The organism is Chromatiales bacterium (genome assembly GCA_020445605.1).
GTDB lineage: Bacteria > Pseudomonadota > Gammaproteobacteria > JAGRGH01 > JAGRGH01 > JAGRGH01.
In genome coordinates, this window is the sequence record JAGRGH010000032.1 from 1 (window position 1) to 115,343 (window position 115,343).

Genomic DNA, 115,343 nt, shown 5'->3' on the forward strand with positions numbered 1-115,343 from the left:
AAAGCGTGGTTTTTCGTCTTCTTGCATTTCTGCTGGCCAGAACGCCAGCAGAAATGGCGGCACCTCCCTGTGCCGCGGGAAACCCAAATCCGTTCCGGGTTTCCACAACGGAAGCCCTGATCAATCCACCGTGAACAGCCGGGTCGGCGCGCGCGATTGCGGCAATCGGCCCGGATTCGGTGACCAGTCGAACCATCAGCTCCGGCGCAGGGAAAACCATCGCCGTGTCGCCGCGAGTGCCCACTGCGGTGCGTTCCTGCGCCGCCAGACCAGCGCCGCGCGCGCGACGGCTTCGGCCCGCGTCGGATATGCGGCGAGCAGTGCGGCGAGTCTGTTGAGCCCGGAGCGCCGGCCGATCCACGGGGCGACCAGCGCGATGAGATCGCCGGCAGCGGCACCCACGATCGTTGCGCCAAGCAGCTCCGCGCGGCCGGGCACGCTGCGGTACTCGACCCAACCCTCCGTGCAGCCATCGGTCACGGCACGGTCGAGTTCGCTGAAGTCAAAGCGTGTGCGCTCGAACGCGATGCCGTCGCGCTGACACTCCGCTGCGCTGCGCCCGACCGTGGCGATCTCCGGATCGGTATACACGACGGCCGGCACCCGCCGGGTGTCGATCGACCTTCGCCGCGGCCCGAGACCGAGCGCATTGACCGCGGCGACCCAGCCCTGCTGGCCGGCCAGGCTGGTCAGGTACGGCGGGCCGATCGCGTCCCCACAGGCCCAGACGTTCGGCACCCTTGTCCGCAGCTGGGCGTCCACCTCGATGGCGCCGTCCGCACGCGCGGGGATTCCAATGGCGTCGAGGCCCAGACTGTTGGTCACGGCCCGCCGGCCGAGCGCTATCAGCACGCGATCGAACTCGATCGCAACCGTGCTTGCATCGGCGCGCTCGCAGTCCACGCGGCCGCCGGTCGCATCACCCGCGAACCGCAGGGCACGCGTGCCGAGGTGCAATTCAACGCCGTCCGCGCCCAGGCGCCCGGCGAGCAGTGCCGCGACCTCGGCATCGACGCCGGGCAGCAGCTGATCCGCCGCCTCGATCAGTACGACCCGACTGCCGATCCGTGCGAATGCCTGCGCCAGCTCGCAGCCCATGGCACCGCCTCCGACCACGCACAGCCGGGCCGGCAGGGCCGCGAGCGACCACACCGTTTCGGAACTCAGCGGCGCCACGGCGGCAAGCCCGGGAATCGGCGGAATGACCGGCTCGGCCCCGGTCGCGATCACGATGGCGCGGGTCGTGAGGTCGCGGCCATCGACGACCACGGACCAGGGCGTGCGCAGGCTCGCGATTCCGGCAATGACATCCACGCCCAACCCGCGATAGCGCTCGGCCGAGTCGTGCGGTTCGATCGACCGGATCGCGCCACGCACCTGCGCCATCACCGCATCGAGCGGCACCCGATCGGTGGCCGTGACGCCAAACCGTGCCGCCGAGCGCGCGGCGGCCACGGTGTGCGCGACGTGCAGCAGCGCCTTGGACGGCACGCATCCGGTGTTCAGACAGTCGCCGCCCATTGCCCCGCGCTCGACCAGCGCAACCCGCGCGCCAAGCGTCGCGGCGACATTCGCGGCGACCAGGCCGGCCGCCCCGCCGCCGATCACGACCAGGTTGTAGTCGTAGCGCGGCGGACGTTCGAACCCGCGCCACGCGCGTCTGGCCTGCATCCAACGCACGATCCAGCGCGCCACCAGGGGCAGCAGACCCAGCGCCGCCAGCGCACCGAGCAGCCCCGGTGAAGCAATGTCCGCAAGCGATTCGATCTGCGCGAGCTGCGTGCCGGCGTTCACATAGACGAACGTCGCCGGCAGCATGCCGACGAAGCTCACCAGCGCGAAGCGCACGACCGGCATCCGCGTGAGACCGAACACGAGGTTCACGACGAAAAACGGCACGATCGGCACGAGCCGCAAGGCGAACAGATAGAACAACCCGTCGCGGTCCAGCCCGCGCTGTACCGCGGCGAGGCGCGTCCCGAAGCGCGCCTCCACCCAGTCACGCGCGAGGTAGCGTGCCGCCAGGCAGGCCAGGCTCGCACCGAGCGTGGCGCCCACGATCACCAGTGCCGCACCCGTGCCGAGACCGAACACCGCCCCGCCGGCCAGCGACAGCGCCGTCGCCGCCGGGATCGACAGTGCCGTAACCGCGATATAGAGCGCGAGATAGGCCAGCGGTGCGAGCCACGGATGGGCGGCATTCCAGGCCGCGATGTCGTCGCGAACGGCGCGCAGGCCGTCCAGACTGAGGAGTTCGCGCGGCAGCCAGACCAGGGCCGCGACGATCACGGCGACGAGCACGGCAAGCAGGATCAGCCGATGCCGTTTCATCGGCGGCGGACTCAGTCGCCGCGCTCGCGCAGCACCACGGCGTTCAGGCCGTTGCGCTTGAGGGTGTCGCGCACTTCGCGCGCACTGCGCGCATCCGGATACGGGCCGAGCCGCACGCGATGCCAGGTGTCGCCCTCGTGCGCGAAGCGCTGGATCGTCGCGCGCAGACCGAGCAACGCAACCTGCGCCTTGAGCTGGTCGGCCTGATCCGCGCGGCGGAACGAGCCGACCTGCAGGGTGTAGCGTCCGGAGGCGTTCGCCGCCGGTGCCGCGTTCGGTGTCGGCGGCGCGGGGGTAGCCGGTTCGGAATCCGGCACCACGAACTCGCGTTCGGGCAGCACGGTGAAGAAGTCGAAGCGCGGGGTCTTGCCGGTCGGCGCCGGTTCGGCCTCGACCACCGGCGGCACGGGCGCCGGCCCCACCGGCGGCAGCCAGGGCTTGCCCATCAGGCACCAGCCGGCTACTGCGAGTCCGGGGATCAGGCCGGCGACGAACCAGACCGGCCCGCTGACCGTTCGTGGCGCGTCGCGCTGGGCGCGGTGACGAAAGTCGCGTGGCATTGACCGAAGCCCCGGACGCGCGGCGCCCTACATGCTGTCCGGCGCCGACACGCCGATCAGGTCCAGCCCCGCGGCGATGACCGTGCGTACCGCGAGCATCAGCTTGATGCGCGCGTCGCGCAGCGGCGCATCGTCGACCAGGAACGGCTCGGCGTTGTACCAGGCGTGAAAATCGGTCGCGAGTTCGCGCAGATACGACGGCAGCTGATGCGGCTCGAGATTCGCCGCGGCCGTCGCCAGCACTTCCGGATATTGCGCAAGCCGCTGCATGACCGCGATTTCGTGCGCGCTGGCGAGCCGCTCCAGATTGGTCTGGTCGGCACTCGGCTTCACATCCAGGCCGCGTTCCCCGGCCTGACGCAGCACCGCGGCGCTGCGCGCGTGCGCGTACTGCACGTAGTACACCGGGTTGTCGTTGTTGCGCGACTTTGCGAGTTCGAGGTCGAAGTCCAGGTGCTGGTCATGCCGGCGCATGACGTAGAAGAACCGCGCCGCGTCGCGGCCGACTTCCTTGCGCAGTTCGCGCAGCGTCACGTACTGACCGCTGCGGGTGGACATTGGCAGTCGCTCCGTGCCGCGATAGAGATTCGCGAACTGGATCAGCAGCACTTCGAGCTTCGCGGGATCGAGCCCCATCGCCGACAGCGCGCCGCGCACGCGCGGCACGTAACCGTGGTGATCGGCACCCCAGATGTCGATCGCCAGATCGTAGCCGCGTTCGAACTTCTGCGCGTGATAGGCGATGTCCGAGGCGAAGTAGGTCGCCTGACCGTTGTCGCGCAGCACCACGCGATCCTTTTCGTCACCGAAGTCCGTCGCGCGAAACCAGCTCGCGCCGTCGCGCTCGTAGATGTAGCCGCGCTCGCGCAGCCGTTGCACTCCGGTGACGACCGCACCGCTCGTGACGAGGTCGCTTTCCGGATACCAGTTCTGGTAGTCGACGCCGAACTGCGACAGGTCATCGCGGATGTCGTCGACCAGCGTGTCGCGCGCCGCGGCGAACACGATCGCCCAGTCGGGCTCGCCGAGCAGCGAGCGTCCGCGTTCGATCAGCGCATCGATGTAGCTGTCGGCGTCGCCACCCTGCGGCGCGTCCGCCGGCAGGCCGTCGAGCACCTCACTGAGCGGCCGGCGACAGCGCTCGGCGTGTTCACGGTGCACGGTCGCGGCGATGTCCCAGATGTAGTCGCCCTGGTAACCCGCCGCAGGGAACGGTGGCGCGTCACCGCACAGTTCGAGATAGCGCAGCCAGACACTCGCGGCGAGGATGTTCATCTGCCGGCCGGCGTCGTTGATGTAGTACTCGCGCTCGACCGTCCAGCCCTGGGTCTCGATCAGGTTCGCCAGGCTCGCCCCATAGGCCGCGCCGCGACCGTGGCCGACGTGCAGCGGACCGGTCGGGTTGGCCGAAACGAACTCGATGAGCACGCGCCTGCCGGAGGCCTGTTGCGAGCGGCCGAACGCGGCACCCTGCGCGAGCACCTCGGCGACCACCGCATGCCAGGCCGCTGGCGCGAGCCGGAAGTTGATGAATCCGGCGCCGGCGATGTCGACCCCGGCGAGCCACGACACCGGCGCCAGACGCCCGACAATCGCCTCGGCGATGGCGCGCGGCGGTCGCCGCGCGGCCTTGGCGAAACCCATCGCGGCGGTGCAGGCAAAATCCCCGTGCGCCTTGTCGCGGGCGCGCTCGATCTGCACCTCGGGCAGCCCGGACGGCAGCACGCCTTCGGCCTGCAGGGATTGCACGGCCGCATCGACCAGATCTCGAATCGCGTCACGCATGGATGGTTCGGCACAAGCCAGGGACAAAAAACCGGACGCGCATTATCCCGAATCTCGCGCACGAAACAGCACGGCGCGCGGCGGTCTGCCCGTCAGTCAAAGTCCTGCGGGTCCACATCCACCGACCAGCGCACGGTCCGCGCCGACCGGAGGGCTTCGATCACGGGCAGCCAGTCGTCGAGAAAACGGTGCAGCGGCGCGCGCTGGGCAGCAGACACCAACAACTGTGCGCGATAGCGCCCGGCGCGCCGCTCCATCGGCGCGGCAACCGGACCACTGAGTTCCACATCCGGTGTCTGCGTGGCGCGCGCGCGCGCCTGGGTCAGAAAACCGTGCGCGGCGGCGCGATCGGTCGCCTCGGCGCGGATCAGCGCCTGATACCCGCAGGGCGGCAGCCCGGCGGCCGCGCGCTCGGCCAGCGCCGCCTCGGCGAAGCCCGCGTAGTCGTGCACCAGCAGTGGACCGAGCAGCGGATGGTTCGGGAACGCGGTCTGCAACCAGACCGTGCCCGGCAGTTCCGCGCGTCCCGCGCGGCCGGCCACCTGCACGACGAGCTGCGCCAGGCGCTCGGGTGCGCGGTAGTCGACGCTGTACAGCCCGCCATCGACGTTGACGATGCCGACCAGGGTCACGCGCGGCAGGTCGTGACCTTTCGCGAGCATCTGCGTGCCGACGATCAGCCGCGGCCCCGCTTGCCCGATCTCATCGAACGCCGCTGCGAGGGCCGCGGCGCTGGCCGTGCGATCGCGGTCCACGCGCGTGACCGGTGCGTCGGGAAAACACTCGGCAAGGTGTGCCTCGATGGCCTCCGTGCCGGCGCCGACCGGACGCAGCGCGTCCTGCCCGCAGGCCGGACAGCGCTTCGGAACGGACTCGGTCGCGCCGCAGTGATGGCAGCGCAGTTCGGCGCTCGCGCGATGCCAGATCATGCGTGCGTCGCAACGTCGGCAGCGTGCGTCCCAGCGGCATTCCACGCACAGCAACACGGGTGCCCAGCCGCGGCGGTTCAGAAACAGCAGCGCCTGTTCGCCGCGCGCGAGCGTGTCGGCGACCGCCGCGCGCAGCACGTTTGAAAGGCCGGACTCCAGCCGCTGGCGTCCGCTGTCGATCGTGCGCACCGGGGCGCGTTCGGCCCCGCTGGCGCGCGTGCCGAGCCGCAGATGCGCGTAGCGCCCGCGCGCGGCGTTGTGCAGGCTTTCGAGAGATGGCGTTGCCGAGCCGAGGATGATCGGCACGTCGGTGAGCTGTGCGCGGCGCACCGCGACATCGCGCGCGTGATAGCGCAGTCCGTCCTGCTGTTTGTAGGAGCCGTCGTGTTCCTCGTCGACGATCACCAGCCCGAGCCGCGGCATGGGCGTGAACACCGCCGAACGGGTGCCGAGCACGATGTCCACGCGCCCGGCGGCGGCCGCGGCCCACTCGCGCCCGCGGCGCGCCGGCGTCAGACCCGAGTGCAGCACCGCGATGGAATCGCCGAGCCGCGAGCGAAAGCGCCGCTCGGTCTGCGGCGTCAGTGCAATCTCCGGCACCAGCACCAGCACCTGCCGGCCGTCGGCGATCACCTGCGCCGCGCGGCGCAGAAACACCTCGGTCTTTCCGCTGCCGGTCACCCCATCGAGCAGGCTGACGCCGAAACCGGACGGCTGCTTGGCCAGCGCCTCCAGCGCAGCGGCCTGATCAGCGGTGGGTTCGGGCGCCGGTTCGGTCAGCGTCGCGGCGGCGGCGGGCTCGTGGTCCAGCGGTTCGATCCAGCCGAGTGCGTGCATGCGACGCAACACCGCGGCATCGGCGCCCGTCCGTTCGCGCAGATCGGCGACCAACAGTCCGGCGGGCTGTTCCAGCAGGGCCTGCCATGCCGCACGCTGACGCGGCGCGCGCTCAAGCGCCCGTGATTCCAGTGCATGTCCGGCTTCGCTCAGGCGCCAGGCGAAGACACGCGCCCGACCCGCCGGTTCGAGCGCGCCGAGTGTCAGCGACGGCAACGCGGTCGCCACGACCTCGCCAACCGGATGGTGGTAGTACGCGGCGGTCCAGCGCAGCAGGTCGAGATCGCGCGCACCGAGCACGGGCGCATCGTCCAGCCGCTCGTCGATCTCGCGCAGCTTTGCGGCACCGGCCGACGCAGCCGCCGGCCCGAGCACGAGCCCCACCCGATGCTGATTGCGAAACGGCACCCGCACCCGCATCCCGGGCGCGATGCCGAGGCCGGACGGCGCGCGATAGCTGAAGGCCGTGCGCACGTGCACGGGCAGGGCGACGTCCCAGATCTGCGCGAGATTGTCGGCGGAACGCGTCATCGGGCCGCAAACACCGGGCTGTTGCGGCTGTCGCAAGAACGCCGGGCCCGCGCCGGCTGTGGATAACTCTGTGTGCAATGCAGCGCGATCGGCGTCGTGAGCGGGCCGCCGACGGTGCGGACCGCGCACCGGGCAACTCCGCGCGACTCTGGACATAATCCAGTTAAAACAATCACTTGGTAACCAAGTCGGGGCGTCGGGTGGTGACGGGTCACAGTTACGTAACAAAAGCAGGACGCGCTTGCGAATATGTGCATAAGTCGTTGAGCCGGCTCAGGCTGGTCGCGGACGGTCGACCGCTTGCGCGCGGATCGTCCGGCGTGTAATTTTCTGCGCGGCTGCCCGGACACACTGCTCGGACGGCGACGCCGCCGTCGGCAGGGCTTCGGGCAGTCGGAGCCATATCGACCATGCCGCAGACCTGTTGCTTGGTGAGCCTGGAAACCGATCGGCTGCGGCCGTTCGGCGGGTCCGTTGCACGCGCTGCGCGGGGAGCCACGGCCAATGCCTGAGCTGAGCCAGCAGATTCTACGTACGGATGCCGCCGGCATGCCGGTGGAATGGATCGGCTTCCAGGAGGCCGCCCGCCTGTTTCACCTCGAGCAGGTCGCCTACACCTGCGGGCGCGAGCTGTTCACCATCCGCGGCGGCCACAACGCGATCAGCGGACTGCGCAGCCGGCTCACGCTGTCGACCATCATCGCGACCTACGGTCACAACCATCACCTCGGCCGCCAGCGCGAGGACTATACCCCGCCGCTGAACAACCCGGCGCTGTTCCGCCGCGACGCGCACCTGTGTCTGTACTGCGGCACCGAGCACCCGCGCGCCCAGCTCTCGCGCGACCATGTGGAACCGCTGAGCCACGGCGGCCAGGATCAGTGGACCAACGTCGTGACCGCCTGCAAGCGCTGCAACAACCACAAGGCCGGCCGCACGCCGGAGCAGGCCGACATGGAACTGCTCGCGATTCCGTTCACGCCCACGCACGCCGAGTACGTCTACCTGCAGGGGCGACGCGTGCTGGCCGACCAGATGGAATTCCTGCGCGCGCATTTTCCGCGTTCGAGCCCGCTGCGTAACCGTACCGGCTTCGACTGGTAAGAGCCGGCTTGACCCGCTGGGACGAAATCGCCACCGCGATTTCCGCGGCCACCGGCGAGGCTTTCAAACCGGACTCGCAGCGCAGCGTCGGCGGGGGCTGCATCAACACCACGGCCGTCGTTTCCGCCGGCAAGCGTCGCTATTTCGTCAAACTCAATCGCGCGAACCGACTCGGCATGTTCGAGGCCGAGTCCGCGGCACTCGCCGCGCTGGCCGCGACGAAGACCTTGCGCATACCCGCGCCGATCGCCTCGGGCATTGCCGGCGACGAAGCCTTCCTGGCGATCGAGTATCTGGACCTCGGCGGACGCGGCGACCTGGCCCAAGCGGGCGCTCAGCTCGCGGAGCTGCATCGCAGCCAGACCACAAGCTTCGGGTTCGATTGCGACAACACCATAGGCGCCACGCCGCAGCCCAACGGCTGGATGGATGACTGGATCGGATTTCTGCGCGAACGTCGACTGGGTTTTCAGCTCAAGCTCGCCGAACGCAAGGGCCATGGCGGCGAGTTGCGCGGCCTCGGCGAACGCCTGCTAGCGAAGCTCGATGGTTTCTTTGCAGACGGCACGCCGGCACCCTCTCTGCTGCACGGCGATCTGTGGGGCGGCAACTTTGCGTTCGACCGGGACGGCAGTCCGTGCATCTACGATCCGGCGAGTTACTACGGCGATCGCGAGGCGGACCTTGCGATGACCGAACTTTTCGGTGGCTTCGGTCCACGGTTTCGCGCCGGTTATACGGAGGCCTGGCCGCTCGCGCCCGGTCACGAACGTCGCAAGACGCTCTACAACCTCTACCACATCCTCAACCACCTGAACCTGTTCGGGCCCGGGTATCTCGGTCAGGCGGTCGCCATGCTGAGATCGCTGACCTGACCGGCGCATTGACAGCCATATTCGAATGAAGCCAGGGCGGCTTGATCAGAGTTTCAAAAAAGCATCTCGACGACCTGCGGAAACTTGTCGACGAAATGCACCTCGAGCCCTTCGCAGACGTGCTCGGGCAGCTCGTCGTAATCGCGCCGGTTGTCCTCGGGGAGAATCACCTCGCGAATCAGCGCACGCTTGGCGGCGGTCAGCTTTTCGCGCACGCCACCAATCGGCAGCACCTGCCCGGTCAGCGTGAGTTCACCGGTCATCGCAAGCGCGCGACGCGGCCTGCGTCCGCGCGCCAGTGACAGCAACGCCGAGGCAATCGTGATTCCCGCCGACGGTCCGTCCTTGGGGGTTGCGCCTTCCGGCACATGCACGTGCACGAACGCGCGCGAAAAGAACGCCGGGTCGGCGCCAAAGCGCGCGGCATTCGCGGCGATGTAGGAATACGCAAGCTCAGCGGACTCCTTCATCACGCCGCCGAGCTGGCCGGTGAGTTTGAACCCGCGCCGGTCGTGATGCGTAACGCTCGATTCAACATCGAGCACCGCGCCACCGAGCGAAGTCCACGCCAGCCCGGTCACGACACCAACGATGCTGCGTGTACGTTGCCGGCGGTACAGGGGTTCGCCGAGATAATCGACGATCTCTTCGACGCCGACCCGGATCGCCCGCCGGCCGTCGAGCAGTTCCACGATCGCCTTGCGCGCAATCTGGCGCAGACGTTTTTCCAGCGTGCGCACGCCGGCTTCACGCGCATAACCTTCGACCACGCGCCGGATCGCGGCCTCGGTGATCGACAGGCGCTTGCCGTTCAGGCCGTAGTCAGCGAGCAGGGTCGGCCACAGGTGACGGCGCGCGATCTGCACCTTCTCTTCGGTGAGATAGCCCGCAAGCCGCAGCACCTCCATGCGATTGAGCAGCGGCGCCGGAATGGTGTCGAGCTGATTGGCCGTGCAGACAAACAGACAGCGCGATAGATCGAAACGCACGTCCAGGTAGTGATCGAGAAAGTCCGCGTTCTGCGCCGGGTCCAGCACCTCGAGCAGGGCCGAGGCCGGATCGCCATGGAACGAGGCGCCGATCTTGTCGACCTCATCGAGCATGATGACCGGATTCGCCACACCGGCGGCCTTGATGGCCTGGATGAATTTGCCCGGCATGGCGCCGATATACGTGCGCCTGTGGCCTTTTATTTCGGCTTCGTCACGCATGCCGCCGACGCTGAATCGATAGAACTCGCGACCGACGGCGTGCGCGATCGAGCGCCCGATGGAAGTCTTGCCGACACCGGGCGGGCCCACCAGCAGCAGCATGGAACCGCCCACCCGGCCGCGCAGGCGACCGACTGCAAGGAACTCGATCACGCGTTCCTTGACGTCTTCGAGGCCATAGTGCTCGGCATCCAGCACACTGCGCGCGTGCTTGAGGTCCAGACGATCTTCGGAATAGCGCCCCCAGGGCAGCACCGTCAGCCAGTCCAGATAGTTGCGCGTGACGGTGTACTCCGGTGAACCGGTCTCGAGCACGGCGAGTTTCTGCAACTCCTCCCCGATGCGCTCGCCCGCCTCCGCGCTGGGTTCCATGCTGTCGAGACGCTCGCGAAACCGCTCGATTTCGGCGGTGCGATCGTCCTTGGACAGTCCAAGTTCCTTCTGAATCTCCTTGAGCTGTTCGCGCAGGAAGAACTTGCGCTGCTGCTCGTTTATGGTTTCCTGAACGCGTTCGCGGATGCGGGCCTGCAGGCGCGCCACTTCCAGCTCATGCTTGACCAGCACCAGCACTTTCTCCATGCGTGCGATGAGCGGGACGGTTTCCAGCACCTGCTGGAGTTCCTCGCGCGAGGCCGTGGTCAGGTTCGCCGCGAAATCCGCAATCGCCGAAGGATCGTTCGGGCTGAAATGATCGACGAAGTTGCGCAACTCCTCCTTGTACAGCGGGTTCAGGGGCAGCAGCTCCTTGATCGCCTCGATGATCGCCATGGACCAGGCCTTGAGCTGCGAGGGATCTTCGGCGGGGGCATCCGGATAGCGCACGCGCACGCGAAACGGCGGCTCCCTGGAAACCCATCGAACGATTTCGCAGCGCGCCATGCCCTGCGCAATGAAATGGATATGCTCATCGCTGCGCGTGGGGTTGTGCATCCGCACGACGGTGCCGATCTTGCGCAGGCTGCGTGGCCTGGCCTGTTCTTCGTGCTCGGCATCGGTCAGCACGAGCATGATCATTCGATGTTCGGTGTTGCCGACGGCATCCACCGTGGCGAGCCAGTGTTCCCGGTCAACCAGAATCGGCATGACCTGCGCCGGGAAGAACGGCCGCTCCTTCAGTGGCAGCACGATCAGCTCGCCGGGCAACACATCACCGGAGCGAGCGAGTTGTTTTGCGTCACTGATCGCCGCGGAATCGTTCAATCGTTCATCTCAATCTTCGGGTGTGATACGCGCCGCGCAAGCCAATGCGGTGGCCGGCTGGTGGGAGACCGGATGATCGCACAGAAGCCGGGGAACTCAAAAAAATGGCCGCGTAACGCGGCCATTCTTCGTTGCTGCGGCAACTATGTGCGCTGCGCCTCGCGTGCGCGGCGCTTGTGGTACCCGGCGCTTTCGCGATGCACGGTGTCGACGAGCACCGCGACATTGTCCGGAATCGCATCCGGACTGATGCCGTGGCCAAGGTTGAACACATGCCCGGCATGCGGACCGAAGCTTTCCAGCACTTCGATGACGCCACGCTCGACCCGCTCGGCACCGGCACACAGCAGGCACGGGTCGAGGTTGCCCTGCAATGCCACCCGGTCACCGACCCGGCGCCGCGCATCACCGATCTCGATCGTCCAGTCGATTCCGACGGCATCGGCACCGATGGATGCAATGAATTCCAGCCACGGGCCACCGCCCTTGGTGAACACGATCACCGGTACGCGACGGCCGTCGGCCTCGCGCCGCAGCTGTGAAACAACCCGCTGCATGTAGCCGAGCGAGAACGCCAGGTAGTCGCGTTGTGCCAGCACGCCGCCCCAGGTGTCAAAGATCATGACTGCCTGCGCGCCGGCGTCGATCTGCGCGTTCAGATAGTCGGCCACCGATTGCGCAAGTTTCGCCAACAGCGTGTTGAGAAGTTCGGGCGCGTCAAACAGCATCCGCTTTGTGACAGCGAAGTCGCGCGAGGAACGCCCTTCGATCATATAGGTCGCAAGCGTCCACGGGCTGCCCGAGAAACCGATCAGCGGCACTCGCCCGTCGAGTTCGCGGCGAATCACGCGCACGGCGTCCATGACGTAGCCGAGCGTGTCGTTCGGATCGGGGATCGGCAGGCGCTCGACATCTTCGGCGGTCCGCACGACACGCGCAAAGCGCGGCCCTTCGGCTTCCAGAAAATCCAGACCCAGGCCCATCGCATCTGGAATCGTCAGGATGTCCGAAAACAGGATCGCCGCATCCAGTGCGAAACGATCGAGCGGTTGCAGGGTCACCTCACATGCGAGGTCCGGCGTGCGGCACAGATTCATGAACGAACCGGCACGTGCGCGGGTGGCTCTATATTCCGGCAGGTAGCGCCCGGCCTGGCGCATGAGCCACACCGGTGTGACATCGACGGGCTCGCGCATCAGCGCACGCAGAAACCGGTCATTCTTGAGCGCAGTCAATTTCGGAATCCCCGTTGCAGCAGGTGGCCGGCTATTGTACAGATCGACCCGCCCCGCACCGGCAGTTCACACGAGCATCGAATGTTGATCAGCCTTCACGATTGCGCACCATGCCGCGAGCTCAATTCGACGCTGGTGCAGCGCTTCGAACGGGCATTTGCCGCGGGCCTGCTTCGCGGCAGCCATCACTATGAGGCGCGCGACGAGAATCTCTACTGGGACCACGACCGACCGGCGGAACTCGAACAACTGCTCGACAGCGCGCGCCAGTTCAGCGCCGGGCGGCTCGGGGTCGACGCACTGCGGGTCAGGATCGGCGGCTGGTTCAACCGCGCACCGCCCGGCAGCCGCACGACTGCGCATCGTCACGACAGCGGCGACGAACAGGTCTCGGGCGTCTACTACCTGCAGGCCGATGCGGGCGCCGGCGACCTGCTGATCTACCCGCGGGAGGGCCGGCGGCGCATTGCACCGGTCGAGGGCCGGTTCGTGCTGTTCCCGCCGAACCTCCTGCACGAAGTCGAACGCAACGCCTCCGGGCGCATTCGGCTGAGTTTCGCGTTCAACGCCACGAGTATCGCAGCGCCGCCACAACACAATGCGAAAGAATAAATCGCAGTTGGCCAACACGTAGACCGGAACGCGCGCACCGTGACCATGGGCCCAGCCGCCCAGCCGATGGGCCGCAACCTGCAACGCAACAGCCGCAACACACGCCTGTCTCGTGACGAGCAAAACGCCCGTTCTTTATAAGTAAAAAATAAAATACTGGACCACGGTTTCGAAGGCGTGCACGCGGACTGGGCAAGCCGTGCGGTTTTGATCTATATTAATTCAGCTGTATCTGGAAGCCGTTAGACTGACCGCCCGCCACACGATGGGCGGCTCGTTCCAGAAGCACTATCCGCGGCGCGGCCGCGGCTTTTTTTCACCAATCGAGGAGCCAACATGAAAAAGACTCTGATCGCGCTGTCGGCCGCCGGCCTGCTGGTCGCCGCCACCTCCGCTAACGCGTGGTGGGGGCCGGGCTACGGCAACAACATGTGGCGCGGCGGTCCGTTCGACGGCTGGGGCATGGGCGACGGCACCGGCGACATGGACTTCAGCATGAGCGGTCGCGGTGGCGGTCGTTCCTATGGTCGCGGCTATGGCCGTGGCGAGGGCTCTGGCTACGGTTACGGCTCTGGCTATGGCTATCCGGGCTATGGCTACGGCTATGCGCCGTATGGCTATGGCTACCCGCCGCCCCCGCCGCCGGTCGCTCCGCCGGCTCCGGCGGGCAACTGATCGGCGCCGCAAGGCAACCGTTCAGCAACGAAAGCCGGGCCCAGTGCCCGGCTTTTTCGTTTGGGGCCCCAGCCCCCGGCTCCGCGGGGTACCGCGTCGAAAACCAACGCTCAGCCCTCGAACGCGCCCCGGCCGGGGCGGCGCCTGTTCAGCCATGGTGCCGACCGGCCGCTTCCGGTATGTTCGCGCAAGCGGGCGCCCCTGCGGCATTGGCCCCACCGCGGCGCAGCCGAGCCCGGTGGTCCGGCACCGACTGATCACCCGACACTCGCGTCCGGCGGCTGACGCCCTCAGCCCATGCTGTTCAATTCCTACGAATTCATCTTCGCGTTCCTGCCCGTCACGCTGGCGCTGTGGTGGTGGCTCGTGCTGGCCGGGCGGCACGGCAACGCGCAGGCGTGGCTCGTGCTCGCCTCGCTGTTTTTCTATGCATGGTGGAACCCGATCTATCTGCCGCTGATTCTCGGCTCCATGACGATGAACTTCATGCTGGGCCTGCGCCTGATGCGAAGCCCCTCGCGGGGGCTGCTCGCGATCGGTGTCTGTCTGAATCTGCTGCTGCTCGGCGGATTCAAATACACGGACTTTCTGCTTCAGAACCTGAATCTTGCGCTCACCGAGCCACTGCCGCTGACCGGCATCGTCCTGCCACTGGCCATCTCGTTCTTCACGTTCCAGCAGATCGCATTTCTGGTCGACAGCCAGCGCGGACTGGCCGCGGAACCGCGTCCACTGCAATACGCGCTGTTCGTGACCTTTTTTCCGCAACTGATCGCCGGACCGATCGTGCATCACGCCGAGATGATGCCGCAGTTCGCGCGCCGCTTTTTTGGCGAGCGCTGGCGACATGTTTCCGTCGGCATCAGCATCTTCACGATCGGACTCGCCAAAAAGGTGCTGCTGGCCGACACGTTTGCCGGTTTCGCAACGCCGGTGTTCGACGCGGCGGCACAGGGCCATACGCTGACCGCAGTCGAGGCCTGGGGCGGTGCGCTGGCGTATACATTGCAGCTGTATTTTGATTTCTCCGGTTATTCGGACATGGCGATCGGACTCGCGCGCATGTTCGGCATCCGTCTCCCGGTGAATTTCGCCTCGCCGTACAAGGCCCGGAACATCGCGGAGTTCTGGCGCCGCTGGCACATGACGCTTTCGCGGTTCCTGCGCGACTATCTCTACATCCCGCTCGGAGGCAATCGTCGGGGGCGTCTCGCGCGCTACCGCAATCTGCTCGTCACGATGCTGCTCGGTGGCCTCTGGCATGGTGCGGGCTGGACCTTCGTCCTGTGGGGACTGTTGCACGGCATCTATCTGATCACGCATCGCGCATGGCGTCGACTGAAACGGAACGCATCGAATCATCAAGTTGCGAAGCTGTTCGCCTCGGCACTGACCTTTGTTGCAGTCGTCATCGGCTGGGTGTTTTTCCGCGCACAGGATGTCGAGTCCGCGCTGCGCGTTCTGCATGGAATGGCCGGCCTGGAGGGGCCCGGCATACCGATCAGCGTCCTTGGACCGCTCGCGTCGTTCGTGCCGGGCGAATGGACCCGTGACAGCGGACTGTTCGAGGGCCTGACTCAATTCGGCTGGCTCGGTGCCGGACTGGCCATCGTGTTTTTCGCGCCGAACACCCAGACGCTGATGCGCCGCTACCGACCGGCCCTCGGTGCATGGTTCGAAGGTGGCTGGCCACCGTTGCGCTGGCGCATCGGCACGCGACACGCGCTCTTCATTGCAGTGCTGTTCGTGCTTTGCGTGCTCAGCCTGCTGCGGCCGAGCGAATTCATCTACTTCCAGTTCTGAAGATGCCTGGCCCTGGGAAGCGCTATGCACTGCTGTGGATCAGCGCGGTGTTCGTGCTCGTGCTGAGCGTCGCGCTGCTCAACCGGATCGTGGATCCCTACGGGGTCTGGGGCGGTCCGTACCGCAGCGGCATCAACGCCATCAAGCCGGAACAGTTCAAGCTCGCAAGTCTGTTCAAGGCCGCGGCCGTCATGCGCAACCGGCCACGACAGATCGTGCTCGGTTCATCGCGCGCGGAGATCGGGATCGATCCACGCGACATCGGCGACCATGCCTACAACCTCTCGGTTGCCGGCGGCCATCTGCCCTCGATCCGTGCCGTGTTCGATCACGCACTCGACAATCAGCCGCAGCTCGAACGTGTCGTGCTGGGCCTGGACTTTTTCATGTTCGACCGGAATCTTGCTGCAGCTGAAGGCTTTGAACCCGACCGGCTCATGCGCAGGCGAATTGGCCTCGTCGACCGTGCGCGGACCCTGCTGTCGACCGACGCGCTGCTGGCGAGCATTCGCACGCTGGCCGTCAATGTCTCGGGCGCCGCAGTCGACAACGACTACGACGAACTCGGCATGCAGACCTTTGCCGAGCGGCGAAAACGCCTTACGCACACGCCACTGCCGCAATGGTTCGAGCGTTCTCTGGCGATCTACAGGCGAAGGTTTGCAGATTTCGCCTACGATCCGGAACTGTTCACAGAGCTTGATCACATCATCAGCGCCTGTCGTGCACACAACGTGCGGCTTGATCTTTTCATCAGCCCGACGCACGCCCTGCACCAGCAGGCCATCCACAACGCCGGTCTGTGGCCGGTCTACGAAGACTGGAAGCGCAGGCTCGCCCGGCGCGCCGCCGTCTGGGACTTCTCCGGTTTCAATACGATCACCACTGAACCGGTCGGCGTTGTGATGCAGAACTACTGGGACGTCTCGCATTACCGCGCTTCGATCGGCCGACGCGTGCTGGCCCGCATGCAGGGTGACGCGGACGACGGCTTTGGTCGCCGTCTGGACCCAAGCGCAACCGAGTCCGCACTGGCCGCAGTTCGCGATGAGCGGTCCCGCTGGGTCGAAAGCAATCCGGGCTGGACGCGCTGGTTCGCCTCCGCCGCGGGTACACCCGCGGATTGAACATCAGTAAGATTCGGCGTTCACGCACAGAGGTGTCCAAATGACCGAGTCTCAGGGTTCAATCGTCGGGGCGGAACTCGTCATCGGCCCGGGCTGCCCGCATTGCGAGGCGCTGCTTCGTGAGCTGACCGAATTCGTACGTCAGGGCGAACTCGCGCGGGTGCTGGTGCTCAATGCCGGCCTCGAGCCGGAGGCCGCGCGCGAGCGCGGTGTGCGCAACGTGCCGTGGCTGAAGCTCGGGCCGTTCGTGCTGACCGGCGCCCGCAGCGCCACTGAGCTTTCGCGCTGGATCCACCATGCCCGGAACCCGGGGTCCTGCGTGGCCCGGATCGAGCATGCGCTGGAACATGGCCGCGTCGACGATGCGACGGCCGAGTGCGCGGACGCCGAAGGCCAGGCCGCGCTGCTGCAGTTGCTCGCCGACCCGGACGTACCGCTGAACTCGCGTGTCGGGCTTGGCGCCGTGGTCGAAACGCTTGCTGAAGACGGCCGGCTTGCGGCCCTCGCTGAAGGGCTTGCCGAGATCACGCGTGCCGAGGCGACCTCGCTTCGAATCGACGCCTGCCACTATCTCGGGCTCGCCGGCGGCGCGGCCGCGCGCAAGGCGCTCGAGCGCTGCCTGAATGACGCCAGCGAGGAAGTCCGTGAGGTCGCCGCCGAGGCGCTGCGCCAAGCGTAGTGTGAACTGGCCCTAACTCGCCGCGCGGGCTCAGCGCGTCCCGTCGTCCCGGGCGCGAAGCTCGTCCAGAAGGTCCAGGATATGGCGCGCGTTCGTGCCCATGTCGGATCGACCTACGCGCGACGCAGAACGGACATCCACACGCGTCCCGCCAGCAACCGCACTCAGCGCAATCTCGAGGTCGTCGCGAAAGCGCAGCCAGCGCGTCGTGACCACCGCATGTATCCGGTCGACCGGACCGGCATCGACGGTCTCCCAGCCCAGTCTTGCGATGGCCGCCACGACACGCTCGCGTGCCTGGCCGGGCGCGAGGCCGTCGAGGACGATCCCGCGCATCTCCGGCCAGGGATGATCCGGTCTCGTCGCCGCGACATTGGTGCCGAGATACACCTTCAGTCGCGCCCACGGCCCTGGCGGTTCGAACAGTGGCAGGTCGTTCTTGGCCACGGTCACGAGCAGGATCACCGGCCAGGCAACCAGAACACCCAGCAGCAGCTTTAGAATCAGGCCCGTAACGTTCAAACCCCGACCTCCGGCGACGGCGGACGCCTGACATGAATCGACATCCAGAAAGACTCGCGCAAATCCACGCCCGGCTCAAGCGGTTCAGGTTTCTACACCGTTCGTTCGCCGGCGCAGTTCTGACGCTGCTGTGCGCGGCAAACGCGGTCGCCGACAAGGGCGACCCCGACTTCGAGCGCGTGCTGAATGCCGCGGCGCCGCCCCCGGGCGTGGTCTTCGAGGTGGTGCAGTCGCGCGAGGACGACATCCGCTGGGCGCTGCCGCTGGTCGCCGATCGGGCGCGCAGGCTGCGCGAACGCTTTCCGGAGCTAGCCGTGGCGGTCGTCTTTCACGGCAAGGAGGAATTCGCCCTCATGCGTGACCGTGCCGAACGTTACCCCGAGGCGCACGCCGAGGTGCAGGCCCTGAACAGCGCCGGCGTCAACGTGCATGTCTGCGAAACGCACGCTTCGTGGTACCGGCACAGCGCCGCGGACTTTCCGGACTACGTCAAGGTCGTCGCGGCCGGGCCGGCAACGCTGAACGACTACGAGGCCCTCGACTGGGTGCGCCTGTTCGTGACCAGGCCCGGGAAGTGAGTGCAACCACACCGTCCGAGCAGGAGCGGCAGATTCTCGCCACCCATGCGGCGTTCATCCGCGGGGTGGTCGAGGCCTGCGGCGACCCGAGCCGGCGAGCGCCGATCGAACAGCTGTTCCCGGCCATGGTCGCCAACGGTTGGCAGGCCCTGGTCGAGGCCGTACGCGCGATTTTTGCCGGCAAACGCGAGGCCGTGCTTGCCGGTCCGCTCGATGACGAGGACCGCGCCGTGGTACGCGCGATCCTGCGTGGGTTGCAGAACCCGGACAGCCTGCCCACCCCGGAAGCACCGGATCCGGCGGCCGCCGCCCCGGGGCTCGCCGGGCTGATTCGGGCGGCCGCCCGCGGTGATGCGCAGGCGCTCGCGGCGCTCGGGACGATGGGTGAACAGATGCGCGCGGCCGGCGGCGATCTGGCCAGGCTGGCCGGGGTGATCCGGCCGATGCTCAACGGCGAACGCGACCTGGACCGCCTCACCCGCGGCATGGGCGAACGCGGTCAGCAGTTGTTGCGCTCGATCGTCGAGGCGCTCGAGCGCAGTCTGCACTGACGCTGACTGAATCGGCGTGTCCTGCCGCACGGCGGCGTGCAGGGCGGGCCGGCCTCACCGGAAGGACCGAACCTTACCGGGGAGTCCTCTAGGCCTCCGGCGCCTTGCGCTTGTGACCGGCCGCGGCCAGCCGCGCGAGATAGTCGTGCCAGTTGCGGCTGTAGTGTCGGCCGAGGCTGTAGAGCGTGTCCCAGGAATAGATGCCGGTGTTGTGGCCGTCATCGAAATGCAGGCACACGGCGTAGTTGCCGACCGGATCGATCGCCTCGACGTTCACGCCTTCCTTGCCGACCTGCAGCACGCCCTGCCCCGGCCCGTGCCCCTGCACCTCGGCCGAGGGCGAGTACACGCGCAGGTATTCGGCCGGCAGGTTGAAGCGCTCGCCGTCGTCGAACGCGACCTCGAGGGTGCGCGACTTGCGGTGCAGATTGATTTCGGTCGGCATGGGCTTGGATGCCATCGGAACGACTCCCGTCAGAGGATGTAGCGGCTCAGGTCTTCGTCGGACGCAAGCTCGGCGAGCTGCGCGTCGACGTAGGCACGGTCGACCTCGATCACGCCCGTCTCGCCCTCGCCGGCCTCGAACGAAACGTTTTCCATCAACCGTTCCATGACCGTGTGCAGACGCCGCGCGCCGATGTTCTCGGTGCGCTCGTTGACCTGCCAGGCGATCTCGGCGAGACGCGCGATGCCGTCGGCATGGAAACGCAGATTCACGCCCTCGGTGCCGAGCAGCGCGACATATTGTTCGGTCAGCGAGGCATCCGGTTCGGTCAGGATGCGCACGAAATCCCCGACGCTCAGTGCGTCGAGTTCGACCCGGATCGGCAGCCGGCCCTGCAGCTCCGGAATCAGGTCCGACGGTTTCGCCATGTGAAACGCGCCCGAGGCGATGAACAGCACGTGGTCGGTGCGGACCATGCCGTACTTGGTGGTCACCGTGCAGCCCTCGACCAGCGGCAGCAGGTCGCGCTGCACGCCCTCGCGCGAGACATCCGCGCCGGTGACTTCGGCACGGCGCGTGATCTTGTCGATCTCGTCGAGGAAAACGATGCCGTGTTGTTCGACGGCGTCGATCGCGCGGGCCTTGATGTCCTCGTCGTTGATCATGCGCGCTGCCTCTTCCTCGCGCAGCAGTTTGAGCGCCTCGCGCACGCGCAGCTTGCGGTGCTTGCGGCGCTGGCCAGCCATGTCCTGGAACATGCCCTGGAGCTGCTGGGTCATTTCCTCCATGCCCGGCGGCGCCATGATCTCGACCCCGAACGCACGGCTGGAGATCTCGATCTCGACCTCACGCTCGTCGAGCTTTCCTTCGCGCAGCTGCTTGCGAAACTTCTGCCGGGTGTCCGCCTGGTCGTCACGCGGGTCAGCCGCGTTCCAGTCATTGCTGGACGGGCGTGGCAGCAGCGCATCGAGCACGCGCTCCTCGGCGGCATCATCAGCGCGATGGCGGACCTTCTCGACCTCGGTCTCACGGGTCATCTTCACCGCGGCTTCGGCCAGATCGCGGATGATCGAGTCGACCTCGCGCCCGACATAGCCGACCTCGGTGAATTTCGTCGCCTCGACCTTGATGAACGGCGCGTTCGCCAGCCGTGCCAGACGCCGCGCGATCTCGGTCTTGCCGACACCGGTCGGGCCGATCATCAGGATGTTCTTCGGCGTGACCTCTTCACGCAGCGGGCTGTCGAGCTGCGCGCGGCGCCAACGGTTGCGCAGCGCGATCGCCACGGCGCGCTTGGCGGCGCGCTGGCCGATGATGTGCTTGTCGAGTTCCTCGACGATTTCGCGCGGGGTCATGTTCGACATCGATGGTTAGTCCCCGGGAGCCAGTTCTTCAAGCACGATCTGATGGTTGGTGTACACACAGATGTCCGCGGCGATGCCGAGCGAACGCTCGACGATTTCGCGCGCACCGAGCGGCGAATGCGCCAGCAGCGCGCGCGCGGCGGCCAGCGCGTAGGCGCCGCCCGAGCCGATCGCCATGACGTCGTCCTCGGGCTGCACCACATCACCGGTGCCGGAGATCATCAGCGATACCTCGTGATCGGCCACCGCCAGCAACGCATCGAGGCGGCGCAGCATGCGATCGGTGCGCCAGTCCTTGGCGAGTTCGACGGCCGCGCGGGTCAGGTGCCCGGAGTGCTTCTCGAGCTTGCCCTCGAAACGCTCGAACAGGGTGAAGGCGTCGGCCGTCGCACCGGCGAAGCCGGCGAGCACGCGCTCCTTGTACAGGCGGCGCACCTTGCGCGCGTTGCCCTTCATGACCGTGTTGCCCATGGTCACCTGGCCGTCGCCGCCGAGCACGACATGGCCGTCGCGACGAACGCTGAGAATGGTCGTGCCGTGAAATTCGATCATCTGGACGGGTGCAAAACGCTGGCGGGGGCAAACGGGCGCCGATTGTAAACGGCGCCCGGCGGCGGTCCAACCCGGTCCGGAATTTGACCCGCGCAACCCGGGTGGACTTGCGCGAACTGGGTCCGGCACTGGAACATTTCAACCCCCCGACCGGAACGACCGAGGAGCGGCCAACGTGAGCATCTACACCCTGATCCTGCTGACCGGCGCGCTGGGCGGCAATGGCGAGACACTGGATATCGACCGGCAGCCTACGAGCGAGCGCTTCGCACATGTGCGCGAGTGTCACCGCCGCGGCGCCGACCTCACCGCACGCCAGGCTGAGCGCGGACTCCAGGACAGCCGCTCGGATCTGCGCGACGCGCGTCGCGACGGCGCCAACGGCCGCTTCGTCGGCTATCAGTGCGTGGAGATCGGCGGCGCAGGCGCCGGCGGCGCCACGCCCGGCGTCACGCTCTACGAGCTCAGCGGACTGCGCGGCGAGAACGAAACCTTCTATGCGGATGACCCGGATCTCGGCGACAACCGGCTCGGACGCAATCGTGCAAGCTCGGTTCGCGTGCCGGACGGCTGCACGGTGACCCTGTACGACCGGGTCGGATACGGCGGCTCGTTCGTCACACTCTCGCGCGATGTGCTGAACCTGACCGGCACGAAGGTCGGCAGCAACGATGTCTCCTCGCTCAAGGTCGACTGCCAGCGCGGCGGAGGCAGACCACCCCATGGCGGCCACCCGGGCCCAGATCGAGATCCCGCGAATGGCGCGGTGACGTTATATGCCGGCGAGAACTACTCCGGCGACTACGAGGTGCTCTATGACGACGACCGCGACCTCGGTGACAACCGGATCGGCCGAAACCGCGTGAGCTCGGTCGCGATGGCGCCGGGTTGCGCCGCACGACTGTTCGGCCGCGCCGACTTCGGCGGAGTGGATCTGGTGCTGCGCGACAGTGCCAGGAGCCTGCGCGGGACCGCGCTCGGCAACAACAACACCTCGTCGATCCGGGTCAGCTGCCGGCGTTGATTCGCGAGGGCCTGCGAGACTGGTGGCGCGTCGACCCGCGTACGCGCCTGCGCCGGCAGATCGTCATCGCGCTGGCGCTGGCGCTGATCGCGGGCGGGATCGTCGCGCTGGTCGTGACCGTGAGCGCGGCCTGGCGCGGCGTGCAGGCAAACGAGACCGTGCCGATCACCGGACGCGCCCAGCGTGTCGAACTGTCCCAGGCGACGATGGCGGCGCTGGCCCGGCGTCTGATCGAATACAACGACGAGCACCGCGAACTGCTCACCGGGGGCACCCAGCTCGCGTGGCTGGAACGCGTCGCCGGCCGGCTGGCGGCGGTGGCACCGGAGTTCCCCGCCGGTTGGTCGTTCCGGCTGGACCATGGCGCGGGCGCGGATCTCAACGCCTACCCGGACGGCACCATCGGGCTGGACCTCGGCCTGTTCGCCTATGTCGGTTCAGAGGCCGAACTGGCGGCGCTAGTCGCCCACGCGATGGGTCATGTGATCGCGCGACATGTCAATGAGGGTCTGACGACGCGTCGCCTGACCGACGCCGCCCGCCGCTATGTCACCGACCCGGACGGCGTCGCGCGCATCGAACGCCTGTCGCTGCTCGCTGCGGCCGGGCTCGAGCCGAAAGACGGCGACCCGGAGCCCTTCAGTCGCGAGTTCGAGACCGAGGCCGACATCATCGGCATGACCCTGATGGCGCGCGCCTGCTTCGATCCGCTCGCCGCCCCGGTCATCTGGCACTGGCTGCGGCCACAGACCGTGCTACAGCAGGCCGACGCACCGCCCGCGACGGCGCTGCGTGTGCATCGCGACTACGCGGCGCGGGTCTGGTCGATGGGGCGTGGCGCGCGCGACCGGTTCTCGAAAGTGACCGGCCACTGCGAAAAACTCGACGGCGCCGTGCGCATCGCGCCGGCGGTCTCCTCAAGTCCGCCGCCAGGCGCCGACGGCGAACGCTGACCAGCCGACGATGAAGGCCAGCCCGCCGACCGGAGTCAGCATGGCAACCGCGCGCGGCGCCCCCAGCGCCAGCGCGTACAGGCTGCCGCTGAACAGGACGATGCCGGCGACGAATGCAACCGCCGCGACCCGCGCCGCCCGCCCGGCCGCGTGCGTCTGCACCCAGAGCCCCACGGCAACGAGCGCCAGCGCGTGCCAGATCAGGTACTCTCCGGCCGTGCGATACCAGCCGAGCGCACGCGCATCCAGGTGCGGACTCAGCGCGTGAGCCCCGAACGCCCCGGCCAGCACGCCCAGCGCCGCGAACACGGCCCCCATTCCGACCCAAGGATTATTCATGAAAAGCCCCCGACTCTGGTTGCTGCTGTTCGTGCTCGCCGTCCCGATCCCGGGCCAGGCCGAAACCCTGATCCTGATCCAGGGCTATCTCGGCGACGCGCAGACCTGGCGCTCCAACGGCATCACGAAAGCGTTGCACGAGGGTGGCTGGCGCGACGGCGGTCACCTGTACCGCACGCATCAGGGCGTGGCCGGACAGCGACCCGGCAAGAGCCCGCGGCGAATGTACACGATCGAACTGCCCACGGAGGCGCCGCTGGCCGTTCAGGCCGGCTGGATCGGCGACTACGTGCGCGCGGCGCAGGCCTGGCATCCGGGTGAATCGCTGATCCTGATCGGCCATTCGGCCGGCGGCGTGGCCGCGCGGCTGTTCATGGTTGAACACGCGGACACCGCCGTCTCGGCGCTCGTCACCATCGCCAGCCCGCACCTGGGCACGGACATCGCAGCGCTCGGCGAATCCGTCGCCAACAGCCCGATCGGCTGGTTCGCGGGCATGCTCGGCGAGAAGCGCCTGCAACGCGGCGCGGCACTGTTTCGCGACCTGAGCCCGGAACAGCCCGGCAACCTGCTGTTCTGGCTGAATCGGCAGCCACACCCGAACGCACGCTACGTATCGATCGTGCGTGCGCAGGGTGGACTGTTCGGCGCAAATGACAAGATCGTGCCGCCGTATGCGCAGGACATGAACAACGTCGCGGCCCTGCGCGGCCGGGCCCAGTCGATCGCCTCGAAAGGCGACCACCTGCTCGACGTCCAGGAAGGACGCGAGCTCGTTCGGCTGCTGAATTCGCTGCTGGCGGCCTGATCAATCACCGGCCAAGGAAGATCGGGTTTCGGGTCGGCCCTGATAGACTTTCCGCGATGAACGAACGCACGACTGACTTCGGCTACGAGACCGTCGGCTGGGACGACAAGGCGCGGCGCGTGGCCGGCGTGTTCGACTCGGTCGCGGGTCGCTATGACGTGATGAACGACCTGATGTCGTTCGGTCAGCATCGCATCTGGAAGCGCATCGCGATCGATCTGGCGGCGGTGCGCGAGGGTCAGCGGGTGCTCGATCTCGCCGGCGGCACCGGCGACCTGACGCGACAACTCGCCAGACGCGTGGGCCGCGACGGGCTGGTCTGCATTGCTGACATCAACGCACGAATGCTCGAACGCGGCCGCGAACGTCTGCTCGATTCCGGCGACGCCGCCCGCGTGCGCTTCGCGCTGGCGAACGCCGAACGCCTGCCGTTCGCGTCGGCGAGCTTTGACTGCGTGACCATCGCCTTCGGACTGCGCAACGTCACCGACAAGCCCGCGGCACTCGCCGAGATGCATCGCGTGCTGCGACCGGGTGGCCGGCTGATCGTGCTGGAGTTCTCGCGCCCGCGCACCCAGGGGCTACGCGCGGTGTACGACGCCTATTCGTTCGGCATCCTGCCGGCGCTCGGCAGGCTCGTCGCAGGGGATGCCGAAAGTTATCGCTATCTCGCGGAGTCCATCCGCATGCACCCGGACCAGGAAACCCTTGCCGGCATGGTGCGTGATGCCGGTTTCGTCGACGGCGACTGGCTGAACCTCGCCGGCGGCATCGTGGCGATCCACCGTGGCTTTGTCGCCTGAGCGGCATCCGCCGGCCGCCCTGCTCGCCGCGATCGAGGCCGGTTTGAACCGTGCACTCGTTCGCGATCCGGGCGCCGCGGCCCGGATTGCCGAACTCGCCGGACGGGTCGTCGGCTTCACGCTCGAACCCATCGGGCTCGCCGGGCACCTGCGCATCGGCAACGACAGTGTCGCCGTGCTCGCGGGACGTGCAGCAACACACGACGCGGAGCTTCGCGCCACACCCCGCGCGCTGGTGCGCCTGCTGCGCGGCGACGCGCCGGCGGCCGCCGGCGCGGACCTGCGCGGCAATGCGCGGCTGATCGAACGGCTCGCGGGCATTCTGCGGGCGCTGGATACCGATCCGGGCGGCCTGCTGAGCCGGTTGCTCGGACCCGCGCTTGCGGGTCCGGTCGATCGTGGCCTGCGCTCGCTGCGCGGGTTTTCGCGCGACGCCATCGGCGGATTTCGTGCCGACCTCGGGGACTATCTGCAGTACGAATCCAGGGCGGTGGTCACCGCCGATGAACTTGCCGCGTTCGCCAACGACGTCGACCAGCTTCGCGCCGATGTCGACCGCCTGGCCGCGCGGGTAGAGATCGCCGCCAGACGCGGGGAAGCCGCGCCGTGAGCCGGACCCGGCAGGCCCTGCGCCTGTGGCACATCCATCGCGTGCTGCTCCGTCACGGGCTCGACGAGATCATCCTCGCGCTGCACCTGTTCCGGCCGCTGCGGTTTCTCGACTGGCTGAGCCCGAGCCGCTGGCTCGGCCGACGCAAGGCACCGCGCGCCGAACGCATCCGCCGCGCGCTCGAGGATCTCGGGCCGATCTTCGTGAAGGCCGGACAGATCGTCTCGACCCGCCGTGATCTGATCCCGCTGGACATCGCCGACGAACTCGCGAAGCTTCAGGACCGCGTGCCACCGTTCCCGGGCACGGATGCCAGACGCATCGTGGAAACTGCGCTCGGCCGGCCGGTTGCGGAACTGTATGCCGAGTTCGACCTGACGCCGCTGGCCTCGGCATCGGTCGCCCAGGTCCACACCGCGCGCCTGCCGAGCGGTGAAGCGGTCGTCGTCAAGGTACTGCGCGAGAACATCGAGCCGGTCATCCGCCGCGACATCGGCCTGCTCTACAGCATCGCGCGGCTCGCGCAGCGATTCTCGGCCGATGCCCGCAGACTGCGGCCAATCGAGGTCGTCGCGGAGATCGAAAAGACCATCCTTGACGAACTCGATCTCATGCGCGAGGCCGCAAACGCCGCCCTGCTCAAGCGCAACTTCTCGACCTCGGACCTGCTCCATGTGCCGGCCGTGTACTGGTCCCATACGCGCCGCGACGTGATGACCATGGAACGCATCGAGGGCATTCCGATCCGCGACATCGCCGCATTGCGCGCGGTCGGCGTGGACTTCAAGCGCCTGTCGGAACGCGGCGTGGAGATCTTTTTCACGCAGGTGTTCCGCGACAATTTCTTTCACGCGGACATGCACCCGGGCAACATCTTTGTCACGGCCGACGGCCAGTACCGCGCCGTGGACTTCGGCATCATGGGCACGCTGACGACCGAGGACCAGCACTACCTGGCCGGCAATATTCTGGCGTTTTTCAATCGCGACTACCGTCGCGTCGCCGAGCTTCACGTGGAATCCGGCTGGGTGCCGCGTGGCACGCGCATCGACGAATTCGAATCGGCGATTCGCACGGTGTCCGAACCGATCTTCCAGCGTCCGCTCAAAGAGATTTCATTCGGGCAGTTTCTGGTGAACCTGTTCGCCACGGCGCGGCGTTTCGACATGGAGATCCAGCCGCAGCTCGTGCTGCTGCAAAAGACGCTGCTGAACATCGAGGGACTCGGCCGGCAGCTGTATCCGGAACTGGATCTGTGGCAGACGGCCAAGCCGTTTCTGGAGCGCTGGACGGCCGCGCAGTTCGGGCCGCGTGCGTTCCTGCGCCGGCTGCGCACGGAACTGCCAAAGTGGTCCGAGACACTGCCCTTGCTGCCGACGCTGTTGCACGAGGTCGCCACGCAGGCCCGCGACGGACGGCTGGACATCGGTGTCAGCGAACACGATCGTGCGGCGGATCAGGCGCTGGCACGACGGGGCAACCGCCGCGTCGTTACCGCGATCGTCGCGAGTGGATTATTGGGTGGCGGTCTGGCGTTGTTGTTGTCAGCGCCGCAGTTGCTGACGCCGACCGTTCAGACCGCGCTCGGTGCGACAGCCGCAACGCTCGCGCTAACCCTGTACGCGAAGCTGCTCTGGCGCGACTGATCCCGCATCGGCCGCGAGGCCGGCATCAATCCTCTTCTGGTTCCACACGAACGGCAGGCGCAGCATGCGCAGCAGCCCATGCTCGGTGCGCCCGGTATAGACCTCGAGTCCAATCGGCAGATCGGCATACTCGTGCAACGGCCGTTCGGCATAGGTGCCGAACCAGCGATCCCAGAACGAAAACAGCACGCCATAGTTTGAATTGGTCTCGCGGCGAATCCGCGAGTGATGCAGGCGATGCAGGTACGGCGTGACCAGCACCTTCGTCAGCGGGCGCTCGATCGCGTGTGGAAGCGCGAGATTTCCGTGCCGGAGCAGATTCCAGCTCATCGCGACGACCTTATAGATCAACACGGTCACGACATCGCACCCCAGCAGCGTGATGAGGGTCAGATCGGCTGCGAGTGAAACCGCGACATCCAGCGGGTGATGCCGGTAGGTCGTCGAAAAGTCCACCTCGGTGTCGTTGTGATGCAGGACATGCAGGCGCCACCACCACGCTAGGTTATGGCTCAACCAGTGTGTGACCCAGGCGGCGAGATCGAGCAGGACAAACCCGGCAACAAAGGCCGGACCCGGAGCCAGCGGCAGCCAGTTCAGCAAGCCGAACTGCGAGACTTCGACCAGGTGTGCGACGGCAAGCACCAGCAGGGGATTCAGCCAGCGGAACACCAGCCCGCCGATGACCAGCAGCGACAGGTTGGCAACCCAGCGCCGAACCATGTCCACGCGCTCGCGGTGCAGGGGTCGCAGAAGCTCCCAGGCCAGCACCACAACGAATCCGGCCATGAACACGGATGCGTACCAGCCTTTGCCGGGAGCGATCCAATCCATTCTGTCAATTACCCATTACGGAATCCGTTGCCTGCGCTGCAACAACGGAAGGGATCGGCCGCCGTACCCGACTGCAAGACGACACCGAAGGCGTGACCGGAAGTAGTTCCGCGGGAATGGCCTGGCGTGCGAGTCGCGCCAGCCCCGCCCGATGCCAGCGCTGCTTGCAGCCTAGCGACGCCGATTTCTCAGGAAACTGAGCCCGATCAGCAGCGCCGCGAGTGCGGCAAGACCGAGCGCAAGCGGATTGTCAGAGGGCACGGACGTCGCCGGCGGTGGAACAATAACATCCGCAGCCCGTACCGACCCGCAGACGAGCGTGGCCAGTACGAGCAGCGGAGAGCGGGAATTTCTCATGCGAGGACTCCGGTACTTTGCCTAGGGCCTGTTCACACTGCGCTCACAGCGCCTTGTTGGCCACAAAAACGGCCACCGTCGCTGCGTCACGCGCAGTGTGAGCAGGCCCTGGTACGTAACCGCGCGACCGGCGGTCCTCAGTTCCTACTTGCGGCGCGAGCGCAGGAACACACCGCCGAGCAGAGCCGCGGCAGCGCCCAGCAGGACCAGCGCCAGCGGATTGTCGACCGGCACCGAGTTCGGAACGAAATCGCCCGCGATACCCATGCCCGGAATCAGCGCGACCATCGTGAACCAACCAGCCTTGAAAGACGAACGCATACCCCCTCCCGTCAGAATGACCCAAAAAATGGCGCCAACAATCTAGAGCACCGCGCCATCGTTGCGCAATATCCGCCGCGGGCCACCTCTGGTCGCCGATCAAGTCACCCCGGTTTTCCGGGGCAACGGTGCCCAGCGCCGCATACCACTCTTACTTGATCAGAATTGCCTCAGAGGCGTTCGGGCGTCATGCCGACTGCCGCTCGATGCGCGGCTCCGCGCGGGCAAACAGACCCTCCAGCGCTGCGGCAAACGGCTCGAAGTCCACCGGACGCGGCAAGCTCGCATGAACCGGGCATTTGCGCCCGGCCCACGGATTCAGCGGATCGACAAGCAGGACAAAACGTGGCAGCGGCGCGGTTCCGCGCGCCGCAATGGCCTCGCACAGCGCGGGGTCTACACCCCGTCCGATGCGCGAATCGATCACGACCAGGCCGACCTCAAGCTGCGCGGCGACATCCCGTGCCGCCTGCGGATTCGCCGCATGCACCGTGCCCGCGCCGGCGCTGTTCAGCACCAGCGCGACCTGCTTGTAGAGCGTCACGCTGGCCGTGACGACCAGCGCCCGAATACGCCGCGGGAAACGAAGCCGCGCGCGGATCACCTCGCGCAGCGCGTTCCAGTCGCGCAGCCCGGTCTCCGGCGCCGCGCCGATCCGCAGCTCCGGTGCAAAACCGAACTCGCGCAGCGTGACGATATCCAGCGCATGCAGCAGTCGCGAGGCCAGCAACGGGCGCGTGAGGAAATGCGCCCGCCCGGCGATCTCGGCCGGCAGCGGACCGGTCGGACCCTGCGTCGTGGGCGGGTTGCGTTCGCACAGAACCAGCGCCGGCAATCTGGCTTCGAAGTTGAGTGAAGTGATCGCCGCGCGACCGTTCGGATCGTCCGGACCGGCGTTCGTCAACAGGATGTCGGCGCGTTCGCCACGCAGCGGCTGCGCGAGCCGATACCGGCGCAGACGCGCGGCCGACAGCGCAAGCGAACGCTCGACCCGCTCGCGCTCGGTGCCTTCGAAACCGGCGAGAGCAACGGCAAAGACCTTTTCCCCAACCAAGCTCATTTGGTTCGCATTCGGCAAACTCGCACGGCTACCATCCCCGTCCCGACGATCCCGGATCCAATCAACGCCAGCGTACCGATCGATCCCGAGCGTTGAAGTCTAGTGTCCTGTCCCGCAATGATCTAGCGCTTCTGCGTGGCTGAGCAGGGCTGAATCAAGGCGGTGATTCGCAGCCATAGCCAGGCTATGGTCAGGATCGCACGAGTCCGGCCTCGACACGCTCGCGCGTTGCGCGGTCGGTCAGCCGCTCGATCAGTTCCAGCGCGAAATCCATGGCCGTGCCGGGACCACGCGAAGTCACCACCTTGCCGTCCACGACCACCGCATCCGTCGAACGCTCGATGTCGGCGGCGGCGATCGCGTCGAGCACCCCGGGATACGCCGTCGCGCGGCGACCCGCCAGCAGGCCGGCGCTCGCGAGCACCTTCGGCGCCGCACAGATCGCGGCCGTGAAACGACCGGATTCGGCCATGCGCCGCAGCAGCTCGCGCACGCGCGGATCGGCATCCAGATGGTCGGCGCCGGGCAAACCGCCGGGCAGCACCACCATGTCGTAATCGCGTTCGAGCGCCGAATCGAGGTCGGTATCCGGCAGCAGCCGGGTGCCCCGACTGGCGGTGACGACGCCATCGGTGAGTCCGGCAGCCACGACCGTGATGCCCGCGCGCCGCAGCAGGTCGATGACCGTTACGGCCTCGACTTCTTCGCAACCGGGGGCGAGCGGGACGAGCACGTGGGCCATGGGTCTACCTCGGCGGGGTCGGTGACGAGCGCGGAAACCGGCACCAGCGTAACACCGGCACCGGTGAGTTCCGGCAGTCGCGCCTCGAGCACGGCGAGTGTCGCGGGATACGGATGGCCGATCGCGACGGCATGGCCGCGCGTGCGCGCCAACCCCGCCGCGTGAGCCAGCGCCGCGGCGATGGCGGCCGGGTCCGGATCGTGATCCAGGAAGACGTCGCGACGCACGAACGGCACGCCGTACTCGCAGGCCGTGCGTTCGGCGACAGAACCGGGATCGGTGCGGCTGTCGAGGAAATACAGCGCCCCGCGCATGTGCAGGCTCAGCATCAGTGTGCGCATGGCGCCGGTGTCGGCGGTCAGTGCCGAGCCCATGTGGTTGCTCAGGCCACGCGCCCCGGGCACGGCGGTCAGCGCATCGTCCAGGCTGCGGGTCACCGTGAGTTCATCCTGCCCCAGGGTCAGCGCGATTCGACCGAGCTCATGGGGTTCTCGGCTTTGCATCGGCAGGTGCACGAGCACCTCGTGACCCGCGGCGCGGGCAAGTGTGGCGGTCGTGCGCGAAGCGGGGGTGTCGGGAAGAATGCCGGCGGTCAGTGGTCCTGCCAGCGCAGCGACCCGCCGCGCGGCGCCCGGATCGTAGCCCAGGTCATCAATGACGATGGCGAGTTGGGCGCCCGGGCCGGCGGCCGCAGCAAGCGTGGCGACCAGCCCCCAGGCCGCAAGCGCCAAGACGCGGGGCCGTCAGCAGCGATCAGGCGGCGTCGTGACGTGCCTGCAGGATGTACAAACCCTTCAGCAGATTCAGGGCCTCGTGCAGCTGGTAGTCGCGCTCGGCAAGCGGCTTCTCGGCCGGCTTGTCCGCGCCGTCCTTTTCCGACCCCGATGCAGGCAGTTCCTCAGCGCCGTTCTCGTTGCTGAGCGCGCGGTTGAGCTGGGCCTCCTTGAGGGGCTTGACCTCGGGCTCGTCCACACCTGCGACCTTCACCGGGACAAGCTCGATATCCGGGGTGATTCCGGAAGCCTGGATCGAGCGTCCGGACGGCGTGTAGTAGCGCGCTGTCGTGAGCTTGACGGCGGCCTGTCCGCGCACCGGAACGATGGTCTGGACGGAGCCCTTGCCGAAGGTCTTCTGGCCCATGATGATCGCGCGTTTCTGATCCTGCAAAGCACCCGCGACGATTTCCGACGCGGACGCCGAACCGCCGTTGACCAGCACGACGATCGGCGCGCCGTCGATGACGTCGTCGGCGGCCGCTTCGAAGCGCAGCTTGGAGTCCTCCACGCGGCCCTCGGTATAGACGATCAACCCATGATCGAGAAATGCATCGCTGACGGTGACGGCGGAATTCAACACGCCGCCCGGGTTGTTGCGCAGATCGAGCACCACACCCTTCAGCGCGCCGCCGGCCTCGGTCTTGAGCTTGCCGAGCGCCGCGACCATGTCCTCGCCGGTGTGTGACTGGAAGTTCGAGATGCGCACATAGGCGAAGCCCGGATCAAGCATGCGCGCGCGCACGCTCTGCACCTTGATGATGTCGCGCACAATGGTGATGCGCAGCGGCTTGTCCTCGCCCTCGCGCACGATCGTGACGACGATCGAGGTCTCGGGCTTGCCGCGCATGATGGACACCGCCTCGTTCAGCGACATGCCCTTCACCGGCTTGTCGTCGAGCCGGATGATCAGGTCTCCGGATTTCATCCCGGCGCGCGCGGCAGGGGTGTCGTCGATCGGCGCGATGACCTTGACGAAGCCGTTCTCCATGCCGACCTCGATGCCGAGGCCGCCAAACTCGCCCGAGGTGCCGATCTGCAGTTCCTTGAAGTCGTCCGGCGACAGATACGAGGAATGCGGGTCCAGACCGGCGAGCATGCCTTCGATCGCGTGCTCGAGCAGCACCTTGTCGTCGACCGGCTCCACGTAATCGCGCTTGATGCGTCCGAACACCTCGGCGAAGGTGCGCAGATCGTCGATCGGCAGGTCCGGCACCTGGCTTGCCGAGGAACGCTCGGCGAGCACGTTGTGGCCAACGGCCAGCCCGAGCCCAAGCACGCCGCCGGCCAGCGCCAACACGCCCTGCTTGATCCACGCCTTCATCTGGGGTTTCTCCCGGCCCGGGTCGGGCCACGCAATTCGTCTATCGTTACGAGTATGCCTAACCGTCGGGTGAAAAACGACCGATCCGCGTGACGGCCGCGCGCGCGATCGAAGCACCCGATCATCCCCCGGCCACCAGCCAGGGGCGCGGGTCGCGCGGCTGGCCGTTGACCCGCAGGGCGAAATACAGGGCCGTCTGACGGCGCCCGCCCGAGTCGCCGGCCAGCGCGATCACCTCATCGGCCTCGACCCAATCGCCGACCGTCTTGTTCAGCGCCTCGTTGTGGCCATACAGCGTCATGAAGCCCTCACCATGGTCGATGATCGTGAACAGACCGTAGCCGCGCAGCCAGTCGGCGTATACCACCCGGCCATGGGCCACGGCACGAACCGGCGCACCGGGCGCCGTAGCGATCAGCATTCCATCCCAGGCCAGGGCCTGTGCACGCGGCTGGCCGAAACGCGCGATGACCGCGCCGGCAGCCGGCCACGGCAGGCGCCCGCGCCGGCTGCCGAAACGCAGCTCGGCCAGCACCGTGGACGGCACGTCGGTCACCGCCGCACGGACCTGTTGGACCAGCGAATCCAGCCGGCGTTCGTCGGCGCGCAGTTCCGTGAGCTCCGCCTCGGCGGACTGAATCCGGCCGCGCAGCGCCGCGATCACGCGCTCGCGTTCGGCCCGCTCGGCATCCAGGCGCTGCTGCTCGTGCACCGTGGCGGCGCGCAGCGACTCGATTTCGGCCGCCTTCGCCGCGGCGGCAGCGGCGAGCTCGGCGAGCCGGTCCAGCGCTGCCTGGGTCGCCTGTATCTCTGCGGCCCGGGCGCGGCCCGTATAGCCGTGGTAGGCGACCATACGCGCCAGCCGCGCGGATTCCGCCTGACTCAGCAGCACGCGCAGTCCGCCGCCACGGCTGCGCTGCGCGGCACGCAGCTGATCGGCGAGACGTGCCCGATGCCGGGCGAGGGTTGCCTGGACGGCGTTGGTTTCCGTTTCGATCCGCGTCGCCTCACCGCGCGAGCCGGTCAGCTGTCGATCGAGATCCGCGATGCGCGCGAGTGCCGAGCCGATGGCCGTTTCGGCCGCGCGCAGGGCTTCGACACCGGTGTCCAGATCGCCGTGCAGTGCACGGTTCGCGGCCTCGATCTGGGCGATTCGGGTGCGTAGCGCCTGAAGTTCGGCGGCCCGATCGATGGCCGCGGCTGGAGATGCGACGAGCAGGACACCAGCGGCAGCGAGGCACCAACACCACGCCGCCGGCCGCTCAGGATGCACGCTGGACCGCGGCCTCTTCGTTGAACGAGATCAGCGAGCGCCCCGTCATCTCGTCCGGAACGGGCAGTTCCATGAGCTGGAGCAGGGTCGGCGCGACGTCACAAAGCGCCCCGCTGTCGGCGAGTTCCGCCGGGCGGCCGACGTAGATCAGCGGCACCAGGAACGAGGTGTGGGCCGTATGCGGCTGCCCGGTTTCGGGGTCAACCATCTTTTCGGCGTTGCCGTGATCGGCCGTGATGATGAGTTCGCCACCGACCGCGCGCAGCGCCTCGATCACACGCCCGAGACAGGTGTCGAGCGTCTCGACGGCCTTGATCGCAGCATCGACCTTGCCCGTGTGACCGACCATGTCGGCATTGGCGTAGTTGCAGATGATGGCGTCGTAGCGACCGCCGACAATCGCGCCGACCAGCCGGTCGGTGACCTCGACCGCACTCATCTCCGGTTGCAGGTCATAGGTCGCAACCTTCGGCGACGGCACGAGAATGCGCTCCTCGCCGTCGAACGGTTCCTCGCGACCGCCGTTGAAGAAAAACGTCACATGGGCGTATTTCTCGGTCTCGGCGATCCGCAGCTGATGCAGACCCAGTCGGCCGATGTACTCACCAAAGACGTTGTTCAGCCGCTCCGGGGGGAACGCCACCGGCAAATCGAACGATTCGTGGAATTCGCTCAGACACACGAAACGCGCGAATTCCGGCGCACGCGCCCGCTGGAAGCCGGCGAAACCGGGCTCGGTCAGGGCCTCGGTCACCTGCCGGGCACGGTCGGCGCGGAAGTTCATAAAGAACACGACATCCCCGTCATCCATGCCGAGCGGTTTGCCGCCGGCCGGCACGATCGCGGTCGCGACAACGAACTCATCGCCCTCGCCACGGGCATAGGCGGCCTCGAGCGCGGATACCGCATCGACCGCGACATGTTCGGCGCGCCCGTCGGTGAACAGTTCGTAGGCCGTCTGCACGCGATCCCAGCGGTTGTCCCGATCCATTGCGTAATAGCGCCCGATCACGCTCGCAATGCGCCCAACGCCGAGACGATCCAGCGTGGCCTGCGCACGGCGCAGCGAGCCGTCCGCACTGCGCGGTGGCGTGTCGCGCCCGTCCAGAATGGCGTGCAGGGCGATATCGCGCGCGCCGCGCTGCGCGGCCAGTTCGATCATCGCCTGGATGTGATCCTCGTGGCTGTGCACCCCGCCCGGCGAGAGCAGCCCGATCACATGGATCCTTGCGCGGTTTGCCACCGCCAGATCCACCGCCTCGGTCAGCGTCTGGTTCTGGTAGAACGACCCGGTGCGGATCGAACGGCTGATGCGCGTGAATTCCTGATAGACGACCCGGCCGGCGCCGAGGTTCATGTGGCCGACTTCGGAATTGCCCATCTGGCCGCCAGGCAGGCCGACGGCGGCGCCGGAGGCATTGACCAGGGTGTGCGGACACTCGCGCCAGAGGCGATCCCACACCGGGGTGTTCGCCAGCGCGATCGCATTGAACTCGGTCTGCTCGCTGTAACCCCAGCCATCGAGCACGATCAGGGTCACGGGACGGTGTGGGACTGGCATGGCGTCTAACTGAGTCGGGGGTTGTCCGCGGCCTGCGCGGTGCCCGCCAGGATCGGTGCGGCGGCCCCGAAACCGGGACCCACCCCGACGGGTCCGGGGCGCGCGGCGACCGGGGCCGCTCGACTTTCACTAAAGTAACGTATTATTTTATTAGTGTACATTAAAATTGTTTAGTGGGCCGGGCGGACACGGCTCGCCGGCGAGGGCTCAACCTCGGCGGCAGGGCATGATCCGGGCGGAAATCCGAACAACAAGAGCCCACGTCGCAGCGACGCCGAAACGCATCGCAACCGCCCCGAAGGAGGATGGATGGTACATGCACAATTTACGCCTATGGCTGGAACCGATTTGGACTACGACGCCGATCTCAGCGACCTGATTTCGTCCGACGACGAGATCGACCGCGCGTCGCGATCACTCAAGGCGATGTCGCACCCCTTGCGGCTGAAAATTCTCTGTACGCTCGGCGATCAAGAAGTGAGCGTACAGGAAATCGTCGAGTACGTCGGGACATCGCAGAGCAACATCTCGCAGCATCTGGCGATCCTCCGTGACAAGGGCATCCTGGCCTCGCGCAAGGATGCCAACCGTGTCTATTACCGGGTCAGCGACGCGCGCACGCTACAGCTGATCTCGATGATGCGAGACGTGTTCTGCCAGCACGGCGACTAACCCACAATCCGATCCACGCTGACGGCGGGCGGACGCGCGCCGCGCGTGCCCACTGTTTCTCCGACGATGCAAGAAATCCTCGACTTTCTCGCCCAGCAATGGCCCACCGTAGCGATTCTCGTCGCGGCGCTCGTGCTTCTGGCGCGTTCGTACATGAACGACTCCGGCAAGAACGCCGTCGGCCCGCAGCAGGCGGTGCGGCTGATGAACGACCGTGAAGCGGTCGTCCTCGATGTGCGCGAGGCGAACGAGTTTTCCGACGGTCACATCCGTGGCGCGATCCACATCCCGCTCGGCGAGGTGAAAAACCGCGTCTCGCAGTTGCAGAAATACAAGAGCCGCCCGATCATCGTCGGCTGTCGCAGCGGCAGCCGGTCGAACGTTGCCGCCGGCCACCTGCGCCGCGCCGGTTTCGAACAGGTGTTCAATCTGCGCGGCGGCATGCTCGCGTGGCAGAACGCGAACCTACCCGTCACGCAACGTTAGGAATTCAATCCGAACATGAGCACTGAACCCGGCGCCCCCGGCGCAAGCACCACCAGCGAGCAGCAGTTTTCGATCCAGCGCGTCTACCTCAAGGACGCCTCACTCGAATCCCCGAACAGCCCGATGGTGTTTCTGAAGGATTGGAAACCGGAAGTCGAGGTCAACCTCGGCGCATCGACGAACCCGCAGGGCAACGACCACTACGAGGTCATCGTGAACGTGACCGTCACCGCACGCAGCGGTGAGGACACGGCATTCCTGGTCGAAGTGCATCAGGCCGGAATCTTCATGGTGCGCGGCTATCCAAAGGACCAGATCGACGTGCTGCTCGGCAGCTATTGCCCCGGCGTGCTGTTCCCCTACGCACGCGAGGCGATTTCCGACCTCGTCACCAAGGGCGGCTTTCCGCAGTTCGTGCTCGCGCCGGTCAACTTCGACGCGATCTACGCCGAGCGCCAGCGCCAACGCGCCGGCGGCAGCGGCAACGCGCCGAATTGACCTGAGTCCATAGCGCGCGCCGATGGCAGACGTCGCGGTCATCGGCGCGGGTTCCTGGGGCAGCGCGCTGGCGCTTTGCCTGGCCCGCAACGGGCACCGCGTGCGTCTGTGGGCACACCGTCGCGAACATGCGGAAGCACTCGTCCGCGAGGGCGAAAACCGGCGCTACCTGCCGGGTGTGGCACTGCCCGAGTCCATCACCCCGACCGCCGACCTCGCCACGGCACTCGACGGCGCGGACGACCGGCTGATCGTCGTCCCGAGCGGCGCCTTCCGCGCCACGCTGCAAAATCTGCTCAAACACGGCCCCTGCCGGGAACTCGCCTGGGCCAGCAAGGGCCTCGAGCCCGAGACCGGCCTGCGTCTGGACCAGGTCGCCGCCGAACTGATCGGCGACGCACCCATAGCCATCGTCAGTGGCCCCACGTTCGCCACCGAGATCGCGCGCAATTTGCCCGCGGCGGCGACCGTCGCATCGTGGCACCCGGCCTACGCCCAGCACTGGGTCGAACGCCTGCATGCCCCGGTGTTTCGCACCTACACGACCGATGACCCGATCGGCGTCGCCATCGGCGGCGCGACGAAGAATGTGCTCGCGATCGCGGCGGGCATCACGGACGGTCTGGGTTTTGGCGCCAACACGCGCGCGGCGCTGATCACCCGCGGACTCGCGGAAATGACCCGTCTCGCACTGGCATTCGGCGCACGCGCGGAGACGCTCTACGGACTGGCCGGGGTCGGCGATCTCGTGCTGACCTGCACGGATGACCAGTCGCGCAACCGGCGCCTCGGCCGGGCCCTGGCAAAGGGTCAGACGATCGGGGACGCCATCGCCGGCATCGCGCAGGCCGTCGAGGGCTATCACACGGTGCGGGCACTGTGCCGGCTCGCCGCCGGGCGTGACGTGGAGATGCCCATCGCCGAGCAGGTGCGTGCGGTCCTGTTCGAGGGCGTCGAACCGAAAGCCGCGATCGAGGCCCTGCTGACGCGCGACCCGAAGGCCGAGTAGCCGCTACTCCGTGGCGACCTCTGGCCCGCCTGCGCGCGCCCCCACAAGCGGGGCCGCCGTACCGGGCGGCACGCGCGAATCGCCACCCCAGTCCGGATAGCCGTCGGTCAGCGTGCGCATGAACGCGACCAGTGCCCGCTCGTCCTCATCGCTGAGCTTCAGGTCACCGAGCTCCTCCGTGTTGACGTTTTCGGCCACTTCCGGCGGCGGCCAGCAGTCCACGCCAAAACCGGGATCTCGGCTATCCCTGCATACGCGCCCGAGCCCATCACGCGTGTTGTAGAAGTGCACGACCTGTTCCAGGGTCGTGAACACCCCGTTATGCATGTAAGGCGCAGTCAACGCGATATTGCGCACGCTCATCACCTTCTGCTTGCCGCGTTGCAGACCAGCAGGATCGGTCGCGGCGATCTCCGCCCGGCCACTCAGGCCGAGATCCGGCGGGCCGTCGATCGCGGCGTTCGCGGGTACGCCGAGGTTGTCGTAGGTGAAATCCGTGAACAGGGCGGGCCGTTCGCTACCGTCTGGAACTTGCACCGGGGTCGCCGGATGGCACTCACCGCACTTGCTGCGTTCGGCGTCGTTCCATAGCTCCAGCCCGCGCGCCTCGTCGGCGCGGAGCTCCACGACGCCGGCCAGGTAGAAATCGAATTTGGACGTGAATGGCGCGAACGCCGGCTCACGCTCGAACGCGGCAATGGCCTGGGTCATGGCGACATACGCGGGTTCGACCCCGGCCGGCGCGGAAACTTCCGCAGGTGCCAGCTCGCGTGCCGGCACCCGATCGAGGTCCACGGAGTACAGCACCCGAAACGCGCGCACGTATTCCGGATTCTCCTTCAGCCGCGACACCACGGCCCAGTGACTGGGCAGCGCCATCTCGCGGGGATTCACCGGCGGCAGCGCGGCCTGCTCGGCAAGCCCGGCGGCACGACCGTTCCAGAACTGCCCGCCCACGTACAGCCCTTCAGTGGGGTCCCAGTGAAACGCGGGCGAAAACGCCGCGTATTTTGCGCTGGGGGCATTGAGCAGGCCCACCTGGCCCGGAACGGACCCCGGCGATACGGGCGATTCGGCATCGTGATTGCGCGGATCGACGAACGCCGACACCGGAGGGAGTTCGCTGCCGGCGCGATCGGGCACGGCAATCTGATGACAGCTGTCGCAGGACTGGTTGCGGTTCAGCGACAGGTTCTCATCGCGGTACAGGGCCTCGCCCAGCACTGCGGTCGTGTCGAACCCGACCGCCACAGTGGCGCGCAAGCCCGAAATCAACAGGACGGCGATCAGACCGCGCCGCGAAATCCGCATTGTCTCCAGGCCTCGTAGATCGTCACCGCAACGGCGTTGGAAAGGTTCAGGCTGCGGCTCGACGGCAGCATCGGCAGCCGCAGCCGGCGTTCGGCCGGCCAGCGATCGAGCAGTGCCGCGCCAAGTCCGCTGGTTTCCGGGCCGAAAACGAACACATCATCGGCCCTGAACTGCGCGCCCTGCGGGGCGAGCGAACCGTGTGTGGTCAGCGGCCAGACCCGCGCGGGGTCAAACGCATCCAGGCAGGCATCGAGCTCGTCGTACACGCGCAGTTCGGCCCACTCGTGATAGTCCAGACCGGCGCGGCGCAGCCGGCGATCGTCTAGCTCGAAACCCAGCGGCCGGATCAGATGCAGGCGGCTGCCGGTGTTCGCGCACAGTCGTATGATGTTGCCGGTGTTGGGCGCGATCTCGGGCCGGTACAAGACGACATGAAACATCTTCGGACATCATTGCAATGAGCGCCCAGGGGTCAACCGCCGCCGCAACCGACAATGACTCGCGCCTGGCGTTGCAGTTCTGCGGCCTGGAATTCACCACGCCTCTGGTGCTGCTGTCGGGCTGCGTCGGGTTCGGCGAAGAGTACACGCGGGTCCACGGCTTCTCCAACCGCGACGCCGGCGCCGTGGTCCTGAAAGGGACGACCGGCAAGGCGCGGCTGGGCAACCCGCCGCACCGCGTCTATGAGACCCCACAGGGCATGCTCAACGCCATCGGCCTGCAGAATCCGGGCGTGGACTACGTCGTCGACTGGATCCTGCCGCACCTGGACTTCGGCGAGACCCGCTTCATCGCCAACGTCTCGGGCTCGACGGTCGAGGAATATGTCGAGGTCACGCGGCGCTTCGACGACTCGCGCATCGACGCGATCGAGATCAACATCTCCTGCCCGAACGTCAAGGAAGGCGGCGTGGCCTTCGGCAACGACCCGGACATGTCGGCACGCGTCGTCGAGGCCTGCCGCGCGGTGACCCGAAAGCCGATCATCACCAAGCTGTCGCCGAATCAGACCGACATCGCGCAAAACGCGCGGCGCTGCATCGAGGCCGGCACGGATGCCTTCGCCGTCATCAACACGCTGATGGGCATGAGCGTGGACATCGCCACGCGCAGACCGGTGCTCGGCAACAACCAGGGTGGACTGTCGGGCCCCGCGATCAAGCCGATCGCCCTGCTCAAGGTGCATCAGGTCCATCAGGTCGCCGCGCCGCATGGCGTGCCGATCATCGGCCAGGGCGGCATCACCTCGGCCAGCGACGCGATCGAGTTTCTGATCGCCGGCGCCGCGACCGTGGGCATCGGCACGGGGCTGTTCTACGACCCGCTGATCCTGCCGAAGATCAACCGCGGCATCCTCGAATACCTCGAACACCACGGCTTCGGCCACGTCTCGGAGCTCACCGGCACGCTGGTCCTGAACGGCGCCGCGGCCCCGGCCTGCGGCTGTTAAGGCCTGTTCACACTACGCCTGGCGTAGCGTGAACACGCCCTAGTCGATACCGAGTTCCTTGATCTTGCGGGTCAGGGTGTTGCGGCCCCAACCGAGCAGTTTCGCGGCGTCCTGACGGCGACCGCCGGTAAAACCCAGCGCCGTGGTGATCACGGCGCGTTCGAACTGCGGGCCGATTTCGTTCAGCACCGCGGAACGCCCGGCGCGCAAGGCCTGCTGCACGGTGGCCTTGAGTGCGGATTCCCAGTCACCCTCGGCCTGCTCCTCGGTGACGCCTTGCGAGAGGTCGTTGGGCAGGTCGCCGATCTGGATCTCGCGGCCGGAGGCCATGACGGTCAGCCAGCGGCAGGTGTTTTCGAGCTGGCGCACGTTGCCCGGCCAGTCCAGTGCCGCCATCAGCTGCTCGGCATCTCGCGACAGGCGCTTGGGTTCGACGCCGAGTTCGCGCGCGGCGCCGACCAGGAAATGCCGTGCGAGCAGCGGGATGTCCTCGCGCCGCTCACGCAGCGCCGGCAGCCGGATGCGAATCACGTTCAGACGGTGGAACAGGTCCTCGCGGAAACGGCCATCGGCCACGCGCTGCTCGAGGTTCTGATGGGTCGCAGCGATGATGCGAACGTCCACTCTCGTGGGCGTATGGCCGCCGACGGTATAGAACACGCCGTCCGCGAGTACGCGCAGGAGCCGCGTCTGCATCTCGGCGGGCATGTCACCGATCTCGTCGAGGAACAGCGTGCCACCGTTGGCCTGGGCGAAGCGCCCCTCGCGCCGCGCCTGCGCACCGGTGAACGCGCCGCGTTCGTGTCCAAACAGTTCGGACTCCAGCAGATCGTGCGGAATCGCCGCCATGTTCAGTGCGATGAACGGACCGTTCGCGCGCGGGCTGTGCCGATGCAGGGCATTGGCAACGAGTTCCTTGCCGGTGCCCGATTCGCCATTGATCAGCACCGTGACGTTCGAGCGCGCGAGTCGCCCAATCGCGCGGAACACCTCCTGCATGGAGGGCGCGACGCCGATCAGGTCGGTCTGCTCGGGCTGTGGTTCGGCGTGGTGCTCGCCATTGGCGGCCTGACGGCTGCCGATCGCACGACGCACGAGTTCAACCGCCTCGTCCACATCGAACGGCTTGGGCAGATATTCGAACGCACCGCCGTGAAAAGAGGCGACCGCGGTGTCCAGGTCCGAATGCGCGGTCATGATGATCACCGGCATGCGCGGGTCGCGCGCATGGATGCGTTCGAGCAGCTTCAGCCCGTCGATGCCGGGCATGCGGATGTCGGAAACCATCGCCAGCGGCGCACTGCGCTCCAGCGCATGCAGGGTGCTGTCACCGTCGGCGAACGCACGCACCTGGTAACCGGCACGCTCGAGCGCGCGTTGCAGCACCCAGCGGATGGAGCGGTCGTCATCCACGACCCAGACTTCGGCTTCACTCATCGGCGTTCCTCGACCGGAAGATAGACATTGAATTCGGTGTGACCCGGCTCGCTCGCGCACTCGATCAGTCCTCCATGCGCGAGCACCAGCGACTGAGCGATGGAAAGGCCCAGCCCGGTGCCCTCGGGACGACCGGTCACCATCGGCAGAAAGATGCGCTCCGCAAGCTCGGGCGGAATACCCGGCCCGTCATCGATCACGTCGGCGCGCACGACGTGACGGCGGCGTCGCGTGCCGATCGTGAAGTTGTGTTCGATGCGGGTGCGCAGCAGGATGCGCCCGCCCCTGGTCAGGGCCTGAGCGGCGTTCAGCGCGAGGTTCAGGAACACCTGGATCAGCTGGTTCTCGTCGCCGCTGAGTTCCGGCAGCGAGGGATCGTAGTCGGTGTGAATCTCCACGCCCGCCGGCGCGTCGACTGCGACCAGTCCACGCACGCGCTCGAGCACGCGGTGAATGTTCAGCGCGGCGTTTCTCATCGGCCGGCTCGGACCGACCATGCGGTCGACGAGATCGCGCAGCCGATCCGCTTCGTCGACGATGACCTGGGTGTATTCGGACAGCCCCGGATCGTCGAGTTCGCTCTGTAGCAACTGCGCCGCGCCGCGCAGACCGCCAAGCGGATTCTTGATTTCGTGCGCCAACCCGCGCAGCAGATCGCGCGCGGCGGCGGACTGTTGCAGCAGATGGTTCTCGCGCGAGATGCGTTGATGCCGATCGAGCCGGACGAGCTCGATCAGTACCGCGCCGTCATCGGCGAGCGGCGTGACGGTGCAGTCAACCGTCACGGCCCGCCGGCCCGACAGCGGCAGAACCATGGACCGCTCGGTGAACGGACGCCCGCGCTGACCGGCCTTGCGGATCGCACCAACCACGTCGGTTTCCGGGCAGTAGATCATCTCGCCGGCGGCGCGACCGATCATGTTCCGGGCGCTGGTCTCGAACAGCTCCTCGGCCGCCGGGTTCATGTAGGTCAGCGTCAGGGATCGATCGAACAGCAGAACCGCGCACTGCAGGTTCTCGACGACGCGCCGGATGATGCGTTCGTCCGCAGGGGCGGGAATGTTCATACAGAGTCCGCAAGCAAGGAGCGGGCCAGAACGGCTTTGGTAAATAAACGCCCCGGCCGTGCGAAATTCCGCGCACCGGCGCGCCCGGACGCGACTCCAGCGTGGCGACTATGCACTAAATCGGTGCGACGACCAAGGCTGGTCAGGACGAGCACCCGGTCGGGGTACCGCCGGACGCCAGGGCGGGCGCGACGAACCGGGGTTCACCGGGTCGGCGCCGGGCAGACGGCGGTCCGGCCGGACTCAGGGGTTGTTGGCTGGCGGTGCCGCTGGCTTGAACTCGCCCAAACCCAGCCGCTGCCGGGTCAGTGCGGATTCCTGGCGCATGTGAAACCGCACCGCAGCCGTGCTGCGTACGACCTGTCCGGCGGAAACAACGTTGACCTGCACGGTGTGCGTGCCGCGGACGAGCTCGTTGAGTTGCAGGCTGGTCGAGCGCAGTTCGCCCGGCACGACCTGGCCGTCGACGACCACCTGCAGATGGTCACCCTCGGCCAGCGGCGGCTCCAGGCGTACGCGGACCGTGGCTTGGCCCTGGTTGCTGCGCACCGACGCCTCGGGCTCGGGTTCGAGCATCTCGAGCACCGAGTAGCTCGTCGGCCCCTGCGGAGCGTCGGTGCCGGCCGGTGTACGCGCGGGCAGATTCAGCGGTGCCGCCGGGCGCGGCTCGGGCAGACGGATCGTCTCCGCGCCCGGCACGGGCTGGTCGGAGAAACTGACACTGCCATCCGGTGCGATATGGCGGTAGACGTCGCGTGCCGCCGCAGGAATCAGCGCGAATGCGAGCAAAACGCCGGTCAGGAGCTGCCTCATGCCCAGAACTATAGCCAGCGCCCGTGGCAGCAACAATGCAACCGGTCACACCGACCGGACCGCCCGCGCAAAAAAAAGGCCCGGAACGGCGATCCGCCGTCCGGGCCCAGGTTTGCAGACCGAGTCAGGAGAACTCGTTTACAGGCTGTAGTACATGTCGAATTCGATCGGATGCGTGGTCATGCGCATGCGCGTGACCTCTTCCATCTTCAGCTTGATGTAGCCGTCGATCACGTCGTCGGTGAACACGCCGCCCTTCTTCAGGAACTCGCGGTCGGCGTCCAGCGCGGCCAGAGCCTGGTCGAGCGCATGGCACACGGTCGGGATCTGTTTCTCTTCCTCGGGCTCCAGATCGTAGAGATCCTTGTCCGCCGGACCGCCCGGGTGGATCTTGTTCTGGATGCCATCGAGGCCGGCCATCATCATCGCCGAGAACGCCAGGTACGGGTTCGCCATCGAGTCCGGGAACCGCACTTCGATGCGCCGCCCCTTCGGATTCGAGACATACGGAATGCGGCAGGAGGCCGAACGGTTGCGCGCCGAGTAGGCGAGCAGCACCGGCGCCTCGAAGCCCGGCACCAGACGCTTGTAGCTGTTCGTGCTCGGGTTCGTGAATGCGTTCAGCGCACGGGCGTGCTTGAAGATGCCGCCGATGTAATACAGCGCCAGTTCCGAAAGGCCGCCGTAGCCGTCACCGCTGAACAGGTTCTTGCCACCCTTCGCCAGCGACTGGTGCACGTGCATGCCGCTGCCGTTGTCGCCGACCATCGGCTTGGGCATGAAGGTCGCGGTCTTGCCAAAGGCATGGGCGACGTTGTGGATGACGTACTTGAGCGTCTGGATCTCGTCGGCCTTCTGCACCAGCTTGCCGAATCCGACACCGATCTCGCACTGACCGGCCGTGGCGACCTCGTGGTGGTGCACCTCGACCGTCAGGCCCATGTCCTCGAGCGTCAGGCACATGGCGTTACGGATGTCCTGCAGCGAGTCGACCGGCGGCACCGGGAAATAGCCGCCCTTGACGGTCGGGCGGTGGCCCATGTTGCCGTCCTCATAGACGCGCTCGGAGTTCCATTCGGCCTCTTCGGAATCGATCTTGCAGAAGCTGCCGGACATATCCGAGCCCCAGCGCACGTCGTCGAACACGAAGAACTCGTTCTCCGGCCCGAAGTAGGCGGTGTCGGCAATGCCGGTCGAGGCAAGATAGGCCTCGGCGCGTCGGGCGATCGAACGCGGGTCGCGCTCGTAGCCGGCGCCGGTCGACGGCTCGATGACGTCGCAGGTCACGATCATGGTCTTCTCGTCGGAGAACGGATCGAGCTGCAAAGTGCCGGTATCCGGCATCAGGATCATGTCGGACTCGTTGATGCCCTTCCAGCCGGAGATCGACGACCCGTCGAACATCTTGCCGTCGGTGAAGAAATCGGCATCGGCCAGCCGTGCCGGAATCGTCACGTGCTGCTGCTTGCCACGGGTATCGGTAAAACGCAGGTCGACGAACTTGCAGTCGTTTTCCTGGATCATTTTCTGGGCGTCATCGGCTGACATCGCGGTCGTTCTCCGGTCAATTCAGGATTGGATTGAAAGACGGCCGCTGTTGCGGCCGCTCGGGATTTGTTGGCTACTGCGTGAACAGCAGGTTTCGTGCCAGCGGCGCAGTCTAGCGCAAGACAAAGGCCCCCGCATGGTGCGGCGCCATCCCGCAGACGACCGTGCGCACCAATCTGGTACGCGCCCGGCCGATCTGCGCCAATACGGTGCGAGCCCTACCGCGCGGGCGTGGATACCGCTGCCGCACCGCGGCGGTCGGTCCTTGCCCGGCCCGTCAGCACGCGCACCGTCCGCACGATCTCCAGCGCCTCTCCGGCGCGAATGAGTGCGGCGACCGTGCCGGCGTCGGCGGCCTCGGGTTTCAGCACGACATCCACATCGATCGCCCCGTCGAGGTAATGCAGCGTGACCTCCTCCGGGACGACCCCGCCCCAAGCCACCTCGAGCCGGCGTAACAGCTCGCCTCGCAGCGGCAGGCCATCGCAACGATCCGAGGCCTCGTCGTCCTCCGGGTCGATGTGCACCATGACATCATCGACCTCCTCAATCTCGTCGATCAGCCGCGCCCGCGCCGTTTCCGCGATGTGGTGACCCTCCGAGACACTCAGGCGTGGTGCGACCAGAAGATGCACGTCGACCAGTGCCTGACCACCCATGCGCCGGGTGCGCAGCAGGTGCAGGCTGCGAACCCCGTCCACGTCTTCGATCAGGTGGCGGATGCGTTCCAGACGCTCCTCGTCGAGGCCTTCGTCGACCAGCTCACGCACGCTGGACCAGGCCAGGTCCAGACCGATCTTGGCAATCATCACGGCGACGACGACGGCCGCGACGGCGTCCAGGTAGGTCAACCCCGCCATCGCGCCCGCCACGCCGATGATGACCGCGATCGACGAGAACGCATCGGACCGGCTGTGCCAGGCATTCGCGCGCAGCATCGCCGAGCGCAGCGTGCGAGCGTAGTGCATCGTGTAGTGGTAGATGGCCTCCTTGATCACCACCGAGAGCGCTGCCGCGGCCAGCGTCCAGCCCCCGGGTTCAAGCAGGCGTTCCGGCTCAAACAGGCGGTCGGTCGCATCCCAGGCGATGCCGATACCAACGCCCATCAGCGCGATGCCCAGCGCCGCGGTTGCGAGCGTCTCAAAGCGCTGGTGGCCGTAGGGGTGGTCATCGTCGGCATCCTTGCCGGCATGCCGCGCGGCCACGATGACCATGACGTCGGTCGCGAGATCCGACAGGGAATGGAAGCCGTCGGCGATCAGCGCCTGGGAATGCGCGACCCAGCCGGTGACGAGCTTCAGCACACCGAGCAACAGATCGAACACCGCGCCGACGAGCGTGACTTTGCGTACGATCCGGTACCGTTCCCCCGCCCGGTCGGCCGGTGTGGGCGCATGACTGACGTGCATATGCATCTCGCCATGGTCCGCCGCGCCACCGTGTCACGCAAGCGTCGCAAGCCCTCGCGCCGACCTGCCGCACGGGTCGCCGCAAGCATTCGATTCCTGTCTTCGGCCCGCATCGCGGGCGCGGGTATACTTGCGCGCGCAATTGCCCAGAACATTTCCGGAAACCACTGCCTTGTCGAATCCCGCCGCTGAAGCGGCCGTCTCGTTCCAGTCGCTGATCCTGAGTCTGCAACGCTACTGGGCCGACCACGGCTGCGCGATCCTGCAACCGTATGACATGGAAATGGGCGCCGGCACGTTTCACACGGCGACCTTCCTGCGCGCGATCGGCCCGGAACCCTGGCGCACGGCCTACGTGCAGCCCTCGCGCCGGCCGACCGATGGCCGCTATGGCGAAAACCCCAACCGCCTCCAGCACTACTACCAGTTTCAGGTGCTGCTAAAGCCCTCGCCGCTGGACATCCAGGACCTGTATCTCGGTTCGCTCGCGCTGCTCGGCATCGACCCGACCGTGCACGACATCCGCTTTGTCGAGGACAACTGGGAATCGCCCACGCTCGGTGCCTGGGGGCTCGGCTGGGAGGTCTGGCTGAACGGCATGGAGGTCACCCAGTTCACGTACTTCCAGCAGGTCGGCGGCCTGGACTGCCGTCCGGTCGCGGGCGAGATCACCTACGGGCTGGAACGCATCGCGATGTACCTGCAGGGTGTCGAGAGCGTCTTCGACCTGGTCTGGACCACGGGTCCGGACGGCCCGCTCACCTACGGCGACGTCTATCACCAGAACGAGGTCGAGCAGTCGGCCTACAACTTCGAGCACGCCGACGTGGATTTCCTGTTTGGCCTGTTCGACCAGTGCGAACGAGATGCCGGAAGGCTGATCGAGGCCGGCCTGCCCCTGCCAGCCTATGAGCAGGTGCTGAAGGCATCCCACGCGTTCAATCTGCTGGATGCGCGCCACGCGATCTCGGTGACCGAACGCCAGCGCTTCATCCTGCGCGTGCGCACCCTGGCCCGCGCCGTGGCCCAGGCCTATTACGACGCGCGCGAACGGCTCGGCTTCCCGATGCTGCGCAACGCCGGAGGCCAGCCATGAGCACGGCCGCCGACTGCCTGTTCGAACTCGGCACCGAGGAACTGCCGCCGACCGCGCTGCGCGGCCTGCGCGACGCGCTCGCGACGGCGTTCACCCGGGGTCTCGACGAGGCCCGGCTCGCGCACGGCGCGATCGAATCATTTGCCTCGCCGCGACGGCTCGCCCTGATCGTGCGCGATCTGTCGCATACCCAGCCGGACCGCGCGGTCGAACGCCGCGGACCGGCCGTGGCCGCGGCATTCGATGCCGGCGGCAAACCCACGAAGGCCGCCGAAGGCTTTGCACGCTCCTGCGCCACGAGCGTCGACGCGCTGGAACGCATGGCGACCGACCAGGGCGAATGGCTGGTGTTCCGCTCGCAGGAGTCCGGCCGAGGCGCGGCCGAGCTGCTGCCGGAGATCGCGCGCCAGGCTCTCGAGGCACTGCCAATTCCCAAACGCATGCGCTGGGGTGCGGGCGCGGCCGAATTCGTGCGACCCGCGCACTGGCTGGTGTTCCTGCACGGCAGCGAGGTCGTGCCCTGCCGCCTGCTGGATGTAGACGCCGGCCGCGAGACCCGCGGCCATCGCTTCCATCACCCGCACGCCATCGCGCTCGGGAATGCCGACGACTACGCGGCGCGACTGGAGTCGCCCGGTCATGTGCTGGCGGAGTTCGACGCGCGCAAGCAAAAGGTGCGACAGCTCGTGGAAGGCGAAGCCGCGAAGCTCGATGCAGAGGCCGATCTCGACGACGCGCTGCTCGACGAGGTCACGGCCCTGGTCGAATGGCCGGTGGCGATCGTCGCAGGCTTCGAATCGCGCTTCCTGGAGGTCCCGCACGAGGCCCTGGTGCTGACCATGAAGCAGAACCAGAAGTACTTCCCGCTGTTCGATCGCGCCGGCCGGCTGAGCGAGCGTTTCGTGGTCATCGCGAACTTGGAAAGCCCGCATCCCGAGTTCATCCGCGCCGGCAACGAGCGGGTCGTACGCCCACGACTCGCCGATGCGATGTTCTTCTGGCAGCAGGACGGCAAGCGCCGCCTGGAAGACCACCTGGAGACACTCAAGGGCGTGGTGTTCCAGCACAAGCTGGGCTCGATGTACGACAAGTCCGAGCGCGTGGCGGCACTGGCCGGCTGGATTGCCGGGCGAACCGGCGCCGACACGGACATCGCCACCCGCGCCGGATGGCTGAGCCGCTGTGACCTCATGACGCAGATGGTCTACGAGTTTCCGGAAATGCAGGGCGTCATGGGCCGCTACCAGGCCACGCGTGACGGCGAGGCCGAGGCGGTCGCCACGGCGCTCGAGGAGTTCTACCGGCCGCGCCAGGCCGGTGACCACCTGCCGGCCACACCGGCGGGCATGGCCGTCGCACTTGCCGAGCGCATGGACACCCTGGTCGCGATTTTCGGCATCGGCCAGCGGCCGACCGGCGACAAGGACCCGTATGCCCTGCGCCGCGCGGCGATCGGCGCACTGCGCATCCTGCGTGAGCACGCGCTGGACATCGAACTGGACGCCCTGCTCGCAGCGGCCGCGGCGCCGCTTGCGAAGACGATCGACGCCCCGGCCACGGTGGCCGACGTCCGCGCGTTTCTGTTCGACCGCCTGCGCGGCCTGTACTCGGACGATGGCATCAGCGCCGACCTGTTTGACGCCGTCGCGGCAGTGAACCCGCCGACGCTGATCGACTTCGAGCGCCGCATCGCCGCGGTGCTGGCCTTCCGGCGCATGCCCGAGGCCGAGTCGCTGGCCGCCGCGAACAAGCGCATCGCGAACATCCTGAAAAAGAACCCGGACGAGGCCGCAGCGGAACCCGACCCCACGCGGTTCGAGCACGCGGCCGAGCGTGAACTGGCCGCGGCGCTGGATGCTGCTGCGACCGAGATCGCGGCGGCTGCCCGGGGGCACGACTACGCCGGAATCCTCGAACGCCTCGCCGGCCTGCGTGGCGCGGTCGACCGGTTCTTCGACGAGGTGCTGGTCATGGCCGAGGACCCGGCCGTGCGCGCGAACCGCATCGGGCTGCTGGCGCGGCTGCGCACCGAGTTCCTGCGCGTCGCCGACCTCTCCGGTCTGGGTTGAACCCGCCGATGCCGGTGACCCAGGACTCCTATGCGGCCATGCTCGCCGGCGTGCAGGCCTTCCACGACAAGCACGACTTTCCCAACACCGGCGGCGAGGAAGGTGCCTACCGGGTTGCATTGATGGCGGAGGAACTCGGCGAGATTTCCGCCTGCATCACCAAGGGCAAACCCGTCGAGGCGCTTGCCGAGGAATGCGCGGACCTGCTGATCCTGCTGATCGGCACCGCGATCGCGCGGGATTTCGACCTGAACGCCGCGTTCTGGACCAAGCTCGAACGCATCATGCAGCGCGATGCCCGCACCGTCGGCGGGCGCATCCGCGTGACGGAGTTTCGCGGGTCGGATGGCAACTGAACCGGCACCACCGCCGCTGGTGATCCTCGACCGCGACGGCGTCATCAACGAGGACTCCGATCACTACATCCGCAGCCCCGAGGAATGGATCCCGATCCCGGGCAGCATCGAGGCGATCGCGCGGCTGGCAAAGGCCGGCTATCGGATCGCGGTCGCGACGAACCAGTCCGGCCTCGCGCGCGGCTATTTCGACGCCGCCACGCTGGCGGCCATGCACAAAAAAATGCACTCGCTGGTCGAAGCGGCCGGCGGACGCATCGACTACGTGGCCGTCTGCCCACACGGGCCGGACGATGCCTGCACCTGCCGCAAACCCGCTCCGGGGCTGATCCGCGAGATCGGCGAACACTTCGGCCGCGAGCTGGCCGGGGTGCCGGCGATCGGCGACTCGCTGCGCGATCTCCTCGCGGCGGAGGCGCTGGGCTGCGCGCCGATCCTCGTGCGCACCGGCAAGGGCCTCGCTACACTCCGCGCGCATGGGCCGCAGCTCAGAGACCTTCCCGTTTACGACGACCTCGCAGCCGCGGTCGACGACTTGGTGAAAACGCACTGATGCAGAAATTCCGCTCGATCGTGTTCACGGTCGCGATGATGGTCACGGCCACGGTCTACTCCACGCTGGTCGTGCTGGCCATGCCCTTGCCGTTTCGCATGCGCTCGGGCCTGGGCAGCACCTGGGCGCGCCTGCAGATGCGGATGCTCAAATGGCTCTGCGGGCTCGACTACGCGGTCGAGGGCCGCGAACACATCCCCGCGGGTGCGGCGATCCTCTACTGCAAGCACCAGTCGGCGTGGGAGACCATCGCGCTGCAATGCGTGTTCGGACCGCAGACCTGGGTGATGAAACGCGAGCTGCTCTGGGTGCCGATCTTCGGCTGGGCGCTCGGATCGCTACGATCCATCGCGATCGACCGCGGCGCGGGCCGCAGCGCGCGCGACCAGGTCATCGAACGCGGCACCGACCGGCTGCGCGACGGCATCAACGTAGTGATCTTTCCCGAGGGCACGCGACTGCCGCCACGCACCGAGAAACGCTTCGGCCAGGGCGGCGCCCTGCTCGCCACGGCCAGTGGCGCGCCGGTGGTGCCGATCGCACACAACGCCGGCAGCTACTGGCCGCGACGCAGCATCACCAAGAAACCCGGCACCATCCGCATGATGATCGGGCCGGCCGTCGACCCCGCCGGCATGACGGCCCAGCAACTCAATGAGCTCATCCACGACTGGATGCGTGAAACCATGGCGGGCCTGGAAGGGACTAACCCAAGGACCACCGACAATAAACCCATTCTGGAGGCACCCCGACAATGAAGACCCGTATCACGCTGGCCGGAATGGCCTGTGCCGTGCTTTTGGCAACCCCGTCCGCGCAGGCCGAGATGTCGGTCAACATCAAGCGCCTGACCATGGAAGCGGCACTTCGCGTAGCGCAGGGCGCGCTTGAGGCCTGTCGCGCGCAGGGGATTCAGATCTCCGCCACGGTCGTCGACCGCAGCGGCAATACCCAGATCGTGCTGCGCGACACCCTGGCTCCGGAGATCACCGTGCCGATCAGCCGCGCGAAGGCCTACACGGCGAACGCGTTCACGGCCGCGACCTCGGACCTGAAGCGACTGGACGGCACGCCCCTGGCAAACCGCGACGACCTGCTGATCTTTCCCGGCGGCGTGCTGATCGAGGGGGCCGGCAGCTACTACGGCGCGGTCGGCGTCAGCGGCGCGCCCGATTCACTCGTGGACGAAGGCTGCGCGAAAGCCGGCGTGAAGGCCATCCAGGAAGACCTGGAACTCGGCTGATTGGAATTCGCGGAGCGGGGTGGCTGCATGCCACCCCCCGGTACCGCGCGCCTGACGGCGCGCTGATGCGCCCAATAGCCCCCGCGCAGCGCTGATCAAACGCGAACGCGTGATCGGCGCTTGCCCGGCAAGCTGTCAGCGCGTTCGCTCCAGGCGCAGATCGACATTCACTTGCGCACCGGCGCCCACGGTCACGGTGCGCTGCTCGGTCCGATAGCCGGCGGCATACGCCTCGACCGTGTGCGACCCGGTAAACACCCCGCGCGCGAGTTCGCCATCCTGGTTCGGCACGAGCGGCGAGCCGTCGAGCAGCACCCGGGCCGACGACGGTTCCACGGTGACGCGCACATTGCCGGCGGCACGGATGTTCTTGACCGACGGCGTCGTGTCCTCACGCCACTGCGGCGGACCCCAGCGCGAGTTCGGCACCACGTAATAGCGCGGCGGCGCCTGCGGGCTGGTATTCCATGCAAGCAGCACATCGGCCGCGCCGGACTGCGCCGCGTTTGCGGTACCGCACTGCAGAACTGCCACCACAATGGCGGCGAAAATGCTCGCTTGAGTCGTCATCCGCACCTCCAGATTATTGCTCCGGCGGGTCCGCGCACTGCATGGCCCCAACCACACGGCTGGGCCGGCCGTTCTCCTCGCGGACCAGCAGGAAGTTCACGCGAACCACGCCACAGCCCACCGGTTCGGCCGGGACCAGGTCGTAGTCGCCGTCGTCGACTTCGCCGGTGCGCAGGCGGTGCAGGGCTTCGGCAAAGTCCTCTCGGGATTCGGGCGCGAGCATCGCCAGCCACTGCGCAGTGCTCAACGGCGGCGCGCCGGCGAACAGGCTCGTAAACGCACCGGTGAATTGCAGCTCGTCGGTCTCCAGATACCAGTCCACGGTGACCGCCGGCCCGCCCTGGAACGAGATCGGCGCGGCGGGCCCGCCGCCCGTGTGCGGCACGGCGCGGGCGCCGCTGCGCAGGGCCTCGGAGAGCATCTCGTTCATCCGGCTGAGCTCGCGGGTCCGCGCGGCAACGCGTTTCTCGAGCAGGACATTGTGCTCGCGCAGGGCCTGGTCCGCCACGCGGCGTCGGCGGTCGGCGTTGGCGGCGAAAAAGTACAGACCGCCGGCGACCAGGACGAACACGGCGAACACCGCGCCGGCCCGCAGCATCACTGCGCGACGGTGGTCGCGGAACAGCCCGGGGTCGACCAGGTCGACGACATCCCAGAGCGTGCCCGGCACACCGACACGATAGACGATGCGCGCGCGGTCCTCATCGGTGAAACGGATCGCGCGATCGATCTTCGAGCGGTCACCACGCTGGGTGACCTCGATCAGCCCGTCGATGTCCCGATGCACGAGCATCAGTTCATGCTCGGGGACGTGACTGTTGGCGAGCACTTCGGCGAGCAGCTGCGGGGTGAAGCTGACGAAGAACACCCCGCTCTGCGGACCGCGGCGCCAGCGCGCCATGACGTCGAAGTGATAGCCGAGCGGATTCGGATGGATCACCACCGGCGTGGTTCCGCGCACGCTGAAACGCTGCATGTCGCTGCGGCAGACCTCCTCGACGCGGCCGTCGAAGTCGTCGATGAGCGCGTGTCCTTCAGAGTCTCCGACGGTACGCCCGAATCGCCCCGGGAAATGCTGGGCGAGTGCCGCGTCGAGTTCAGTGAGCAGCCGGTCGTTATCGGGGCTGCGGGCAAGGCTTGCAATCTCATCGGTATGCCCGTCCGTGAACAGCGCAACACGCCCACGCGTCTGTTCAATGAACAACGCGACATTGCGCGCGACGCCGTTCGCCGACTCCTCGGCCAGCGCCTGATGCGATGCTCGGAAGCGCTGGTCGGCCTCGCGCACATACAGCGTCAGCGCGAACACCAGCAGCGCCAGCATGGCCATGACGATCGACAGTGCGTGACGGTTCATTTACCGGGCATCGGGTTTGGGTTTCGACAAGCCAACGGGCGCGACCAAGCCGGTGGTCGCCGGTCACGCCTGAAGTTTAGCAGCTGGCCGCAACTCGGCCGATGCGCGTTCGGTTACCGCCCGCAGTGACGCCGGATGAACGCCGCAACGGTCTCGGGGCGGTTCAGGTCCAGTCGCGGCAGCCCGCCGGAATCCAGTTCGATATCCGTCGCAATCGCAACGATGTGCGGGTCGGCCGTGAAGCGCGGCGGCCGCCCCATCGCCGCCCGATAGACCTCGATCTTGTCGATCGGCGCATCGCGAAAGCCCTCGACCAGGATGAGATCGGGCACGCCGGGCATGACCCGCTCGATCGCCTCGTCGAGACTCGGCTCTGCCGTACGGGTCTCGATCAGTGCCATGCGCGTCGGACCGGTCAGCAAAACGGCGGCGGCGCCCGCGCCACGCAGACGGTGCGAGTCCTTGCCGGGCCGGTCGATCTCGAAATCGTGATGCGTGGCCTTGATGACGGCGCAGCGAAGTCCGGCATCGACCAGCGCCCCGAGAACGCCTTCGAGCAGGGTCGTCTTGCCGGTGCCGCTCGCGGCGGCAAAACCAATGAGCGGTGGGTCGACCCGCTTCACGCGCGCGGCGCCGTCAGCATCGCGCGCAGGACGTGGGCGCCCAGCAGCACGCCACGTACCCGGTTCGCGTAGTCCTCCCGCACGCCCTTGCGCAGGATGTGCAGCGACAGCCCGATGCCCGGAATCAGCAGCGGCAGCGACCACCACGCGGCCGCTTCCGGAATGGCCAGCGGCGCAGCGGCAGGCAGATATAGCGGCCATGAAAACGCGACGCCGCGCAGCGCGTGTTTCAGCCCGAGCACGACGCCGGCGAGCACCCGCCGCCGACGCTGCTCGGGCGAACGGTAGACGGCCGCGAAGACAGCCTCGCGCAGCGGGTCTCTGGAGCGTGTGGAAACAGCCGACATTGATCCAATATCGCTGTCACCGCCTCGCTCGGCAAGGGCCGGTCGGGCACCTCAATGCGCCGCGGGCAGCACGCCAGTCTGCGGCAGGTCGGCAAGCCCGGTTTCGCGCGCGTGCGCCTCGAACGCCCGATTGCGCCAGAAGAACGCCCCGGGCATCGTCGTCGGAATCACCAGTGCGTAGAACAGCATGCGGCCGAGGATTGCCGCACCGGCCACGGCCAGCGAGAGCGCCAGCCAGCCGCCCGCGGCCACCGGACCCGTGGGCGCCGCCAGCGCCATTGCGACCGCAAGGACCAGGCCCGCGGCGAGCAGCGCGTAGCGCAACGCCGCCGTGTGGCCGAACATGGTCGCCTGCACCAGCATGGCGGCCGCGCCCTCACCGCCGCGCACGCGCATGGCGCGCGCGTGCGCCCACAACCCGATCGCTTCGAATGTCAGTCCGAGCGCAATCAGTGCCGCGAGTGGCCTCAGGCTCGCGTCCGGCGCGCTGCCGATCACGAGCACGATCAGGCCGAGCGCGGCGGCGCCAAGCCCCAGCATGTTGCCAAGGAACGCCGTGAGCACCTGCCAGTGGTCCCAGTACGGCCGCGCCGGAATGCGGTAGATGCGATGCATGAAGTACAGGGCCGCGATACCCGCCAGGACCGCGCCAGCGCCGGCCGCCGACTCGGCGATCCGGTGCCAGCCGTCCGGCAGCCAGCCCCACCAGCCGGGGAACGCGCTGAGCAGCGTGTACAGACCAAGCAGGTTGTAGAACACCGCGATCCCGGCAACTTCGCGCGACACCGGCGACCAGCGCAGATTGTTGAAGGCGCGGTAGAAACGGTGCGGCCGACCGAGATGCAGTGTCGACAGTACCAGGGCCAGGGTCTGCGCACCGATCAGCGTGAACAGCAGCAGCGGCCAGGCGATCGGATTTTCCGCGCCCGGCACCCAGTCCAGCCCGAGACTGCGTCCCGCAAAAAGGACTGCGAACAGGCCCACCACGGCCTGCGAAACCAGCGTGAACACCACCAGCGGATTCTCGCGCGTGGAGAGCTTCGCGATCCCCCAGCCGCGCGGGCCGGTCGATGTGGCCGGCGCCGGGCGGTGACGGTCGGCGCTCTCGCGCACGTAGCGCAGCGGCATGGCGTCCGGGCGGGTGAGCTCGCCCGGCAGCGAGCGGGTCTGCTGGAAGCGGATGTTCGGATGCGTGATGGTTGGGTCCGGAAACCCCGGGATGCGGGTCTCGAGCTGGTCACGTCCGGCCGGCGTCGTCTCGACAATGCCGAAGTCCAGCGCCCCGGCCAGACAGGCCGCGGCACAGGCGGGCTTCAGGCCGACCTCGAGCCGATCCACACACATGTTGCACTTGGAGACATGGCCAGCCTGGGTGTCGAGCTGCGGGGCGTTGTACGGGCACACCCAGGTGCAGTAGCCACAACCGAAGCAGATGTCCGGGTCCTGCAAGACGGCGCCGTACTCGGCGAACTTGGTGTAGGCGCGCGTCGGACAGCCCTTCAGGCACACCGGGTCGTCGCAGTGGTTGCACGCCATCGAAATGTTCAGGCGCTGGTAGGCTGGGTAGCTGCCGCCTTCGACATAGCCCACCGAACGAAACGCCAGATGCGCAGGCAGGTCATTCTTCTCGGAACAGGCTGCCTCGCAGGCATGGCAGGCGATGCAGCGGTCGGCATTGAAGTAGAACCCGTGCTGCTTGTAGCGATTCGGGTTCGACGAAACCCCGTGGTCGCCGTTGATCCCGAGGCTCTGATCGCGCAGCCCATGGCCGACCGGTACCGTTTCAATCGGCACGCCGTAGCGGTTCTCGGCCGGGTGCGCGGCATCCGGCACGCGTGCGTAGGCAGGTTCGTTCGATCGGGCTTGGAACATCAGGCTAGACTGCGCAGCTCAGGGCATGCCGCCTTGCGAAGCAAACGGCGTGCCATGCCATCGCGCCGGAAATGCGCGGTCTGAGCGGCGCGACGCACCAGATCAGGGAATCACGGTCGAAGCCCGCACCGTTTCGGAACACCCGTCGGGAGAACCGGCCAGTTTGAACCGCTTTACGAAAACGGCCCTGCACTGGACCATGCGCGGGCTCACGCGCGGGCTCGTCCCGCTGCTGCGGTTTCGTCCCGTATTGCGGCTATACAACGCCGCGTACGAACGCGCACCGCGCCCGGCGCTGCTGCTGGCGAACCGCATGGTGCGGCGCCCGAAGGTCGACGACTACCACTGGACCGTCCGGCTGGCGAACGGCAGGCGCGTGCGGATTCCGATTGGCGGCGGCAGCGAACCCGGCTGGGCGGTGGCGCTGGAGTACCGCCGCCACGCACCGGGGCTGAACCGGCTGGAAGCCGTGCTCTGCGACCTGCTCGCACCGGATGCGCCGTACCTCGATATCGGCGCGAACCGCGGCCTGCGGTCGCTGACCGCACTGTCGACAGGTCGGCCGGTGTTCATGTTCGAGCCGAACGCGCGCCTCAACGCAATCAACCGGCGCAACTGCGAGGCCAACGGGTTCGACAACGCGCACATCGTCGCGGCCTGTGTATCCGACGCGCCTGGCAGTGTCGATTTCTATTTCGACGCAACCGGATTCCTGTCCACGGTGCACGGGGAACGCATCGAGGAGAAGATCGTCGACCGGGTGGAAACCGTTCCCGCCATCACGCTGGACGCCTTCTGGCGCGAGACGTTCGGCACGGCCAGCGATGCGCTGATCAAGATCGACGCCGAGTGGCACGAGCGTGCCGTGATCTCCGGCGGGCGCGAGATGATTCAGGCGCTGTCGCCGACGCTGATCGTGGAGGTTCAACGCGACGCAGACCTCGATTTCATCAGCGGCGAACTGCTGCCGGCGGGCTACCGGGTCTGGCAGATCGACGCCCACTCGACCGCCGCGCGGATCCTGCATCCGCTGTCGCCACCACTGGGCGCGGGCGCACACCTGCCTGTCGACTCGCGCGATTTCCTGTTTGCGCTTCGCCCCGAAGTTCACGACGCGGTGCGGCCACTCGAGGCACCCCCCGTCAGCTCATGAGCGTCTCGGCGGAATTCCTCGACTGGATCAGCGAGCGCCTCGCGCCGATGGGCGCGATCCGCACCCGTCGCATGTTCGGCGGCGCGGGAATCTACTGCGAGGCGGATTTCTTCGCGATCGTCATCGACGACACGCTGTACCTGAAGGTCGACGAGCTCGACCGGCCACGTTACGAGGCGCAGGGACTCGCGCCGTTCACCTATCAGGCCGGCTGCGGCCGAACCACGACGCTGGGCTACTATCCGGCCCCCGAGGCGGCCCTGGATGACGACGAGGCCCTGCTCGACCTCGCCCGCGCCGCACGTGATGTCGCCCGGCGCGCGGCAGGCGGCAAGCGCAAGCCGCGCCGGAAGTAATCGACCCCCAAGCCCGAACACCGCAACCGGAGCCATCCATGCAGACCCCCCTGAACCGGCTGATGTTGACGCTTGCCCTGGCGATGAGTCTGCCGGCGTTTGCGTTCGAGCCCGCCGACGCACAGATCAAGAGCGCCGTGGCGGACCTTGCCCGCTTCGAACAGCAGGTCGGGAGCGGCGCGATCTCGAAGGCCACCGCGCAGCGCACACTGCGCCTGCTCGGCCTGGCGCGCCAGCGCCTGGACAGCTCGCCGAACCACGCGGATCCTTCGTGGACCGACGCCGATGCACGGTATCGGGCGCTGGAATCGCGCCTGCAGGCCGCCGTCGACGGCTCCACAGGCCCGGCCCCCAGCGCACCGCCGGCAGGCCCGGCTACGACCCGCGCAGCACCCATGGCTGCGCCAGTGCCCAGCGCGGCGCCGCAGATGATTTCCCACCAGCGCGTGCGCGTGACAAAGCTCGGGCGCGATATCCAGAGCGCGACCGACAGCCTGGATCGCGACGGGGTCAAACCGTTCCAGGACCCGGCCTACGTCGCGAAACAGTCCACGCTGGCGCAGCGGTTCGAGCACGATCTGCAAAACTACTCGGACTTCGCGACAGACCCCGCAGTCACGGACGCCCACGCCCGACTCACACGGTTTCGCGAACTGCTGGCCTTCGGCACGCGCGAGGGCGAGGCCGCACGCGCGGCCCTCGGCGACGTGCAGGCCCGTCTGCGGGTGATCGATGGTCACCTCGCGAACTCCCCGCGCCCACCGGCGCCGCCATACACACAGGCCGACATCAGTGCGTGGAGCACGGCCAGCACGGCGGCACTCGCGAGCATCGACGCCGACCTGAAAACCCTCGCGGACCTCAAGGCCCGGGCCCACCTACCGCTGACCCACGGCACCGTCGGCCAGGGTGCGGCCTACGATTTCCAGGATGTCGACCGCATCCGGGGTGCGATGGAACGCACGCGCCGGCAGATCGACGAAAGCCGCGCTCAGCTGGCATCGAACCTCGGCGCGCAGATCGAGCAGGTCGAACGAACACTCGACAGCTTCGATCGGCTCAACCCCGACGACGAGCACGACCGCAGCAACGGCTTTCTCGGCGAGGGGGTCGCCGACGAGCGTCGCGCGCGACTCGCTGACCAGCGCGCGATCGTGCTGGCCGCCATCGCGCAGCAGCAGGCCGCCGGTGGCGGCAGCCACTCGGCACTGCTGGATCGGGTCGACCGCACCGCGCGCGAATATGAGGCCAGGCACAAGCGCGCGCTCGACGGCATGCGCATGCCAAAACGCGCCAGCCGCGACGACGCCGAGTTGCAGAAGATCGCGCGCGAGACATTGGCGAACCCGAAGTACGGGGTCGGCGAGATTCGCCGGCTCGTGGTCAACACGCAAAAGACCCACCGCGAGAAGCAGACCAGCGAAACGCAGTACGACGACGTCGACGTGAGCCTGGGCGGCAAGATCACCCTGCACGGCACGCAGACGACGTACTTCTACGAGTGGGACGAGTTTCAGGTCGCGACCGCCGAACCGGTCGGTGCGAAACACCACGTGTTCTACAACACGCTGAAGTACTTCACGCGCGGCGCGTCAACGACGCCGCTGAACCGCTGGATCGTTGCGAACCGCTTCCAGGGCAACGAGATTCCGGCCGGGAATATCGATCGGGACTGACCGGCGCCGCGCCACGCCGCTAACAGGCTGTTGAAATTCTCATTTCGACAGCCTGATATCGCGAGACACGGACGTCTCGCCCGAAAATCGAACATCCAAATGTTTGATTTTCGTGAGCAACCGAAAACCACGCTTTTCGGTTGCGACGTTGAAAAGGCCATGGATGGGCCTTTTTCAACAACCTGTTAAGGAAACTCTGAATTGTCAGAGTTTCCCTAAGCACATGGACGTGCTGCTCTGGCAATCGGGGATGGATTGATCAGAGCTTCCCAAAAAAGGCCGGATGAACCGCTGCCGACTTCAGTCGCCGTCGGCCGTGGCCGCGGGGCGCGCCGGAACCTCGGGAGCGTCGTCGGCGTAGCGCTCGCGGATCGCCGTGAACTCGTCGAGGTGATCGAGCAGCAGGTCGGTGAGTTCGGGATCGAACTGCAGGCCGCGCAGATCGCGAAAATGTTCCGCGATCTGTTCGGCAGGCCACGGCTCCTTGTAGCTGCGCGCGTTGCCGAGCGCATCGAAGACATCGGCAATCGCCGCGATCCGCCCGTACAGATGGATCTGTGTGCCGACCAGCCCGCGCGGATAACCCTGGCCGTTCCACCATTCGTGGTGCTCGCGCGCGATGGTCGCGGCGGCGCGGAACAGCGGCCGCGGCGATTTCGCGAGCATTTCGTAACCCAGCTCGGCATGGGTCTGCATGACGGTCCATTCGTCGCCATCCAGCGGGCCGGGCTTGTGCAGGATCGAATCCGGAATCGCGATCTTGCCGATGTCGTGCATGGGCAGCGCGAGCGCAAGCAGTTCGGTTTCCTCTTCGTCCATTCCGTACAGCCGCCCGAGTTCGCGGCCGATCTCGGCGACGCGCACGATGTGGCGGCCGGTTTCCCGTGAACGGAACTCGGCGATCGTGCCCAGCGTCGTGACGATCTCGTGCTGGGTCTCCTCGAGTTCGCGCGTCAGGTGCAGGTTGTCGAACGCGAACGAGGTGTTCAGGCAGAAGGTGTCGATCAGGCTGCGGTCGGTGTCGTCGAGTTCGCGCCGTCCACCGCCCAGATACAGCACGCCATGGTTGCCGTAGCGGCTGCCGAAGTAGGCGACGAAGCCGCCCCGGACGAACTGGCTGTGGCGGGTGCGCAGCGTCTGGTCGACGGCCTCGAGCAGTTCCGGATCGGCAAACTCGCCCAGTCGCTGGGTCGCCTTGCCGGCGAAATCCCCGGTGCCGGCGATGATGATTTGCCTTCCGGCCTCGGCCGGCGAACGATCCGACAACAGCGCTAGGCTGCGGCTGTAAAAGCCGCTCGCGCCGCCAGCCAGCATGCCCTGCAACTGCAACAGCACGCCTTCGATGAAGCTCGTCAGGGACTGGTTCGTCGACAGCCGGTTGGAAGACTCGATGATGTAGAGCAGTCCCTCGCGCGCACGCGCGAGCGCGGCGAGATTTTCGTAATTGCGCAGCGAGGCGACCATCAGCGTGAACAGCTTGGTCGCGGTGAGTTCGGTCTTTTCCTTGTAGTCGTTGATGTCGTAGTCGACGATCACGCGCCGTTCCGGCGCCTGCCCGGGCTGTCCGGTCCTGAGAATCACCCGCGTGAGCGCGCAGTTGTGCTCCTCGCGCAGCCAGCGCACGAGTTCAAGGCCGGCATGCTCGGTCTCCATAACGACGTCGATCAGGGCGACGGCAATATCGTCGTGCCGCTCGAACAGCTCGCGCGCCTCGGCGGCCGAGTAGGCGTGCAATAGATTGAGGCCGACGGCCTTGTACTGGAAATCCGCCAGCGCAAGCCGCGTGACGTCGTGGATGGACTGATCATCGTCGACGACCAGCACGCGCCACGGCTGCTGGGCATCCGCTTGGCTGCGATCCGAGGCGCCCGCCTCTGGCTCCTCGGCAAAACGGAACAGTGCTTCGTCGGTCATGGTCATCGTTCTCTCGTTGTCAGGTCTGCCGGGCCGTGCGCTGTTCGAGCCGCTGGGGCATGTGGACCCGGAAGCCGGCGCCGTACGGACATTCGACCGCATCAAGCAGCCGAATCCCGCCTCCCAACGGGCCGGTCACCAGATTGTAGACCACACTCAGGCCAAGTCCACTGCCGCCGCGGCCGCGGGCGGTCGTGAAGAACGGTTCGAAGACCAGCGAGCGGTGTTCGGCCGGGATGCCGCGGCCGTTGTCGCGGTAGTCGAGCACGACCTCGCCGGGGCGGCCGATGTACGCTCGCATCTCGATGCGCCGGCTCGCGCTGTCGTCGTCCCAGGCGTGGGTCAGCGAGTTCGTCACGAAGTTCGTGACGACCTGCGCGAGCGCGCCCGGCACGCTGTGCAGGCGGATGCCGGGCGTGCAGTCGACGACCAGCTCGATCGGCGAGCGCTTCAGCTGCGGCTTGAGGTTCAGCAGGACCTCGTCAAGGTAGCCGCACAGATCGAATTCGCGCGGCGCCTCGCTGGCCTGATCCACCGCGACGCGCTTGAAGCTGCCGATGATGGTCGCGGCGCGGTCCAGATTGCGCAGCACGATGCCGGCGGCCTCGTCGGCGGAGTTAAAAAAGCCATACAGATCCGAGCGTTTCATGTCGCCCTGGTCGGCGTGCGCGCGCAGGCCGGCAATCTGCTCGCGCAGCACCGAGGCGGCCGTCACGCCGGAACCGATCGGGGTGTTGATCTCATGCGCGACACCGGCGACCAGCCCGCCGAGCGAGGCGAGCTTGTCGGCCTCCACCAGTTCGGCTTGCAAACGCTTCTGCTCTTCGAGCGCGCGGCGCAGGGCGCTGTTGCCGTCCGCCAGCGCGAATTCGGCCATCTGGCGTCGGTGCTCCTCGCGCAACAGCACGACAGTGAGTCCGGCGCCCAGGGCCGCGATCAGGAAAAACACCAGCGCGGCATCGCCGATCAGCCGCCAGCGCTGTTCGAAGTAGATCGCCTCCGAGACCAAGTCCACCAGCAGCCAGCGGGTACCGGCGATCTCGGCACTCGCGGCGGCGGTTGCGAGTTCGGCCTCAGTCAGCCGGATCGCCTCGCCCAGCTGGTCGCGCCCACCGCTGGCCGTGACCTCGATCAGGGTCGGATCGTCGTTGCGCACGATCGCGAGCCGGTGATCCGGCACCTGACCGGCGGCCAGCACGCGCGCGATGTCGTCGAGCCCAAAGCTGACCATGAAGACAAAGGCTGAAACGTCCGGCGTGGCCCCGATCCGCACGGGAAGGTCAAAGTGATAGCGCTCGCCATTCGGGTGGACGAACACCTGGTAGGCGTTGTCCAGCATGGCGAACGAATGCACGTCGCGGGCGCAGACCTCGCCGACCACGCCGTCGAAGTCGTCGAGCCGGATGACGCCCCGGCCGTCGGCGACAGTGAAGGCGAAACGGCCCGGGAAATGCCGGTCGAGGTCCTTTGCGATCGCATCCCTCAGCGGATCGGCATCCGGGGTCGCAAGCAGGGCGGAGATCGCCGCGCGACGGTCCTCGGCGAAGGTCTGCACCGAGCGGCGGTGGCTGGCGATCAGAAACCCGACCTCGTCGGCCGTCGCCGCGACCGAAGTGGCGGCCAGACGTGCCTGATTGGCGCGAAAGTCGTCGAGCCGCTGGCTGGTCGTCCACGCCAGCAGCAGCCCGGTAAAGACCAGCGCGGCGATGTACAGCAACAGGGGGTGCGTTGCCCGCGCGCCCCGGCGTGAGGGGCGTGCCTCGCCCTGGACGGAATCGGTTTCGCTGGTGGTCTCGTTCATGCGTGGCCACAGAGTCTGACGAGCGGCGCTGCGGCGAGCAACTTCGCAAAACTGGCGCGCCGCCGGCTTAGTGCTATTCTTCGGCCTACAAACGCGCGATCGGACGAGCCCACGCGCGCCGAAGGGGAACAAATCGTCCATGCAGCTTCGATTTCTGGGTACCGGCGCCGCATTCTGCATGTCGCCGGACAATTTCCAGTCGAACCTCCTGTTGACCAGCCCGGGCGGGCGAAGGCTTCTGATCGACTGCGGAACGGACATCCGTTTTGCACTGCGCCACGCCGGGATTGCGGTCGCGGCCGTCACCGACATCTATATCTCGCACCTGCACGCCGATCATGTCGGCGGGCTCGAGTACATGGGCTTTTTCAACCGTTTCGGTACCGACCGCGGACCACTGCCGCTGTATATCTGCGAATCCATCGCGGACGCGCTGTGGGGCGAGTCGCTGGCGGCCGGCATGCAGGTAACCTCGGGGCACGACAGCGCACTGGCCGACTACTTCGACGAGCGCAAGGTGGCGCCGGACGGCCATTTCGTCTGGGAAGGCATGGAGATGCATCTGGTTCCGACGCGACACGTCGTCGGCGACAAGCGCGTGATGCACAGCTACGGCCTGGCGTTTCGCATGGACGGCAAGTCGGTCTACTTCACCGCCGACACCCGCTACTGTTATGACGACCCTGTGGTCCGGCCCTACATGGATGCCGCGGACGTCATCTTCCACGACTGCGAAACGACCGATTACGTCACCGGCGTGCATGCGCACTTCGACGAACTCGCGGCGATGCCCGCGAAGATCCGCAGAAAGACCTGGCTCTACCACTACGACGACGGCACGCTGCCCGATGCAAAGGCCGCCGGTTTCATCGGCTACGTCGAGCGCGGCCAGCAGTTCGACTTCAGCAGTTGACCATGAGCAAAGACGATACCGCCGGTTCCGTGCTCGTCACCCAGGAGCAGATCTCCAAGCTCCGCCACGACCTGCGCACACCGATCAACCAGATCATCGGCTACAACGAGCTGGTGCAGGAGGTCGCGGCCGATTCCGGCTATGAGGACATCGACTCCGACCTGGAACGCGTCAACAATGCCGCGCGCGCGCTGCTCGACCGTCTCGAGCACTGCATGGCGGACCTGCTGCGCGCCAGCCAGAAGCCGGACGAGATCGACACGGTCAACCAGCCCCAGGCCGGCACCGAGGGCGAACCCACGCCAGTCGTGGATTTCACGCCGCCCAAGCTGCAACCGCATGCGCCGGCCACCGACCCGAACGCCGAGCCGGCCTATGTGCTGGTCGTCGACGACAACGAGGCCAACCGCGACATGCTCTCGCGCCGGCTCGAACGCCAAGGCTACCGCGTCGCCACCGCCAATGACGGCTACGAGGCGCTGGAGGCGATCGATCACGAGAATTTCGATGCCGTGCTGCTCGACGTCATGATGCCCGGCATCAGCGGGCTGGAAGTGCTGCACAAGGTGCGCGCGGAACGCGACATGACGGATCTGCCGATCATCATGGCGACCGCGCAGAACGCCAGCGAGGACATCGTGCGCGCGCTTGATCTCGGCGCCAACGACTACGTGACCAAACCGATCGACTTCCCGGTCGTCATCGCGCGCCTACAGACGCACCTGCGGCTGAAGGCCGCGGCCGAGGAGATCCGTCAGCTCGCCGCCGACCTCGAGCGCGGCAAGCAGTTCGTGCGCAGCGTGTTCGGTCGTTATCTCAGCGACGACATCGTCGAGAATCTGCTCGACCAGCCGGCCGGCCTGCAGCTCGGCGGTCGCAGCGAGGAAGTCACGGTATTGATGAGCGACCTGCGCGGGTTCTCGTCGATGTCCGAACAGCTGCCGCCCGAGCGCGTGGTCAAGCTGCTCAATCACTATCTCGGCGCGATGACCGAGATCATCCAGGCCCACGGCGGCACGATCGACGAGTTCATCGGCGACGCGATCCTGGTCATTTTCGGCGCACCGAATGCCATGCCCGACCATGCCGAGCGCGCCGTCGCCTGCGCGCTGGCCATGCAGCTCGGCATGGATGCGGTGAACGCCGAGAACCGGCGCATGGACCTGCCGGTGATCGAAATGGGCATCGGCATCCATTCCGGACCCGTGGTGGTCGGCAACATCGGCTCGGAGAAGCGCGCGAAGTACGGCGTGGTCGGCCGCACCGTGAATCTGGCCGCGCGCGTGGAGTCCTATACGATCGGCGGGCAGATCCTGGTCGCCGACGACACCGTGCAGCAGATCCAGAGCAAGCTCGCGCTGAGCGGCTCGACGCAGGTGTCGCCCAAGGGCTGCCGCGGTTCACTCATGATTCACAGCGTACGCGGGATCGGCGGTGTCTATCAGCGCTATCTGCCCTACCAGGACAACAAGCTCGACAGTCTGGGCACGCCGATCGGGCTGATGCTCGGCACGCTCGACGGGGTCAACGTGCCGGTACTGCATGCGGCGGGTTCGCTGGTCGGCCGTTCCGAGCGCGAGGTCGAGATCCTGCTGATCGACGCCGAACTGCAGCTGCTAACCAATGTCGCCTTCGAGATGGCGGACCCGGCACCGGCCGATCGCTGTTACGCGAAGGTAATCTGGATCGACCAGCGCGACGCCAAGCGCGGCATCCTGCGGCTGTCGTCGGTGCCGGACCCGGCGCGGGCGTGGATCGACGCCGCCGGCTGAGGAACGCCCATGTGCTGAGGGAAACCCTGAAATGTTCGGAAGCGCCCCGGTCGCTCGATCCGCGGCGGCGCACCGAAACCATGCGTCGTACAGCCCAGCGAATAAATCGACCTGAACAGTAGGCAACACACCGTTCGCGGTGGAGAATAGACCGCCTGTTCGCCACGCGCCCGAATCTGCCGGAGACCCAGCCTTGAAACCGATCATCCCGATTCTCGTATCCGCCGGCCTTGTCGCACTGACGGGCTGTGTCAGCAACCCGGAACAGGGCGGCAGCGCCGCGCCCGCCGCCGCCGGGGCCGCCGTCAGCGCGGCACAGTCCTCGCAGAATCTGCGCAACGCGCAGAAGCTCGTCAGCGAGAAAAAGTACACCGAGGCGCTGGCGGCCTACGAAGAGGTCACGCGCGAGAAGGTCTCCATCGAGCACGAGTCCTCGGCCCTGCTCGGGCGCGTGATGATTCTCAGCGGCAACCCGAACTCCAAGGAATACAGTCCGAAACTCGCCGAGAGCCTAGCGAAGATCATGCGCTCACTGGCGGTCAAGGACGACAACCCCGTGCTGTTCGAACTCACGCGTGCGGCCGAACAGCACCTGCGCGATCAGCGCCGCGTCGGCGAACTGACCAAGGGCATCAGCCAGATCAAGGCCTCGATCCCGAAGGAGCCGGGCACGAAGGCGACCGAAACCAAGGCCAGCGCCAGCGTCAGCGACCAGATCGAGGCGACCATCACCGAGCTGCAGGCGCGGGTTGGCGAACTCGAAGAGCAGAATTCGAACCTCCAGGTCGAGCTCGAACGCAAGGAACTGGCCCTGCAGCGCCTGAAGGCCGTCACCATCGGCCGCTGAAACCAATGCCGCCCGCGGTTGCGGGCGGAATACTTGGCGTCAGCCGGCGCCGGCGCCGATCAGCTTGTCGATCTTCTCGAGCAGCCGCTTGAGTTCGATCGGCTTGGTGTCGTAATCGTCACAACCCGCCGCCAGGGCCTTTTCGCGGTCCTCGGCCATCGCGTGCGCGGTCAGCGCGATGATCCGCAGCCCGGCTGTGGCCGGATCGGCCCGCAGCCGCCGCGTGGCCTCCCAGCCGTCGACTACCGGCAGGCTCATGTCCATCAGCACCACGTCCGGTGCAATGCTCTGGGCCAGGTCGATGCCCTGCTGTCCATCGACGGCCATCACGACCTCGTGGCCCTTGCGTTCGAGTCGGCGCGACAGCATGTCGCGGTTCATCTCGTTGTCTTCCACGAGCAGGATCTTCGCCATTTCTAACTCCGCTATTCGTTGCCCGCGCCGTTGGCGCGGTCGATTGCACGCCGCAGGCGCGCGCTTACAGACTGCATCAGGGTCTCGCGATCGAGCTGGTCCTTGCTGATGACCTGTTCGACCCGCCCCTTGAGCCGGTCATGGTCTTCGCTCGACAGGTCCATCGAGGTGATCACGACCACCGGAATCTCGCGCCATTCAGGCTTGGACTGCAAATTCTCCAGAAATTCAAATCCGTCCATCACCGGCATCAGAAGGTCGGTGAGGATCAGGTCAAAGGTCTTCTTCTTGTTAAGCAAATCCAGTGCCAAGTGGCCGTTCTCGGCGCCGGTGACGCGGCAGTTCTCGCGCTCGAGCGCCCGGATGACCATGCGTCGCTGCGATTCCTCATCCTCGACCACGAGGATGTTGGAACTGGTCACGGCCGGCAGCACGCGCCGCAGGGTCTCGGCCAGACGCTGCTGATCGATCGGCTTGGTGAGGTACTCGGCGACGCCCCAGCTGACGCCGGCATCGGCCTCGTCGAGCATGCTCGCGAGGATCACCGGGATGTCGCAGGTGCGCGTGTCCGCTTTCAGTGCATTGAGCACCGCCCAGCCGTTCATGCCGGGCATGATCAGGTCCAGCGTGATCGCATCGGGCTGTTCGGCACGCGCGAGTTCCAAGCCGCGCTCGCCGCCCTGCGCGACGATGACCCGGTAGCCGTCACGCGACAGGTAACGGCTTTCGAGCTGCAGAACGGCCGGGTCGTCGTCGATGACCAGCACCGTCGGCAGCCGGTCGCCGCTCGCCGAGGTCACGGCCATGGCAGGCGCCGCGGCCGCGTCACCGGACCCGGGCGGCGCCGCCGCACTCGCCTCCTGCGCGCTCGGCTCGCCGGCGATCTCGGCCGGAATCTCGAGCGTGAAGGTCGTGCCCTTGCCGGCAATGCTGGTGGCGGTGATGTCGCCGCCCATCATGCGCGCGAACTTGCGGCTGATCGCCAGCCCCAGGCCGGTGCCGCCGTACTTGCGGGTCGTGGAGCTGTCGGCCTGAGTGAACGCCTCGAACACCTTGCCGAGCTGCTCCTCGGTCATGCCGATGCCGGTATCGATGACGCGGAACACGACACGGTCGCCAGTGTTTGCATCTCCGGGCAGGCGCTCGGTCTGCAGGGTGATCGTGCCTTCCGAGGTGAACTTGCAGGCATTGCTCAGCAGGTTCATCAGGATCTGCCGGACCTTGGTCTGGTCCGATGACATCTGGCCGATGGTTTCCAGCCCGTCGGCAACGATCTTGTTGCTGTTCTTGTCGACCAGCGGCTGCACGGTGGTCAGGACGTCCTGGATCAGCTCCTTTGCATCGAAGTCTTCGGCAAACAGGGTCATGCGACCGGCCTCGATCTTGGACAGATCGAGCACGTCGTTGATCAGGGCCAGCAGGTGCTTGCCGGCGGCGCGGATTTTGACCAGGTCCTTGCTGAAGTCCTCCAGCCCGTCGTCCTCGGCATCCTCGATGAGCATCTCGCTGTAACCGATGATCGCGTTCATCGGCGTGCGCAGTTCGTGGCTCATGTTCGCGAGGAACGCGCTCTTGGCCGAATTCGCCGCATCCGCACGCGCCTTCTCGTCGCCGGCCTCGCGCAGGGCGCGCCCGAGTGCAACGGCCATGTCATTGAAGGTGGAGGCCAGCAGGCCCATCTCATCGCGATTGCGCACCTGGATGCGGTGCAGCAGATCGCCGGTGCCGATGCGCCGCGCACCGTTGGCGAGTTCGTCTAGCGAACTGCCGACATAGCGGATGATGCGCAAGCCCAGCGCCGCAGCAATCAGCACCGTGATGACGAACACCGCGCCGCCGACTTTTGCGACGAACCCGCGCGAATCGGCGATATCCTTCGCGGCAGTCTCGGCACGCGCCGACTGTCGGTCGACCAGCGCGCTGAGCTGGTCGGCAACCTGTGGAAAGCGGTCGGACAGAGGCAGGTCAACGGGCGGAGCAATCGATTTCCGACCCGAATCCTGCTGCGGCCGGGGATTGACCGCCTCTTCGCTGGGCCAGTCGACGTACTCGCGCCAGCGCGCAACGAGTTCCAGCCCCTCGCTGCTCAGCGTCTTCAGCGCATCGCGGTCTTCGGTGCTTTCGGCGCCGGCCAGGGAGTTGAACATCGCGCCGAGTTGATCCATGCGCTGGAGCATGTCGCGCCGTTCGCGCTCCGAGGTCAGACCCGATTCGCCGGTCACGCGCAGGGCCTCGATCACGCGCAGTTCCTTGAAACGGCGCTCGATGGCCTGCTGCAGACGCGTGGCATGCAGCTGTGAACTGATGGCGCTCTCCATGCCGGCCACGCCCTTTTTGTTCACGTGACCGCCCCAGAGGAACACGGCAACGTTCAGGGCGAACAGGCCCAGGATCGCAACGAGGGTCAGGGTCAGGCGTACACGCAGGGTCATGGCGATGGCTCCGGCGGCCGCAGGCGCGGTCGCCCCAGTGTACTGAGCAGGGTCGCCGCGCGCACGCGCGCAACGACGACGCATGACAATCTACCGTGCGGTTCAGCCACCGACATTGGCGAGCCGCTGGCCGATGATCGTGGCGAGATTCCGGTACAGCTTGGCCGCGGCGCGCGGATACACGCGGATCAGGTTGGCGATACCGTCCCAGTCGAGTACCAGTGCGCGTGTCTGCGCCGTGGCGATCACGTCGGCGGTGCGCGGCATGTCCGCAAGCAGGGACAACTCGCCGATCACCGAACCCGGGCCAAGTTCCCGAAGCTTCAGCCGCTCGCCGGTCTCGCGCGCCTGGTAGACCTCGGCCGCGCCGTCGAGCAGGATGAACAGCTCCTGCCCGCGACTGCCCTGCTCGACGATGGCCGCGCCCGGCGCATAGTTCTGCACGCGCGACAGAAGCACGGTCTTGCGCACCTGCCAGGGACGCAGCCCCTCGAACAGCTGGCATTCGTCCTGGATCCGGGTGCGCAGGCTCAGCGACAGGGCGTCCCACATCGTGATCAGGCGCGTGCTCGCCAGCAGCAACGGCGTCAGTACGAATGTGGCGACCGCCGCGATCGCAATGACCAGCGCGCTGAGCGCACCGAAATGCACCACTGGCGGAAACGACGAGACCATCAGCGTCGCGAAACCGGCCGCCAGCGCGAGCGAGGTCGAAAAGATCGGCAGCGCCTCCTCGCGCACCGTGCGTGCAAGCACCACGGCGCTGCGACTCTCTGTGCGGGAGTTCTCGTGATAACGCACCATGAAATGCATGGTGTCATCCACGCAGATGCCCAGCGCGATCGCCGCGGTCATGGCGGTGCCGGTATCGAGTGAGATGCCCGTCGCACCCATCACACCGAACAGCACGACGATCGGCACCAGATTCGGCACGACGGCTATCAGCCCGGCCCGTACGTTGACGAACAGTATGCCGATGATCACGACAATCACAACGGCCATCATGCCGATGGATTGCAGCTGTGCATCGATCAGCGAGTCCGCCGCACGCAGGTGCAGAATCGAATCGCCCGTCGCGCGCAGGCGCAGCCCACGATCGAGATGTTCGCCGGCCCAGCCCTGAATCGCGTCCAGCAGTTCGGCCAGCGCCTCGGTCGATTCGCGGTCATGGCGAACCAGGATGCGCGCTTCCGAATAATCCACGTCGACGAACGCGGCAAAGCGGTCGTGAGACACCAGCGCGGTGTACTCGCGCACGACGTCATCGAAGTCCGGCAGATAGGGCTGCGCGCCGTCGTCGCCCTCCATCGCGGTGTGAATCAGCGCGATGTGGTCCGCGAACGAAAGCGTCTTGTCCGCCAGTGCATTGTCCTCGAGCCAGCGCTGAAACTCCTGGATCGCCTTCAGGTAGCGCACCTGCTGAAAGGTGCCCTGGATGCCGGAGTCGATCAGCACGGAGAAGCTTTCCAGCCCGGCGATCTCTTCGCCGAGGGTGGCGACGCGTTGCAGGACCTCGGACTGGCGGTCGAAGTAGCCGAGCGAACTGTTGTTCACGCGCAGGCCCAGTGTTCCGTACAGCGATACCGCGACGATGATCGCCGTGGCGATGAACACCTTGAGCCGCGCGCCCGAAATGCGTCGATACAGCCCCTCGGCGAAGGCGCCGAATACATCGGCGACACTGCGGGTGGGGCGTACGCGTCCGGCATCCGGCCCGAAACTCAGCGCCGCCGGCAGCAGGCTGACCGTGATGGCGAAGTTGAACGCCAGACCGGTCGAGGCAATCAGTCCGAACTGGTGGAGCAGATGCAGGTCGTTGAGTGAAATGGACAGAAAACCGAGATAGGTCGTCAGAAACGTCAGCGTCACGGCCATGCCCATGCGCCGGTTCATCGCACCGAGCGCACGCGCTCGCGTTTCGCCGCTCGAGCGCACGGCGATGAACTCCGACAACAGGTGGATGTCCTCGGTCGAACCGATGATCACCAGCAGCGCCGGCACGACCGAGGTCATCACGTTCACCGGTATGCCCAGCCATGCCATCAGACCGAGCGTCCACACGACACTGAGCAGCGCCGTGGTCATCGGCAGCGCCACGGCGCTCGTGCGTCGCAGCGCCAGCCCGAGGGTTACGAGCAGCACCCCGAGGGCCAGCGGGACGATGCTGGTCTGATCGGCGCGGATGCGTTCGGCGATGCGCTCGCGCACGAACGGCCCGCCAATCTGAAACGCCTGCTCAAACTCGGCGCGAACCGGTTCGATTGCATGGTCAAGGCCCGCGACCACGCGTGCGTCGAAGTCCTCGCCATCGGGCTCGCGCAAATAGACGTTGACGGCCATCGCGGGCCTGTCCACCGCGAGCAGATTGTTCGCAATGAACGGGTCGCGGCGCGCGGCCTCGATCGCCTCCTCGAATACCGCGGGCTCATCGAACGGCGGCGTCAGGTACGGCGAGGCCTGGAACTCGTCGTTGACCGTGCGCATGCGGCTGACTGAAAACAGGCTCTCGGTGCGCGCGACGAAAGGCAGCTCACCGATCCGTTCGATCGTGGCATGCGCGCTCGACAGCCCGGCGGCATCCAGCAGGTTCGCACCCGCAAGGTAGACGACGACCAGGCTCTCGGAACCATAGGTGTCGTGCAGGTGCGAGTTGAGCGCGACGGCCTCGGGCTCGCTGCTCGCAAGACCTTCGGCCAGCAGCTGAAACTGCAGGCGATCAAGAGACCAGGCCATGGCCACGGTGATCGACGCCAGCACGGCCAGCACCAGCCAGCGGTGCCGCGCCGCGAGATCCATGAAATACCCCATACCCCCGCCTTGAAAGTACGACCATTTGCGCCGGTCGTGCGCGCAAACGTCTGCCCGTCGGCCGCCCGAAACCGGAGCCGGCCCGGGCGATTACGCGCGCTTGCCCCTGATGTCGACCCCTCTTGGACGGGGGTCTTAACAGGCTGTTGAAATTCCCTTTTCAAAAGCCTGTTATCGCGAGAGAGGGACGTCTCGCCCGAAAATCGAACACCCAAGTGTTTGATTTTCGTGAGCAACCGAAAACCGCGCTTTTCGGTTGCGATGTTGAAAAGGCCATGGATGGGCCATTTTTTTTCAACAACCTGTTCAAGCCGCCCGCGACAGGACGCGGGCCACCGCTTGGGCGCGATCCCGCAGGACGGGCCGCTCGCCGCGGTCGATTCTACCGGTAGCGCGACGGCTTGTGCGGGTTTCGGCCCGGGTCAGGCCTGGGTGCGCAGGCGCAGGCGGTCGGCCAGGATGCCCATGACCTCGAGGGCGAAGTACGGCTGCTGGGTGACCAGAAACACGAACCGGCGCTGGTCGACGGTGACCACCCGGCAGTCGGTGCGTGCCCTGACCGTTGCGCTACGCACTTCACGGTCTATCAAGGCCATTTCACCGAAAATCTCGCCTGGACCGTGGGAGTTGATGGGCTTGTCGCCAACCAGCACCTCGACCTCGCCGTCGAGGACGTAATACATCGCATCGCCCGGGTCGCCTGCGGCAAACAGCGTGGCACCGGCCGGAAACTCGCGAATCGTGGTTTCATGCTTGAGCAGATCGAATACGGACACCGGGGCAGCCCTCGGGAAAAATCGAACGAGTCAGTCTGGGCGCGGGATGTTTCAAAATGATTACGGGCGCGGCGAGCACATGCGATGCAAACGGGCGCAAATGCCCCAAGCGGCCCTGCGGCATCCGGCGGAAACTGCGTTTACACGCGTTTGCGCATGCGCCCCGGCGGCGTTAGCCTGAACGCGCCCGCAGCAGGCGGGCTCCGCAGCTCCAGTAGGCGTCAGCGCCCGTGAAAAAGCTCTTCGGCATCGCAACCAGCCTGGCGTTTCTGGCGCTGATCGCATTCGTGCTGTACGCCTTTGTGCTGCCGTGGCGGGTCAAGGTTCGGCTTGACGAGGCGATCGAAACCGTTTCGCCGTTTGCAGAGATCGGCTACGGGCGTGTCGAGACCGAACTCGGTGGGCGGCTGCGGCTGGTCGAGCCGGTCGTTGCCGAACGCGGCGGCGATCGGTCACTGCGCGCCGAGCATCTGACCGTGGACTTCGGCGGCACCCTGAACCTGATCGAGGCCCTGGTCGGCAGCCTCGACAACTTCCCGGACCGCTTCGGCGTACGCCTCAAGGCCATCGAACTGCGCGGGCCGCGCGCAGAAGGCGCGCCCCAACTCGCCTCGGGCGGCTGGCCGCGGGCCTGCGGCGCGTTTCCGCAGACCTTCACCGTCGCCACCGCCGAACGCCCGCTGGACCTCAGCGTGTCGCTGATCGTCGAACCCGGCGGCAGTGTGGAAGCCGCGCTCGACGTGCTCGTGGCCGGTTTCACGCGCGACTACGCAACCCTTCGCATCAGCGGCCTGAATCGGGAGATTCCCGAGCGCTCGAACCCACAGCTGCGCTATCTGCAGCTGGAACACGACGACCTCGGTGCACTCAAGGCGCTGGTCGCCCAATGCATCCAGGCCAGCAATGCGGATCGGGCCACCGTGCTGGGGTGGTTTGTCGACGCAGCTGGAGACCAGCTGGGCGCGCGCAGCGACGAACGCCTGAACGCCGCGACCCGGGACGAACTGCAGGCCTATCTCGATCAGCCAGGCACCCTGCTCCTGACCGGCAAGCCGACCGGCCAGATCGACAGCGTGCGGCTGAACACCGAGGGCAGCCTGCCGCTGCTGCGTGAGATCGAGTTCACGCTGACGGTTGGCGATCGCAGCGACGTCACCATCGGATTCGAGCCGCGCCCGGAATCAGCCGCGAGCGGTGCGGACAGCGGCGCGGATCACCAATCCGCGACGGATTCCGCGGGTGCGCCGGCAGCACGCGAACGCCGGCCGACGCTGCGCACGATCGGTTACGACGCGATGGGTGACCACGTCGGGCGGATCGTCGAGTTCGAAGCCACCGACGGGCGCATCTACCGCGGCCGGCTGATCGACGACGGGCTCGAGGCCATCGGCATCGAACAGCGCTACGAAGGCGGCCGCTGGACCTACTACCCGAGCCCGGAAACCACCCGGCGCATCACGCTCCTGCGCTAACAGGCTGTTGAACTTCTCTTTTCAGCAGCCTGTTAGCGCGAGGCAGGGTCGTCTCGCCCGAAAATCGAACACCCAAGTGTTTGATTTTCGTGAGCAACCGAAAACCGCGCTTTTCGGTTGCGATGTTGAAAAGGCCATGGAGAGGCCTTTTTCAACAATCTGCTCAGGGCTCAGCCAGGCTCCGTGAGCAGTGTCTCGATCAGCGCCTCGATGCGCTGCGCCTGGGCATCGCCCGCGTGGGTCTCACCGATGAACCGGCCGCGAATCCGCCCCTGCCGGTCGAGCACGTACCAGGCCGGCCAGTACCGGTTGCCGAGCGCGTTCCAGTAGCTCCAGTCGTTGTCGATCATCACCGGATGGTGCAGACCGAACTCGGCGACCTTGGCCTCCAGCCGTCCGCGGTCCTTTTCGCGATCAAACTCGGGCGTGTGCACGCCGATGACCTGAAGACCCCTCGGTTCCAGCCGCGCGGCCATGGCGTTCAGCCACGGGAACGAGCGGTAACAGTTCCAGCACTCGAACGCCCAGACGTCGAGCAGCACAACCTTGCCACGCAGCGCCGCCAGCGTGAGCGGCGGCGAGCCGATCCACTGCGCGGGCGCGGTGTGCGTGAACGCCGGCGCGGGCGCTGGCGGCACCACGCCCGTCTCAGCGCGACAGCCGGCCGTCATCAGCGCCAGACCGGTCAGCAGCACGAGTCCCCGAGCGAGCGATGATCTCAATGGGCCACGCATCGCAGGACACCTCCAAATTCAGTAGCGGAAACATCCACACTGGACCGGACACCAAGCGAAATCCATGCCGACCGACGCAGCGGGCGACCGCCGGCCGTGCATCGCGGCGTTTGCGCACGGCGCGCACGCGGTCTATAAATTCAGCCAGCCACCCTACTGCCAACCGCAACAAGGAGCCATCCATGCAATTCTGGGAATTCGGCCTGAGCCTCGGGCGCAAGCTGTTCAAAAAGGGCGACGACGAGGCCACGAGCATCCAAAAACACATTGAGGAGGACAACCCCGGCGTAAAGGACCTCAAGGTCGCTTTCAACGATGGCGTGGTTTCCATCAGCGGCGAGGCCGACAGCGTGGAGGCGATGGAAAAGGCGGTGTTGATGGCCGGCAATGTCAAAGGCGTCAAGCAGGTCAACGCGGCGGGCGTGGTGCATCCAACCCCGGCCACCGAGATCAAGGTCGAGATGTACCAGATCAAATCCGGTGACACGCTCTCGGCGATCGCCAAGCGTTACTACGGCAAGGCGAGCCTGTATCCGCGAATCTTCGAAGCGAACCGCGAGGTCATCAAGAACCCGGACCTGATCTTCGTCGGCCAGATCATCCGGATTCCGCTGGATTAGGGAAACTCTGAACAATTCAGAGTTTCCCGCGGCGCATGGATGTGACGCCACAACGACGGCTGCAAGCCGTTGAAAACGAAAGAGGACGAACAGGCACGGCCGGCACCGATGGCGACGGCATTCCGGTCGCCACCCACAAGCGTCATTCGATCAGGCGGCGAAGTTGAACGGCGAGTTCATCGTAGTCGAGCCGGCCGTCACAGGTATCCACCGTCAACGCGTAACCGGCTTCGTCGCAGGTCAGCGGAGTGAAGCCGGCGAGCTGTGCCTCGAGTACGGCGAGATCCGCATCCGAGGGATCGTTGCCGAGACCGCTGCGCGCGGCCACGCGCTCGCGCAAGGTGTCGACGTCAGCATGCACGGACACGATCGCGCAAGACACACCTCGCGCCCGGACCTGATCGATCGCATTCGCCCGCGCCTGCGGGTCGAGCCAGGTCGCGTCTAGAACGGCCACATATCCCGCCGCGGCGACCGCGAGGCCCAGATCGAGCAGACGCTGCATGGTGCGGCTATGCCATTGGTCTGTATAGAACTCCGGCTCCAGCCGGTCACCTGCATCACGACCCGCCAAGCGCTTGCGTTCTACGTCCGCACGGATGCGCACACCGCCCAGTCGTTGCGCGATTTCATCGGCGACGACGGATTTTCCCGAACCCGATACGCCGTGCATGAACACCAGCGCGCCGCGCCTCGGACGCACGAATTCGCGCGCCAGTTCGACATAGTGACGAATCCCGCCGGTGGCGGGGTCGCCATCGGTCGCCGACAAAGCGGCAACCTTCGCACGCACCAGCGCACGATAGGCCGAGCAATATCCGAGCAGACCCAGCGCCGCGTAGTCACCGGATCGGGCGAGATACCGGTCGAGGAAACGCCATGCCATTCGCGGGTGTCCCCGCGCCATGAGGTCCATGTACGGAAACGCGATCTCCGCGGCGACGTCGCCCCAGCGCAACGCGGCGTTGAACTCCAGGCAATCGAATGCCAGCAGCCGACCGCCCCACTCGACCAGATTGCCGAGATGCAGATCGCCGTGACATTCACGGACAAATCCATCGGCGCGACGCCGCTCCATCCGCTCGGCCAGCGCATCGAAGCACCCGGTCAGCCGTTCACGCAGGCTCGCAAGCTCGCCTGACCCGCCAAGTCTGGATTGGATCGGCTCGAAATTCTCCAGCGTGCGCGCCTGTAGGTCGTCCGGCTTTCCAAACGGACACTGCGCGTCACTTGGCGGAAGGCTTGCGTGGAACCTGGCCAGATCGGCGGCGAAGGCATCGAGCTGGTCTGCGCGCAGTGCGCCGCGGTCCGCGAGGTCGCTCGCCACGCAGGCGTGATCGAACCGGCGCATGTGCACCGCATATTCCACGAACCGGCCGGCCCCGCCGATCGCAAGGGTGCCGTTGCGTGCGACTACGGAAACGACGCCCAGATAGAGCTCGGGCGCGAGCCGTCGGTTCAGCCGCAGTTCGTCCGCGCATGCGCGTGCACGCAGCTCCGGTGTGCTGAAGTCCACGAAGCCAAAGTTCACCGGCTTTTTGATCTTCCATGCGTCGGTGCCAGCAAGCAGCACCCAGGAGATGTGCGTTTCCACGAGGTCGACATCGGCCGCATCCCTGCCGAGCGCCGACCGCAACTGGTTGATTTCATCGATGTGCATCGAAGCTCTGCATTCCGGGTCCCGTAACCACTGCGGCTGACGTAGACTGAGGTGTCATGGCCCCACGTTTCAGACAGGATAGCTTCACGCACCGCACCCGGGGGCGCGGCAGCCATGAACTGACTTCGAGTGTCGCCGGGGTCGTGCGTGACAGCGGGGTCCTGACCGGGCTGTGCCATGTGTTCTGCCACCACACCAGTGCCTCGCTGCTGCTGACCGAGAATGCCGATCCGCAGGTACGGCGCGATCTGGAGACCTTCATGGCGCGCATCGCACCCGACGGCGACCCGACCTTCGGTCATGATGAAGAAGGGCCAGACGACATGAGCGCGCATGTGCGCACCATGATTGCGGGCAGCGAGCTGACGCTGCCCGTAAGCGGCGCGCGCCTGGCGCTCGGCACCTGGCAGGGCGTGTATCTGTGGGAACATCGCAGCGCTGCGCACACCCGGCGCATCACCGTAACCGTTCACGGCGAGGCGTCCGCAACGTAAGCGCCGCCAGCCATCGCGACCCCCGTCGCATTTCCTTTCAGCCAAGCCCAAGGAGGCGATCATGGCACTGTATGCATTCGACGGCACCTGGAACACCGATGCAGACGACGACGCGGAAGACTCCAATGTCGTCCGGTTCAAGGAGCTGTACACCAGGCAATCCTTTTACCTGTCGGGGGTCGGCACGCGCATGGGCGCGATCGGGCGCGCGATCGGCGGCCTGTTCGGCGCCGGCGGACATACGCGCATCCGCGAGATGCACGAGGCGCTGGGCAAACAATGGGCTGCGGGCGACCACGAAATCGATATCGTCGGCTTCAGTCGTGGCGCCGCGCTGGCGGTGCACTTCGCGAACCTGATCGCCACAAAGGGCATCGAATTGCCCGATGGCACGCACATCGACGGCGCGCAGGCACCGATCCGCTTCCTTGGAGTCTGGGACATCGTTGGCTCGTTCGGGCTTAATGTCGACACCATCGTCAATTTCCAGGCCATCAACCTCGGCTGGGAGATCGACCACGTCGAGCGCAACGTCCGGCACTGCTTCCATGCGATGGCGCTGGACGAGCGCCGCGAAACCTTCGGACTGACGCGGCTGGACCCAGACAACTCACGCGATTTCGTCGAGGAGCGCTGGTTCCGCGGCGTGCACAGCGACATCGGCGGTGGCAACCGCAATCCCGACCGTTCGAACATCGCGCTGCAATGGATGCTCGACAAGGCCGTTGGCGTCGGCCTGCCGATCGATGCGGCGAAACGCACGCAGGTGAAATACGCGAAGATCGATCGCTTTGCGATTGTCAGCGAGAACAAGGATCCGCAGCGCGACCCGCGACGCGCTCAGCAGCCCGGCGACAGCATCGATCCGAGCGCGCCGGGCCTGATACTCGCCATCGGCGAGTCGCACACGACCAGCGTACTGGCCGAACAGCAGTACAACTGGTCCGGCGTAACGCTCGAGCGCGGCGCGCGCTACCACGTCAAGGCCGAAGGGACGTGGAAGGATGGCGATCTGGAACCCTGTGATGCCCGTGGCTGGAAATCCGAGCAACTCGGCTGGGTCAAGGAGAAGATCGTCGAGTGGTTCGAGGACAACCGCCGCGAACCGCTGGCGGACTGGTTCGAACTGGTCGGCGCCTACGGCGACGAGGACGACGAACTCGTTCGCCTCGGCGACGCCGTCGATGGCATGGAATTCACCGCGACCCGTGACGCCGATCTGTGGCTGTTCGCGAACGATCTGAAATCGCGCTATGGCAACAACGCGGGCGCGATCGACGTGACCGTCACCCGCCGGGCCTGAGACTTCGTCGACGCCGCGCGCCCGCGCGCGCGGCGCCACACCCGCTCACTCGCTGCTGGACCGGCGCTGCCCCGGATGCAGGCTCTTGCCGAGGATGTGTTCGCTCGCGTGCACGACCTGGCGCCCGGCGCCGACGATCAGAGGGTCCGGCCCACGGACCACGGACTTGTCACGATCCGGATAGGGCAGCGACGACAGGAAATGCTGCATGCAGTTCAGGCGCGCACGCTTCTTGTCATCGGATTTGACGATGATCCACGGCGAGTCGGCCGTATCCGTATAGAAGAACATCGCCTCCTTGGCCTCGGTGTAGTCGTCCCAACGGTTCAGGGACGCCTGGTCGATCGGCGAAAGCTTCCAGTGCTTGAGCGGATCGCCCTTGCGCGCCGTGAAACGGCGCGACTGCTCGTCCTGCGTGACCGAGAACCAGTACTTGAACAGCCGGATGCCGGAGCGCACGAGCATCTGCTCCAGTTCCGGGCACTGGCGCATGAACTCCAGATACTCGTTCGGCGTGCAGAAACCCATCACGCGCTCGACGCCGGCGCGGTTGTACCAGGAGCGGTCGAAGAACACCATCTCGCCCGCGGACGGCAGATGCTTGATGTAGCGCTGGAAATACCACTGCGTGCGCTCCTCGTCGGTCGGTTTGTCGAGTGCAATGACCTTCGCGCCGCGCGGGTTCAGGTGTTCCATGAAGCGCTTGATCGTGCCGCCCTTGCCGGCCGCGTCGCGACCCTCGAAGATCACAACGATCTTCTGCCCCGTTTCCTTGACCCACTTCTGAATCTTCAGCAGCTCGACCTGCAATTCGGCCTTGTGCTCCTCGTAGTGCGCGCGCCGCAGCCTGCTGCGGTAGGGATACTCGCCGGTCTCGAACGCGCGGCGGATCGCGTCCGCGTCGTGACGCATGTCGGCCAGCTCATGCGCGCGCGAAGGGTGCGCCGCGCCATTTCCGGGTTCCGCGGCCTTTCGGGCACGGCGCTTGGCGCCGGGCTTGCCCGGTTCGGGTGTCGGAGCGGCGGCGGGTTCGCTCGTTGCGGCGGGCTTGGCCGCGGTGTCAGTGGCTTCGCTCTTGTTCTCGGCGGATTTATCCATGTCGTTCACCCATCAGGTCGCGGAGGCGCCAGCGACGCAAGGCCCGCGCCGGAGTCTTGCGGGGCCGCGCGCCTGTCATCAAACTGACATCGTTGATGTTAAACCCATGACCCTACGCCCGGGTTTGCGCTGGATCAAGGGAGCGGGATCCATCCCGAACGCTGCGACGCGGCCTCTGTGGATACGGCAGATTCGACCGTTGAATGCGCCCGTGCGCTGCTATCGTTGCCGGGTAATCCCCGAACTCAGCCCGGCCTGCCACACCCGGAGAAACCGCAATGCCCGCGAAGCCCATCGTACTGGTGACCCGCCGCCTCCCGGATGCGGTCGAAGCGCGCCTCAGGCGCGACTACGACCCACGTCTGAACCCCGATGACCAGGTCTACCCACGTGACCGGCTGCTGGCCTTGTCGACGGATGCGGTGGCGGTCATTCCCTGCCACACCGAACGCATGGATGCCGGTGTGGTCGCCGAGCTTCCCGAGACCGTTCGGGCGATCTGCACCTACTCGGTCGGCCACGATCACATCGACCTCACGGCGGCACGCGCGCGCGGCATCATCGTGACGAACACACCCGATGTACTGAGTAATGCGACCGCGGAGATCGCCATGCTCCTGCTGCTGGCGGCCGCGCGCCGCGCACACGAAGGAGCGCACATGCTGCGCACGAACACCTGGGCCGAGTGGAGTCCGACCGCCAATCTCGGCCTGGAGATCACCGGCAAGCGCCTGGGCATCCTGGGCATGGGACGGGTCGGCCAGGTGCTCGCACGTCGCGCCCGAGGCTTCGACATGGAGATCCATTACTACAACCGTCACCGACTGGACCCGGCGACCGAGGCGGGTGCGACCTATCACGGGTCCGTGGAAAGCCTGCTCGGTGTCAGCCAGTTTCTGTCCATCCACAGCCCGGCGACTGCCGAGACCCGCGGCCTGCTGAATGCCGAACGCATCGCGCTGCTGCCGGATGACGCCGTGGTCGTGAACACCGCGCGCGGCGCGGTGATCGATGACGACGCCCTGATCGCGGCACTGAAATCCGGCAAGCTGTTTGCGGCGGGGCTTGATGTGTTCAACAACGAGCCGAACATCGATCCGCGCTATCGCGACATCGAAAATGCGTTCCTGCTGCCGCATATCGGCAGCGCTGCGCGCGAGACCCGCGACGCGATGGGATTCCGGGTGCTGGACAACCTGGATGCGATCGTGGCCGGGCGCGAACCCCGCGACCGGCTGGCCTAGCGTGAGGCTTTCGTGCCGCGACGCTCGCGGAAGGTTCGCCAGAAGTCGTAAACGGCAAGCAGCGAAACGAAGCCGATGACCAGGATGAGATCGATGTCGGGCACGAACCAAGCCACGATCGCGAGAAACCCGATCATCGTCGCCAGCGCCAGGAATGCCATGATCTTGTCGGTCACCGTCCGGCCTCCGGAGTAAGAGTCAGACTTCGAGAAACCTGTCTAGCCAGCGCGCGGTGCGCAGCAGGCGTCCGTCTTCATTACGCCGGCCCACGATCTGCACGCCGATCGGCAGGCCGTTGGCCGCAATGAGCAGCGGAACGCTCACCGCCGGCACACCCAGTAATGACCATAGCACGTTGAATGCGGCGCTTCCGGTGCTTTCGATTCCGTGCGGTGCCGCGCCGGGCGCGGCCGGCGTGATGATTGCGTCATAGCGCGCGAACACCTCCTCGAGTGCCGAGTACAACGGTTCGCGCCAGTCGAGTGCGGCGAGGTAGTCGGCCGCGGCGATCGTTCGTCCTTCCTCGATGCCGGCCCGCGTCTGCGGCGCAAGTTTTTCCGCGCCATGGGCATGGTAGTGGCGCAGGTTGTGCGCGATCTCCGCATGCATGATGCGCCGGTGCGCGGGCGCCGCCTCCGCGAACACGCGCGGCAGCTCCACCTCGTCGCATTGCTCGCCGAGGGCCGCAACCAGTTCCGCGAACCCTTCGGCGCAATCCGCATCGATCTGCTCCCACACCGCGGTCTTCACGAACGCGAACTGCGGCGCGACCGGCGGCTCGCTCAGCGCGGTCGCCAGCAGACCCGGCGGCGCAGCGGGCCGCGTGTCCGGATCGCCGCGATCAAAGCCAGCGAGGACGTCCGTAATCAGAGCCACATCCGCGACGGACCGTCCGAACGCTCCGAGCGTGTCCAGCCGGCGCGAAGTGCGCAGCAAGCCCGTGCGCGGCAGCAATCCAAACGTCGGCTTGAAGCCGACGACACCGCAATACGACGCCGGCCGAATGACCGAACCGCCGGTCTGCGTGCCGAGCGCGAGCGGCACCATGCCATCGGCGACGGCGGACGCCGAGCCCGAGGAGGAGCCGCCCGGTGTGTGCGCTGGATCATGCGGATTGCGCGTCGCACCCGGCGCCAGATAAGCGCACTCGGCGGTGACGGTCTTGCCGAGGATCACCGCACCCGCCGCACGCAGGCGCGAGACCACGGTGGCGTCCGCGCCGGGCCTGCGGCCCGCATCCAGCGCATTGCCGTTTTCCGTCGGCAGATCGGCGGTGTCGATGATGTCCTTGATGCCCACGGGCAGCCCGTGCAGCGGTCCGATCGGTCGGCCGCTCGCGCGGTGCGCATCGAGCGCCCGTGCCTGTGCCATGGCGTGACTTTCATCCAGATGCGCCCAGGCGTGTAACAACGGCTCACGCTCGCGTATGCGTGCGAGGCTTGCGGCCGTAACGTCGACGGCGCTCAGTTCACCGCGGGCGATGCGCTCGCGAAGCTCGAGCGCGCCTGTCGATTGATCAACGGCCACTGGTCAGCGATCGCAAGCGTGTCGTGGCGAATCAGTGCCCATAGATCAGGTCCGGCAGCCAGAACGCGATCTGCGGAAACACATAGAGAACGATCATGGCCAGCAGCACCATCGCCAGATACGGATAGCAGCCGCGAAAGATCTCGACAAGCTGCACATGCGGTGGCGCGATGCCCTTTAGGTAGTACGCCGACATCGCCATTGGCGGCGTCAAGAACGAGCTTTGCAGGTTCAGTGCGACCAGAATGCCGAAGAACAGCGGATCGATGCCGAAATGTGGCAGCAGCGGGAGGAAGATCGGGACGAAGATGATGATGATCTCCGACCATTCCAGCGGCCAGCCGAGCAGGAAGATGATCAGCTGCGCGAGGATCAGGAACATGATCGGCGACATGTCGAGCCCGGTGACGAAATCCGAGATGATCTGCTCGCCGCCCAGATACGAGAACACCGACGAAAACGTCCACGAGCCCACGAACAGCCAGCACACCATCGCCGAGGTGCGCACCGTGAGATACACCGATTCGCGCAGCCGCTGCCAGGTGAAGGCGCGATAGGCGAAGGTCAGCAACAGGCCGCCCAGCGCGCCGACCGCCGCGGCCTCCGATGGTGTCGCAAGCCCGAACAGGATCGCACCCAGTACCGCTAGAATCAGAAACGCCAGCGGAAAAAACGAAGTCAGCAGCTGCCAGACGATCTGGCCGACGGAGTACTCGCCCACTTCCTCCTTCGTCGGCTTCGGAGCCAGCTGCGGTTGGAGCATCGAACGCCCGACGACGTAGACCATGTACAGGCCCGCAAGCAGCAGACCGGGCAACAGCGCGCCGGCGTAGAGCTTGACGATGGACACGCCGGAGGCCGCCGCATACACGATCAGCATGATAGATGGCGGGATCAGGATGCCGAGCGTGCCGCCGGCACAGATCACGCCGCAGGCGAGACTCGTATCGTAGCGCGCCTTCAGCATCGCCGGAAACGCCAGCAGGCCCATCAGCGTGACCACCGCACCGACGATGCCCGTCGCGGTCGCGAACAGCGTGCAGGTGATCAGCGCGGCAACCGCCATTGAACCCGGGACCCGGCGCGCGGCGATGTTCAGCGTATGAAACAGCCTCGCAACGATGTTCGCTCGCTCGACGATGTAGCCCATGAACAGAAACAGCGGCACCGCCGTGAGCACGTCGTTCGACATGACCGAGTAGGTCTGGTTGACGAACAGATCGAATATCCGGTTGTTGAACAGACCGTCTATCCACAACTCGCTCTGTGTCCACTGGTCGGCGCCGGCATCCACTGCGCGATCGTAGGCCCGCCACATGCGGTCCGCGTCGAAATACGCGTAATAACCGAACATGATGCCCATTGCCATGAGTGTGAAGGCGACGGGAAAACCGAGCAGGATGATGAACAGAAAGATGCCCAGCATGACGAGCGCAATTACCGGGTCGGACATCTCTCAGCGCTCCAGTTGGTCTTTGTATTCTTCGCGAAGGTCGGCGCCGTCCTCACGCGCCGTACCGGTCGCGAAGTGCCCCGGCTCGGCGTTCTGCTGACGCGCCAGCTGGACCTCGGTTTCCTCGATGTCCTCGGCGGCCAGCACCCATTCACCAGTACGCATGCAGATGATGCAGCGGAACACCTGCGCGATGCCCTGGATCAGCAGCAGCACGCCGGCGGCGACGATGACCGCCTTGAACTGGAAGATGGGAATGCCCGCCGGACTGTTCACGCTGACCTCAAGATAACGCCATGATCGCTCGGTGTACTTCCAGCCCGAGATGATCAGCGCCAGCACGCCGGGAAAGAAAAACAGGAAATACAGGATCAGCTCGACACGCGCCTGCGTGCGCGGCTTCCACAGTCGATAGACGAAATCGCCGCGCACATGACCACCGCGCGACAGCGTGTAGGCACCGCCCATCATGAACAGCGTGCCGTAGGTGATGTACGACAGATCGAACGCCCAACTCGTCGGTGCGTTGAACCCGTAGCGGACCAGCACCTCCCAGCCCACGCCGACGGCCATCACGAGAATCAGCCATGCGAACGCCTTGCCGAACCAGGCCGACAGGCGATCCGCAAACGCGATATAGCCAAGCAACGCCTCTACTCCGATTTTCTATGGAATCTCTGATCAATCCATCCCTAAATTGCCAGAGCAGCACGTCCATGGGCCGCGGGAAACTCAGGAATTTTCAGAGTTTCCCTAAATGCCTCGGCCCGGACTCGCGACGACTTCACAGCGGAATTCGCCGCGGCCGGGCCGGCCGATCCGGATGTCAGATCAAAGCTTCAGCTTTCCGGGGAAGTAATGGTCATACGCAAGCGCATAGTCCGGCGCGTTCATGATTTCATAGAACACGACCCGTTCGACCCAGGCGCGCTGGCTGTCGAGCACCTTCTTGATGAAGGCGTCCTTCTCCAGCTCCGGAATCAGCTGATCCCAGGCCTTGAGCTGGGCGTCGAGAATCTCCTTGGAGGTACGCTCGACGTTGACACCGTTGTCTTTCTGCAGCTTTTGCAGGTCAGCCGAGTAGTTGTCCATCGCGCTGGCGGTGTTGGACGTGCTCGCGGCCTCGACGCCATATTGCAGAATGGCCTTGAGATCGTCGTCCAAGCCGTCGAAGAAGTCCTTGTTGAACAGGAACTCGAACGATTCGCTGGCCTGGTGGTACGAAGACAGGTAGTAGTACTTCGCTACGTCCTGCGCACCGAACCGCATGTCGGAAGACGGGTTGTTGAACTCGAACGCGTCGATGACGCCACGCTCCATCGCCGGCACGATCTCGCCACCGGGCAGCTGTGCAACGCTCATGCCGAGCTTCTGCATCAGGTCGGCCGCAAGCCCGACGGTGCGGTACTTGAAGCCCTGCAGTTCGGCGGCCTTCGTAACCGGCTTCTTGAACCAGCCGAACGGCTGCGCGAACATCGGGAAGCCATAGAAGCCATAGACGTTCAGGCCCATGATGTCCTGGGTCAGCTCGCGGTAGAGTTCCTTGCCGCCACCGGCGTAGAACCACGACAGCATGGTCGTGGCGCTTCCGCCGAACACCGGACCGGTGCCAAACAGTGACGCGGCCTTGTGCTTGCCGTACCAGTACACCGGCACCGTGTGCGCGGCGTCCAGCACACCGTCGTTGACCGCATCCAGCACCTGGAAGGCCTTCACGACCGCGCCCGAGGGCAGCAGATCGATCTTCAGTCGCCCACCGGACATGCGTTCCACGCGCGAGGTGTACTCACGCGCGAAATCCATCCAGATGTCCGATGCCGGCCACGAGGTCTGCATCTTCACGACCACCGGCTTGGCGGCCCGGACGATCGCCGGGGCGCCGACGGACGCGGCCGCAACGCCCGCCGCGACGGCGGCGCCGCCTTTCAGAAATTTGCGGCGGGACTCGCCTTCCGCGGAGCCGGGGACCTTCTCCGCGGTGTCTTGTTTCAGATCACTCATCACATCCTCCAACGACTTGGTGTTATTGCGGCCGCCGGCGGGCCCGTTGTTTCGCTCATTCGCGCCGGGTGCCGGCGGCGCCTCGGCAGGGGTGGCCGTTCCCTGACGGGCGGCGGTCACTCGGGAAAGTATAGACACCACGTTGCAAAGTGGTGCGCAAGTTTTCCGTCGCGCGCGATCAGGTCACCAGCTCCACGCTGAGGTCCACGGCCGCGCGCAGCGTGTTCGCCACAATGCAGCCACGCTCTGCGATGGTGACCAGTTTCTGGAATTCGGCCGCCGGTTCGCAGGTTCCCGAAACCCGCATGCGGATGGCGAGATAGCGCGGCGGGGCATCATCGGCGAGATCGCCCTCGATCTCCGCGCGGACGCCGCTGAGGGAGATTCCACGGGCAAGCGCCGCGGCCAGCAGGGTGCTCATGAAGCAGCCGCCAAACCCCATCAGCAGCACCTCGCCCCCCATCGGGCCCTTGTTCTGTCCGCCCTTGGCCTCGGGCCGGTCGATTGTAAGCGTGTGCCCGCGCACCTCGGCCCTGGATGCGGAATGGTCGAGCTGGGTGACGGTCGCGCGGATGGTGGGCATGGTCTTTTTTCCTCAGCAGATCTCGTGGGCGGCGAGCAGTTCCAGCGCGCGTGCCATGGCGGAGTGGTCTAGGCCGGACCAGCCCTGGCCGGCGCAGGCGTTGAACAGCTCCTGTGCCGTGGCGGTGTTCGGCAGGCTGAGGCCCAGGGCACGGGCGCCCGAAAGCGCCAGGTTCAGGTCCTTCTGGTGCAGTTCGATGCGAAACCCAGGATTGAAGGTGCGCCGGATCATGCGTTCGCCGTGGACCTCGAGAATCTTCGAGTTCGCGAACCCGCCCATCAGCGCCTCGCGCACGCGCGCCGGATCGACGCCGGCCTTCGAGGCGAACAGCAGCGCCTCGGCGACGGCCTCGATATTCAGCGCGACGATGATCTGGTTGGCAACCTTGCAGGTCTGCCCGGCGCCGCTGTCACCGACTAGGGTAATGTTCTTGCCCATGACCTCGAACAGCGGCCGCGCGCGCTCGAACGCGGCCTCGCTGCCGCCCACCATGATGGTCAGTGTCGCGGCCTTCGCGCCGACCTCACCGCCGGAGACCGGCGCGTCCAGGTAGTCACAGCCGGCTGACTGTATCCGCCGCGCGAAATCCTTCGTCTCGATCGGCGAGATCGAACTCATGTCGATGACCAGCGTGCCGGGCTTCAGCGCCGGGGCAATGCCATCGTCGCCGAACAGCACCTCGGCGACCTGCGGGGTGTCCGGCACGATTGTGATGACGACCTCGGCCTGCGCGGCCAGCTCGCGCCGGCTGGCGCAGACGGTCGCGCCGCCCGCAACGAGTTCTTCCGGCAGCGCAGAACGATGCCGGCACAGCAGAAGCTCGTGCCCCGCGGCCTGAAGGTGCCCCGCCATGTGCCGGCCCATGATCCCGGTACCGATGAATCCGATCTTGCTCATAGGCTGGTCTCGCTCTGCGTTATTTCATCGTCGGCATGTGGAAGTCGGCGCCCGCGCGGATGCCGGTCGGCCAGCGCGAGGTGATGGTTTTCAGCCGCGTGTAGAACTGCACACCCTCGGTGCCGTGCATGTGGAGGTCACCGAACAGCGAACGCTTCCAGCCGCCGAAGCTGTGGAAGGCCATCGGCACGGGAATTGGCACATTGACGCCAACCATGCCGGCCTGCACACGCGAACTGAAGCTGCGTGCGCTGTCACCGTCGCGGGTGAAGATCGCCGTGCCGTTGCCGTACTCGTGGGCGTTGACCAGGGCCAGCGCCTGCTCGAAGTCCGCCACGCGCACGACGACGAGCACCGGCCCGAAGATCTCCTCCCTGTAGATGCGCATGTCCGGCGTCACCCGATCGAACAGGCAACCGCCGAGGTAGAAGCCCTCCGGGTGACCATCGACCGCAATGCCGCGGCCATCGACCACGAGAATTGCGCCCTCATCGACGCCGAGGTCCACGTAGCCCTTCACGCGTTCGAAGTGGGCGCGGGTGACCAGCGGGCCCATCTCGGCGGCGGGGTCGCTGGCCGGGCCGACCTTCAGCGCCTGAACCCGTGGCGCCAGGCGCCCGATCAGCGCGTCGGCAGTATCGTCGCCGACGGCCACCGCGACCGAGATCGCCATGCAGCGCTCGCCGGCGGAGCCGTAGGCCGCGCCCATGAGCGCGTCGGCGGCCTGGTCGAGGTCCGCGTCGGGCATCACGACCATGTGGTTCTTGGCGCCGCCAAGGGCCTGCACGCGCTTGCCGTGCGCCGTGCCGGTTCGATAGACGTGCTCGGCCACCGGCGTGGAACCCACGAAGCTGATCGCCGCGACGTCGGGATGGGTCAGCAGCGCGTCCACCGCCTCGCGATCGCCATTGACGACATTCAGCACGCCGGGTGGCAGTCCCGCCTCGCTGAACAATTCGGCGAGTCGCAGGGCCGTGGACGGCACCCGCTCGGAGACCTTCAGCACGAAGCAGTTCCCGCAGGCGATGGCCATCGGGAACATCCACATCGGCACCATCGCCGGGAAGTTGAACGGCGTGATCCCCACACAGACGCCGAGCGGCTGGCGCACCGAGTGGCTGTCGACGTTGGTGCCGACGTTCTCCGAGAACGTGCCCTTGAGCAGATGCGGCGCGCCACATGCGAACTCGACGACCTCGATGCCGCGCGCCAGTGAGCCGCGCGCGTCGGCCGGCACCTTGCCGTGTTCGGCGGAAATCAGTCCGACCAGTTCGTCGGCATGCTGTTCGAGCAGTTCCTTGAAGCGGAACAGCACGGCCGCGCGCTTGAGCGGCGTGGTGTCGCGCCAGCCCGGGAACGCGGCGGCCGCCGTGGCCACGGCGTTTGCGATTTCCGCTCCGGAGGCGAGCGGCACCCGTGCCGCGACCGCGCCGGTGGCGGGGTCATACACCTCGCCGAAACGACCGCTAGCGCCTTCTACCCGGGCGCCATCGATGTAGTGGTACAGGGCTCTGGCCATGCCGCACTCCAGTGGTGAACTGCCCGCCTCTGACGGGCGGGTCGTCCCCGCATGATAGGACAGCCGCGCGGCACTGCCCAATCGGCTGCCGACGGGCTAGAGTTAGCCCATCGGCAAGAACCCTCCAAGGAATCCCCATGGCGACGATCTCCTCCCGCGGCGAAATGGTCGAAACCCACGGTGAACTGCCGGACGTCGGCAGCGCCGCCCCAGCCTTCCGGCTGCACCGCGCCGACCTCACGCCGGTCACGCTGGAAGACTACGCCGGCAGCCGTGTGGTGCTGAACATCTTTCCGAGCATCGACACGCCGACCTGTGCAAAGTCCGTTCGCCAGTTCAACGAACGGGCGAGCGCGATGCCAAACACGCTCGTGTTGAACGTCTCTGCGGACCTGCCGTTTGCGCTGAAGCGCTTCTGCGCGGCTGAGGGCATTCACAACGTGGACTCGGCCTCCGTGTATCGCTCACCCGAATTCGGCAAGGATTACGGAGTGTACATGCACGAGGGCCGGCTCGGCGGACTGCTCGCACGCGCCGTGGTGGTCATCGACGAGGACGGCAAGGTGATCCACAACGAACTCGTGCCAGAGATCGCGCAGGAACCAGACTACGAAGCGGTGATACGGTCGCTGTGATCCGCGACAGCCACGCATGTATGAGGCCGGAAATGAGTACCTTGCGGCATCTGCCTCTCGTTGTTGTGGTTGTCCTACTGTCGGCCTGCGTACCGACGTCAGAGCACGCGCTGACCGCGCCGGGCGAACAGGCGTTGGACGCGAAACTGATCGGCACTTGGTACTGGACGGAACCAAACGAAACGGGCTACGTCCACATCGGGCGCAACGAACAGGCCGACGAGCTGCGCGTCATGATGGTCGAGTGGAACGCCGACGGCGTGATGAAGCTTTCCGGGCTGCACGGGCACAATTCGACGGTCGGCGACCATACGTATCTGAATCTGAAGTGGTCCGACACAAAGGAAAGCGCCGAAGACGGCTACCTGTTCGTCAAGTACACGCTGACCGATGACCGGCTCGGCATCGCCGTGATCCGGCAGACGACGGTGGAACAAGCGGTGTCGGACGGCGCCCTCGCTGGCAACATCGAGCAGCGAAAGTGGTTTTCGACCGTGCACCTTTCCGCGTCGCAGCGACATTTGCAGGCCTTCGTGCAGGACAATGACAAGGCGCTATTTGAAGACATGCACTATCTGTATCGGCTGCCTGCGCCGCCGGGCACCGGCAACGGAGTACCCGCAGGCAATTGACCGGGCCGGCGCGTTGAGCCGGCGGTTGAAACTCGCTTTTCAGCAGCCCGTGATCGCCACACAGGGATGTCTCGCGTTATCAGGCCGTTGAAATGGGAATTTCAACAGCCTGTTAAATTCCAGCAGCCAATGCGGCGCGTGCGCGTCGGCGCCGATCGCGATAGATCAGATTGAAGGTCTCGAACGGATAGACCTTGCCGTCGGGTTCAACGAAGTGCACGCAGGAGCGCTTGATGGCGCTAATGCAGAAATCGTGCGCGTCCATGAAGCCCATGATCACGATCCGAAACACATCCGCATAAGTCAGGTTCGGCGCGTCGATCTGCGGCAGGCAACACAGCAGACCCTGCAATTCTTCGGCACCCTTGTCGGCGCAGGCGTCCAGTGAAAACACTCGCAGAAACTGTTTGCGAAGTTCCGGATTCGTCTCGAACGTGATCGCGTTCTCGGCGCCGGCCAGCAGGTCCTCGCGCTGGAGGTGCCGGGTCACGGGAATCAGTTCGTCGACGTCCCTGTAGGCGTAGGCCACACAGATGTTCTCGGGATGACAGGGCAGCGGCACGAGGTCCTGATCTGCAAACGGATTGTCGCCATCGATGATCCGGCGACGAATCTCGGAGACGGTCACTCGCTGTTCCGGTCCGCCGGCGGTATTGCGCCCGGCGTCTTCGACGGGCTGGAACGTGATGCCGCGCACGCAGCGCCACTGGCGCGCGAACGCGATCAGCTCGTTCATCTCGTCGTCATTGCTGCCACGGCGCACGACGCACACCAACGTGGTCGAGATGTTCGCGGCCTCAAGATTACGTAGGGCTTGCATGCGTACTTCGGCAAGATCGGCTGCGCGCAGGGTGCGCAATGCCTCGGGACGCAGTGAATCAAACTGGAGGTAGACCTCGAACCCCGGCCTGAGCGTTGCGAGTTCCGCAACGAACTCTGGTTCGCGCGCGATGCGCAGGCCATTCGTGTTCAACATGAGATGCCGGATCGGGGTGGCCTTCAGGCGCCGGAGAATCTCCAAGATCCGGGGATGCAGCGTCGGCTCGCCGCCGGAGACCTGCACCAGATCCGGCTCGCGTTCGGTACGAAGCAGGGTCGCGAGCATCGACTCGATCTCGTCCATGCTTCGCGCGCCGCCATGTCCCGGCCCGGAATCGGCAAAGCACACCGGGCAGCGCAGGTTGCATTCGTCGATGATGTCGAAGATCGCCAGACACGAATGCTGTTCGTGATCCGGACACAGTCCGCAGTCATGCGGACAGCCTCGCTCGATGCGCGTATGGAACAGCGCCGGCAGGTCGCCGGGCTTGATGTATTCGCGACAGCGCTTGTAGTAGTCGATGTCAGTCGATATCAGCACACGCGAGGTGCCGTGCTCGGCACACCGCTTGAGATACCAGACGCAGTCGTCCTGAAAGACGATCTTCGCCGGGATCACGGCCATGCAGTCCGGACACAGCGACTGCGTCTGGCCGTAGAACAGGTATGGGCGCGCCTTACGCGTGGACACGTTCGCGCCCGCGCATCATCGCCATGGCATAGCCGGCAAGCAGCAGACACAGCAGATGGAACAGGTTCAGTGGTCCGAGCACGCCGGCATAGGGTTTCAGGAACTCCCACGCGAAACGCTGCACGGCATACCAGAGCGCAAACAGATAGAACCCCTGCCCGAGCCACACAGGTTCACGCCGCGCGACACCGCGCACGAACAACATGAGAAACAACAGCATTGCGATGCTCTCGTAGAGCTGCACCGGATGGCGCGCGATCCCGTCGCCAAAATCGTGCGCCCAGGGCAGGTCGCTCGGCGTTCCGTAGGTGTAGTCGTCAAGCCCGGCCTGGTAACAGCCGATTCGCCCAATGATGATGCCCACCGCAAGGCTCGGCACCCAGACCAGCCCGGTGGATTCGCGAATGCCGTGGCGCGCCTTGAACAGCTCCGCCGCAACGATCGCGCCGATGAGCCCACCCAGCACGCTCTTGCCGAACAGGTGATCGTTTCCGCCGAGAGCCAGATTCCCGCTGCCGGCGAGCAGGGAGCCGACGATCAGGCCCGGCACGACCCAGGCGGCGTAGACATAGCGTTGTTCGGTGGTCAGGCGGGCATCGCCGGGCGCAAACAGATAACGACGCGCGGCCCAGCCAGCGACGATGGCACTGGCCAGCGTCAGGACATCGAATGCCGCGTGAATCATCCGCCGCTCATGAGAACGACGCAGCTTCCAAACCACAGGAACACCACGATCAGCGGCAGGGCGGCCAGATAGAACCAGGTGCGGCCGCTGCCAATGCGACCTCGACCCTGCTGGGAAAATCCGTAGCGGGCGGACTGGACAACGGCAACGATGAGCGCGATGTCGGTCAGCGCGGTTGCGCCGACGAGCCACCACGTTTCCCACGTCGGTTCGCTGTCGAACAGGGCCTCCAGGCCGGCCAGGCTGCCCGCAACAACGAGCAGCGTGATGAACAACAGAAACATCCATAGCACCCAGAACCCGATCGCGAGCCCGGCGTTCGGCTCCTCGTCCGGCGACATTCCACTTGGCATCGGTTCAGTCATATCACCCCCTGTGCGCAATTTCGCCATGGGTCCCACATTCCGAGCGCGCCAGGATGCGGGATGCGGCGGGCTTTGAGCAAGGTTTTCAGAAAAGCACGTATTTTCGTGGGCTTTGGTGATTTTTCACATACCACAGAGCTAGCTCCGACCGAGTTTCGTTTTGAGATACTTCGCCATTTTGCGTCGGACGCTCCCCTTCGGAAACACGATGTCAAGTATGGGTGCAACACGCTTGGGTGCGATTCTCCTCACCTTGCCCACCCAGGGTTCTTGCACCCCGTGATCCTCGGCATATCGGTAAATCGTTGACCACTCGACGCGTATATGGTCGTTTTTCAGCTCAATGGTTTTCAGATCGTCCAGAATGTTCGTTTCGGGAAAGCATGCCGGTATTGCGGTTCCAGACGCCAGGAAATTCAGTTTTGTTCGAACGCACTTTTCGCATATCCCACAGTTTCTGTCCTTCAAGCGGCCCTGCCAACAGACCCGCAGATTTTCCATTCCGATTTTCCATTCAGAGATCTCCTTCACTTTTTCGGTGCGACTATGGCTCGCGCCATCGTGCATGACAACAAAATCACCTGATCCGAGCAGGTGATCGGTAATCGGAGACGAGCCCCACGGGAAAAGCAATGATTCGTAGGGTTGGCCACTTCCGATGATGCATGTACCCGCCAGCCTCTTGAAGTTGCCAAGCGTTGAGACAAGGGCTATGGAGAACGAGTCTGCCCAGTGAACCTTTGAGATTTCCCGGTAGTTGGTTCGGATCTGCATCAGTCCTATGCCAACGTCGTGCAGTGTTCTTGCTGCCTTGCTCTTCGCGCCATCAAACGCGGCCTGATCTGCAAGCGGTATGTCGAATCCGTGCACCATGGCGCATAGGTTGATCTGTTGGGATCGATGACCGTTTTTCGATTGCGAGTGCCGCCACACTGAGAAGGTCGCATCAACACCACCGGAAAATGCGCAGATCGCCCCCGGGACGCTCGCAGCGGGGTGTCGCTCGATCGCCACATTGATCTCGACGCAGCCATAGGTGTCCGGCTTCCATCGGTTCCATGCCGCCTGAAACTCGACCAGATTGCTCAGAAGCTGCTTTGATACGCTGCCTTTGACCTCGATGGTCCTGTTTTCCCTCATGGCGTCCATCACCACGGCCAGCACATAGGCGTCACAATCGTCTTCGTCCGGCAGCGGAACCGAGCTGTCGAGTTGAAACCAGATCTCGGATTCTTCATGTGAACCGTCGACATGCAGTCGCTGGATCCGGCATCGCCTGGTCGAATGCCCGTCCGAGACTTCGTGTTTGAGTGGTTCGAGCCGAATCGTCATGGTCTGAGGCAATCAAATGCGCCGAGATTCCGGGGCCGATCTGCATGAGCCGGGCGGTTCCGGCGGCCCCCCTTCAGCCGGACACAGCGCGAGGCCGGGCAACCCGCTGTACGGGCAATCGACGTGACCCGGCAAGTTGCGATTTCTGCCACCCCTCCATCGCGCCGCGGGGCATTTTTCGATTGGTTCTATACTGTTCTGTAACGGCCAGCCACACAAGTTGTTGACGCAATGCAGAAAAGACACCTTTCCGTTGTCGCGGCCGCTGCGCTGGCGTGGGGCTCGGTCGCCCACGGCACGGATTTCATGCTGCTCGGCGGCGATCCGGCCGTGCTTTATTCGTACCCCGGCCCGGCGACCGCCGGCACGCTGAACGACGGCGCTGATGTGCATGGCGTGGCGCCGACCTTCGTCATCGGCTCGGACCCGAACTACCTCGGCGCCTGGAGCTACGTCGCGGGCGAGCAGCCGTTCGGTATTCCGGATGTGGCGACCCTGCCGCAGGACGCGGCCGGCGTCGAGGCCAACCTGATCTCGTTCGGCGTCGGCACGGTCAGCATCGATGACGGCGTGCTCGGCGCGGGCGGCGGGCCGCTCGTGACCGGCTGGTCGCTTGCGGGCACGGCCTATGGCCAGGGCATCGGGCCGACCACGCTGTCGGTCACGGCCGTCAACGGCGGGACCTACACCACGGCCACCGGCGCGCTGACCTTGGATGTGGACCTCGAGGCCGGCTTCTTCGGGGGCGCGCTGACCGTGCCGGTGAGCGGCCTGGTGCTGTCGGGTGCGTCCGTGGTGCAGAACTCGCTCGCCGCGACGGGCAATGCCTACGTGGACGGTGTGGTGATCCCGAAGGCGACGGCCGTCGGCGCCAGCGGCGTGATGTTCATCGACATGACCGGCACGCTGCCGGCGAACCCGCCGTTCGTGCCGGTGCCGGTCGAGGTGCGCTTCCTGCTGGTCGGCGTCAGCGGCGTGATGCCGGCGAGCCTCGTCGATCTGTCGGTCACCAAATCCGCCGCACCCGCAGGCGTTCAGGCGCCCGGCAACAACGTGGTCTACACGCTGACCGTGAACAACGCCGGCCCGGCCGCGGCCAGCGGGGTGACGGTCGTCGACAGACTGCCCGCGGCGGTGAGCTGGGTCAGCGACACCTGCGCCACCGGGGGGCCGGACGGCGACGGGCTTCTGACCTGGACCATCGGCGCCCTGGCGGTCGCGACGCCGACGATGTGCGCGGTGACCCTGAACATCGCCGCGAACGCGAACTTCGACTTCGACAACGCGGCGATCGCATTTTCGGACCAGCTCGACAGCGAACTCGCGGACAACATCGCCGAGGAGACGGTGATGCTCGCCGACAATGGCAACGAAGGCATCGGCCAGCCGTTCGACCCCACCCCCGGCACCCTGTTCCCCGCCGACCTCACCTGCTGGTACTGCCTCACCGGCGTACAGACGCTCGGCGACAACTTCAAGGTCAACAGCTTCGCGCAGTTCGGCCAGCTCGTGTTCTACGGCGGCTACACCGACAACGTGCCCGCGCCCGACAGCTTCACGGCGCGAATCTACACGGATACACAACGGTCGCCCGGCATTCCCGGTGTGCCCGGTGTGCTGGTCGCGGACATCTCCGGGCCGGTCACCCGCAGCGGTCCGGTCGGCCTTCAGGGCGGCGCGCTCAGCGTCTATGAGTACCGCATGCCGATCGGCCTGAGCCTGCCGCGCGGCAGTTACTGGCTGGTGCTCGCGAATGACGTGCCGGCGAGCGACAAGGACTGGGTCTGGTCCGTCGCACTGGACGATGCGGCCGGACGCTCACGCCCGACCTCCGTCTACGGCACCACGGCCCCGGGCGACAACTACCGCTGGGGCCCGAGCGAATCGCTGAGCTTCGCGTTCACCCTGCTGGCGGTCGAGGGGGCGACGGACATCCCGGCACTGGGCATCGGCGGGCTTGCGCTGCTGGCGTCCCTGCTCGGCGGGCTGGTATGGACGCGCCGACGGCGAGCTTGCGCACCAAACGGCTGAGGAAACTCTGAATTGTCAGAGTTTCCCGCGACACATGGACGTGCCGCCATTTTCAACGGGTGTAACACGTTGAAAATGAAAGAAAACGAAAAATCGCGCTTTTTCGGGCTCAAAGCTCGGGCAATCCGGGATGGATTGATCAGAGCCTCCCTAAGCAGCGCCAGTCGGGCGCTTCTATACTTGCTATCTCCAGCGGGCTCGGGCTCTCCCGGCCGCGGAATTGCCGCGGCAATGTCCCTCGGCCCTGTGTGATTGGTTTCCTGATGTCCGTTCGTGAGGTCAGGCCGTGCGCAACCCCGTTCTCAGTTTTGGTCGCCGAGTCGTCGGCGTATCCCTGTTTCTCTTCGCTTGCGTGGCACCGGCGCCGCCACTGCGCGCCGAACCGCTACCGCCCGACGTGGTTCCGATCACGGCCGAACCCGACCACAAGATCCGGTTCGACAACGGCCGGGTTCGGTTGGTCGAGGCGCGCATTCCCAGGGGCCGGCTCACGAAATTCCATGAGCACCAGTTCGACGCGTTCTTCGTCTTCTTCGCGAATGCGGCGGTCACCAACGAGGCGTATGGCGGCAAACCGACAACCAGCCCGACGCCGGTGGGCGCCGCCTATTTCATACCGGCACCGCTGGGAGGCTACATCCACCGCGTCGGAGCGGGCGCGGATGCGGCGGTCCATGTCAGCGCGCTCGAACTGATGGTGCCGCCAGCGACCGATCGCGGCGAGCCCGAGGGCCGCTTTCCGCCGTTCGAACTCGCGATCGAATCCGCCCGCGGGCGCATGTACCGGTTGAAACTCGATCCCGGCGAGTCGGCCGAGGCATTCACGCGGCCCGCCGGCACCGCGATCGTTGCCGTCAGCTCCGGGCGCAGTAGCGAACAGCGCGACGGCGGACCGACAACACTATGGGATTTTGAACCCGGCGACTTCCGCTGGGTGGACACGGCCGAGGAACTGACCGTGCGCAATGACGGCAGCGCGCCGATCGAGCTGATCGAAATCGAGGTGTTCTGAAGCCGGAAGCGATGCGTCGGCAGGCGCGGGCCGCGCCGTGCCTAAGGACAGAATTTCAGCGCTTGGCTCGATAGCCGGCGGGCGGTTCCAGTAGGCGCAGCTGTGGGTCTTTATGGCCCTTGCGACGCGCAACGCCATGATACGAATTCTCTTCGACATCCTCGTTGCCCCATTGCCGCCAGCCCGGGCGTTTGAATCTGGCGAACAGTTCCAGATACGGTCCGGGTGAACAGGCCTCGACGAGGTCGTAGATCTCGTCCGGCTTTCTCGAATGTTCGCGCTTGCGCGTGGACAGCAGGTTGACCTGCGTTCTACCGGGCGCAAGCGTACGCATGCTGCCGCGCACCCCAAAAAGTACGAGCTCGGTCACGTTGCGAAAGTAGAAGCCCACACCACGACCGTCTGGCCCGCCATCCTTGCGAATCTTGTACCAGACCAGGTTCGATTTGTAGGTAAAGCCCCAGGCTTCCATGACCCGCAATCCTTCCTGCAGCAGCGCGTTCGGCACCCAAAGATACAGATGGGATTTCGCGGCCGCGAGTTTCGAGACCGGCAGCTCCAGAATCTCCTTCAGTTCCATGGTCGGGTAACGCAGCAGCCGTCGGTGCTCGGGCGCCATCTTTCCCGTACGGTTCTGGAACTGCCAGGGTGGGTCGGCGAGGATGGTCGAAAACCGCCCAGCGACCTTGTCGACCAGATCATCCGCCGGGTTCGGCTCAGCAATGTTGTAGACCTTGCCAACCATTAACACACCTTCAGAGTCACGATATTCTTCGGAATGCCGATCAGCAGTAGCGGGCAAGGGTTGCCCACGCCGCGCTTGACGCGATCCTCAAGTTTTCTCCAATGCGTTGTCGCCTGGCCAAACTTGTCAGACACAAACGCATGCGCCCACCCATCTTCGAATGAGCCCTTGGAACCCGTGGCCCGCTCGATATTGCCACGTTGACGTTCAGTGGGCGAATAGTACTCGCGCGCCTTCTCTAACGAGTTGACTTGGTTTGCACGTGCGAATGAAGCAACAATCTCCGACAGCGAATCCTGTAGCGTCGAACCGCGTGTAATGATGCCGCCGATCGAGATCACGCCGTCTGCATGCAGGCGCTTGAAGTTCTCCAGGTCTCGATCGAAAAACGGATCCTTGTTGTTCCATTCGATCTCCAGCGCGAACGTGCCGTTGTCGAACGATTTGACGTGATCAATCTCGTGCGAGATGGACTCCTTCTCCACGCCATCGACGGTTTTCTTGATCTCAAAACAGTGTTTGTTCCATCCGAGATCGGCGAACGCACGGCGCAACCGCTGCGTGAGTTCGCCCTCGCCGCCGCCACCGCGCACCAGTTCCTCGGCCGGCAGTTTCGCACCGAGCAGCACAGACTCGATCTCTGCCGCAGCCGATTCCATATCGTGTTTGAGGATGGCCTCCGCGTGGTGCAACTGGAGCACCTCGAAACCAGCTTCCCTTAGCTTTTCAAACATGTTCGGGTGTTCTTGGTCGACTTGTTCGCCGCCCGCCGTGCGAGTCTGGCTACGCGATTCCGCATCATCCGCTATGGTTCGCGCGGCTTGCGCGCTTCGCTGGCCTCGATGCCGCGCAGCATCTGGATGATGTTCGACGCACCCAGCACCGCGGCCGCACCCTCGTAGCCCGCGCCCGTACCCTGCACCTGCACGGTCGGCACCTTGATGATGTCCGGGTTGTTCTGCGACGCGGCGAGGATCTTTTCCAGCGCCTGCAGTTGCAGCGTGCGGTCCTTGCCGAGCACCTGCGCCTGCGCCTCCTGGCCCTTGGCAATCTCGATCTGCTTGAGCTTCTCGCCCTCGCCCTCGAGACGCAGCTGTTCCTTGCGATGCTCGGCGGCGGCCTTGGCGATCTCGGCCGCGACCAGGGTCGGCTGCTGATCGGCCGCGGCGCGTTCGCGCTCGACCTTGATGCGTTCGGTCTGCGCGTTGCGTTCCTGCTCGTAGGTCGCGCGCAACTGGGTCGCGAGCTGTTCGCGCAGCCGCGCGACCATCAGTTCCGGCGGAATCGCCGGCTCGCCCATGCGCACTTCCTGGATGGTCACGCCGGCCTTCTGGCCCTCGATCGCGATCGCCTGCTCGACGAGCGCGGTGATCTCGTCGCGCTTTTCGATGAAATCCAGCGCGCGGCGTTCGGGCTGGCCACCGATCGAGCGCAGGATGTCTCGGATCGCCGGCGTGATGATGTTGTCTTCCACGCGTTGCAGATCGCCGACCGAGGCGACGACGCGCGGCGCGTCGACCGGATGCACCTGCGCGACGACACGCATTTCGACCGGGATCTGCCAACCCTTTTGCTTTGTTGTAACCGTTACGTAGATCTAGTCTTTTGTTTTTGGGGCAATAATATTTTTTTGACCGTACCCCAGAGACCGGCAGGTACACACACCGCGTGCCCCTGTCACAGCAAGCGCTCGCCACGCTCGAGGAATTGCACAAGGTCTCGGGCCATTCGCAGTGGCTGATGCCCGGTCGCCTCGAGGACAAGCCGGCGAGCCAGAACACCATGATCTTCGCCGTGTATCGGATGGGCTTCCACAAACGCACCACCGTCCACGGCTTCCGCGCCCTCGCCTCGACGATCCTGAATGAGGCCGTCATCGAGGTCGACGGCAAGAAGCACCGCATGTGGTCCGTCGACGCCGTCGAACGCGCGCTGGCCCACACCGAGCAGAACAAGGTCAAGGGCGCCTACGACCGCGGCGACCGCTTCGAAGAGCGGACACGGATGATGCAGTGGTGGGCTGATTACCTGGACGCGGTCGCCAAGTCCGCGGCCACGATGGAATCGGGGAGCAACGGTGCCGAGTGATCAGTTACTTCAGCAGATTCAGCCGGCTGGAAACCACGACGCGGGTTGCATTGGTTTTCTGCAGCCATCGCCAGCGATCTCAATACCATCTCCACAAGTGAGGTCGCGATAGCACAGGAGACCAATGATGAAACGACTGATTACCGACAAGCAGCTCAAGGAGAAACTCGGCGGCTGCTCCGAAATGACGACCTGGCGCCTGCGGCGCGATGGCACGCTCCCGAAGCCCAGGCAGCTGGGCAGCCGAAACGTGACGCCCGAGGAAGAGGCGGACAAGGCGATAGCCCAGCTTATAGGGCCCTGATTTCGTAAAAATCCATAACGCCCGATTACCGGCTACAGCGACGCAGGCCAAATCGTGTTGACGAGCGCCCCCAAATCCGATGAACGCTCATGAATATGCTGCTCGTCCCACACATCAGCCTCAGCCACCTCCCGGTTAAGGACGAGTAGCGATTTTCCGAGCCGCGCACGCTTTTGGGCCCAAGCACCATTGCTAAGACTGGGATTCAAAGCCTCGGTCACTAAAGTCAGGTTTCCAAGCGTATTAACTCCTTGCTGCCGGGCCTCCATCTGCGACTTTGTCTCGTCATCCAAGATATTCCCGTTCAGGGTGGCTTGAAACGTCGACTCGCATGGCGCCACTGCTCCATTTGGCAGCGGCCAATGTTCCGCCCACTTCTGCGGCATAACGTGCTCGATCGTCAGATTGCTCGTATCGAGCGTCGTCTCATCAAACTTCGTCCGCTTGGCGTATTCGAGCTGCTGTAAGATGTAACGTAGTCTTGCTGCGGGGATGCTTCCGTAGATCCCACGTGTTGTTGCAGCCTCCAAGACCTGGCCGTCGCTCGGCATTCTAGACGCGTCACCAGTCAGAGCAGCCAAGTCTGCGGCGAACGCAACGACGTTCGCGCCATTTTCATTCAGGCTACGTATCATCATGATCGCGACCTTGTTGTAGTTCTTTGTCGTCAGACCGCACAACTCGCGTCGAACAACGTAATTCTCGAGGAGCCTGAGCAGGCTTTCTTTCTCTTCGTCTTCAACTTCTTGCGCATTGATCCAGAGCACTACCGGGTGAAATGTAGACAGGTCCCAGTACCGCAATACCTGAGTTAGACGATTCGTTACCGGATTGGAGAGCTCTTCCATCCCACGGTAGGTCTTTGCGTGACCTAATAGGATGTCAAGCTCTTCCCCTACCGTTGGGAAGCCCCTCTCGCGTGCGTAGTGCTGGTATTCAGTCGCAATCTTGCCCGTGTTTACCTCTCGTGCCGTTTCCGCCACGACGGCGTGCGAAATCAGGTGATCCGCCCTTGCTCGCTTGAAGCGACCTTGCCGAACCTGTGCGCTCCAGAAAGGCCCCTCGAATTCCTTCCAGCGTTCGTCGAACAGCTGCTCATCGTCCTCACCTGTCTTGCGGGCACGGTGAAAGACGTCATTGCGAATGAGGTCGAATGGCGACAGCGGTTTCGCCATGCCGTTCAGCGACGCAAATATCTCCTGCGCGTCGTCGTTCTCGTCGAGATGAATCATCACAACCTGGAAGCCGGAGAGGAAGCCTGATAACAGGGCGTCTAGCGTATCCTCGGCCGTCGAGCCATCATTCTTGACGCGATCGTCAATGAATTCATTGATGGCTTCATGCAGGAACCAATAGGCTCTCAATAGGTTCGGAGCCTGACCTTTAATGAGATTCCCATTCTTATAAAAATACTGCTTCTCGAGCTTTTGAATGCTCTTCCGAGGGTTGTCCACGATGTTACGGTAGAGCTGGCGGTCATAGGCGGAAGGCCAAAGCTTGTACCGCTCCCTTTCGGGGTCAGCCATGCCTTTACCGAGTTCGTTGAAGAGATACGTTTCTACGACGTCCTGAATCCGCGGCAATTCACGCTCGCGGGCAACTTCTCGCATCGTGATGAGCACCAGCTCGAAGGTTGTTATACGTTGCTGCCCGTCTACCAGATAGCGCTTGCGTACAGTACCGAACGGCTGGCCCGAAGGCTCTGAGTAAATAATTGCTCCGAAGTAATGCGGGTACGCACGGCGCCCGTCGAGATGCTCTTCTGCTTTGTCCCGCAAATCCTCCCACAACTTGGGAATTTGCTTGTCTTCGTTGGTTTCCCACTCATAGTGCCGCTGATAGACGGGCACCACCCACTGCTGCTTTTCACTCAGCACAACCTCTAATCGGAACGCGTCCGCCCGCATCTTCTATCTCCCGCCAATTTTTCGGTAATTCACATTTCAAAGATCGTATTTCAGAAATCGCTCCCGCGCTGGTGCACCACGGAGGGTAAGGCGTAGCCAGGGCTGCTTCGCCAATTCCGGTGGCGGACGGGTGGTGGTAGTCACGACATATTGGAAGAGCGGCTGTCCGCCGATCTCTTCCAACCCACGTGCGAGATGGAATACTTCATGATACAAGGGCAATCCGAGGTCAGCTTCGCGCGGACTATCGTGTACCAGGAAGGCGGGGGCGCGTGTCGCGCCCTCAATGCTAAGACAGAGAGCGGCAAGGTCGAAGGCGATCACTTTCAGTGACTCGATCGCCGACGTCGACCGATTTCCACCCATCTGCACGGTCAGATTTAGTCCGTTGCCGGTCAGAGTGACAGTGCCCGACGCATCCTGGCCGACCAGTCGACGGATGATGGGATCGAATTTCTGGCTGAGGTGAGCGAAGACCTGCGTCTGTTGATCCAGAAAAGCGCCCAGGCGGGCCCGCTCCTGCTCTATGGTTGTGGCACGTTCGTGCAGTGCGCTTTCCGCCGCCTGCTGCTGCCCCATCAGGTCGGCGAGGCGCTCGACGTCGTCGGCCAATCGTTTGGCGGAATACCAAGCGGATTCCCGCGCGTTGCGCGCAGCCTCCAATTGCCTGAAGCGCTCTTGCCGGCGAGCCTCGCGCTGTCGCGCGATGGCAAGCTGTTGGTTCGCTTGGGTCCGCTCAGCTTTCGCCTTATCTAGGCGTTCGGTCTCCTCGGCCAGCTCCTGTCGGTTCTTATCCAGCCGCTGCCGGCACACTTCCACATCCGGGAGCTTGTGGGAAAGTTTGCATTGGGTGGCCAAGACCCGATCCACGGGAACTTCGCAGATGGGGCAAGGGAAGCTCTCGGCCTCCTGAAAGGCGTAGGACAGACCCGGGTACTCTCCGTTGATCTTGGCGATAATCCGCTCGCTGTTTGGGATATCGGCCTCGAGGATGCCAATCTTCCGGTCGAGCTCTACCACCTCGGCGCGGGCCGCCTCGTATTCCTCCCGTGCCACTTCGATCTCGGAAGCGCCTTCGTTCACGGGAAGTCCGGCCGCCTTTGCGAGTCGTGCCTGCGCGGCCTGGCGTAGCACGCTAATCGCCATCCCCCCTTCGGTGAGGGCGTCCTCCGGAACCTCCAGCTCGGCAAGCAGTCGCGCCTTGATTCGGCAGATTTCCCAGCGCCGATGTCCGATCTCCTGCTCAATGGCGCGCTTTTCTTCGTCGAGCGTGGCGATTTCCCTTCGCTTGGCCTGCTCCTCCGGCGTAATTGCCCGCAAAAACGCCCGTAAGGCGTCCAGTTTTTCGGTCTGGTTGAGTCCGCGGGCCGGCGAGTCGGAATTCGACGCCGTCGATCGCCAGTCCAGGACATGATCGAAGCGGCATTCCTGATCCCGGGCCAGCAAGGCGAGAGCAATGGGCCAGCTCCTGTGCTTCAGTCGATGGCCGGGGACCAGGTTGGTCAACTCTGATGTAAGAATGGTTTTCTCGACGGCATCCAGAAAAGGTTCGATTCCCGTCGATGCCGCTTCACCCGCCGCAAGCTCGTCTAGCTTGCCATCCGGAACCGCCAGATGCCGGCGTCGACTGCCCAACGGTCGGACAATGGCCCAGCAGGTGCCGTCGAGCATCATCTCCGCGCCGACTAGGCCATCCGGGAAGACCTCGCCGATTCTGCTGCGCTGGTCTTCCGGTGCGTAACGGTCCTCGCCCAGGCAGTAGCGCAACAGGCGACAGAACAGGGTCTTGCCGCCGCCATGCCCGATGCCTTGGTCGTCGGGCGTCCAGATGATGTTGAGTCCGGGACGGAGTTCAATGTCCCTGACAATCTCTCCGCCGGGTTCCTTCCAGATAACGAGGCGGCGCACCCATAAGCGGGGACCTGACATGTCCGGTGGCGGCCGGACGTGCAGCTCCTGTCGAAAGAACTCACGCTGCCGCGACATCGTTAACCCAGTCTCTTAGATCATCTGGCAGCGCAGTGACGACCGTATCCGCAGCATGACGCTGCAATACGTCTAGCACCATCCTTGCCCGGCCATCGGGCCAACCGGACGTTGGAAACCGCTCCAGATTCGCACCCGGTGCCCAGGTGCCCGCTTGGACATCTTCGATTAGATGACCGTTGGCGCGCAGGTTATGCACCGCCGCGCCCCAGGCTTGATCATTCCGCGCGACAAAGGCTGAAATACCCTGAGGTATTGGGTTGGACTCAGCACCAATCAGTCTTCGCCAGCCAGCCGCTTCTGCATCATCCAGGTGCAGAAGCAACAGGCGCGGCTCCAGTGCCAAGAGTGCGGCGAGCCGGACCTGGCGAGCCGGCAGCGGTTGGGACATCGCCTTCAGAATGGCTGCAAGCTGCACACCCGTCTCGGCGCGCTGATCCGTCATGGGCCGTGCCCAGATGCCGTCCGCCAGATCATCGAAGTCAGCAGCGATCGGTCGCTCGACGTCACGCGGCGGATGGATATGCGGCGGCGGGTTGTCGGCGATGTCCGCATAGCTCACGAAGTTGCCATCGGTATCCAATGGCGGTCCCGGCAGCGGGTCAAGACGCGTCTCGTACGGTTGGCCGGTTCGAATCGCCGCCTGCATGGCATCGTAGATTTCGAGGATTACCCGTTTGGTGTGGTACTCACCGCACGCCTCCTCATCCTTGCGGCGGACGATCGGGAAGGTGTCCATGATGTAGTCAACGGCGTCGCGCGGCGTTGGGAAATGGCGCTGCAGTTCCTCGAGCTGCTCAGGCGTCTCGTCGTGGGGGCAGCCGTCCGCCTTGCGCGCCGGGCGCCAGTCGCCGGTCTCGTCGGCGGGCAGGTAGAGGTGGAAGAAGGCGGCATCCAGCTCGCAGCGGATCAGGAAACGGCGCTCCTCGTCCCAGCGGAAGGGAGGGCCGTCCCAGCCGCAATCTCGGGCAACACCTTGAAGGTCCCACGACGTGTAGCTTAGTTCAAGACTGCGTGGAACCAACCAAGCGACTCCGGATGTCGCTGTTTCCGACCACGAAAACGGATAGTGAAGGAACTCGGGCGCAAGGACTGCAAATTGCTTGAAGTAAAAGTAAGTGAGTGAAGTTCCCCCAAGCTTCTGCCGCGCATTGTAGTCCAGCGCAAATGAAGTCAAGGTGGCCACTAAGCCAATCGCATGATCTGATGAATCGATCAGAATCAGTGGCGTCTTGTGGTTGGCTGCTACCCCGGGTATCAGGGTGGCAATTACCGTTCTTAGGACGGTGGCGCCTGTAACATCCCGGAATCCGATTTGCCAGCCGCGGGCGGTCTCACGCTGAAACGCTCGTGCAACTTCCGCATCATCCACCCAATAACGGGGAAGCGGCACGAGAGTCGGATCCGCATGCATCGAGCTGTCAAACTCGGGAAGTTTCCCTTGGTTTGCCTGCGCCTCGGATTGACCATCGTATGTTCCCCACCTGTGGTCGAAGTGGTGAATCATCTTCGCCTCATACAGCGGCAGACACGCCTTCCCATCCTTGCGGAACACGTTGCCATCCAGGCGCCAGCCCTCCGCCTGCAGCTGTTCGCAGGTTCGGAACAGGTGCGAGTCGTTGGACATGTGGAACATAGTGCTGAACTTGATGCCCCAGGGGTTCTCCTCAGGCTCGCCGTCACGGGCCTCGCGGATCAGCACCGGCACGCGGCGGAAGGTGGCCTTGGTGAGCTCCGCGTCCTTGCGGAAGCGGAAGATGGGGCAGGTTCGGGTGTTGGGGTTCAGGAGCGCGATGTCCTCGGGCGACAGTGTGAAACGCCGCTCGGGGTCGCGAAGGTGCTCAATGCTTCGGGCAAAGAATACAAAATCAGATTCACTGCTAATCGGATACGCTCCGCCGCCTATCGTGAAAAGGCAAAACCGAGTAGCGTGATGGACTTCAGGGAATACGAACTCTTCGTTTTCGAAGCTAAACAGGCTGACGAGTGACTTTGTCTCCACTATGTCCTGGAAGAACAGTTTGGTAGTGTCATCGGTCGCGATGCCAGTCGGTAACACGGCGCCGACGCGGCCCGTCTCGTTGAGCACGGTGCGCATGCCCTCGGCGAAAACGGTGTAGACGTTAATGTCGCCGCGGCCGCACAGGGGGTACCGGCCGCTCGAGCGCAGCAGATGGCTCTCGCCCTCGGCCTTGCGCGAGGCGGCCACGAAACGTCGGTGGAGCTCCGGGTCTTCGCGCGTCAGGGCCGCAATCAGGCGCTTGCGGGCAGCGGCATTGGGGGCGTTGGCGATCTCGGGGCTGCGCTCGGCGAACCACTCCTTCTCCTGTAGCTTCACGCGCTCCCAGGGGGGGTTGCCCAGCACGCAATCAAAGCCTCCCTGAGCGAAGGCCTCAGGGAAAGCGAGCTGCCAATGAAAAAACTGGTACCGATGTGTCAGCCGGTCCAGTTCCTTACGCTGGTCGGCATGGAGTGCCTCGGCATCTTCTTCCAGGCGCCGGATGGTGTCCGTCGTGATCGGCGCCGGGGCATCGGCTCGCTTCGGCCAGACGAAGGCTGCACACCAAGTATCGGCGATGGCTTGCTGATGGCGGTACTCAGGCGAGACCACGAGCCTTCGAAACTGATCTGCCTTTCGGGCGATCGCTTCAAGGTTGTCATCTGGCGCCTTGTCGATCCCCTGGCTGCGTGAGATGAGCGTCTCGTACTCGGCCGCTGGTTCGGCAACCTGCAGTAAAAAACCACGATCGCCATGTTCGCGCTCACGCTTGTTCTGACGCTTATATTGTGTACAGACCTCGCGCTCGTCGCCCTCGATGGGCTTGAAGGCGTCGTCCGGCAGACCACCTGCGATCAGCTCCGGCGTGGTTCCGAGCAGGCTGTTGCCCACGCGGATGTGGTGGTCGAGGAAAGACAGCGGCTTGCCCGGTTCCAGCGCCTCCAGCCACAGACTGACCCGACAGAGCTCTGCGGCCATAGGGTTCACATCCACGCCGTAGAGGCAGCGACCGATGATGTCGCGCAGCGCGTGCTGATAGAGGAGCGGCGAAGGTTCGCTTTCACCCTCGGCTAGCGCCCGGACTCTCGCGAGGTGCCGCGCGAGCCGGTGCGCCGCGCCGACCAGGAAGTGGCCGGAACCGACCGCGGGGTCACAGACCTTGAGCGCGAGGATGGCCTGCTCCGCGTCGGCCGGCGGCTTGCCCTTGATGGCCTCCTCGACGACCGGGTCCAAGGCGGAGTCCAGCAAGCACTGCACCAGAGAATCCGGTGTGTAGTAGGAACCGGAGGTCTTGCGCTCGTTGCCGGCAAACTCGGCGAAGGTAAAGCGCGCGCCATCGCCGCTCACCTGGGGGGTCAGCCCCAGCAGGCTCTCGTAAACGCCGCCCAGCTCCTCCGCGCCCAGGTTCTTGTAGTCCACCGGGCGCAGCACCTTGCCCTGGCGGGTGAAGGCGAGATGGCGCAGGGCCTCCAGCAAATCGAAGTTGGTCAGCTCGGCATTGTTGAGGTCGGGCGTCGAAGCCGTGTCCCAAAGGAAGCTACCGAGCGCCGGCAGAGCGAGCGCCTGCCGGATGGTCTCGGATTCGGGCTCTCCCGAAAGTGCCCGGACCAGGATCTGGAATTGGCGCCAGAGGTCCCCATGCCGGCTGCCCTTGATCTTGCCTGCCATCTCGCGCAATCGGCCAGTGCCGTAGTGTGCGGCGTAGCGCTCGCGGGCAGCTCGCGCCGCATCGGAGTCATCCAAGGGGTGAATCAGGGGCTGGCCCTCGAGCGAGCGATCCTCGGCGACGAACAGGAAGATCAGTCGGTAGACCAGGCGCAGGAGCTGGGCGTGTAAATCGGTCGGCGACAACGCACTGGACCGCAGGGCATCGCGCAACGCGGCGTTTCTTGGATGGCTCGTGAACCCCTCGCCGAGGATGGCGAGCGCCTGCTCGACGCCGCGGCGCAGTTCGCCCAATGCCCGGGCGCCCTGTTCCTCGGCCTCCTGGGTCCACTGCTCAAGCCAGCAGGTCTCGGGGCGGTCGCCCTCTCTGGGCGCGAAACGGGTGGCGTGCGCTACCAGCCAGAGAAGTACGAAGTCGGAGTAGACCTCGCCGCTCATCATCGCTTCGAGGTCGAACTCGAGGAAGGACTGGCGCGACAGGGCTTGGTTGTCCCGCAGAATGCGCAGACGCAAGCCGTTCGACAAGAGCGCCCAAAGGTGCGCATCGCTGCGGTTGAGAAATTCCTGCACCAGGCCGTGCGGATTGGCAGCCGCCGCCCCGCGCTGGCCGGCAGCGCGGCGATCCAGCGAGAGATGGCAGCCGATCAGGTGCACGGGCACCGGCCCGAAGAAGCGGCTGATGGCGTAGGTGCGCCCACCGATTTCTGGACCAGCGCTGCTCGGCAGCAGTCCGAAGCCCAGTTCGCGCAGCAGTGGAAGGTTCCAGCGGTCGTTGGTAAGACCCGTGCCCGCTTCGGTTTCGGGCAGGTTCGCCGCCGTCTCACGGAACTCCGCCCAGTGCTTGCGCAGGCGGTTCCACGATTGGGTGATGACCTCGTTCAGCCGTTCCCCGGCCGGCAGGCCATAGTCCTCAGGCCGGGTGCCGGCGAGATTCGAGCTGCGATCCAGAACGCGACGCAGCAGATCCGCGGGCAGCAGGCCGCCCTCGGAACGGATGGTCTGGAACTCCTGATTGCGGCGCGCCATCTCAGTTCAGCCTCGGCAGCAAGACGTAGGCGCCAAGGATGTCCACCGGCAGTACGGGCTCGATCGAAACACGCCCCCGCTTTCGGGAGGCCTCGCGCACGCGCTCGTGGGCCTCAAGCTGGGCCGCCGCCCGCTCCGCCGCCAGCGCTGCCAGCGCCTCCTGGACACGAGGCAGGCTCGGCAGCAGCAGGTTCATCTGCTGCTCGATTGCGGTGGGTAGAAGGTTGCGCTCGGGTCGCGCGTCGAGCAGACGCTCGCCTATTTCCGCTCCCAGCCACTGCGGCGCATCTACCGGACCGGTAAAGGCCAGGGGCAGGATCTCCTCGCACAGCAAGGTCTCGCCATCACGACCCGCGACCTTCAGGTGGAAACGGAAACGCGCGACCAGAAGCGTCGTACGCGCCTCGACAACGGACGTCGAGACCGCGCCGCAGCGTGCGGCAATGGGCCGCGTATCGCGGGCCACTGGGTCCAGTGCCTGGTCGAGCGTCCATCCCGCGAGGCCCTCGACGATTGGGCTGGTGCGGCCCAGGTAGAGCTCTCCCTCCTGCAGCGGCAAATCGAAGCGGCCGGTGAACGGCTCATCCCGGCCAATCGCTTGGCGCAGAGCGCGCGGGGCCTCAAGGCCGAGGTGGACTACAAGCGCATTGCCCTTTTCTTCCGTCGGCACGTTCGCCGTTTGCAAGACGGTGCGCGCGAACCGTTCGACATCTTCGGCGCGGCCTATGGCTGCGCGCACACTCGCGAGTTCCTCGGCAACGGCCTCCGGACTCAAGGTGTGCTGCGCAAAGCGCGATCGGCTGGCCTTCTCGCGATCGCGCGCGTTGTCCCACTCCGCGTGGATCGATTCCTTCTTCGGGCCTAGGTCGTCGATAAACTGAAGCGACAGCTGACGATCTCCCTCCCGCGTCCTTTCGCGGAACAGCGCGCCCTCGAACAGGGTTTCCGCGATCTGCTCACTGGTACCGGGCACGGCGACCGTGACGCCGAGCGCGCTCTTGATGCTTTTATGCTTGCGGATCAGAACATCCAGAATGACCCCGTCGATGGGGTTATCCGCCCCATAATAGGTAACGACCCGCACCTCGGGTTTCTCTTGTCCAAATCGATCGACTCGTCCTTCGCGTTGCTCGTGGCGGGTCGGATTCCATGCTAGGTCGTAGTGCAGAACAGCGTCGAAGTGATCCTGTAGGTTGATGCCCTCGGACAGGCAGTCGGTGCATACGAGGACGAACTGGCCGCCCTCGGACACCAATGTGTGGATACGCGCCTCGCGCTCGGCAGGCGGCAGCAGACCGGTGACCGACTCAACCCGGACCTTGTCCGGCAGCGTTTCCCGCAGGTGACGCGCCACGTACTCCGCGGTATCGATGAAGCGACAAAAGACCACCGGATGGAATCCATCCTTTAGCAGACCTTTGATTTCGGTGGCAGCCCCTTGGAGCTTTTGGTCATCAGCCGGATCGAGCGCCTCGGCGCGACGGGCAAACTCCAGGAGCTTGGGCCGGCTGGCATCGCGGGCATCTTCCGTCTCGGTCCCCGGACTGAAATCCAGCGCGACGGTATCATCGTCGTCGCCATGGTCCAGAACTGTCCGCCGGCCCACCTCATCAACATCCTCACCCTCGGCCTGGTCTACGGCGGCGCGACTGCGCAGCGTTGCCGCGGCGGCCGCCGGGCTCGATGAGACGCAACGCAGTAGCGCCAATGCTGACCAGTACCGGACGCGCTGTCTGCGATTGCCGCCGTCCTCTTCGGTCACGTACTCGTGAGCGAAATCGACGATTTCTTCGAAGAGACCGCGGTAGGCCGGATCGAAGTTGTAGGTGGCCTCCTTGTCCTTTCGCTCCGGGAAGGCGGTGTCGGTTTCCAGGTAATGGCGGATATCGGCCCGCCGCCGCTGAACCAAGTGCCGCGCGAGGTGGCGGCGGATACCCTCGCGTTCCGCCCGATCAAGATCCGTCGGCAGGTTGATGAAACTGTCGTCGAGCAGGCTCAGCAGCGAGCGGAAGGCGTCCTCATTACCGCTGTGCGGCGTTGCGGTCACGAGAATCATGTGACGCTCTGCGTCGGCTGATACACGGCGCAGAAGTTCATAGCGTTGCTGTCGCCCGCGGCCTACGCCGCCCGCCAGGGTACAGCCGTGCGCCTCGTCGACGATGACGCATTCGGGACACTTCAGCGCAAAGTCCTCCGCGCGGCGCGGTGCCTTGATGAAGTCGGTCGATACTACTGTGAAGGGATAACGTTCGAAGACGGATACCCCCAGCGGTAAGTCGCGCTCGAGACGCTGAATCGTGCTCGAGAGCACAAGCTCCGCATCAATGTGGAACTTCTCCGACAGCTCTCGCTGCCATTGCTCCGCGAGATGGGGCGGGCAAAGAATCGCTAGCCGTCTAATCTCGCCGCGATCGAGGAGCTCGCGCGCGATCAGGCTCGCCTCGATGGTCTTCCCGATACCGACGTCGTCGGCGATCAGCATCCGGATCGGATCGAGCTTCAACGCCATCATTAGTGGTACGAGCTGATAGGGCCGAGGCTCGGCCGCGATGCGGCCGAAACTGCGAAACGGGCCGGCCGCCGAACGAGTCGAGAGGCGTGCGGCATCGCGCAACAAGCGCCCCGACGTGAAGTCGCCCAGATCGTCCATACCGGGTAGGCGGAACGTCGCCGATTCGACCGGCTCGACCGATGGCAGCACGCCAGTGATCTCTTCATCGAGTCCACCAAGCGGGCGGAGAAGCAACAACTCTTCCGAAGAATCGGGCAGCACGACCCACTCTCTGCCACGCGCGTGGACCAGCGTGCCGGGCTTCGACAGGTAGGCTGCGCTCATAAGCTGGGTACTCCGAAGACATCCGGATGGCGGCGGAAGATGGCTACCCAGTCATCCCTGTGGTGGAAGCGGATCACGATATATCCCATTTCCAGCAGTCCGCGCGTCACTTCCTCGTCCTTGCGGATTTGATCCGCCTCGTCGTGAGGGGGGCCGTCGATGAAAACGGCGACGTTGGCTTCTCCATAATAGAAGTCGGGCTGGGCGAAGTAGCCAGGTATGCGATATTGCGCCTCGCTGGGCAGGCGGAGGCCCAAGGATTCGATTTCGTCCAGCCAGCGTTGCTCGAGCTGGCTGTCACAACGGGCTCTCAATGCCACCAGCCTCTCGGCGCGGGATCCGGTTCCACCCGCTGGGCGGCAAGTCGACCTGGCCAGCTCCACCAGGAGGTCACGGATCAGATTGCGATCCAGGTCCTTGTGGTCTGGCTGGTTGCCATAGTCGAGCAAACATTCGTAGCAGGCCTTGCCACAGGTCGCCGCACCCCGGTCTTCCAGCGTGTCCGAGTCGTAGTGGCATATCTCGAGCGCGCGGCGCGCTAAAGCCGGCAGAATCGCCGGCTCTTCCGCCAGTTGCCGAAGCACACCCGCGCCACCTTCCGAAGATTCGTAGAAGAGAATCTCCTGGCGCTCCTCCCGAGTCGGCATCGGCTCACAGGACAATTCCCGCGGCTCGAGCTGGAAGTGCTGCTGTATCGCCTGCTTGAAAGCGGCTTGCAGGCCCGCCATTTCCGGACCTGAACGGGGCGGCTCAAACCGCATCACCAGCGCGTTCTTCGTATCCTTGACGTAGGGGACGACCCGCTGGATTCTGGCGGCATTGGCCGCATCGTCCTGGTCTTCGTCGTCGGCCTGATTGCGCGACCAGTACCCGCGCTCGAGGTCCAGGTTGAAGCCCGGCGGTTGATTACCGCGCTGGTTAGTCCAACCGAGGTTGATGCGGTACAGGTCCGTGGCATCTCCGTAGCTCAAATCCATCAACACCTGTCCGTCCGAGACGACCTCCGCGTCCTTCCGGTCAAGCTTTCCCCCTACCTCGGGGAAGCGATAGGCGGTGGCAAGCTTGTAGCCGAAGCGCTGGCGCTCCTCCTCGTCACAGGTGATTCGTTGCGCAAGCTTCAGGCTGACATTCTGCAGTTGAACCAGGTTGTCGATACGTGCCGGGCCATCCAGTGCCGCTCCGCAGCGATCACAGACTTCAGTGAGATTGTTGGCGCCATGCTCCAGATGTGCGTACCCGCAGCTCGGGCAACGTTTCATTGTCGCCGTCATCAGATCATGGGTGTTCTCGATGTCATCCGAACCAAAGTCGAGATTGACCTTGTACACCCTGTACCGCGCACCTTCGTGGTAGATCAGCGCCCGTGGACCGAACTCCGATATCGCGAGGAATCTTGGG

The 115,343-nt window shown here is 65.7% G+C and carries 104 protein-coding genes (1 of these 104 running past the window's edge); 43 read left to right on the forward strand and 61 right to left on the reverse strand.

Going from position 1 to position 115,343, the window contains the following annotated elements:
- The 5 genes from KDG50_05860 to KDG50_05880 form a co-directional block, all read right to left on the reverse strand.
- Nucleotides 1–196, reverse strand: a 196-nt coding sequence (locus tag KDG50_05860; protein ID MCB1864935.1) for a hypothetical protein, incomplete at its 3' end; no start/stop codon positions are given.
- Nucleotides 196–2,331 (reverse strand): FAD-dependent oxidoreductase, encoded by a 2,136-nt coding sequence (locus KDG50_05865; GenBank protein MCB1864936.1) that lies wholly within the window; start codon nucleotides 2,329–2,331, stop codon nucleotides 196–198. The genes KDG50_05865 and KDG50_05860, both read right to left, overlap by 1 nt.
- A gap of 11 nt (nucleotides 2,332–2,342) precedes the next feature.
- A complete protein-coding gene (locus KDG50_05870) occupies nucleotides 2,343–2,891 on the reverse strand; it encodes an SPOR domain-containing protein (protein ID MCB1864937.1) in 549 nt (182 codons plus the stop codon).
- A gap of 27 nt (nucleotides 2,892–2,918) precedes the next feature.
- Entirely contained in the window at nucleotides 2,919–4,676 is a 1,758-nt protein-coding gene (locus KDG50_05875; protein MCB1864938.1) for an arginine--tRNA ligase, read from the reverse strand.
- Between the two features lie 92 nt (nucleotides 4,677–4,768).
- Nucleotides 4,769–6,973, reverse strand: coding sequence for a primosomal protein N' (locus KDG50_05880; GenBank protein ID MCB1864939.1), 2,205 nt, complete (start codon nucleotides 6,971–6,973; stop codon nucleotides 4,769–4,771).
- Between the two features lie 504 nt (nucleotides 6,974–7,477).
- On the opposite strand from KDG50_05880, the gene KDG50_05885 reads away from it, so the two are divergent.
- Together KDG50_05885 and KDG50_05890 are read left to right on the forward strand one after the other, a co-directional pair.
- A complete protein-coding gene (locus KDG50_05885) occupies nucleotides 7,478–8,077 on the forward strand; it encodes an HNH endonuclease (protein MCB1864940.1) in 600 nt (199 codons plus the stop codon).
- Between the two features lie 8 nt (nucleotides 8,078–8,085).
- Entirely contained in the window at nucleotides 8,086–8,952 is an 867-nt protein-coding gene (locus KDG50_05890) for a fructosamine kinase family protein (GenBank protein MCB1864941.1), read from the forward strand.
- 53 nt (nucleotides 8,953–9,005) lie between these two features.
- Here the strand turns inward: KDG50_05890 and lon are convergent, their stop codons facing one another.
- Both lon and hemE read right to left on the reverse strand, forming a co-directional pair.
- Entirely contained in the window at nucleotides 9,006–11,363 is a 2,358-nt protein-coding gene (lon, locus tag KDG50_05895; protein MCB1864942.1) for an endopeptidase La, read from the reverse strand.
- Nucleotides 11,364–11,506: 143 nt separating this feature from the next.
- Complete coding sequence (hemE, locus tag KDG50_05900) at nucleotides 11,507–12,598, reverse strand: uroporphyrinogen decarboxylase (protein ID MCB1864943.1); 1,092 nt, start codon at nucleotides 12,596–12,598, stop codon at nucleotides 11,507–11,509.
- Nucleotides 12,599–12,679: 81 nt separating this feature from the next.
- Between hemE and KDG50_05905 the strand changes: the two genes are divergently transcribed.
- The 5 genes from KDG50_05905 (at nucleotide 12,680) to KDG50_05925 (ending at nucleotide 17,494) form a co-directional block, all read left to right on the forward strand.
- On the forward strand, nucleotides 12,680–13,210 hold the full coding sequence (locus KDG50_05905) for a 2OG-Fe(II) oxygenase (protein MCB1864944.1): 531 nt from the start codon (nucleotides 12,680–12,682) through the stop codon (nucleotides 13,208–13,210).
- Between the two features lie 336 nt (nucleotides 13,211–13,546).
- Entirely contained in the window at nucleotides 13,547–13,885 is a 339-nt protein-coding gene (locus tag KDG50_05910; protein MCB1864945.1) for a sulfur globule protein CV1, read from the forward strand.
- A gap of 297 nt (nucleotides 13,886–14,182) precedes the next feature.
- On the forward strand, nucleotides 14,183–15,688 hold the full coding sequence (locus KDG50_05915; GenBank protein MCB1864946.1) for an MBOAT family protein: 1,506 nt from the start codon (nucleotides 14,183–14,185) through the stop codon (nucleotides 15,686–15,688).
- Between the two features lie 2 nt (nucleotides 15,689–15,690).
- Nucleotides 15,691–16,815: a hypothetical protein gene (locus KDG50_05920; protein ID MCB1864947.1), complete on the forward strand. Its 1,125-nt coding sequence runs from the start codon at nucleotides 15,691–15,693 to the stop codon at nucleotides 16,813–16,815.
- A 40-nt stretch (nucleotides 16,816–16,855) separates the two neighbouring features.
- On the forward strand, nucleotides 16,856–17,494 hold the full coding sequence (locus KDG50_05925; protein ID MCB1864948.1) for a hypothetical protein: 639 nt from the start codon (nucleotides 16,856–16,858) through the stop codon (nucleotides 17,492–17,494).
- Between the two features lie 30 nt (nucleotides 17,495–17,524).
- On the opposite strand, the gene KDG50_05930 is transcribed toward KDG50_05925, so the two are convergent.
- Nucleotides 17,525–17,830 (reverse strand): DUF1499 domain-containing protein, encoded by a 306-nt coding sequence (locus KDG50_05930; GenBank protein ID MCB1864949.1) that lies wholly within the window; start codon nucleotides 17,828–17,830, stop codon nucleotides 17,525–17,527.
- A 218-nt stretch (nucleotides 17,831–18,048) separates the two neighbouring features.
- Here KDG50_05930 and KDG50_05935 point away from each other — a divergent pair, with 218 nt between their 5' ends.
- Nucleotides 18,049–18,594: a DsrE family protein gene (locus tag KDG50_05935; GenBank protein ID MCB1864950.1), complete on the forward strand. Its 546-nt coding sequence runs from the start codon at nucleotides 18,049–18,051 to the stop codon at nucleotides 18,592–18,594.
- Nucleotides 18,591–19,145, forward strand: coding sequence for a hypothetical protein (locus tag KDG50_05940; protein ID MCB1864951.1), 555 nt, complete (start codon nucleotides 18,591–18,593; stop codon nucleotides 19,143–19,145). Before KDG50_05935 ends, KDG50_05940 begins: the two co-directional genes overlap by 4 nt.
- A gap of 88 nt (nucleotides 19,146–19,233) precedes the next feature.
- Here the strand turns inward: KDG50_05940 and KDG50_05945 are convergent, their stop codons facing one another.
- The 3 genes from KDG50_05945 to hslV are packed head-to-tail and all read right to left on the reverse strand — an operon-like array spanning nucleotide 19,234 to nucleotide 21,506.
- Nucleotides 19,234–19,605: a DUF971 domain-containing protein gene (locus KDG50_05945; protein MCB1864952.1), complete on the reverse strand. Its 372-nt coding sequence runs from the start codon at nucleotides 19,603–19,605 to the stop codon at nucleotides 19,234–19,236.
- 14 nt (nucleotides 19,606–19,619) lie between these two features.
- The gene (gene hslU / locus KDG50_05950; protein MCB1864953.1) at nucleotides 19,620–20,954 is read right to left on the reverse strand and encodes an ATP-dependent protease ATPase subunit HslU; all 1,335 of its coding nucleotides are present in this window, start codon (nucleotides 20,952–20,954) and stop codon (nucleotides 19,620–19,622) included.
- Nucleotides 20,955–20,960: 6 nt separating this feature from the next.
- The gene (gene hslV, locus KDG50_05955; GenBank protein MCB1864954.1) at nucleotides 20,961–21,506 is read right to left on the reverse strand and encodes an ATP-dependent protease subunit HslV; all 546 of its coding nucleotides are present in this window, start codon (nucleotides 21,504–21,506) and stop codon (nucleotides 20,961–20,963) included.
- Between the two features lie 175 nt (nucleotides 21,507–21,681).
- Between hslV and KDG50_05960 the strand changes: the two genes are divergently transcribed.
- Nucleotides 21,682–22,530: a hypothetical protein gene (locus tag KDG50_05960; protein MCB1864955.1), complete on the forward strand. Its 849-nt coding sequence runs from the start codon at nucleotides 21,682–21,684 to the stop codon at nucleotides 22,528–22,530.
- Nucleotides 22,527–23,483 carry a M48 family metalloprotease gene (locus KDG50_05965; protein ID MCB1864956.1) on the forward strand — a complete coding sequence of 319 codons (957 nt, stop codon included), beginning with the start codon at nucleotides 22,527–22,529 and terminating at the stop codon, nucleotides 23,481–23,483. The genes KDG50_05960 and KDG50_05965 overlap by 4 nt, the downstream gene beginning before the upstream one ends.
- On the opposite strand, the gene KDG50_05970 is transcribed toward KDG50_05965, so the two are convergent.
- Nucleotides 23,448–23,822: a DUF423 domain-containing protein gene (locus KDG50_05970; GenBank protein ID MCB1864957.1), complete on the reverse strand. Its 375-nt coding sequence runs from the start codon at nucleotides 23,820–23,822 to the stop codon at nucleotides 23,448–23,450. The two genes, KDG50_05965 and KDG50_05970, sit on opposite strands and share 36 nt — an antisense overlap.
- Here KDG50_05970 and KDG50_05975 point away from each other — a divergent pair.
- The 4 genes from KDG50_05975 to ubiB are packed head-to-tail and all read left to right on the forward strand — an operon-like array spanning nucleotide 23,821 to nucleotide 27,689.
- Nucleotides 23,821–24,630: a hypothetical protein gene (locus KDG50_05975; protein ID MCB1864958.1), complete on the forward strand. Its 810-nt coding sequence runs from the start codon at nucleotides 23,821–23,823 to the stop codon at nucleotides 24,628–24,630. The genes KDG50_05970 and KDG50_05975 overlap by 2 nt on opposite strands.
- A 56-nt stretch (nucleotides 24,631–24,686) precedes the next feature.
- Nucleotides 24,687–25,433 carry a bifunctional demethylmenaquinone methyltransferase/2-methoxy-6-polyprenyl-1,4-benzoquinol methylase UbiE gene (gene ubiE / locus KDG50_05980; GenBank protein ID MCB1864959.1) on the forward strand — a complete coding sequence of 249 codons (747 nt, stop codon included), beginning with the start codon at nucleotides 24,687–24,689 and terminating at the stop codon, nucleotides 25,431–25,433.
- On the forward strand, nucleotides 25,417–26,043 hold the full coding sequence (locus KDG50_05985) for an SCP2 sterol-binding domain-containing protein (GenBank protein MCB1864960.1): 627 nt from the start codon (nucleotides 25,417–25,419) through the stop codon (nucleotides 26,041–26,043). Before ubiE ends, KDG50_05985 begins: the two co-directional genes overlap by 17 nt.
- Entirely contained in the window at nucleotides 26,040–27,689 is a 1,650-nt protein-coding gene (ubiB, locus tag KDG50_05990) for a ubiquinone biosynthesis regulatory protein kinase UbiB (protein MCB1864961.1), read from the forward strand. Before KDG50_05985 ends, ubiB begins: the two co-directional genes overlap by 4 nt.
- On the opposite strand, the gene KDG50_05995 is transcribed toward ubiB, so the two are convergent.
- The 9 genes from KDG50_05995 to gpmI all read right to left on the reverse strand — a co-directional run bounded on the left by KDG50_05995 (nucleotide 27,654) and on the right by gpmI (nucleotide 35,934).
- Entirely contained in the window at nucleotides 27,654–28,523 is an 870-nt protein-coding gene (locus KDG50_05995) for a sterol desaturase family protein (GenBank protein MCB1864962.1), read from the reverse strand. The two genes, ubiB and KDG50_05995, sit on opposite strands and share 36 nt — an antisense overlap.
- Before the next feature lie 171 nt (nucleotides 28,524–28,694).
- The gene (locus KDG50_06000) at nucleotides 28,695–28,880 is read right to left on the reverse strand and encodes a hypothetical protein (GenBank protein ID MCB1864963.1); all 186 of its coding nucleotides are present in this window, start codon (nucleotides 28,878–28,880) and stop codon (nucleotides 28,695–28,697) included.
- A gap of 144 nt (nucleotides 28,881–29,024) precedes the next feature.
- Nucleotides 29,025–29,201: an LPXTG cell wall anchor domain-containing protein gene (locus KDG50_06005; protein ID MCB1864964.1), complete on the reverse strand. Its 177-nt coding sequence runs from the start codon at nucleotides 29,199–29,201 to the stop codon at nucleotides 29,025–29,027.
- A 187-nt stretch (nucleotides 29,202–29,388) separates the two neighbouring features.
- The gene (locus KDG50_06010) at nucleotides 29,389–30,261 is read right to left on the reverse strand and encodes a hypothetical protein (protein MCB1864965.1); all 873 of its coding nucleotides are present in this window, start codon (nucleotides 30,259–30,261) and stop codon (nucleotides 29,389–29,391) included.
- Between the two features lie 190 nt (nucleotides 30,262–30,451).
- Nucleotides 30,452–31,003 (reverse strand): DJ-1/PfpI family protein, encoded by a 552-nt coding sequence (locus tag KDG50_06015; GenBank protein MCB1864966.1) that lies wholly within the window; start codon nucleotides 31,001–31,003, stop codon nucleotides 30,452–30,454.
- Nucleotides 30,949–31,734, reverse strand: a complete 786-nt coding sequence (locus KDG50_06020; GenBank protein ID MCB1864967.1) for a divergent polysaccharide deacetylase family protein — start codon at nucleotides 31,732–31,734, stop codon at nucleotides 30,949–30,951. The genes KDG50_06015 and KDG50_06020 overlap by 55 nt, the downstream gene beginning before the upstream one ends.
- A gap of 22 nt (nucleotides 31,735–31,756) precedes the next feature.
- Complete coding sequence (locus tag KDG50_06025) at nucleotides 31,757–33,100, reverse strand: S41 family peptidase (GenBank protein MCB1864968.1); 1,344 nt, start codon at nucleotides 33,098–33,100, stop codon at nucleotides 31,757–31,759.
- A gap of 121 nt (nucleotides 33,101–33,221) precedes the next feature.
- Nucleotides 33,222–34,373, reverse strand: a complete 1,152-nt coding sequence (locus KDG50_06030) for a peptidoglycan DD-metalloendopeptidase family protein (GenBank protein ID MCB1864969.1) — start codon at nucleotides 34,371–34,373, stop codon at nucleotides 33,222–33,224.
- Nucleotides 34,363–35,934 (reverse strand): 2,3-bisphosphoglycerate-independent phosphoglycerate mutase, encoded by a 1,572-nt coding sequence (gpmI, locus tag KDG50_06035; protein MCB1864970.1) that lies wholly within the window; start codon nucleotides 35,932–35,934, stop codon nucleotides 34,363–34,365. The genes KDG50_06030 and gpmI overlap by 11 nt, the downstream gene beginning before the upstream one ends.
- Nucleotides 35,935–36,267: 333 nt before the next feature.
- On the opposite strand from gpmI, the gene KDG50_06040 reads away from it, so the two are divergent.
- The 4 genes from KDG50_06040 (at nucleotide 36,268) to KDG50_06055 (ending at nucleotide 38,599) form a co-directional block, all read left to right on the forward strand.
- Nucleotides 36,268–36,606, forward strand: a complete 339-nt coding sequence (locus KDG50_06040; GenBank protein MCB1864971.1) for a winged helix-turn-helix transcriptional regulator — start codon at nucleotides 36,268–36,270, stop codon at nucleotides 36,604–36,606.
- Between the two features lie 66 nt (nucleotides 36,607–36,672).
- The gene (locus tag KDG50_06045; GenBank protein MCB1864972.1) at nucleotides 36,673–37,092 is read left to right on the forward strand and encodes a rhodanese-like domain-containing protein; all 420 of its coding nucleotides are present in this window, start codon (nucleotides 36,673–36,675) and stop codon (nucleotides 37,090–37,092) included.
- 15 nt (nucleotides 37,093–37,107) lie between these two features.
- Entirely contained in the window at nucleotides 37,108–37,590 is a 483-nt protein-coding gene (gene secB / locus KDG50_06050; GenBank protein MCB1864973.1) for a protein-export chaperone SecB, read from the forward strand.
- 22 nt (nucleotides 37,591–37,612) lie between these two features.
- Nucleotides 37,613–38,599, forward strand: a complete 987-nt coding sequence (locus KDG50_06055) for an NAD(P)-dependent glycerol-3-phosphate dehydrogenase (GenBank protein ID MCB1864974.1) — start codon at nucleotides 37,613–37,615, stop codon at nucleotides 38,597–38,599.
- 3 nt (nucleotides 38,600–38,602) lie between these two features.
- Here the strand turns inward: KDG50_06055 and KDG50_06060 are convergent, their stop codons facing one another.
- Nucleotides 38,603–39,910, reverse strand: a complete 1,308-nt coding sequence (locus KDG50_06060) for a hypothetical protein (GenBank protein ID MCB1864975.1) — start codon at nucleotides 39,908–39,910, stop codon at nucleotides 38,603–38,605.
- Nucleotides 39,886–40,350 (reverse strand): tRNA (cytidine(34)-2'-O)-methyltransferase, encoded by a 465-nt coding sequence (locus tag KDG50_06065; GenBank protein ID MCB1864976.1) that lies wholly within the window; start codon nucleotides 40,348–40,350, stop codon nucleotides 39,886–39,888. The genes KDG50_06060 and KDG50_06065 overlap by 25 nt, the downstream gene beginning before the upstream one ends.
- Nucleotides 40,351–40,367: 17 nt before the next feature.
- Here KDG50_06065 and KDG50_06070 point away from each other — a divergent pair, with 17 nt between their 5' ends.
- Nucleotides 40,368–41,360, forward strand: coding sequence for a dihydroorotate dehydrogenase (locus tag KDG50_06070; protein MCB1864977.1), 993 nt, complete (start codon nucleotides 40,368–40,370; stop codon nucleotides 41,358–41,360).
- A 39-nt stretch (nucleotides 41,361–41,399) separates the two neighbouring features.
- Here the strand turns inward: KDG50_06070 and ntrC are convergent, their stop codons facing one another.
- The 5 genes from ntrC to KDG50_06095 form a co-directional block, all read right to left on the reverse strand.
- Nucleotides 41,400–42,797, reverse strand: coding sequence for a nitrogen regulation protein NR(I) (gene ntrC / locus KDG50_06075; protein MCB1864978.1), 1,398 nt, complete (start codon nucleotides 42,795–42,797; stop codon nucleotides 41,400–41,402).
- Nucleotides 42,794–43,864, reverse strand: a complete 1,071-nt coding sequence (gene glnL / locus KDG50_06080; protein ID MCB1864979.1) for a nitrogen regulation protein NR(II) — start codon at nucleotides 43,862–43,864, stop codon at nucleotides 42,794–42,796. Before glnL ends, ntrC begins: the two co-directional genes overlap by 4 nt.
- 243 nt (nucleotides 43,865–44,107) lie before the next feature.
- Nucleotides 44,108–44,677, reverse strand: coding sequence for a DUF4124 domain-containing protein (locus KDG50_06085; GenBank protein ID MCB1864980.1), 570 nt, complete (start codon nucleotides 44,675–44,677; stop codon nucleotides 44,108–44,110).
- Nucleotides 44,678–44,815: 138 nt separating this feature from the next.
- A complete protein-coding gene (gene glnA / locus KDG50_06090) occupies nucleotides 44,816–46,225 on the reverse strand; it encodes a glutamate--ammonia ligase (protein ID MCB1864981.1) in 1,410 nt (469 codons plus the stop codon).
- Between the two features lie 218 nt (nucleotides 46,226–46,443).
- Nucleotides 46,444–47,634: a cation transporter gene (locus tag KDG50_06095; protein MCB1864982.1), complete on the reverse strand. Its 1,191-nt coding sequence runs from the start codon at nucleotides 47,632–47,634 to the stop codon at nucleotides 46,444–46,446.
- Nucleotides 47,635–47,806: 172 nt separating this feature from the next.
- Between KDG50_06095 and glyQ the strand changes: the two genes are divergently transcribed.
- The 6 genes from glyQ to KDG50_06125 are packed head-to-tail and all read left to right on the forward strand — an operon-like array spanning nucleotide 47,807 to nucleotide 52,951.
- Nucleotides 47,807–48,730 (forward strand): glycine--tRNA ligase subunit alpha, encoded by a 924-nt coding sequence (gene glyQ / locus KDG50_06100; protein ID MCB1864983.1) that lies wholly within the window; start codon nucleotides 47,807–47,809, stop codon nucleotides 48,728–48,730.
- Complete coding sequence (locus KDG50_06105; GenBank protein ID MCB1864984.1) at nucleotides 48,727–50,799, forward strand: glycine--tRNA ligase subunit beta; 2,073 nt, start codon at nucleotides 48,727–48,729, stop codon at nucleotides 50,797–50,799. Before glyQ ends, KDG50_06105 begins: the two co-directional genes overlap by 4 nt.
- An 8-nt stretch (nucleotides 50,800–50,807) precedes the next feature.
- On the forward strand, nucleotides 50,808–51,155 hold the full coding sequence (locus KDG50_06110; protein ID MCB1864985.1) for a nucleoside triphosphate pyrophosphohydrolase family protein: 348 nt from the start codon (nucleotides 50,808–50,810) through the stop codon (nucleotides 51,153–51,155).
- Nucleotides 51,145–51,708, forward strand: a complete 564-nt coding sequence (gmhB, locus tag KDG50_06115) for a D-glycero-beta-D-manno-heptose 1,7-bisphosphate 7-phosphatase (protein ID MCB1864986.1) — start codon at nucleotides 51,145–51,147, stop codon at nucleotides 51,706–51,708. The genes KDG50_06110 and gmhB overlap by 11 nt, the downstream gene beginning before the upstream one ends.
- Entirely contained in the window at nucleotides 51,708–52,466 is a 759-nt protein-coding gene (locus KDG50_06120; protein ID MCB1864987.1) for a 1-acyl-sn-glycerol-3-phosphate acyltransferase, read from the forward strand. Before gmhB ends, KDG50_06120 begins: the two co-directional genes overlap by 1 nt.
- On the forward strand, nucleotides 52,463–52,951 hold the full coding sequence (locus KDG50_06125; GenBank protein ID MCB1864988.1) for a heme-binding protein: 489 nt from the start codon (nucleotides 52,463–52,465) through the stop codon (nucleotides 52,949–52,951). The genes KDG50_06120 and KDG50_06125 overlap by 4 nt, the downstream gene beginning before the upstream one ends.
- 135 nt (nucleotides 52,952–53,086) lie before the next feature.
- Here KDG50_06125 and KDG50_06130 read toward each other — a convergent pair whose 3' ends face one another.
- The 4 genes from KDG50_06130 to KDG50_06145 form a co-directional block, all read right to left on the reverse strand.
- Complete coding sequence (locus KDG50_06130) at nucleotides 53,087–53,521, reverse strand: PEGA domain-containing protein (protein ID MCB1864989.1); 435 nt, start codon at nucleotides 53,519–53,521, stop codon at nucleotides 53,087–53,089.
- Nucleotides 53,522–53,534: 13 nt separating this feature from the next.
- Nucleotides 53,535–54,878, reverse strand: a complete 1,344-nt coding sequence (locus tag KDG50_06135) for a hypothetical protein (protein ID MCB1864990.1) — start codon at nucleotides 54,876–54,878, stop codon at nucleotides 53,535–53,537.
- Between the two features lie 113 nt (nucleotides 54,879–54,991).
- Nucleotides 54,992–55,702: a molybdopterin-guanine dinucleotide biosynthesis protein B gene (gene mobB, locus KDG50_06140; GenBank protein MCB1864991.1), complete on the reverse strand. Its 711-nt coding sequence runs from the start codon at nucleotides 55,700–55,702 to the stop codon at nucleotides 54,992–54,994.
- A 197-nt stretch (nucleotides 55,703–55,899) separates the two neighbouring features.
- Complete coding sequence (locus tag KDG50_06145) at nucleotides 55,900–57,720, reverse strand: dimethyl sulfoxide reductase anchor subunit (protein ID MCB1864992.1); 1,821 nt, start codon at nucleotides 57,718–57,720, stop codon at nucleotides 55,900–55,902.
- A gap of 163 nt (nucleotides 57,721–57,883) precedes the next feature.
- Between KDG50_06145 and KDG50_06150 the strand changes: the two genes are divergently transcribed.
- Genes KDG50_06150 through KDG50_06160 form a run of 3 tightly spaced genes read left to right on the forward strand, consistent with a single transcriptional unit; the run spans nucleotide 57,884 to nucleotide 60,905 of the window.
- Nucleotides 57,884–58,873, forward strand: coding sequence for an FkbM family methyltransferase (locus KDG50_06150; GenBank protein ID MCB1864993.1), 990 nt, complete (start codon nucleotides 57,884–57,886; stop codon nucleotides 58,871–58,873).
- Nucleotides 58,870–59,229: a TfoX/Sxy family protein gene (locus tag KDG50_06155; GenBank protein MCB1864994.1), complete on the forward strand. Its 360-nt coding sequence runs from the start codon at nucleotides 58,870–58,872 to the stop codon at nucleotides 59,227–59,229. The genes KDG50_06150 and KDG50_06155 overlap by 4 nt, the downstream gene beginning before the upstream one ends.
- Before the next feature lie 38 nt (nucleotides 59,230–59,267).
- Nucleotides 59,268–60,905: a hypothetical protein gene (locus KDG50_06160; protein MCB1864995.1), complete on the forward strand. Its 1,638-nt coding sequence runs from the start codon at nucleotides 59,268–59,270 to the stop codon at nucleotides 60,903–60,905.
- Between the two features lie 300 nt (nucleotides 60,906–61,205).
- On the opposite strand, the gene KDG50_06165 is transcribed toward KDG50_06160, so the two are convergent.
- Entirely contained in the window at nucleotides 61,206–62,825 is a 1,620-nt protein-coding gene (locus tag KDG50_06165; GenBank protein ID MCB1864996.1) for a DUF3369 domain-containing protein, read from the reverse strand.
- A gap of 13 nt (nucleotides 62,826–62,838) precedes the next feature.
- Nucleotides 62,839–64,620, reverse strand: a complete 1,782-nt coding sequence (locus KDG50_06170; protein MCB1864997.1) for a HAMP domain-containing histidine kinase — start codon at nucleotides 64,618–64,620, stop codon at nucleotides 62,839–62,841.
- A 139-nt stretch (nucleotides 64,621–64,759) separates the two neighbouring features.
- Between KDG50_06170 and KDG50_06175 the strand changes: the two genes are divergently transcribed.
- The 3 genes from KDG50_06175 to KDG50_06185 all read left to right on the forward strand — a co-directional run bounded on the left by KDG50_06175 (nucleotide 64,760) and on the right by KDG50_06185 (nucleotide 68,152).
- Nucleotides 64,760–65,533 carry an MBL fold metallo-hydrolase gene (locus KDG50_06175; GenBank protein MCB1864998.1) on the forward strand — a complete coding sequence of 258 codons (774 nt, stop codon included), beginning with the start codon at nucleotides 64,760–64,762 and terminating at the stop codon, nucleotides 65,531–65,533.
- A 2-nt stretch (nucleotides 65,534–65,535) separates the two neighbouring features.
- Nucleotides 65,536–67,305 (forward strand): response regulator, encoded by a 1,770-nt coding sequence (locus KDG50_06180; protein MCB1864999.1) that lies wholly within the window; start codon nucleotides 65,536–65,538, stop codon nucleotides 67,303–67,305.
- Nucleotides 67,306–67,498: 193 nt separating this feature from the next.
- Entirely contained in the window at nucleotides 67,499–68,152 is a 654-nt protein-coding gene (locus KDG50_06185) for a hypothetical protein (protein MCB1865000.1), read from the forward strand.
- Between the two features lie 39 nt (nucleotides 68,153–68,191).
- On the opposite strand, the gene KDG50_06190 is transcribed toward KDG50_06185, so the two are convergent.
- The 4 genes from KDG50_06190 to KDG50_06205 form a co-directional block, all read right to left on the reverse strand.
- Entirely contained in the window at nucleotides 68,192–68,566 is a 375-nt protein-coding gene (locus KDG50_06190) for a response regulator (GenBank protein MCB1865001.1), read from the reverse strand.
- Nucleotides 68,567–68,577: 11 nt separating this feature from the next.
- Entirely contained in the window at nucleotides 68,578–70,998 is a 2,421-nt protein-coding gene (locus tag KDG50_06195; GenBank protein MCB1865002.1) for a response regulator, read from the reverse strand.
- Between the two features lie 102 nt (nucleotides 70,999–71,100).
- Nucleotides 71,101–73,794 carry an MMPL family transporter gene (locus KDG50_06200; protein MCB1865003.1) on the reverse strand — a complete coding sequence of 898 codons (2,694 nt, stop codon included), beginning with the start codon at nucleotides 73,792–73,794 and terminating at the stop codon, nucleotides 71,101–71,103.
- A 434-nt stretch (nucleotides 73,795–74,228) separates the two neighbouring features.
- Nucleotides 74,229–74,582 carry a cyclic nucleotide-binding domain-containing protein gene (locus KDG50_06205; GenBank protein MCB1865004.1) on the reverse strand — a complete coding sequence of 118 codons (354 nt, stop codon included), beginning with the start codon at nucleotides 74,580–74,582 and terminating at the stop codon, nucleotides 74,229–74,231.
- Between the two features lie 230 nt (nucleotides 74,583–74,812).
- On the opposite strand from KDG50_06205, the gene KDG50_06210 reads away from it, so the two are divergent.
- On the forward strand, nucleotides 74,813–76,054 hold the full coding sequence (locus tag KDG50_06210) for a hypothetical protein (GenBank protein MCB1865005.1): 1,242 nt from the start codon (nucleotides 74,813–74,815) through the stop codon (nucleotides 76,052–76,054).
- A 170-nt stretch (nucleotides 76,055–76,224) separates the two neighbouring features.
- Here KDG50_06210 and KDG50_06215 read toward each other — a convergent pair whose 3' ends face one another.
- Entirely contained in the window at nucleotides 76,225–76,788 is a 564-nt protein-coding gene (locus KDG50_06215) for a redoxin domain-containing protein (GenBank protein MCB1865006.1), read from the reverse strand.
- Nucleotides 76,789–76,970: 182 nt separating this feature from the next.
- Between KDG50_06215 and lysM the strand changes: the two genes are divergently transcribed.
- Nucleotides 76,971–77,408, forward strand: a complete 438-nt coding sequence (gene lysM / locus KDG50_06220) for a peptidoglycan-binding protein LysM (protein ID MCB1865007.1) — start codon at nucleotides 76,971–76,973, stop codon at nucleotides 77,406–77,408.
- Nucleotides 77,409–77,550: 142 nt separating this feature from the next.
- Here lysM and KDG50_06225 read toward each other — a convergent pair whose 3' ends face one another.
- Nucleotides 77,551–79,068, reverse strand: a complete 1,518-nt coding sequence (locus tag KDG50_06225) for an AAA family ATPase (GenBank protein MCB1865008.1) — start codon at nucleotides 79,066–79,068, stop codon at nucleotides 77,551–77,553.
- A 56-nt stretch (nucleotides 79,069–79,124) separates the two neighbouring features.
- Between KDG50_06225 and KDG50_06230 the strand changes: the two genes are divergently transcribed.
- Nucleotides 79,125–79,562 (forward strand): secondary thiamine-phosphate synthase enzyme YjbQ, encoded by a 438-nt coding sequence (locus KDG50_06230; GenBank protein ID MCB1865009.1) that lies wholly within the window; start codon nucleotides 79,125–79,127, stop codon nucleotides 79,560–79,562.
- A gap of 61 nt (nucleotides 79,563–79,623) precedes the next feature.
- Nucleotides 79,624–80,865 (forward strand): DUF2235 domain-containing protein, encoded by a 1,242-nt coding sequence (locus tag KDG50_06235; protein ID MCB1865010.1) that lies wholly within the window; start codon nucleotides 79,624–79,626, stop codon nucleotides 80,863–80,865.
- A 45-nt stretch (nucleotides 80,866–80,910) separates the two neighbouring features.
- Here KDG50_06235 and ppk2 read toward each other — a convergent pair whose 3' ends face one another.
- Nucleotides 80,911–81,963 (reverse strand): polyphosphate kinase 2, encoded by a 1,053-nt coding sequence (gene ppk2, locus KDG50_06240; GenBank protein MCB1865011.1) that lies wholly within the window; start codon nucleotides 81,961–81,963, stop codon nucleotides 80,911–80,913.
- Between the two features lie 278 nt (nucleotides 81,964–82,241).
- Between ppk2 and KDG50_06245 the strand changes: the two genes are divergently transcribed.
- Entirely contained in the window at nucleotides 82,242–83,207 is a 966-nt protein-coding gene (locus KDG50_06245; protein ID MCB1865012.1) for a D-glycerate dehydrogenase, read from the forward strand.
- Here the strand turns inward: KDG50_06245 and KDG50_06250 are convergent.
- From KDG50_06250 to KDG50_06285, 8 genes are all read right to left on the reverse strand, one after another.
- Nucleotides 83,204–83,383: a hypothetical protein gene (locus KDG50_06250; GenBank protein MCB1865013.1), complete on the reverse strand. Its 180-nt coding sequence runs from the start codon at nucleotides 83,381–83,383 to the stop codon at nucleotides 83,204–83,206. The two genes, KDG50_06245 and KDG50_06250, sit on opposite strands and share 4 nt — an antisense overlap.
- 22 nt (nucleotides 83,384–83,405) lie before the next feature.
- Nucleotides 83,406–84,734, reverse strand: a complete 1,329-nt coding sequence (locus KDG50_06255; GenBank protein ID MCB1865014.1) for an amidase — start codon at nucleotides 84,732–84,734, stop codon at nucleotides 83,406–83,408.
- A gap of 31 nt (nucleotides 84,735–84,765) precedes the next feature.
- Nucleotides 84,766–86,187: a TRAP transporter large permease subunit gene (locus tag KDG50_06260; GenBank protein MCB1865015.1), complete on the reverse strand. Its 1,422-nt coding sequence runs from the start codon at nucleotides 86,185–86,187 to the stop codon at nucleotides 84,766–84,768.
- 3 nt (nucleotides 86,188–86,190) lie between these two features.
- Nucleotides 86,191–86,835 carry a TRAP transporter small permease subunit gene (locus tag KDG50_06265; GenBank protein MCB1865016.1) on the reverse strand — a complete coding sequence of 215 codons (645 nt, stop codon included), beginning with the start codon at nucleotides 86,833–86,835 and terminating at the stop codon, nucleotides 86,191–86,193.
- Nucleotides 86,836–87,018: 183 nt separating this feature from the next.
- Nucleotides 87,019–88,188, reverse strand: coding sequence for a TRAP transporter substrate-binding protein (locus KDG50_06270; protein MCB1865017.1), 1,170 nt, complete (start codon nucleotides 88,186–88,188; stop codon nucleotides 87,019–87,021).
- 178 nt (nucleotides 88,189–88,366) lie between these two features.
- On the reverse strand, nucleotides 88,367–88,771 hold the full coding sequence (locus tag KDG50_06275; GenBank protein MCB1865018.1) for an OsmC family protein: 405 nt from the start codon (nucleotides 88,769–88,771) through the stop codon (nucleotides 88,367–88,369).
- Nucleotides 88,772–88,783: 12 nt separating this feature from the next.
- Nucleotides 88,784–89,668 carry a 2-hydroxy-3-oxopropionate reductase gene (locus KDG50_06280; protein ID MCB1865019.1) on the reverse strand — a complete coding sequence of 295 codons (885 nt, stop codon included), beginning with the start codon at nucleotides 89,666–89,668 and terminating at the stop codon, nucleotides 88,784–88,786.
- Nucleotides 89,669–89,687: 19 nt separating this feature from the next.
- The gene (locus tag KDG50_06285; protein ID MCB1865020.1) at nucleotides 89,688–91,187 is read right to left on the reverse strand and encodes a CoA-acylating methylmalonate-semialdehyde dehydrogenase; all 1,500 of its coding nucleotides are present in this window, start codon (nucleotides 91,185–91,187) and stop codon (nucleotides 89,688–89,690) included.
- Between the two features lie 137 nt (nucleotides 91,188–91,324).
- Between KDG50_06285 and tpx the strand changes: the two genes are divergently transcribed.
- Both tpx and KDG50_06295 read left to right on the forward strand, forming a co-directional pair.
- Complete coding sequence (tpx, locus tag KDG50_06290; GenBank protein MCB1865021.1) at nucleotides 91,325–91,822, forward strand: thiol peroxidase; 498 nt, start codon at nucleotides 91,325–91,327, stop codon at nucleotides 91,820–91,822.
- On the forward strand, nucleotides 91,819–92,454 hold the full coding sequence (locus tag KDG50_06295; protein ID MCB1865022.1) for a hypothetical protein: 636 nt from the start codon (nucleotides 91,819–91,821) through the stop codon (nucleotides 92,452–92,454). The genes tpx and KDG50_06295 overlap by 4 nt, the downstream gene beginning before the upstream one ends.
- 112 nt (nucleotides 92,455–92,566) lie before the next feature.
- On the opposite strand, the gene KDG50_06300 is transcribed toward KDG50_06295, so the two are convergent.
- The 4 genes from KDG50_06300 to KDG50_06315 form a co-directional block, all read right to left on the reverse strand.
- Complete coding sequence (locus KDG50_06300; GenBank protein MCB1865023.1) at nucleotides 92,567–93,964, reverse strand: radical SAM protein; 1,398 nt, start codon at nucleotides 93,962–93,964, stop codon at nucleotides 92,567–92,569.
- Nucleotides 93,951–94,649 carry a prolipoprotein diacylglyceryl transferase gene (locus tag KDG50_06305; protein ID MCB1865024.1) on the reverse strand — a complete coding sequence of 233 codons (699 nt, stop codon included), beginning with the start codon at nucleotides 94,647–94,649 and terminating at the stop codon, nucleotides 93,951–93,953. Before KDG50_06305 ends, KDG50_06300 begins: the two co-directional genes overlap by 14 nt.
- Nucleotides 94,646–95,014, reverse strand: a complete 369-nt coding sequence (locus tag KDG50_06310) for a hypothetical protein (protein MCB1865025.1) — start codon at nucleotides 95,012–95,014, stop codon at nucleotides 94,646–94,648. The genes KDG50_06305 and KDG50_06310 overlap by 4 nt, the downstream gene beginning before the upstream one ends.
- A 138-nt stretch (nucleotides 95,015–95,152) precedes the next feature.
- Complete coding sequence (locus tag KDG50_06315; GenBank protein ID MCB1865026.1) at nucleotides 95,153–96,346, reverse strand: hypothetical protein; 1,194 nt, start codon at nucleotides 96,344–96,346, stop codon at nucleotides 95,153–95,155.
- Between the two features lie 231 nt (nucleotides 96,347–96,577).
- Here KDG50_06315 and KDG50_06320 point away from each other — a divergent pair, with 231 nt between their 5' ends.
- Both KDG50_06320 and KDG50_06325 read left to right on the forward strand, forming a co-directional pair.
- Nucleotides 96,578–98,377 (forward strand): DUF11 domain-containing protein, encoded by a 1,800-nt coding sequence (locus KDG50_06320; protein ID MCB1865027.1) that lies wholly within the window; start codon nucleotides 96,578–96,580, stop codon nucleotides 98,375–98,377.
- Between the two features lie 286 nt (nucleotides 98,378–98,663).
- Complete coding sequence (locus KDG50_06325; GenBank protein MCB1865028.1) at nucleotides 98,664–99,389, forward strand: hypothetical protein; 726 nt, start codon at nucleotides 98,664–98,666, stop codon at nucleotides 99,387–99,389.
- A 55-nt stretch (nucleotides 99,390–99,444) separates the two neighbouring features.
- On the opposite strand, the gene KDG50_06330 is transcribed toward KDG50_06325, so the two are convergent.
- From KDG50_06330 to KDG50_06340, 3 genes are all read right to left on the reverse strand, one after another.
- The gene (locus tag KDG50_06330) at nucleotides 99,445–100,134 is read right to left on the reverse strand and encodes an S-adenosylmethionine-binding protein (protein MCB1865029.1); all 690 of its coding nucleotides are present in this window, start codon (nucleotides 100,132–100,134) and stop codon (nucleotides 99,445–99,447) included.
- Nucleotides 100,134–100,868: a hypothetical protein gene (locus tag KDG50_06335; protein MCB1865030.1), complete on the reverse strand. Its 735-nt coding sequence runs from the start codon at nucleotides 100,866–100,868 to the stop codon at nucleotides 100,134–100,136. The genes KDG50_06330 and KDG50_06335 overlap by 1 nt, the downstream gene beginning before the upstream one ends.
- Nucleotides 100,869–100,939: 71 nt before the next feature.
- Nucleotides 100,940–101,680, reverse strand: coding sequence for a hypothetical protein (locus KDG50_06340; protein MCB1865031.1), 741 nt, complete (start codon nucleotides 101,678–101,680; stop codon nucleotides 100,940–100,942).
- A gap of 122 nt (nucleotides 101,681–101,802) precedes the next feature.
- Here KDG50_06340 and KDG50_06345 point away from each other — a divergent pair, with 122 nt between their 5' ends.
- Both KDG50_06345 and KDG50_06350 read left to right on the forward strand, forming a co-directional pair.
- On the forward strand, nucleotides 101,803–102,222 hold the full coding sequence (locus KDG50_06345) for a hypothetical protein (protein MCB1865032.1): 420 nt from the start codon (nucleotides 101,803–101,805) through the stop codon (nucleotides 102,220–102,222).
- 127 nt (nucleotides 102,223–102,349) lie between these two features.
- Nucleotides 102,350–102,526, forward strand: a complete 177-nt coding sequence (locus tag KDG50_06350; GenBank protein ID MCB1865033.1) for a hypothetical protein — start codon at nucleotides 102,350–102,352, stop codon at nucleotides 102,524–102,526.
- Between the two features lie 32 nt (nucleotides 102,527–102,558).
- Here KDG50_06350 and KDG50_06355 read toward each other — a convergent pair whose 3' ends face one another.
- The 5 genes in view from KDG50_06355 to KDG50_06375 are tightly spaced (at most 36 nt apart) and all read right to left on the reverse strand, a layout consistent with a single transcriptional unit that may run on beyond the window.
- On the reverse strand, nucleotides 102,559–104,433 hold the full coding sequence (locus tag KDG50_06355; protein MCB1865034.1) for a DUF262 domain-containing protein: 1,875 nt from the start codon (nucleotides 104,431–104,433) through the stop codon (nucleotides 102,559–102,561).
- Between the two features lie 36 nt (nucleotides 104,434–104,469).
- Entirely contained in the window at nucleotides 104,470–106,419 is a 1,950-nt protein-coding gene (locus tag KDG50_06360) for a hypothetical protein (protein MCB1865035.1), read from the reverse strand.
- A complete protein-coding gene (locus tag KDG50_06365) occupies nucleotides 106,403–111,109 on the reverse strand; it encodes an N-6 DNA methylase (GenBank protein ID MCB1865036.1) in 4,707 nt (1,568 codons plus the stop codon). The genes KDG50_06360 and KDG50_06365 overlap by 17 nt, the downstream gene beginning before the upstream one ends.
- Nucleotide 111,110: 1 nt before the next feature.
- On the reverse strand, nucleotides 111,111–113,945 hold the full coding sequence (locus tag KDG50_06370) for a DEAD/DEAH box helicase (protein ID MCB1865037.1): 2,835 nt from the start codon (nucleotides 113,943–113,945) through the stop codon (nucleotides 111,111–111,113).
- Nucleotides 113,942–115,343 carry the end of a DEAD/DEAH box helicase gene (locus tag KDG50_06375; GenBank protein ID MCB1865038.1) on the reverse strand. 3,878 nt of this gene lie beyond the right edge of the window, so 1,402 of the gene's 5,280 nt are visible here — the last part of the coding sequence; its start codon lies beyond the right edge, outside the window — the gene reads right to left on this strand; the stop codon is at nucleotides 113,942–113,944. Before KDG50_06375 ends, KDG50_06370 begins: the two co-directional genes overlap by 4 nt.

Coding starts and splice junctions, on each gene's coding strand:
- KDG50_05865 (MCB1864936.1), bottom strand. CDS start 2,331: ATGAAACGGCATCGGCTGATCCTGCTTGCCGTGCTCGTCGCCGTGATC.
- KDG50_05870 (MCB1864937.1), bottom strand. CDS start 2,891: ATGCCACGCGACTTTCGTCACCGCGCCCAGCGCGACGCGCCACGAACG.
- KDG50_05875 (MCB1864938.1), bottom strand. CDS start 4,676: ATGCGTGACGCGATTCGAGATCTGGTCGATGCGGCCGTGCAATCCCTG.
- KDG50_05880 (MCB1864939.1), bottom strand. CDS start 6,973: ATGACGCGTTCCGCCGACAATCTCGCGCAGATCTGGGACGTCGCCCTG.
- KDG50_05885 (MCB1864940.1), top strand. CDS start 7,478: ATGCCTGAGCTGAGCCAGCAGATTCTACGTACGGATGCCGCCGGCATG.
- KDG50_05905 (MCB1864944.1), top strand. CDS start 12,680: ATGTTGATCAGCCTTCACGATTGCGCACCATGCCGCGAGCTCAATTCG.
- KDG50_05910 (MCB1864945.1), top strand. CDS start 13,547: ATGAAAAAGACTCTGATCGCGCTGTCGGCCGCCGGCCTGCTGGTCGCC.
- KDG50_05915 (MCB1864946.1), top strand. CDS start 14,183: ATGCTGTTCAATTCCTACGAATTCATCTTCGCGTTCCTGCCCGTCACG.
- KDG50_05920 (MCB1864947.1), top strand. CDS start 15,691: ATGCCTGGCCCTGGGAAGCGCTATGCACTGCTGTGGATCAGCGCGGTG.
- KDG50_05925 (MCB1864948.1), top strand. CDS start 16,856: ATGACCGAGTCTCAGGGTTCAATCGTCGGGGCGGAACTCGTCATCGGC.
- KDG50_05930 (MCB1864949.1), bottom strand. CDS start 17,830: ATGCGCGGGATCGTCCTCGACGGCCTCGCGCCCGGCCAGGCACGCGAG.
- KDG50_05935 (MCB1864950.1), top strand. CDS start 18,049: ATGAATCGACATCCAGAAAGACTCGCGCAAATCCACGCCCGGCTCAAG.
- KDG50_05945 (MCB1864952.1), bottom strand. CDS start 19,605: ATGGCATCCAAGCCCATGCCGACCGAAATCAATCTGCACCGCAAGTCG.
- hslU (MCB1864953.1), bottom strand. CDS start 20,954: ATGTCGAACATGACCCCGCGCGAAATCGTCGAGGAACTCGACAAGCAC.
- hslV (MCB1864954.1), bottom strand. CDS start 21,506: ATGATCGAATTTCACGGCACGACCATTCTCAGCGTTCGTCGCGACGGC.
- KDG50_05975 (MCB1864958.1), top strand. CDS start 23,821: ATGAAAAGCCCCCGACTCTGGTTGCTGCTGTTCGTGCTCGCCGTCCCG.
- KDG50_05970 (MCB1864957.1), bottom strand. CDS start 23,822: ATGAATAATCCTTGGGTCGGAATGGGGGCCGTGTTCGCGGCGCTGGGC.
- ubiE (MCB1864959.1), top strand. CDS start 24,687: ATGAACGAACGCACGACTGACTTCGGCTACGAGACCGTCGGCTGGGAC.
- KDG50_05995 (MCB1864962.1), bottom strand. CDS start 28,523: ATGGATTGGATCGCTCCCGGCAAAGGCTGGTACGCATCCGTGTTCATG.
- KDG50_06000 (MCB1864963.1), bottom strand. CDS start 28,880: ATGAGAAATTCCCGCTCTCCGCTGCTCGTACTGGCCACGCTCGTCTGC.
- KDG50_06005 (MCB1864964.1), bottom strand. CDS start 29,201: ATGCGTTCGTCTTTCAAGGCTGGTTGGTTCACGATGGTCGCGCTGATT.
- KDG50_06010 (MCB1864965.1), bottom strand. CDS start 30,261: ATGAGCTTGGTTGGGGAAAAGGTCTTTGCCGTTGCTCTCGCCGGTTTC.
- KDG50_06015 (MCB1864966.1), bottom strand. CDS start 31,003: ATGGCCCACGTGCTCGTCCCGCTCGCCCCCGGTTGCGAAGAAGTCGAG.
- KDG50_06025 (MCB1864968.1), bottom strand. CDS start 33,100: ATGAAGGCGTGGATCAAGCAGGGCGTGTTGGCGCTGGCCGGCGGCGTG.
- gpmI (MCB1864970.1), bottom strand. CDS start 35,934: ATGCCAGTCCCACACCGTCCCGTGACCCTGATCGTGCTCGATGGCTGG.
- KDG50_06040 (MCB1864971.1), top strand. CDS start 36,268: ATGGCTGGAACCGATTTGGACTACGACGCCGATCTCAGCGACCTGATT.
- KDG50_06045 (MCB1864972.1), top strand. CDS start 36,673: ATGCAAGAAATCCTCGACTTTCTCGCCCAGCAATGGCCCACCGTAGCG.
- secB (MCB1864973.1), top strand. CDS start 37,108: ATGAGCACTGAACCCGGCGCCCCCGGCGCAAGCACCACCAGCGAGCAG.
- KDG50_06055 (MCB1864974.1), top strand. CDS start 37,613: ATGGCAGACGTCGCGGTCATCGGCGCGGGTTCCTGGGGCAGCGCGCTG.
- KDG50_06060 (MCB1864975.1), bottom strand. CDS start 39,910: ATGCGGATTTCGCGGCGCGGTCTGATCGCCGTCCTGTTGATTTCGGGC.
- KDG50_06065 (MCB1864976.1), bottom strand. CDS start 40,350: ATGTTTCATGTCGTCTTGTACCGGCCCGAGATCGCGCCCAACACCGGC.
- KDG50_06070 (MCB1864977.1), top strand. CDS start 40,368: ATGAGCGCCCAGGGGTCAACCGCCGCCGCAACCGACAATGACTCGCGC.
- ntrC (MCB1864978.1), bottom strand. CDS start 42,797: ATGAGTGAAGCCGAAGTCTGGGTCGTGGATGACGACCGCTCCATCCGC.
- glnL (MCB1864979.1), bottom strand. CDS start 43,864: ATGAACATTCCCGCCCCTGCGGACGAACGCATCATCCGGCGCGTCGTC.
- KDG50_06085 (MCB1864980.1), bottom strand. CDS start 44,677: ATGAGGCAGCTCCTGACCGGCGTTTTGCTCGCATTCGCGCTGATTCCT.
- glnA (MCB1864981.1), bottom strand. CDS start 46,225: ATGTCAGCCGATGACGCCCAGAAAATGATCCAGGAAAACGACTGCAAG.
- KDG50_06095 (MCB1864982.1), bottom strand. CDS start 47,634: ATGCACGTCAGTCATGCGCCCACACCGGCCGACCGGGCGGGGGAACGG.
- KDG50_06105 (MCB1864984.1), top strand. CDS start 48,727: ATGAGCACGGCCGCCGACTGCCTGTTCGAACTCGGCACCGAGGAACTG.
- KDG50_06110 (MCB1864985.1), top strand. CDS start 50,808: ATGCCGGTGACCCAGGACTCCTATGCGGCCATGCTCGCCGGCGTGCAG.
- gmhB (MCB1864986.1), top strand. CDS start 51,145: ATGGCAACTGAACCGGCACCACCGCCGCTGGTGATCCTCGACCGCGAC.
- KDG50_06120 (MCB1864987.1), top strand. CDS start 51,708: ATGCAGAAATTCCGCTCGATCGTGTTCACGGTCGCGATGATGGTCACG.
- KDG50_06125 (MCB1864988.1), top strand. CDS start 52,463: ATGAAGACCCGTATCACGCTGGCCGGAATGGCCTGTGCCGTGCTTTTG.
- KDG50_06130 (MCB1864989.1), bottom strand. CDS start 53,521: ATGACGACTCAAGCGAGCATTTTCGCCGCCATTGTGGTGGCAGTTCTG.
- KDG50_06135 (MCB1864990.1), bottom strand. CDS start 54,878: ATGAACCGTCACGCACTGTCGATCGTCATGGCCATGCTGGCGCTGCTG.
- mobB (MCB1864991.1), bottom strand. CDS start 55,702: ATGGCCGCTATATCTGCCTGCCGCTGCGCCGCTGGCCATTCCGGAAGC.
- KDG50_06145 (MCB1864992.1), bottom strand. CDS start 57,720: ATGTTCCAAGCCCGATCGAACGAACCTGCCTACGCACGCGTGCCGGAT.
- KDG50_06155 (MCB1864994.1), top strand. CDS start 58,870: ATGAGCGTCTCGGCGGAATTCCTCGACTGGATCAGCGAGCGCCTCGCG.
- KDG50_06160 (MCB1864995.1), top strand. CDS start 59,268: ATGCAGACCCCCCTGAACCGGCTGATGTTGACGCTTGCCCTGGCGATG.
- KDG50_06165 (MCB1864996.1), bottom strand. CDS start 62,825: ATGACCATGACCGACGAAGCACTGTTCCGTTTTGCCGAGGAGCCAGAG.
- KDG50_06170 (MCB1864997.1), bottom strand. CDS start 64,620: ATGAACGAGACCACCAGCGAAACCGATTCCGTCCAGGGCGAGGCACGC.
- KDG50_06175 (MCB1864998.1), top strand. CDS start 64,760: ATGCAGCTTCGATTTCTGGGTACCGGCGCCGCATTCTGCATGTCGCCG.
- KDG50_06180 (MCB1864999.1), top strand. CDS start 65,536: ATGAGCAAAGACGATACCGCCGGTTCCGTGCTCGTCACCCAGGAGCAG.
- KDG50_06190 (MCB1865001.1), bottom strand. CDS start 68,566: ATGGCGAAGATCCTGCTCGTGGAAGACAACGAGATGAACCGCGACATG.
- KDG50_06195 (MCB1865002.1), bottom strand. CDS start 70,998: ATGACCCTGCGTGTACGCCTGACCCTGACCCTCGTTGCGATCCTGGGC.
- KDG50_06200 (MCB1865003.1), bottom strand. CDS start 73,794: ATGGATCTCGCGGCGCGGCACCGCTGGCTGGTGCTGGCCGTGCTGGCG.
- KDG50_06215 (MCB1865006.1), bottom strand. CDS start 76,788: ATGCGTGGCCCATTGAGATCATCGCTCGCTCGGGGACTCGTGCTGCTG.
- lysM (MCB1865007.1), top strand. CDS start 76,971: ATGCAATTCTGGGAATTCGGCCTGAGCCTCGGGCGCAAGCTGTTCAAA.
- KDG50_06225 (MCB1865008.1), bottom strand. CDS start 79,068: ATGCACATCGATGAAATCAACCAGTTGCGGTCGGCGCTCGGCAGGGAT.
- KDG50_06230 (MCB1865009.1), top strand. CDS start 79,125: ATGGCCCCACGTTTCAGACAGGATAGCTTCACGCACCGCACCCGGGGG.
- KDG50_06235 (MCB1865010.1), top strand. CDS start 79,624: ATGGCACTGTATGCATTCGACGGCACCTGGAACACCGATGCAGACGAC.
- ppk2 (MCB1865011.1), bottom strand. CDS start 81,963: ATGGATAAATCCGCCGAGAACAAGAGCGAAGCCACTGACACCGCGGCC.
- KDG50_06245 (MCB1865012.1), top strand. CDS start 82,242: ATGCCCGCGAAGCCCATCGTACTGGTGACCCGCCGCCTCCCGGATGCG.
- KDG50_06260 (MCB1865015.1), bottom strand. CDS start 86,187: ATGTCCGACCCGGTAATTGCGCTCGTCATGCTGGGCATCTTTCTGTTC.
- KDG50_06270 (MCB1865017.1), bottom strand. CDS start 88,188: ATGAGTGATCTGAAACAAGACACCGCGGAGAAGGTCCCCGGCTCCGCG.
- KDG50_06275 (MCB1865018.1), bottom strand. CDS start 88,771: ATGCCCACCATCCGCGCGACCGTCACCCAGCTCGACCATTCCGCATCC.
- KDG50_06280 (MCB1865019.1), bottom strand. CDS start 89,668: ATGAGCAAGATCGGATTCATCGGTACCGGGATCATGGGCCGGCACATG.
- KDG50_06285 (MCB1865020.1), bottom strand. CDS start 91,187: ATGGCCAGAGCCCTGTACCACTACATCGATGGCGCCCGGGTAGAAGGC.
- tpx (MCB1865021.1), top strand. CDS start 91,325: ATGGCGACGATCTCCTCCCGCGGCGAAATGGTCGAAACCCACGGTGAA.
- KDG50_06305 (MCB1865024.1), bottom strand. CDS start 94,649: ATGATTCACGCGGCATTCGATGTCCTGACGCTGGCCAGTGCCATCGTC.
- KDG50_06310 (MCB1865025.1), bottom strand. CDS start 95,014: ATGACTGAACCGATGCCAAGTGGAATGTCGCCGGACGAGGAGCCGAAC.
- KDG50_06315 (MCB1865026.1), bottom strand. CDS start 96,346: ATGACGATTCGGCTCGAACCACTCAAACACGAAGTCTCGGACGGGCAT.
- KDG50_06320 (MCB1865027.1), top strand. CDS start 96,578: ATGCAGAAAAGACACCTTTCCGTTGTCGCGGCCGCTGCGCTGGCGTGG.
- KDG50_06330 (MCB1865029.1), bottom strand. CDS start 100,134: ATGGTTGGCAAGGTCTACAACATTGCTGAGCCGAACCCGGCGGATGAT.
- KDG50_06335 (MCB1865030.1), bottom strand. CDS start 100,868: ATGTTTGAAAAGCTAAGGGAAGCTGGTTTCGAGGTGCTCCAGTTGCAC.
- KDG50_06340 (MCB1865031.1), bottom strand. CDS start 101,680: ATGCGTGTCGTCGCGCAGGTGCATCCGGTCGACGCGCCGCGCGTCGTC.
- KDG50_06350 (MCB1865033.1), top strand. CDS start 102,350: ATGAAACGACTGATTACCGACAAGCAGCTCAAGGAGAAACTCGGCGGC.
- KDG50_06355 (MCB1865034.1), bottom strand. CDS start 104,433: ATGCGGGCGGACGCGTTCCGATTAGAGGTTGTGCTGAGTGAAAAGCAG.
- KDG50_06360 (MCB1865035.1), bottom strand. CDS start 106,419: ATGTCGCGGCAGCGTGAGTTCTTTCGACAGGAGCTGCACGTCCGGCCG.
- KDG50_06365 (MCB1865036.1), bottom strand. CDS start 111,109: ATGGCGCGCCGCAATCAGGAGTTCCAGACCATCCGTTCCGAGGGCGGC.
- KDG50_06370 (MCB1865037.1), bottom strand. CDS start 113,945: ATGAGCGCAGCCTACCTGTCGAAGCCCGGCACGCTGGTCCACGCGCGT.